This window comes from Streptomyces siamensis (assembly GCF_039543605.1).
Classification (GTDB): domain Bacteria; phylum Actinomycetota; class Actinomycetes; order Streptomycetales; family Streptomycetaceae; genus Streptomyces; species Streptomyces siamensis.
Window position 1 is genome coordinate 1 of sequence record NZ_BAABKB010000012.1, and the last position, 89,351, is coordinate 89,351.

The window sequence follows — 89,351 nt, forward strand, 5'->3', positions numbered from 1 at the left end:
TCGACGCCCTCAAGGACCAGCAACAGGCCCAGGAAGCCGTCATCCGCCTCGAACACGGCCGGCCCATCCGCTTCGGCACCGACCACACCCGCGGCGTCACCCGCGACCCCCACACCGGCGACCTGAACATCGTCACCGTCACCCCCGACAACGAAGCGGACATCCTCGTCCACGACGCCCACTCCCCCTCCCCCACCACCGCCTTCGCCCTCTCCCGCCTCGCCGACCCGCACACCCTGCACCACACCCCCATCGGCGTCCTGCGCGCCGTCGACCGCCCCGTCTACGACACCCAGATGGNCGGCAACGACACCTGGACCGTGGAGAGCACTCATGACGTACGTCATCGCACAGCCCTGCGTTGATCTGAAGGACAAGGCCTGCGTCGACGAGTGCCCCGTCGACTGCATCTACGAGGGCCCTCGCAAGATGTACATCAACCCGGACGAATGCGTGGACTGCGGTGCGTGCGAGCCCGTGTGTCCCGTCGAGGCCATCTTCTTCGAGGACGACACCCCTCAGGAGTGGGCGGACTTCCGCAGGGCCGACACCGAGTTCTTCGCCGAACTCGGCTCGCCGGGCGGCGCCTCGGCGCTCGGCCCGGTCGAGCACGACCATCCCGTGGTCGCCGGTGCGCCGCTGCCGACGGCGTGACGCGCCTGCCCCGCGCGCCCGCCGCGCGGGCTACACCTCCAGGTCGACCACGACCGGGGCGTGGTCCGACGCGCCCTTGCCCTTGCGCTCCTCGCGGTCCACGTAGGAGTCGGTGACGGCCTTCGCGAACGGCTCGTTCCCATAGACGAGGTCGATGCGCATACCGCGGTTCTTCGGGAAGCCGAGCTGACGGTAGTCCCAGTACGTGAAGGGGTGCGCGTACTTGAGGGGGCGCGGGACGACGTCCGACAGGCCCGTCTCGCGCAGGGAGGCCAGCGCGGCCCGCTCGGCCGGGGTGACATGGGTGAGGCCCTCGAAGGCGGCCACGTCGAAGACGTCGTCGTCCGTCGGCGCCACGTTGTAGTCGCCCAGCACCGCGAACGGGCGGCTGCCCGCCGCGTCGCCCGCGACCGCGGCCTTCAGGGCCTCGAACCACTGGAGCTTGTACGCGTAGTGGGGGTGGCCCACCTCACGGCCGTTCGGCACGTAGACCGACCAGACGCGGACCGGTCCGCAGGTCGCGGAGACGGCACGGGGCTCCTCGACGCCCTCGTACCCGGGGTCGCCGGGCAGGCCCTTGACCACGTCCTCCAGGCCGACCCGGGAGAGCACCGCCACGCCGTTCCACCGGCCCGTGGCGTGCACGGCCGTCTCGTACCCCAGCTCCCGCAGCTGGTCCACGGGGAACTGCTCGGCGGCGACCTTGGCCTCCTGGAGGCACAGCACGTCCGTGCCGGTGCTCTCCAGCCAGGCCAGCAGCCTCGGGAGGCGGGCGGTGATCGAGTTCACGTTCCAGGTGGCGATGCGCATGCCTGACAACCTACCCGGCGGGTACGACAACGGGCCGACGGCCGTGCGGGAGCAGCCGGCCGTCGGCCCGTGCGGGGCGGCGAAGTGCGCGATGGCGGTGGCGGTGGCGGTGGCGGTGGCGGGCGAGGCTCACACCTCGGCCGAGCCGCCCGGTGCGAGCCGCAGGTGCTCGGAGCCGCCCAGGGCGCCGATCTGCCGGTCGTAGATCGGCCGGGCGAGGTCCGTGAGCAGGGCGTCGTGGACGTCGTACGCGCGCTGCGGTTTGACCTCGCGGACGTACTCGATGACCTCGGAGATCTTGTTCCACGGGGCCATCACCGGGAGCATCAGCGTCTCGACCGGCTGGTCGGGCACGGTGAGCGCGTCTCCCGGGTGGAACACCCGGCCGCCGTCGACGAGGTAGCCGACATTGGTGATGCGCGGGATGTCCGGATGGATGACGGCGTGCAGCTCCCCGTGCACCTGGACGTCGAAGCCGGCCGCGCTGAACGTGTCGCCGTGCCCCACGGTGTGCACGCGGCCCGGGAAGGCGGCGGAGATCTTCTCGGCGACCGACTTCAGGGTCCAGATCTCGGCCGCCGGGTTGGATTCCAGCCCCGCCCGCAGCCGGCCCTCGTCGAAGTGGTCGGCGTGCTCATGCGTGACGAGGACGACGTCCGCGCCCACGGCGGCGTCCTCCTCGCTGAAACCGCCGGGATCGATGACGAGCGTGCGGCCGTCCTTCTCCAGACGGACGCACGCGTGCGACTTCTTCGTGAGCTTCATGCGTCCATCCTGCCCCTGCCCCGGCCCGGGAGCTCACTCCTGGGGCGTGGTCTCCTCCTGGATGACCTGCTGCGCCACCTTGAAGGCGCTGTTGGCGGCCGGCACACCGCAGTAGACGGCGGCCTGGAGCAGCACCTCCTTGATCTCCGCCGGGGTGAGTCCGTTGCGCAGGGCGGCGCGGGTGTGGAAGGCGAGCTCGTCGAGGTGGCCGCCCGCGACCAGCGCGGTGAGCGTGACGCAGCTGCGTGAGCGCCGGTCCAGGCCGGGCCGGTCCCAGATCTCGCCCCACGCGTAGCGCGTCACGAAGTCCTGGAAGTCGCCGGAGAACTCGTCGGCCGTGGCCAGGGCACGATCGACGTGGGCGTCCCCGAGCACCTCGCGGCGGACCTTGATCCCGGCGTCGTACGGGTCGGGGCGGCCCAGCGCCGGGGGCTGCACGACGGCCGGGGCGATCTCGGCGACGGGTGCGACGGGCTGCGGCGCGGCCAGGACGGGCTTGACCGGCGCGGCCGGGATCGCCATCTGCCCGGTGGTCGAGTCGAAGGCGGGCTGCCAGGCGGTGGAGAAGTGCCGAACGAGCAGGTCGGTGACCGCGGCGGGCTGCTCCACCGGCACGAGGTGGGAGGCACCGGGCACGACCGCGAGCCGGGCGTCGGGGATCCCGGCGACCAGCGTGCGCGCCTCCGCGGGCCCGGTGACCTGGTCGTCGGAGCCGACGAGCACGAGGGTCGGCACACCGATCCGGCCCAGCTCGGGGCGCACGTCGAACGCGGCGAGCGCCTCGCAGGACGAGATGTAGCAGCCGGGGTCCGTGGTGCGCACCATCTGCACGGCCCACTCCGTGATCGCGGGCTGGGCCGCGGCGAAGCCGCCGGTGAACCAGCGCTCGGGCGAGGTCCGCGCCATCGGGTCGAGGCCGTTCGTGCGGACTATCACGCCGCGCTGCCGGAACTCGTCCGCCGTGCCGAACCGCGGCGAGGACGCGATCAGCGCCAGCGAGGCGAGGCGCTCCGGGTGACGCAGCGCGAGCTCGGTCCCGATCGCGCCCCCGAGCGCGCAGCCCGCGTACCCGAAGCGCTGCACGCCGAGCCCGTCGAGCGTGGCGAGCAGCCGCCAGGCGAGTTCACCGACCGAACCCGCCGGGTGGGCGGGCGCCCCGCCGTGCCCGGGCAGATCGAACCGGAAGATCCTCCAGTGCTTCGCGAGCTCGGGGACCTGCCGGTCCCACATGTGCCAGGTGGTGCCGAGCGAGGGGCCGAGGATGAGGACGGGGGCGTCTTCCGGGCCGTCGAAGCGGTATTGCAGGGCAGGGGTCTTCGTCTCACTCACCGCTCCACGCTAACTTCCGCGCCAGTCGTCACGGACATGGCCCCCGCTTGTGCACGCCGCCCACACGGGTCCGTCACATGTGCGCGTGACATGGCCGGGGGTCGTCGCCGCACGTCGTGGGGGGTGGCGCGGGCTGCACGACGGAGGCCGTGCGGCCGGGGCGGCGAATGGGGCGCGGGCCGGACGGTGGGGGGCGCGCGGGCGGGCCGACTGCGCCGGTCGTGGGTCGTGGGACACCGCGGCGGTCACAGCTCGCCGGGTGCCCCGAGGCCGGTCAGGGCGCCCACCGGATCGAGGTCGGGGGTGCCTCGGGGCCACCAGTCGTCGTGGCCCGGTTCCGACTCGTAGGCGTACCAGAGGCCGTTCTGGCCCAGGCGCAGCTGGGCGTGGCCCCGCGGGTGGGTGAGGTGGTTGCGCCAGGGACGGAAGGCCGGCAGGTCGGCGGCGAGCAGGAGCGGCCGGGCCCGGTCGAAGCGGCCCGCCGGAGGGTCCCAGGGCTCTTCGAGCACCTTGAGCGCCTCGAATCCGCCCTGGCGCCACGCGGCGACGGCCCGCGCCAGGTCGGTCGCGGTGCGCCCGGACGCGGAAGCCAGAGACGCGTACAGGGAGCGGGTCGCGGCCGTGAGTCCGGAACCGGGCCGGGCCGCGGCGATACGGACCGCGTCCTGCCACAGCGTCAGCTCGGCGACGGGGTCACGGCCGGTGGTGAGCAGCGTGTGCGCGCGGGCGGCGGCGTCGGTCGCCAACTGGTCGAGCGCGAACGTGTCCGGGCCTCCGGGCACGCCCGGGTAGGTCGGCGGCTGCTCGGGGTGCGCGGGCGGCGGCAGCGGTGCGGGGAGCGGCGGCAGGGCGCGCGTCGCGAGCATGTCGCGAGCGCGCACGCCGGGGACGGGTGCCGGTTCCTGTTCCTGGGCGGCGCGGGCCGCGCGGGCCGCGCTGCGCCGGGACAGCGCGTCGAGCAGCTCGCGCTCGCCACGACCGCGCAGCAGGAGCAGGACGAACGGGTCCTCGTCCAGCAGACGTGCCGCCTGGTAGCAGAGGGCGGCGGCGTGCTTGCAGGGATGGCCGGAGTCGGGGCAGCTGCACCGCGGTTCCAGCTCGCCGGGGCCGGGGAGCAGCGCGACCCCGCACTCCGCGAGCGACCTGGGCATCTGCTTGTCGAGAAGCGCGGCGATGTGTCCGGGCCGCTCGGCCGCGGCGTCCAGGAACCGGTCCCAGTCCTCGTCCGACAGCGTCCGGACCCTGACCTGCACGCGATACGGCCGCGGGCGCGTGCCGTGCACGTACGCGAGCACCAGGCCCGGGGTGACGGTGATGGCGTCCACGTGTCCGTGTCCCGCGTACGTCCGTCCGCGTGCCAGCCGTGCCGCGTCCAGTGCCCCTTCCTCCAGGGCGCTGACCCACGCGTTCCCCCACCAGGTCTCGGCGAAGGCGTCGGTCTCCGGCTCCCGCGCCGGGAAGGCCGCAAACGTACGGCGCAGCTCGCCGTCGCGCCCCGGGGACGCCATGGAACGGGGCAGCCGGTCGCCCGTGAGCGCGGTCCTGTCCGCGGTTGCAGGGCGCGCCTCGCGTACGTCGGCCGGTCCGCCGTGCCCGGAGCCGGGACGCGCGGTACGGCCGCCGCGCGACGGCCCGCCCCGCTCGCCCGGTTCTCCGGACGGGGGGTCCGCGGCCGCCCGGTACCGAGCGCCGCTTCCGGTCGCGTCCGCGGCTCGCGGCGGCTCGTCGTCGCCGCCCGGCCGCCCGGGCGTGGGGGTCGGGGCCGCCGGGAGCGGCCCCCCGGGCAGCGCGGAGCCGCCACGGCGACCTCTGCCGTCCACGTCACCCGCTTCTCCGGGGAGGGCGTCCGGGGCCGTCGGCGGCAGGTCCGAGTGGCGCGCGGGGTGCCCGGCCGCGGGCTCTCGGCCCGCGGCCCGGGGCCGTGCGTGCGGCGGCTCGGAGGGCGCGTACGTGTCCTCGGTGCCGTCGGCGTCGTCGGTGGGCATCCGGAACGCCCCGGCGAGCAGCTCCCGCAGTTCGCGGGCCCGCGGCTCCGGGTCCCGGCGGCGCCGCCCAGGCGGGGCCGCCCGGCGACCGGTCCTCGATTCGGCGGACCGGCTCCCGCCCTCAACCCCCTTGGAAACAGGGGTGATCGGCCTTTGTCTCTCGGGTCCTGCCTCATCTGCCGCGGCATCCGCGCGGGCTCGTCGCGCCTCGTCCCGCGCCGCACGCAGCGCTTCACGCGCCACGTCGCCGGGGCGCGCGCCGCGGCCAGCGGCGCCCGAGGCGGGGCTGTCCGCCGGACGAAGTCCGTGCCCGCCCGCCGCACGCACCGAACCCGGTCCGTCGGCCCCGCCCGGCTCGGAGAGTGGCGCGCCGCCCGGGGAGGGCGGGGTGTGCGAGGGGGTCTGGGAACCCGAGGAGGTCTCGGAGCCCGGCGAAGCCGCGGCGTCCGAGGAGCTCTCGGCAGCCGAGGGGTTCTCAGGGCCTGAGGGGTTCTCGGCGCCTGAGGGGTTCTCGACATGCGCGCCCGCAGCCCGCGCGCGACTCTCGGCCGTCGCACGCCGGAGGGCTTCGCGGGCGGCCTGGGCCGGCCCGGACGCAGGACGCGGCTCGGAAGCAGGGGCCGGCTCGGACGCGGAGTCCGACGTGGACGCGTGGCCGCGCGAGGGAGCGCCGCCCCGCCCGGACGCGGCACCCGACGCAGCCGCGGGCCCCGGCCCGGAACCCAAGTCCCTTGCGGAACGAGAATCCGGTACGGAATCGGAGTCCGGTACGGAAGCAAGGCCCGGCGTGGACGCGGGACGCGGCGCGGGAGCGAGCCCTCGCGCAGACACGGGACCCGGCGCGGACTCATGATCCGACGCGGACCCGCTGCCCGACGCAGACACGCGACCCGGTCCGGAACCGGGACCCGAGGCAGACGCCCGACCGAGCCCGGAGGCGGGCCCCCACGCAGACACGGGACCCACACCGGAACCGGGACCCGACGCGGACGCCGGACCGAACCCGGAGGCGGGCCCCACCCCGGAGACGGGCCCCACCCCGGAGGCGGAACCCCCCGCCGACGCGAGACCCGGCACGGGAGCGGAAGCAGGGGCCGGCGTGGCAACGGGAGCCGGTGTCGCTCCGTCGCCCGGCGTCGGAGCCGAGGCAGGCCCCCCTCCACCATGGGCCCCGGAGGCGTCCCCCGGCGGGGAGGCGGCGCCCGGCCCGGAGGACGGCTCGCTCCGGCCGGTCCTCGACGCCGAGGGCAGCTCGTCCCGGCCGGTGTCAGCGCCCGAGGACAGCTCGTCCCCGTCGGTGCCGGACATCGCGGACGGTGCGGGCGCACGGGGCTTCTCCCCGGTCCCCCGCGCCCCCCGCTCCCGCGCGGCCCGCAGGGCACGGCGGGCCTCGTCGGCGGGGCGCGCGCCGGTCACCGGGCGGGGGTCCCGCGCCGCGTCGGTCGTCGGCCGCTCCTCGGCTGCGTCACCGGTCATGCGGACCTCCGCAGCGACACCAGGTCCGACAGCTCACGGTCGGTCAGCTCGGTCAGGGACGCCTCGCCGGAGCCGAGGATCGCGTCGGCCAGCGCCCGCTTCGCTTCGAGCATCTCGGCGATGCGGTCCTCCACCGTGCCCTCGGTGATGAGGCGGTGGACCTGCACGGGCTGGGTCTGGCCGATGCGGTAGGCGCGGTCGGTGGCCTGTTCCTCGACGGCCGGGTTCCACCAGCGGTCGAAGTGCACCACGTGGCCGGCCCGGGTGAGGTTCAGGCCGGTGCCCGCGGCCTTGAGGGAGAGCACCAGGACCGGCGTCGCCCCGCTCTGGAAGCGGTCCACCATGCGCTCGCGGTCGGCGACCGGGGTGCCGCCGTGCAGCAGCTCCACCGGGACGGCGCGAGCCGCGAGATGCGCCGTGATCAGCCGGGCCATGCCGACGTACTGCGTGAAGACCAGGGCCGAACCGTCCTCGGCGAGCAGCGTGTCCAGCAGCTCGTCGAGCAGGGCCAGCTTGCCGGAGCGGGCGGAGGGGCCGTGGGCGGCGGAGCGTGCCTCCTCCTTGAGGTACAGCGCCGGATGGTTGCAGATCTGCTTGAGCGAGGTGAGCAGTTTCAGGACGAGGCCCCGGCGGGCCATGCCCTCGGACGTCTCGATCGCCAGCATCGATTCCCGGACCACCGCTTCGTAGAGGGACGCCTGTTCGCGGGTCAGCGGTACGGGGTGGTCCGTCTCCGTCTTCGGCGGGAGCTCGGGGACGATGCCGGGGTCCGACTTCTTGCGGCGGAGCAGGAAGGGGCGGATCAGCCGGGCCAGACGGGCCACCGCCTGCTCGTCCTCGCCGTTCTCCACCGCGCGGGCGTGCCGGGCACGGAAGGACTTGAGGGGGCCGAGCAGGCCGGGGGTCGTCCAGTCGAGCAGGGCCCACAGTTCGGAGAGGTTGTTCTCCACGGGGGTGCCGGTGAGCGCCACGCGCGCGGGGGCCGGGACGGTGCGCAGGGCCTTCGCCGTCGCCGAGTACGGGTTCTTGACGTGCTGTGCCTCGTCCGCGACGACCATGCCCCACTTCTGCTGGGCGAGCAGGGGCGCGGTGGACCGCATGGTCCCGTACGTCGTCAGGACGAAGCCGCCTTCGAGGCCGTCCAGGGTGCGGTCGGGGCCGTGGAAGCGGTGCACGGGGACTCCGGGCGCGAAACGGGTGATCTCCCGCTGCCAGTTGCCCAGCAGCGACGCGGGGCAGACGACCAGAGTGGGCTCACTGCGGGCGCGCCGCAGGTGCAGCGCGATGACGGTGACCGTCTTGCCGAGCCCCATGTCGTCGGCGAGGCAGCCGCCGAGCCCCAGGGAGGTCATGAGGTCGAGCCAGGCGAGGCCACGCAGTTGGTAGTCCCGCAGGCGGGCCCGGAGGCCGGCTGGCGGCTCGACCGGTCCCACGCCCGCGGTCAGGCGGTCGCGCAGCGCGGCCAGCGCGCCGACCGGCACCGCGTCGACGGTCTCGCCGTCGACCTCGGCACTGCCGGTGAGGGCGACGGACAGCGCGTCGACCGGGTCGAGGAGGCCCAGTTCGCGCTTGCGTGCCTTGCGGACGAGGGCCGGGTCGACGAGCACCCACTGGTCACGCAGCCGTACGACGGGGCGGTGGGCCTCGGCGAGGGTGTCCATCTCGGCCTCGGTGAGCGGATCTCCGCCGAGCGCCAGCTGCCAGCGGAACTGGAGGAGGTCCTCGCTCTCGAAGAATCCCGTGCCGTCCGTCGCCGACCCGGGCGCCGGGCGCACCACGGCGGCGGCGCTGAGGTCCTGGGCGAGGTCGCGGGGCCAGTGCACGGCGACCCCGGCGGCGCCGAGCCGGGTCGCTGCGATGCCGAGCAGATCGGACAGCTCCTCCTCGGAGAGGGCGAGCACGTCGGGCACGTCCTGTTCGCAGAGCCGGTCCAAGGGCGGCCAGACGCGGGCGGCGCGGCGCACGGCCAGGGCCGCGTCGACGCGCGCGCGGGGCCCGAACGTCGTGTCGGCGTCTCCCGCCCACAGGGCCGTGGCGTCCACGACGAGCGTGGGGTCGGCGAGGCTGTGCACCTGGACGACGGCCGCGCCGGCCCGGCGGGCGCCCTCGTCGTCGTCGAAGAGCTGGTACGCGGACAGGTCGAGGCGGAGCGAGATGCGCACGCCGGCGTCCATGCCCGCGGCGACCTCGGCGGCCCAGTCGTGGGCGCCGGGCAGCCGCTGGGGCTCCCGGGCGGCGAAGGGCCTGCCCGAGGTGTGGGGGGCCGCCGGGGTGCGGGGCAGAGTGTCGGCGACCGCGTCCAGGAAGGCCCGCACCAGGGCTTCCGGTTCCGGCAGACGCAGCGGGCCCTTGCCCGGGAGGGGGACGGCGTGCCCCTCGTACGGCAGTGCGGCGGCCACGGCCCGCAGGTGGGCGATGTCGTCCTGGTCCAGGGGGCCGGCCCGCCAGGCGTCGGACCCGTCGGGGGTCAGACCCGGCAGCAGCCGGCCGCGTGCGACGAGCCGCAGCGCGTGCAGCGCCGCAGCGCCCCAGCAGGCGGTGGCGGGATGGGCGGCGGGGTCGCGGCGCGCCCCGGCCAGCAGGGGCAGGGCCTCGGCGACCGACAAGGTCACCGCGGGGACGGTGCCTCTGCGGACACCGGTGCCGTGCGGCCGTACGACCGTGAGGCCGGTCCGGTGGTCCGGGGGCGTGCCGTCGGCGGGCACGGTGCCGGGGGCCGGTGTGCCGTCCGGATCCCAGAAGGCGAACCGCCCCTCGCGCGGCAGCGGCGCGGGGAGGAAGACGGCCGCGAGCCGCACGGACGGCACCTGCCCGGTCGCCGTGACCACCCCGTCCCCCATACGTCCTGCCACCTCCCGCCCATCGGTCGAATCAGTTGTCTTCGACTCTACGGGCGGGCTCTGACAATCGGCCTCGCCGGCCGCGTCGCGCCGGACGGGGCCGGGGCTCGATCGCGGTCGCGGTCGGGGTCACGGTCAAGGTCGGTCAAGGTCACGGAATGGTGCGCGAGACCACGTACACCATGGGGTGCTCGGGCGTGCTCCAGTTCACGACGATGTCCTGGGTGGGTGCGGGGTCCTTCTGCTTGTGGACCGATCCGGCCCAGGGGCCGGGGCCGGTGAACTCCCAGCCGACGACCTGCTGGTTGCGGGTGCTGATCGTGATGTCGTCCTCCTTCAGGGCGTCACGGCTGGTGCCGACGTCCTTGAGGAAGGTGTCCAAACCCGTCGGGGTGGTCCCGAACTGCACGTAGAGACGGCTGGTCTTCCAGTTGTTCGTCTCGTAGTAGGCCACGTCGGTGGAGTTCGTCGGGATCGGCACCTGGTAGAGGCGGCGCTGGACGCGCGACGGCCAGCCGGCGGTGAGGCCGGTCGCCGAGTACTTCGCCTCCTTGTCCTTGCCGCTGTTGCGGCTCTGGTTGGCGGAGATCACCAGGTAGCCGGCGGGCACGCCGATGAGCAGCACGATGATGAGCAGCGTCAGGGCACGGCGGCGGAACTTGTGGCGCGGGTCCTCGGGAGGCCGCCGCGGCTCGTCCGGCGGGGACGCCTGGCGCGGCAGCGAGGCCGTCACAGGGACCCCTGGGTGGTGCGGCGGGACTCGGCGTAGCGCTCGTACCGCTCGTACCGCTCCACGCGGCGGCGCTTGGCGCGGCGGAAGCGGCGCGCGACGAGGCGGGCGAGGTCGGCAGCGCCGACCATGCCGGCCTCGGGGCCGAGCTGGGCGCGGGCGATACGGGCCTCGGGGCGGTAGCCGCGGCCTGTGAGGTGCCGGCGGAAGGCGTCCCGCGCGGGGCCGATGAGCAGGTCGTCGGCCGCGCTGACGCCGCCGCCGATGACGAAGCAGGAGGGGTCCAGGGCGGCGGCCAGGTTGGCGATGCCCACGCCGAGCCACTGCCCGATGTCCTGGAGCAGCTCGATGCACATGGCGTCGCCCTCGCGGGCCAGCTCGGTGATCATCGGGCCGGTGATGTCGCCGACGCTGCCCTTGACGTGCTCGATGATGCCGTACGCCACCGGGGAGTCGGCGGCGGCGAGTTCGCGGGCCTCGCGGACCAGGGCGTTGCCCGAGCTGTACTGCTCCCAGCAGCCGCGGTTGCCGCACGGGCAGCGGTGGCCGCCGGGCACGACCTGCATGTGCCCGAACTCGCCCGCGACGCCGAACTTGCCGCGCTTGACCTGGCCGTCCTCCAGGATCGCGCCGCCGATGCCGGTACCGAGCGTGATCATCACCAGGTGGTCCTCGCCACGGCCGGCGCCGAAGCGCCACTCGGCCCAGGCGGCGGTGTTGGCGTCGTTGTCGACGAGCACCGGGACGGAGAGCCGGCCGGAGAGCCGGTCGCGCAGCGGTTCGTTGCGCCACGACAGGTGGGGGGCGAACAGGACGCGGTTGCGTTCCGCGTCGACCCAGCCCGCGGCGCCGATGCCGACGGCGTGCACGTCGTGCCGGTCGGAGAGGTCCAGGACCAGTTCGACGATGGTGTCCTCGACGACCTTGGGGCTCTTGGACTTGTCCGGCGTCTCGGCGCGGACCTTCTCCAGGATGTTGCCGTCGGCGTCCACGACGCCCGCCATCACCTTGGTGCCGCCGATGTCGATGCCGACGGTGGGGACGCGGGGCGCCGTCAGGTGCGATCGGCGCTCACGCGTCCCCACGGTCCGCAGGACGGTGGCCCGCGCGGAGCCGCGGTGTGCGAGGTCGCGGTAGGTGCTCATCGCGCCGATTCTGCCCTAAGCCCCGGCGGGGCTGCACCGCGGGAGCGCGGGGCGGCCGGTGCGCCGGGGCCCGTGTGCGGCCGGTCGCACCGTGCCGCGTACCCGGGAAGGGGGTGCTTCCTAGGCGCCGCGTTCCAGCTCGTGACGGAGATCGTCCAGCTCGCTGCCCCCGGCCATCTGGCGGGTGAGCTCGTCGAGGGTGATCCCGTCACGGGTGTGGCTGCCGGACATCGTCCCGCGCTTCAGCAGGACGAAACGATCACCCACCAGGTACGCGTGATGCGGATTGTGGGTGATCAACACAACACCCAGTCCCGCGTCCCGGGCGGCGGCCACATATTTGAGGACCACACCGGACTGCTTGACGCCGAGTGCGGCGGTGGGTTCGTCCAGGACGAGGACCTTGGCGCCGAAGTGCACGGCGCGGGCGATCGCCACGCACTGGCGTTCGCCGCCGGAGAGGGTGCCGATGGGCTGGTCGACGTCGCGCAGGTCGATGCCCATGCGCAGCAGCTCCGCGTGGGTGGTCCTGCGCATGTGCTCGACGTCCAGGCGGCGGAAGGGGGCGACGCCCTTGCGCGGCTCGGAGCCGAGGAAGAAGTTCCGCCACACCGGCATCAGCGGGACGACGGCCAGGTCCTGGTAGACCGTGGCGATCCCGCGGTCCAGCGCCTCGCGCGGGGAGGCGAGCCGGGTCTCCTCGCCCTCGATGCGGAGGGTGCCCGCGTCGTGCTGGTGCCGGCCCGCGATGATCTTGATGAGGGTGGACTTGCCCGCGCCGTTGTCGCCGAGGACGCAGGTGATCTCACCGGCGTGGACCTCCAGCGAGACCCCTTCGAGGGCGCGGATGTTCCCGTAGTACTTGCTGACGTCGTCGAGCTCGACGAGTGCCGTACGTTCCGGGGCGGCCGGACCGGCCGTCGTGTTCGCGTCGGTCGTCACTTCGTCGCCTCCGCCCGCTTGCGGACCCAGTGGTTGAGCAGGGTGGCCAGGAGCAGCATCACCCCGAGGAAGAACTTGAACCAGTCCGGGTTCCACTCGGCGAAGACGATGCCCTTGCTGACCATGCCGAAGATCAGCGCGCCGACCGCCGCGCCGACGGCGGAGCCGTAGCCGCCGGTGATCAGACAGCCGCCGATGACGGCCGCGATGATGTAGATCAGCTCGTTGCCGACGCCTTCACCGGACTGCACGACGTCGAACGAGAACAGCAGGTGCTGGCCGGAGATCCAGGCGCCGAAGGCGACACCCATGTAGAGGCCGATCTTGGTCTTGTCGACCGGGACGCCGACCGCGCGGGCGGCCTCCTCGCCGCCGCCGACGGCGTAGATCCAGTTGCCGACGCGGGTGCGCAGCAGGATCCAGGTGGCGACGGCGACGAGGGCCAGCCACCACAGAATGGTGATCTTGAAGCCGACCCCGCCGATGGTGATCGTGGAGGCGAAGACGTCCTTGGCGGAGGAGAAGCCCTCCATGTCGGAGATCGACTTCGTGGAGACCGTGCCGCTGATCAGCTTGGTGAAGCCGAGGTTCATGCCGGTGAGCATCAGGAACGTGCCGAGCGTGATGATGAAGCTCGGCGGGTCGGTACGGGTCAGCATGACGCCGTTGAAGACGCCGATCGCCAGGGTCACGATCAGCGAGACGAGGACGCCGACCCAGACGTTCGCGGTCATCTGGTAGCTGAACATCGAGGAGACCAGCGCGGAGCTGGTCACCATGACGCCCGCGGACAGGTCGAACTCGCCGCCGATCATCAGCAGCGCGACCGGGACGGCCATGATGCCGATGGTCGAGGCGGCGTAGAGGACGGTGCTGAGGCTCGACGCCCGGACGAAGCTGTCGGCGAAGACGGCGAAGAAGACGAAGACCGCGATCGCGCCGACCACGGACCCGAGCTCGGGCCGGTTCAGCAGCCTGCGCAGGGTCGAGGTCTTCAGGAGGCGCTCATCGGTCCTCCCGCCGGGCGACGGCGTGGGGGCCGGTGCCGTCGTGCTCATCGGGTGCCCCGCTTCGCATAGTCCTCCAGCTCGGCGGCCTGGTCCTTGGTGATGATCTGCGGGCCGGTGAGGACCGGCTTGCCGCCGCCGAGCACGTCGGCGTTGTACTTGTACAGCCAGAGCAGGTCGACGGCCTCGTACCCCTGGAGGTAGGGCTGCTGGTCGACGGCGAAGCCGAGTGTGCCGTTCTTCAGCTCGGCGGCCACCTTCTCGTTCAGGTCGAAGGTGTCGATCTCGGCCTTGCTGCCCGCGTCGTCCTTCGCCTTGACCGCGGTGTCGGCGAAGGGCGCGCCCAGGGTGACGACCGAGTCGATGGACTTGTCGGCCTGGAGCTTGGCGCCGATGGAGGCCTGGACGTCGGGCATGCTCGTGCCCTGGACGTACAGGTTCTGCACGTCGCCGTCGAAGGTCTTCCTGATGCCGGCGCAGCGCTGCTCGTGGCCGACGTTGCCCTGCTCGTGCAGCACGCACAGGGCCTTCTTGCGGCCCCGCTTGTTCAGCTCCTCGCCGACCGCCTCGCCGGCGATGGTCTCGTCCTGGCCGATGTGCGTGAGCGCGCCGAACGCCTTCGACTCCTCGGAGCCGGAGTTCACCGTGATCACGGGGATGCCGGCCTTCTCGGCGCGCGCGACGGCCGCCTTCATGGCGTCGGGCTTCGCGAGCGTGACGATGATGCCGTCGACCTTCTTGTCGACGGCGGCGTCCACGAGCTGCGCCTGCTGCTGCGCCTCGGCGTTGTGCGAGTACAGGAAGTTGATGTTGTCCTTGACGGCGGCCTGCTTGGCGCCGTTCTGGACGATGTCCCAGAAGGTGTCGCCATCACCCGAGTGGGTGATCATCGCGAACGTCCACTTGGGCGTGTTCACCGCGGCCCTGCCCTGGGCCGCCGCCGCCTTGCGGGCGTCCTCGGCCCGCTTCCCGCCGGTGCTGCTGCATCCCGCGAGGGACACCCCCAGCGCCCCTGCGAGCGCGATGCTTACCCAGGTCCGAGTCCGTGCCACGAGGCCGTGCCCTTCTTGCTGTGCTCCTTGTGCGCCGGGCCTTGCGGACCGGGCCGGGGGCCGTCCGTCAGGCCCTCGCGAGCCGGCGTCGCACCGGCCCAAAAGCCCAAGTATCAATCACGGGGATCATCCACCCCACCAGCGGGTCCCGCGCGTGGTGGGCCCGGCGGGTGGCCGTAGGGCCTTTCCGGCGCGGTCGGCCGGGCGGCGGGAGCCCTCCTCGCGTGGCGGGTCCGGGGCGCCGTGGACGGCTTCGGGAGCGGGCGAGCAGCGGGCGGCGAGGGCCGGGGTGCGGTGCCGTGGTGCCGGGCGCGACGGGGGCGCGGGCGAGGGGGCACGAGCGACGGGCGCGGCGGTACGCGGAGCCGGAAGCGGCTGCGGGCCGACGCCGGGTCTCAGGGACGTACGAGGAGCTGGAACTCGAAGGAGTAGCGCGAGGCGCGGTAGATGTGGGTGCCGAACTCGACGGCGCGGCCGGTGTCGTCGAACGTCGTCCGCTGCATGGTGAGCAGGGGTGCCCCGGCCGGCTCGCCGAGCCGCTCGCCTTCCTCGGCGGTGGCCGCGCGGGCGCCGACGGACTGGCGGGCGCTGTGCAGCGTGATGCCGGCCGTGCGCATCAGCCGGTACAGCCCCGTGGCCTCCATGCGGTCGCTGTCCAGCTCCAGGAGGTCGGGGGGCAGGAAGTTGCAGAGGTACGCCATCGGCTCGCCGTGGGCGAGCCGCAGCCGCTCGACCCGGTGCACCTCGCTGCCCTCGGTGACGCCGAGCGCGGCGGCGACCTCGGTCGAGGCCTCCTCGACGGTGTTGACGAGCACCCGGGTGGCGGGACGCTGCCCGGCCGACTCCAGGTCGTCGTAGAGACTGCTCAGCTCCAGGGGGCGCTTCACCTGGCTGTGCACGACCTGGGTGCCGACGCCGCGGCGGCGAACGAGCAGGCCCTTGTCGACGAGGGACTGGATGGCCTGGCGGACCGTGGGCCGGGACAGGCCGAGCCGTCCGGCGAGCTCGATCTCGTTGCCCAGCAGGCTGCCCGGGGTCAGCGCTCCGTGCTCGATGGCGGCCTCCAGCTGCTGGGAGAGCTGGAAGTAGAGCGGGACCGGGCTGCTGCGGTCGACGCTGAGCTGGAGCGAGACGGTCGGATCCACATCTGGTTTCGGCACGGCCCGAGCGTAGCTCCGGGAGATGTTGACGGGAAGTTGTGAAGTTCGATTGTCCGGACAAAGCATTGACAGGGTGCCGGGTACGCCCTCAGTTTGTTCCCATGCGCATCGGACTCATCGGAGCGGGTCGTATCGGCACATTTCACGCGGCCACCCTCAGTCGTCATCGCGAGGTCGGCGGCTCGCTGATCATCACCGACGCGGACACCGCGCGGGCCCGCCGGCTGGCGGACCGGCTGGGGGCGACGGCGGCGCCCAGCGTGGACGAGATCTTCACCTGGGGCGTGGACGCGGTGGTCGTCACGGCGGCGACGTCGGCCCACTCCGAACTGATCGGTCGGGCAGCGCGCTCCGGGCTCCCCGTCTTCTGCGAGAAGCCCATCGCCCTCGATCTGGCGGGCACGCTGGACGCGCTGGCCGAGGTCGACGCCGCCGGAACGGTTCTGCAGCTGGGCTTCCAGCGCCGCTTCGACGTGGGCTACACGACGGCCCGGGAAGCCGTCCGGTCGGGACGGCTGGGCCGGTTGCACACCGTCCGTGCGATGACGTCCGACCAGGCACCGCCCCCGGCCGACTACCTGCCGCACTCCGGCGGGATCTACCGCGACTGCCTGATCCACGACTTCGACGCGCTCCGCTGGGTCACCGGCCACGAGGTCGTCGAGGTCTACGCGACCGGGTCCGACGCCGGACCCTCGATGTTCCGTGCGGCGGGCGACGTCGACACCGCCGCGGCCGTGCTCACCTTCGACGACGGCACGCTCGCCAGCGCGACGGCCGCCCGGATCAACGGCGCGGGCTACGACGTCCGCATGGAACTCGCCGGCGAGCTCGACCAGATCGCCGTCGGGCTCGACGACCGCACGCCGATCGCCTCCACGGAACCGGCCGGACCGCCGCCGGCCGACAAGCCGTGGACGGGCTTCCTGGAGCGCTTCGGCCCCGCCTACGAGGCCGAACTCGTCGCCTTCGTCGAGGTCGTCCGCGGCGAACGCGCCAACCCCTGCGACGGACGTGAGGCCCTGGAGGCGCTGCGCATCGCCGAGGCCTGCGAACTGTCCCGGCACGAGCGCCGCCCGGTGCGCCTCGCGGAGATCCCGGACGGGCGCACCTGACCGCGGCGCCCGTCGGCACTCCCTCACGTCGGCGGGCCGGCGCCGCGACGGACGCGGCGCCCGGCGCGGTGGTGTCTCACACCAGCAGGCGCACCGACGGGCTCCGCGTGTCGGCCGCGAGTTCGCGGTCGCAGTGCTTGCACGTCAGTCGGTGCGGCCGCACCAGGTTGGTCTGGACGCTCGCGGTGCCCGACTCCTTGGCACGCGGGCAGTGGTAACCGAGATGCAGCCGGACCCAGGGATGACTGGTGGGCGCGGCGGACCTGTGGCCGTCGCGGGTGTCCGTGAAGGGCGCCCACCAGAAGTCGACCACGGCCCGCACCCCCATGCGGTCCCGGCCGCTCGTGGTGTCGAAGGCGGCGAGCCGCGCGGCCGTGTAGTGGCGCGCGAAGCCGCTGCGGCTGCCCGAGCACAACGCCCGCTCGGTGCCGCGCTCGAAGACGGTCGTACGGCCGACCCGCTCGCAGACGAAGCAGTCCAGCGAACACTCCAGCGTGCCGCGCCAGTACAGCTGATGGGAGTCCTCACCGCGTTGCTCCTCGCGGCTCAGCTCCGCGGTGATCTCGGCCGTACGCAGCACGGGCGACGCTCCTCTCGCGGCCGGGGTCCGCTCGCGCACCCCACGTCGGACGGCACCGGGCCGCTCACCAGCGCACCGGCAGGCTGCGCACGCCCCGCATCAGCATGCCGGGCAGCCAGCCGCCGGGCGGTCCGTCGAGCGCCAGGTCCGGGCAGCGCTCCAGGAGCGAGCGCAGCGCCACACGCGCCTCCAGCCGGGCCAGCGGCGCGCCCAGACAGTAGTGGATGCCGTGTCCGAAGGCGACATGGCCGCGGGCGTCGCGCCGGATGTCGAAGCGGTCGGGCGCCGGGAAGCGCGTGCCGTCGCGGTCGGCCGCGGTGAGGCCGATCATCACCGGGTCACCGGCCCCGATCGGTGTGCCACCGATGTCGAGCGGCTCGACGGCGTACCGGAACGTCGCGTTCTCCACCGGTCCCTCGTAGCGCAGCATCTCCTCCACGGCACCGTCGAGGAGTGTCATGTCGGCACGCAGCGCGGCGAGTTCGCCGGGGTGGGTGAGCAGTGCGCGCACCCCGCTCGACAGGAGGTTGACCGTCGTCTCGTGACCGGCGATGAGCAGGACGAAGGCCATGCCGCGCAGTTCCTCCGGGGACAGCCGGTCGCCGTCCTCCGCGGTGGTGCGGATCAGGCCGCTGAGCAGGTCGTCGCCCGGCGCCGCGCACCGCTTGTCCTCGATCAGCCCGGTGAGGTAGTCGGCGAGGCGGACGAACGCGTCGTACTCGCTCTCCGCGCTGGTGGGCGCGACCGCCTCGGTGGACATCTCGCGGAAGGCGGCCCGGTCCATCTCCGGCACCCCGAGCAGTTCGCAGATCACGGTCAGCGGCAGCGGGTGGGCGAACGACGTCACGAGGTCGGCCCGCCCGCGCGACAGCATCGCGTCGAGCAGCTCGTCGGTGATCTCCTTCACGCGCGGCCGGAGCGTCTCCACCCGGCGCGTCGTGAACTCGCGTGCGACGAGGGCGCGCAGCCGTGTGTGCTGCGGCGGGTCCGCGACGAGCAGGTACTTGCCGATCAGCTCCTCGTCGAGGAACGTGAGCCCGATCTTCTGCCCGTCCTTGGCCAGTCGCGGGTCGGCGAGTGCCGCGCGTGCCTCCTCGTAACCGACGACGAGCCAGGTCTCGTGATGCGCGTCGGCGCCCGGCAGCCGTACCTGGTGCACCGGTCCGCGCTCGCGCAGCTCGGCGTACACGGGATGCGGGTCCTCGGTGAACCGCTTCCCGAACTCCCCGAGATCGATCATCTCCGCTCCTTCCCCCGCCCCCCGTCCCTCTGCTCAACGACAGCGGCCGCCGATCGGTGCCCGCCCGGTGCGAGGCCCGGGCCGGTGCCGCGTCGTGCCGCCGACCGGAGGCCGGGGGCCGCGGGCCGTCATGCCGTCGGGCCGCCGGGCCGCGAAGCCGTCACTTCCCGTCGTCCTCGAGCAGCCCGGCGTCGTACGTCAGCAGGGCGATCTGCACACGGTTGTTGAGGCCGAGCTTGGCGAGGATGCGGGAGACGTGGGTCTTGACCGTGGCGACGCTCATGAACAGGGACCCGGCGATCTCCGCGTTGGAGCCGCCCTGTCCCACGGCGACGGCCACCTCGCGCTCGCGGTCGTTCAGGACCGCGATCCGGGTACGGGCCGCGGACCGGCGGGCGTCGAGGGTCGAGCCCGCCGCGTGCTCGATCAACTGGCGGGTCACCGTGGGGGACAGTACCGGGTCGCCGGCCGCCACGCGCCGCACCGCCTGAAGGATCTCGGCGGGCGGGGTGTCCTTGAGGACGAATCCGGCCGCCCCCGCACCCAGCGCCCGCAGCACCTGGTCGTCGGCGTGGAAGGTGGTCAGCACGATCACCTGGGGCGCTTCCTCGCGGCCACGGAGCCTCTCCGTGGCGGTGAGTCCGTCGACCGTCGGCATCCGGATGTCCATCAGGACGACGTCGGGCCGGGTGCGGTCGACGAGGGCCTCCACCTCGCCGCCATCGGCCGCCTCACCGACGATCTCGATGTCGTCGGCACCGCCCAGCATCAGGGAAAGGCCGGCTCTCACCAGAGGGTCGTCGTCCACGAGCAGCAGTCGGATCGCAGTCATGGCGTCCACCTAACCAGGTCGGGCGCCTCCGGCCGGGCCGCCGTCCTCCCCACCGGGCTGCCGTCCTCCCCACCGGGCTGCCGTCCTCCCCCACCGGGTCGCAACCGCCCCCGCGCGAGGGCGACCTGACTGACTTCCCGGGCACCTGACGGACTGCGCCGGCCGTCCTCCCGCCCGTCGCCGGGCCCGCACAGACTCGCCAGTGCGTCGTCGGCCGACAACGCGTCCAGGGCTCCCCGGCGGAGCTCACAGATGCCTTCCCGTGTTTCGAAGAGAGGTTTGCCCGATGGCTAGCAGCGTCCTTCCCACGCCGCCCGGTTCCGACCCGGAGTGGCAGACGGAACTGCTCGATCTCGACGCCTACTTGGCCCGTATCGGATACGACGGGCCGCGCACCCCCACCCTGGAGACCCTGCGCCGGCTGCACCGCGCGCACGCCGACGCCATCAGCTGGGAGATCGTGGACTCGGCCGTGGGCCGGCGCATCGCGCTCGACATCGAGAGCGTGCAGGAGAAGATCGTGGGCCGCGGCCAGGGTGGCTGCTGCCTGGAGAGCAACCTGCTGTTCGCGGCGGCCCTCGACCGGCTGGGCTTCCCGCTGGTGCGCCACCTCGCCCGGGTGCGCCGCGGCACCCGTACCGTCCGTACCCGCTCCCACGCCGTCCTGCTGGTGGAGGTCGAGGGCCAACTCTGGTTCGCCGACCCCGGCTTCGGCGACGAGAGCCCGCTGGAGCCGCTGCCGTTCACGCAGGACGGCACCGTGACCGTCGGCGACTGGACCTGGCGTCTGCAGCGCGACGGTGACGACTGGGTGCTGCAGAGCCTGCACGCCGACGGCTGGTTCGACGTGTACGCCTGGCAGCTGGAGCCGCACTACTTCCTCGACTTCGACATGGTCAACCACTTCTCGTACGCGGACCCGCGGTCGGTGTTCATGCCGCCGGGCGGGCTCAGCCACCTGATCGCGCAGCGCGGCGACGAAAAGACCCGGCTCGTGCTGAGGAACCAGGTCCTGACCACGCAGTACCCCGACGGCCGTCTCGAGCACGCGGAGCTGACCGCGGACGAGGTCGTCGAGACCCTGCGGGACGCGTTCAAGCTGACCATCCAGCCCGAGGACGCGCAGTTCCTGCGGGAGCGCTTCGCGTCCGCTCCGGCCGCCCAGCAGGCCGCGTCCGCCCAGAAGTCCGCCCAGTAGTCGCGGGCAGTCCCGACCGGCAATCGAGGCAATCGAGGAGAGACACGCAATGCCCCGGATCCCTGTACGGCGCAGTGGGCTGTATCTCGGCGTGGTCGCCGAGCATGCGGCGGCCAAGAACGCCGGCACACCGCTGACACTCGACCACGACCTGGACGTCCTGCCCGGTACGGGCCGGGAGTTCACGGTGGCCGCCCTGGCCGAGCACGTGGACGACATGGCGGCCCGGCTGTGGGCGGCCGGTGTCCGGCCCGGCGCCCACGTCGCCCTCCACAAGACGTCCAACTTCGACATCTACATCCTGGCCAGCGGTGCGTCCCGCATCGGTGCCGTACCGGTGATGCTGTCCCCCGCGCTGCCCGGCGAGAGCGTCGCCGCGCTGCTCGGGCGGCTGAAGCGGCCGTATCTGGTGACGGACACGGCGAAGCTGGACGGCTCGCTCGCTGACGTCCCGCTGGACGGGCTCACCGAACGGATCGTGCTGGCCGCGGGGCACCGCGCGGGGACGGTCTCGCTGACCGACCTCGCGGGTGCCCCCCGGCAGAAGCCGGTGTTCAACGACCCCGACCGGCCCGCGCTGATGACCCACACCTCCGGCACCACGGGGCTGCCGAAGCTCGTCGTGCACTCGGCCCGCACGCTGCGTGGCCGGTTCCGTCCGCAGAACCGCCTCGCCGGGCTGATCCGCAAGCGGGAGACGGTCGCCGTGCACGTCTCCTTCGTGCACTCGCGGATGTTCCTGGCGATGGCCGTGCTGCTGCCGCGCGCCTTCCCCGTCGTGCTCATGGAGCACGGGGACCCGGAGCGCACCGCCGAACTGTTCGCGCGGACCAGGCCGGGCTTCCTGGAGACCCACCCCAACTCCTTCCTGGAGTGGGAGGAGATCGCCGACGACCCGCGTCGGCCGTTCGCGAACGTCAAGTACTTCAGCAGCACGTTCGACGCGATCCACCCGGGCACGATGGACCGGCTGCTCAAGGCCTCCGAGCGGCGCTCGCCCCTGTTCTTCCAGATCTACGGACAGAGCGAGTGCGGCCCGCTGGTCGGCCGCGGCTACACACGCAGGAACGCCCACAAGGCCAACGGCCGTTGCCTCGGCTACGCCATGCCCGGCATCACCAAGTTCCGGCTGACCGGCCGCGGGGGCAAGCGTCCCTCGAAGGCCAACCCCGGCTACATCGACGTGTACACCCCCGGCCGCGCGGTGACGTACTACGGGGAGAAGGAGCGCTTCGAGAAGCAGGCGATCGGCGACTGGTGGCGCGGGATGGACATCGGCTACCGCAGCAGGTGGGGCTGTCTGCACCTGCTGGACCGCGAGGTCGACCACATTCCGGGCGTGCACAGCACCCTGGAGGTGGAGGACGCGGTCCTCGCCAAGCTCCCCGAGCTGACCGAGCTGGTCCTGGTACCCGGCCCCCGCCAGGAGCCGGTGCCGGTGGTCAGCACCCGCAAGGACCTGCCGCTGGACCCGGAGCGCTGGCGCGCGGCCGCCGCGGACTATCCGCAGCTCGCCGCCCCCGTGCAGCTGCCGCTGAGCGAGCTGCCGCGCACGGCCACGATGAAGGTGCAGCGGATCGAGCTCGCGCGCCGGCTCCAGGAGCAGACGTGAGCGCGCGGTCCGTGGTGCGGGCCGACGTCGACGTCCTCGTCGTCGGTGGCGGCCCCACCGGCCTGCTGGCCGCCTGCGAACTGCTCAGGCGGGGCGTGCGGGTGCGGATCGTCGACCGGGCCGAGGAGCCCATGACCGTGCCGAAGGCGCTGTCGCTGTGGCCGCGTGCCATGGACATCCTCGAGGACCTGGGTGTGGGCGAGGAGTTGAGGCGGTCGTCCAACCGCATCGACGCCTTCTCCTACTTCTCCGACGGCCGCCCGCTGGCCACCTTCGGCTTCGCCGAGGACCTGGCCTCGCGCACCCTCCCGCAGCCTGTGACGGAGAGCCTGCTCACCGCCCGGCTGCACGAGCTGGGCGGCAAGGTGGAGCGCGGGGTACGCCTGCTGTGTCTGGAGGGTGTGGACTTCTCCGGGCGGATCGACGCGAACGACGGTGTGACCGCACTGCTGGAGCACCCGGACGGCGCGCTGGAGCGCACCCATGTGCCGTGGGTGATCGGTGCGGACGGGGCGGGCAGTTCGGTCCGCGGCCAGCTCGGCATCGGCTTCCAGGGCAGTACGTACGAGATGGCGTTCGCGCTGATCGACACGCGGATCGAGGGCGAGCTGCCGACGGACCGGGTGCTGTACTACCAGGCACCGTCGGGCACGCTGGTGATCGTGCCGATGCCGGACGGCGTCTTCCGGTTCCTGTCGGTGATGCCGGCGGGCGGCGGCGAGGTCACCGTCCCGATGATGCAGCGGATCCTCGACGAGCGGGGCCCGCGCGGGGTGCGGATCACGGAGCCCGTGTGGCAGACCGTGTTCCGGGTGCACGCGCGGCACGCCACGGACTTCCAGCGCGGGCGGGTCTTCCTGATGGGCGACGCGGCGCACGTGCACAGTCCGGCCGGCGGCCAGGGCATGAACAACGGTCTCCAGGACGCGCACAACCTCGCCTGGAAGCTGGCCGCGGTCGTGCACGGCACCTCCCCGGCCGGCCTCCTGCTGAGCTACGGCCCGGAGCGCGCGGAGGCGACCCGTCGCATCGTGCGGGACACGGATCTGCAGACCCGGGCGTGGATGGCGGGGAGCCGGCCGAAAGTGGTCGCCCGCGACGCCGCGTTCAGGCTGCTCGACCGGACCGGGTTGGTGTCCCGGCTGTACGCGCCGGTGATGGCGGGGCGCAGGCTGGCCTACCGGCCCGAGCGGGACAGCCAGGTGCCGTCGGGCAGGCGCGGCTGCGGTCGGCGCGCTCTCAGGCCCGGTTCCGTCTTCCCGCGGCCGCTCGCCGTGGAGCACGGGATGTCCGGCCCCGGCGCGGACCCGAACGCCTGGACGCTGGCGGTCACCGGACCTGACGTACTCGCCGCGGCGGAGCAATTCGCGGACGGGCTCCCGCGGTTGAGGGTGGTGCGGCTGCGCAAGGAGCGGGCCGCACCGCTCACCGGTTGCCGGCGGGCGGGCTACCACCTGATCCGACCGGACGGACACGTCGCGGCGCACGGGCACGCAGCGGACCTGGACCGGCTGCGTACCGAACTCGCCGTCGCGTTCACCCCCGTCGCCGCGGACTGACCTCGATTTGGAGTACGCACATGGGTACCACGGTCGCCATCGCCTACCACTCCGGGTTCGGGCACACCACGGTCCTCGCGGAGGCGGTGCGCGACGGCGTGGCCGACGCGGGTGCCGACGCCGTGCTGATCGCGGTGGACGGCATCACCGATGAGGAGTGGGCCGCCCTCGACGCCGCGGACGCGATCGTCTTCGGCGCACCCACCTACATGGGCACCGCGTCCGCCGCCTTCCACGTCTTCGCCGAGTCGACGTCGAAGCGGTGGGCGGCACGGGCCTGGAAGGACAAGCTCGCCTCGGGGTTCACCGTGGCGGGCGCGATGAACGGCGACAAGCTGCACACCTTGCAGTACTTCTCGATCCTCGCCTCGCAGCACGGCATGCACTGGATCAACCTGGACCTGACGCCTGGCTGGTGCTCGTCGACGGGCTCCGAGCACGACCTCAACCGTCTCGGGATCACGCTCGGCGCGGGCGCCCAGGCCAACACCGACGAGGGCCCGGAGGCCGTCACCAAGGCCGACACGGAGACGGCCCGGCATCTGGGCCGGCGGGTCGCCACGGTCGCCAAGGGCTTCGCGGGGGTGGCACGTTGAGCTCCCCCGGGGCCACCGCGCTGGTCGTGATCGACAACGAACTGCTCAGCCACGGTGTCCGCTCCATGCTCAAGAGCATCCCCGCCATGGGGTCGGTGTGGGCCTGCGGCAAGGCGTCCGAGGCGATGGCGCTGCTGCCCGCGCAACGGCCGGACATCGTGCTGTGTCTTGGCTCGGGCCCGGACACCGCCGGCCTGGTGCGCGGGGCGGTGCGGCAGGGAGCACGGGCGCTGATCCTGCTGGAGGGCCCGGACCTCGACGTCCTCGACGAGGAGACGGTGCTCGCCGCGCACGGCTTCCTGATGCAGGCGGAGGTGACCGTCGACAAGCTCCGTGAGGCGGTGGACCAGGTGAACGCGGGTGATATTCCGCTGCCGCCCGCACTCGCCCGCAGTCTCATGTCGCGTTCCCGGCGAAGGCCGGAGCACAGGCCCTCGCGACGCATTTCCATCACACCCCGCGAGGAGGAGGTCCTGCATTTTCTGGCCGAGGGTCTGAGTAATAAGCAGATAGCACGTCGGCTCGGTATTTCCGAGCACGGCATAAAACGTCACGTCACCAATCTCCTGGCGAAGTTGAACGCCCCCAACCGGACGCTGGCGGTCGCGCTGGCGCTCCAGGAAGGCCTGATCAGAGCCGCGCAACCGGCGTAGACCGTACGTCGGAGAACAGGGCGTGCCGCCTCGGCGGCACGCCCTTTCCCGTATTCTCGGCGGCTTGACGACTGTGACCGGACCCTACCCGATCGGGTACCCCGACCGAGCACCCCGGAAGTGCATTACCGAATCCCGCGGGATGCGCGAATCTATTGGTGCGGCAAGGAAATCCGGAACGTCTCCCAAAAGGATGAGCCGGAAGGCCGAGGGTCCAGAAGGCCAAGGCCGTTCCGCAGGCGGGGGCGCGGCTCCACGCGAGCCGCGCCCAGCCCGGCACCGCTTCCCCTTCTCCGCCGCACACGCCTTCATCCGTACTCAGCCTCACAGGAGTCACGTCCGATGGAACTCACCAAGAAGACCTCGCACGGCGTCGGCATCAAGGCCGTCGGGGGCCGCATCCCGGACCGGGTGGTCACCAACGCCGAGCTGGAGCAGCTGCTCGACACGACCGACGAGTGGATCAGCAAGTTCATCGGCATCAAGGAACGGCGCTGGTCCGCCCCGGACGAGTGGACGTCCGACCTCGGCGCCGCCGCCCTCCTCGACGCCTGCGAGCGTGCGGGGGTCAGCCCGGACTCGCTCGACCTGGTCATCTGCGGGACCTACACCCCGGACCACATGATCCCGGCCGCGGCCGTGGGCATCATGCGCAAGGCCGGCATCCAGGGGGTGCCCGGCTTCGACGTGAACAGCGGCGGGTGCCCGGGCGGCGTCTTCGCCCTCGACGTGGGTGCCAAGTTCGTGAAGTCCGGTGACTACCGCCGCGTCGCGGTCGTGCTCGCCGACGTCAACACCAAGCTCTTCGACCCGGAGGACCGCACGGTCGGCGTCATCTTCGGCGACGGTGCCGCCTGCTACCTGTTGGAGCCGACCGCTCCCGGCACGGGCGTCGGTTCGGCGCTGCTGGCCAGCGACCCGAGCTCGTACCACACCGCGTACGTCAAGCGGGAGGACCGCACCTGGCCGGACGGCACCCCCAAGCTGTCGGCGTTCGGCAACAACTACTCCTACATGCACGGCCGTTCGGTGCGCGACTTCGCCCTGGAGCACATCCCGGGCTTCGTCGAGCAGCTGGTGAAGGCCGAGGGCATGACGGTCGAGGACATCGACCTGATCATCTTCCACCAGGCCAACTACCACATGATCCACGCCCTGATGGAGAAGATCGGCCTTCCCGCGGACCGTACGTTCACCACGGTCGAGCGGTACGGCAACACCTCGGGCGCGGGCGTTCCGCTGGCCCTGCGCGACGCGATCGACGCCGGGCGGGTCAAGCCGGGCGACAACGTGGTGCTCGTCTCCTTCGGGGCCGGCATGAGCCACGGCGGCACCGTGGTGCGCTGGGCCGCGGAAGACGACTTCCTGCTGGGTGCCTGAGATGACGGTCACCGCTGTCGGCGAACTCCCGGTCGGGAGCCGGGAGTTCAGCACCATCCAGGTCACCTGGGGCGGCGGGGTGGCCCACGTCCTGCTGAACCGTCCGGAGCGGCGCAACGCCATCGACCTCACGCTCGCCCGCGACCTGCTGGACGCGGTGCACCTGGAGCCGGTGGCCCGCGCCCGGTGCGTGCTGCTCACCGGGGCGGGCCCGCACTTCTGCGTCGGCGGCGACCTGAAGAGCTTCCGCGTCCAGCCGGACATCCCCGGTCACCTCCTGGAGGTGACCAGTCACCTGCACGCCGCGCTCGCCCGGCTGGTCGCGAACGACGCCCCGCTCGTGGTGGCGGCCGGCGGCCATGTGGCGGGCGCCGGCCTCGGGGTCGCCAGCCTCGCGGACGTACTGCTCACCGAGGAGGGCTCGACCTTCCGCTCCGCGTACGCGGCGCTCGGGCTCACGCCCGACGCCGCCACCAGCCACCAGCTCCCGCAGCTCGTGGGGCTGCGCCGGGCGCAGCGGATGACGATGCTCGGCCATGTGCTGGAGGCCGAGGAGGCCGTCGAGTGGGGGCTGTGCACCGAGGTCGTGCCGTCCGGGCAACTCGCCGGGCGGGCACGGCAGGTCGCCGAGCAGCTCGCTGCGGGTCCCACCCGCGCCTTCGGGGAGAGCGGGCGGCTGCTGCGCGCCGCCTCGCGCCGGGCGCTGGCCGAACATCTGGAGGACGAGTCGACGACGCTGCGGTCCACCGCGGGCACGTTCGACGCGGCCGAGGGCATCACCGCGTTCGTCGAACGCAGGCCCGCCGCCTTCCGGGGGCACTGACCACCGCACGCACGGACCGGGCACGCCGGACGAGGCGCGCGAGACGTACTGGACGAGACGAGGAGTCATGAACATCGAAGGGAACGTCGCCCTCATCACGGGCGGCACCTCGGGCCTGGGACTCGCCCTGGCCCGGCGGCTGCTCGCCGCGGGCGCCCAGGTCGTGCTGACCGGCCGCTCCGCCGAGCGGGGCGCGAAGGCGGCGGCCGAACTCGGTCACGACATCGGGTTCGTGCAGGGCGACGTCTCCCGCGAGGAGGACGTCGAGGCGGCGGTCGCCGAGGCCACCCGGCGGGGCCGGCTCGGCATCGCCGTCAACTGCGCGGGCTCGGCCCGCACCGGCCGGGTCCTCGGCCGCGGCGGCCCGCTGCCGGCCACCGAGTTCGAGGAGGTCGTGCGCGTCAACCTGCTCGGCACCTTCAACGTCGTACGACTGGCGGCCGCCGCGATGGCGGGCAACGAGCCGCAGGACGGCGACCGGGGTGTGATCGTGTGCACGGCGTCCATCGCGGCCTTCGACGGGATGGCCGGGCAGGCCGCCTACGCCGCGTCCAAGGCCGGTGTCACCGGGATGACGCTGCCGCTCGCCCGGGACCTGGCCAAGCACGCCGTCCGGGTGGTCACCGTGGCACCCGGCCTGTTCGAGACCCCGATGGTCGCAGGGCTGCGGGACGACATGCGGGCCTCGCTGGTGGGACAGACGCCGCACCCCCGGCGCATGGGCCGGCCCGACGAGTTCGCCTCGCTGGTCACCCACGTGGTGGAGAACCCGATGCTCAACGGAGAGGTGATCCGGCTGGACGGCGCGGTGCGTCTCGGTGTCGCGTGAGACGCACCGCCGCCGCCGTCACCCGCGGGGCCCGGCCTTCCCGACCGCCGTCGGACCGGCCGGGCCCCGCCTTCCCGGTTCCGGTCAGGCCGCCGCGGGCGACGCGGTGCTGCTCAGCTCCGCGGTGAAGCCGGTACGCCAGGTCGGGTACCGCGGAGTCCAGTCGAGCTGGAGCTTGGCGCGGGAGTTGTCCGCGCCGCGCAGCTGGGTCATGAAGGCAACGCCCCAGCCGCCGACCGCCATCCGGGCGAGCGCTGCGGGCGCGCCCTTGGGCTTGCGGGCGCCGAGGATGTCGGCGAGTTCGGGCAGCCACACGTTCATCGGTGCCGGCTCGTCGTCGACGACGTTCAGCACACCGCTGTAGTCGGAGTTGAGCGCCGCGACCACCGCGGCGGCCGCGTCCCGGGTGTGGGTGAAGGAGAAGGTGGCGGTGCCGCCGCCGACGAGCGGGACCTTGCCCGCCCGCACCTGCTGGACGAAGGAGCCGTCCTGGGCGTAGATCGTGCCCGGCCCGTAGAGGTGCCCGAGGCGCAGCACGGCACCCTCGGCGAGCAGCGTCTGCCGCTCCAGGTCACGCAGGGCGCCGAGCACCGGCACGAACTGCTTGGGCGGGTTCTTCCACAGCGGCGCCTCCTCGTCGGCGGGGCCGCTGCCGCCCGGCTCGTAGGCGTAGGCGAGCCCCTGGGCGACGACGCGTCGTACGCCGATGTCGCGGGCGACCTCGAGGAGGTTGCGGGTGCCCTCCGTGCGCAGCCGGTTGGTCAGTTCGAAGTCCTTGGCCAGGCGGCGCGGATTGATCTCGGCCGGGATGGCCGTGAGCATGTTGACGATGGCCTCGGGGGCGGCGGAGCGCAGCGCCTTGGCGACCGCGGCGCGGTCCAGGGCGTCCGCCTCGACGACCTTCGCGCCGAGCCGGTCGGCGGCCGTCGCGCTGCGTCCGGGGCGGGACAGCACGACCACGTCGTGGCCCGCCGAACGCAGCAGCGGCACCAGCTGCCGACCGATGACGCCGGTCCCTCCGGCAACGAGAACTTGCATGACTACTCCAGGAATCAGGCCCCGGCTGCCCGGGAACGATGGGTGACTTCAGGACGGGCGACGGCACGTCGCTGCGACAGTTCGTCGATGTGATGCTGGTCACTGTCACCGGTGAACCGGTCTATCTCGTGGGCGAGTTCGGCCAGCAGCCGGGGCGGCGGGTCGAGGAAGGCGTGGTGTCCGCCGGGCAGCGTCACGCTCCGGAAGGCGCCCCGCGCGGAGCAGGCCGCCCAGCCCGCCATCCGCTCCGGCGGCACCTGGTCGTCGTCGCGCCAGCCGATGGCGTGCACGCCGACGGGCAGCGGCACCGGGAGCTGGACGCTGTAGCGCTGGGCGGCGGTGACGTCGGCCCGCAGCACGGGGAGTCCGGCGCGGATGGTGCCGAGGGACTCGACGCCGCCCATGGCGCGGGTGAGCCTGCCGATCTCGGTGACGAGCTGGGCGTCGCTCATGCGCAGCAGTGGACCCCAGGGGCCCTGGTGCGGCGCCACCTGACCCGAGACGAACAGCCGCTCTGGAAGCGGGAGTCGGCGTCTGACCAGGTGCACGGTGAGCGCGAAGGCCTGCAGCGCCCCGGTGCTGTGTCCGAGCAGGGCGAAGGGTCGGTCGAGCAGCGGCAGCAGTGCTTCGGCGGCCCGCGCGGCGAACGCCTCGTACGTGCCGTAGTGCTCCTCGCCCCGGCGCGCCTCCCGGCCCGGCGGCTGGACACGGCAGAGTTCGGCGCCGGCGATCCGGTCCGGCCAGTGCCGGTAGGCGGAGGCGCCGAGCCCGGGGAACGGGAAGCAGAAGACACGGGCGGCGGCCTCCGGCGCGGGCGTGCGGGACAGCCAGGGTTCGGTCGGCACGGGGACACCTCCAGACGCGGTGGGGGGCGATGCCGGGTCAGCTCCTGTCCGTGCGGGCGGGCCCGGCCGGCGGCCGGGTCCCGGGGTGCGGCCCTCGGTCGCGAAGTCGCCTCAGCGGTGCCGTCGACAATTGGGGGCCCCGGGCATGGTTGGAGCCTTCCACAGCGGGAATTTGACTTCCGTAGTCAAGTCCATGCACCTCGGACAGTCAATCAAATCTGACACAGTGTGGCGATCCGCTACGGCGCAGCACGTCGGAGTGGGTGTGGCGGGAAATGGAGAGGAACAGACTTCGGCCATTGCCCGGGTACCCGCATTGACACGCTGACAATTGGCGGTAAACAAGAAGTCGCACCGTGCCCGCAACCACCCCCCATGCTGTGCAAGGGCATGTCAGTAAGCCCCTGGAGAAACATGAAACCGCCATTGAGCGCGTCCAGCGGCATCGGCCGGCGTCTGCGCGAGCAACGCCGACGGCGCGGCCTGAACCAACAGGACCTGGCCTCGGAGGACATCTCCGTCAGTTATGTGTCCCTGATCGAGACGGGCAAGAGGATGCCGTCTCCCGCGATCCTCGAAGCACTCGCCGACCGGGTGGGCTGCTCCGTGGAGTACCTGCGCACCGGGCGTGACGACAACCGGCTCAAGGAGCTCCGGCTCAAACTCGCCTTCGCCGACATCGCGTTGCGGGGCGGCTCCCACGGAGAGGCCCTCCAGTCCTACAGCGAGGTCCTCGACTCGGCCCGCCTCCTCGACGGACCCGCCCTGAGCAGGGCGAAACTCGGCCAGGCCCTGACCATGGAGAGACTGGGCCACACCGAATCCGCCCTCCAACTCCTGCACTCGCTCTACGAATCGCCCGACACCACACCCGGCTCGGCGGAGTGGGCCCAGCTGGCGACCGCGCTCTGCCGCTGTTATCGCGCCGCCGGCGACCTGGACATGAGCATCGAGATCGGCGAGAAGGCCACGCGCGTGCTCGACGAGCTCGGCCTGGAGTCCACCGACGACCATGTGCAGCTGGGCACCGCCCTGATGGGCTGTTACCAGCTGCGCGGCAATCTTCCGCGGGCCCACATGCTCGCGGCCCGGCTGGTCGAGACCGCGGAGCACACGGGTTCGCGGGTGACACGTGGCTCGGCGTACTGGAACGCGGGCCTGGTGGCCCACTCGCACGGCCGGACCAGTGAGGCCCTCGCCCTGATCGAGCGGGCCCTGGTGCTCATGGCGGAGACGGACAACGTCCGGCACCAGGCGATGCTCAAGAGCTCGTACGGCATCCTGCTGCTCGAGTCCCACACCCCCGAGCCCGAACGGGCGTTGCGGCTGCTGGAGGAGGCACGGCGGGAACTGGCCGAAGTCGGCTCGGCGACGGAGCGCGCGCTGGCCGGAATGGGTGTCGCCTGGGCCACGCTGCGCTGCGGCCGCGCCGCGGAGGCGGTGGAGCTCTCCGAGCGGGCGCTCGGCCTGTTCGGGGCGCAGGACTCCCCCGAGGCCGTCGAGGCACGGTTCATCCTCGGCGAGGCCCTGTTCGCCGCCGGGGACGCCGACCGCGGCGAGAGAGCGTTCCAGGACGCGGTGCTCCTGCTCGACGGGATCCCGCCGAGCAGGAAGACCTCGAAGCTCTGGCGCCGCATCGGCGACCTGAGACAGCAGCAGGGCCGCTCGGCGGAGGCCCTGGGCGCCTACCAACAGGCGCTCGCGGGTGTCGGGCTGCATCCGCTGCCCGCGTCCGAACCGCTGTCCCTGGAACAGTTGCCGATGCGCGAGGTGGTGCTCACCGAACCGCACCTGTGAGCCGGGGGCGGCCCTCCCGGCCTCCGGGACCACGGGCCGGGGGGCTCGTCCCGGTGCGCCCGGGACGAGCCCCGCGCGGCCCACGGAGCGGGGCGGTTCACCCCTTGAGGATGTCGGCGGCGGCCTGCTCGCCGGAACGGACGGCACCTTCCATGTGACCGTTCCAGAAGGTGGCGGTCTCGGCGCCCGCCCAGTGGATGACGCCTGTGGTCTTCCGGATGGCGGTGCCGAACCGGGTGAGGACACCGGGTGGCGTGAAGCCCGGCGCGCCGCCGCGGGTGTACTCCTCGGCGTCCCAGCGTCCCAGCACGAACTCGGTGGGCGTGGCCGCCTTGGAGCCGAAGTACCGGGTCAGGTCGTCGAGGATGAGCTGCTTGACGGTGGCGTCGCTCTTGTCCTCGACCGCACGCATCTGGTCGCCGTCGAGGAAGGCGAGCAGGGCACCGTACGAGCCGTCGGGCGGCGAGTTGTCGAAGGTGCTGCGCGTCGTCCCGGTCAGGGCCGCCACCTGGCCGTTGAGGCCGGCGTCCCGCCAGAAGGGCTTGTCGTAGACCGCGATGGCCTTGCCGATGGAGGAGAGGGGGAAACGCTGGGTGAGCTGGTCGCGGGTCGCGGGCAGCGCGGGGCTGTAGACGATGCGGCCGGCGAGTGTGGGCGGCAGCGCGACGACGACCGAACTCGCCGACACCGCGAGGTTGTCGGCGACGACGAGGGCGGAACCGCCGGACTGGACGATGCGGCGGACCGGCGTCTTCAGGACGACCTTGCTGCCGAGGGCGGCGGCCATCTTCGTGGCGATCTGGTACGGGCCGCCGACGAAGCGTGAGTCGCGGGCGCCGCCGAGGGTGCTGATGAGGCGGGTGAGGTTGCCCGGGTTGGTCTCGTTCCCGGAGACGGCTATGTAGGAGAGGATCCAGAGCAGCGAGATGTCGCGGGACTCGGCGGAGAGCGCGCCGTTGGACATCAGGTGCAGGATCGTCTTCGCGTCGGCGTTGGTGACGTTGCCCTCGATCCAGCTCGCGAAGGTCTGGCCGTCCAGTTCCTCGGCCTTCGGCGCGGCCCAGGGTGTGTCGACGGGGACGGTCGAGGCGAGCGTGTCGAGCTGGTAGATGGCCTGGCCGAGCGCCTGGTAGGAGTCGTTGTCCATGGGCGGCAGCGCTCCGGTGTAGCGGATCGCCGTGCCGTCGGCGGTGTAGTAGATGCTCTCGCCGGTGTTGTAGCCGGTGAACGTCTTCACGCCGAGTTCGTCGGCGAGCGCCTGGAGCCGGGTCTGGGTGGGGCCGGTGAACTGACCGCCGCGCTCGATGGTTCCGCCGTTGGCGAGACGGATGTCGTGGACGCGCCCGCCGACCCGGTCACGGGCCTCCAGGACCAGCACCTTCTTGCCGGCGGCGACCAGTTTGCGGGCCGCGGCCAGGCCGGCGAGTCCCGCTCCGACGACCACCGTGTCGACGACGGCGTCGGCGCCGTCGACGGTCTGCGCCCTGGCGGGGGTCGCCACGGCGGTGGTGGCGGCGCCGGCCCCCAGGGCGACACCGGCCCCGAGGAGGCTTCTGCGGTTCATTTGCGGTCTCATGATTCCCCTTCGAATGCGTGGCATGGCTTGCTCTGCGTGCTCGGGACGTGGGCGTGCCCGTGCGGTGCTGCGCGGTGCGTCGTGAGGAAAGGGCTACGCGTCCGTCCTATCAGGACCGGACCAAGTGTTTCGAAATCCCGTGCGGATACGGGAAATTGTCCGGGGGCCGCCTTCGCACTGCGTCAAGTTCCGTGGACAGGAATATGCGTTGTGGATACAACGGCAGTCACCGGATTTCTCGGGAGGGTAAAAGGATGTCCGCATTCCGCCACGAACCCGTGCTCGTACGGGGCGCCGAGGCCGAGACCATCGGCCATGCCACCGGCGCCGCCTTCCTGCTCACCGACTCGGCGAGCACGGCGGGCGCGCTCAGCTGCCACCGGGTGCTGCTCGCCGCGGGAGCCGACGGTTCCGCACCGCACTACCACGCCCGCTCCTCGGAGCTGTTCTACGTCGTCTCGGGCGCCGTGCAGCTGCTCAACGACGACAAGGTCGTCGAGGCGGGCCGCGGCGACCTCGTCGTCGTACCGCCGTTCATGCCGCACGCCTTCGCCGCGGTGCCCGGATCGGAGGCGGAGCTGCTGATCACCATCACGCCGGGCGTCGACCGCTTCGACTACTTCCGGCTGCTGGGCCGCATCGTCAACGGGGAGGCCCCGTACTCGGACCTGCTGGCCGTCGAGGACAGCTTCGACAGTCACTCGGTGCAGAGCGAGATCTGGGCGGCGGCGCGTTCCCCGCAGGCCGCCTGAGGGTGCGTCGACGCGCCCTACGCACGCGTTCCACGAGGGCCCGCGGCATCCGGACCGGCAGGACGTCTGCACTGCCGGTCCGGGAGTTCGCGGGTCCTGCCGTGCGGGCGCGGGACTAGTCCCACGGGCCGAAGCCCGTCACCCGGTCGACGGTGGTGCGGACGACGAATCCGGTGGCTCCGGCGAAGCGTTCGGCGGGCCAGGTCCTGCCGTCCTCCAGGTACGGTGCGGCGATCCGGCCCAGCAGGGCGACGGCGCCGCCCTCCAGGACCTCGGCGGTGCCGTGCGCCACGAAGTGGTACTCCATGCCCTCCGGGCTCCTGACGCCGGCCGCCATGGACAGGGCGACCCGCGGGTCGCGCCGCAGATTGCGGATCTTCTGCTGCGCGTAGAGGTGCCCGGAGACGATCCGGTCCTCCTCGTCGAGCCCCACCCAGACACAGGCCACCTGCGGACTGCCGTCGGGGTTGAGCGTGACCATGTGCGCGAGACGACCGGAGGTGAGGGCCCGGCGCACCGGTTCGGTCAGTCGGTAGGCCTTCGTGGTGGTCAAGGTGGTCCCTCTCTCACTGATCAACCAGCCGGTAAAAGGGAAACAGCTCCCGCCGCCCGACCCCTGGCGGCGGGAGCTGTGCGGGGACGCCGCTTCGGAAAAGCGTCCCCGGCCTGTGGGGGGAAATTGCGGGAGACCGCCGGCGTGAATCCGCCGGACTCCCGTGTTCCGGTCCTCCGCTTTTCGGATCTGTTCGTTCCGAGTTTCCCGGGTATTCGGATCGACAGGTCCTCGGAGAATCGCGGAAGTTCCCTGGCCCCGGTCGCGACGCGGGGCCGGTGATTCCTTCCCGTACGGTGCGCCGTGCGGCACCGTGTCGGGTGGCGCGGGTCTTTCAGGGGGACATGGCGGCCACGGCGGGCATGGCCGGGATTCCCCCGTGACGGCGCAGGACACCGGCCGCCCGCCGGGCCGCGAGCCGCTCCAGGGCCTGGAAGCCGTGGGCCGCGGAGGCCAGCGTCACATGGTGGTGCCAGCCCCGGAAGGAGCGCCCCTCGAAGTCCACGAGCCCGCACTCCTCGCGCAGCCGGCCCAGGTCGTAGCGGGAACGCCAGCGCAGCTTCGCCGTGGAGACGAGGTCCGGCAGCCGGCGCGAGCCGAGGTTGGTGACCCAGTAGGTGCGCGGTTGCGGGCGTCCGGCCGGCCATTCGACCAGAAGCTGGCGGGGCCGGCGGAAGCGGCGCTCGCCGTGCCGGGCGGTGGGCCCGCCGGGTCCGGCCGGGATCTGCGCGGCGAGGAACTGCGACTGCCGAACCCGGCTCTCGACGCCCTCCCGCCAGGCGAGCGTGACGCGGGCGCTGCGCCGGCCGGCGGTGTGCATCATGTCGGCGGCGGTGCCCAGCACGACCGGCGATCCGTTCGCCGAGGGTGCCGCGAGCAGCGGCGCACCACCGGAGACCTCGACGAGATAGCCGAGCCCTCGGGCCTCCAGGCCGTCGAGCAGAGGCAGTACGTCGGGCTCGTGCCGCCAGTCGGCGAGGATCGGGGCGGGCTTGAGGTCCCACTCCTGCACCATCTCGTCGAGGCTGTCCAGGACGTGCCGCCAGCGCGGCTGATGGCGCTCGACGTCCGGCACCCGGGCGGCGCCGCGCCGCCGGTCGTCGTCGTCCCAGTGCGGTGGCATCAACAGCCGCCAGTTCACCGGGATGCTGGCCTCCTCGGTGGCGAGGGAGACGGCCAGACCCAGCTGGCAGTTGGCGGTGCGTCCCTCGGCCGGCACGTACTGGCGGGCGACGCCCGCCGAGTGGTTGCCGTTCTTCGGGAAGACGACCTCGTCCACGACCCAGGCGTCGGGCTCGGCGGCCAGGAACACCTGCTCGGCGAGCCGCTTGCGGACGTCGGTGCATTCCCAGGGACTTTGGCTCACGAACTGTTGCAGCGACTGCGAGGCGCGGCGGCCGAGGACGTGCTCGGAGATACGGGCCGGCGTCTTGCGGCCACTGGCATCGAGCAGTCCACGCACATAGACCTCACCCCAGCGACGCTGGTCGGAGCGGGCGAATGGCGAGAAGAGATACGCGCAGTATTCGGAGAGACCGTCTCCCCAGCCCCGCTCCCGCGTGGCGTTCAGGTCAGCGTTCAAAGACATGGAGACCCCCTGCGTGAAGCATCAATGACAGTTAACTCCGCCTGTGAAAATCTGTCAAGTCACCAGTCAAGCAGGGAGTTGACGGGGTGTCACACAACAACGGGCGGAGCCTCCGACCTGCGGAGACTCCGCCCGTTGCGGAGGGAGAACGCGTTTTACAGGGACGCCGAGCCCTCCATGGGGTCCAGGTCGTCCACGATGTACGTCTTCACCAGCGGGCGGCCGTCCTCACCTGCCACGACGATCCAGGTCTGGTAGGCGTCGAATCCGAGCCACTGACTGCGTGCCGCCGGCGGATTCCAGATGTGGGCCTGCCAGTTGACAACCACCTTGACAAGCGTCTCACCGCCGACGGCGGGCTCCACCTCGACGCTCTTGAGCTCGTGCACCTCGTCGAAGAAGCGATTGGTCACCGCCTCGTACCAGCCCTTGAACTCGTCCAGGGTGGTGAGCGTCGCCTCGGGGAAGCGCATCTCCAGGCCGTCCTGGACGAGATAGGGCAGCACCTGCTCCAGCGGGACGTGCTGGTCCAGTGCGACGTACCAGTCGCGGACCGCGTCCTTGATGGACTGTTCGGTCAGCGAGGCGCCGAGCAGCGTGGATTCGGTCATGGGAAGCCTTCTTCCTCGTACGCGTGTGATCGGTCTCTTTCAGTCAAGGCAGGCCCCCGGTCGCTTCCAACGACTTGGCGGTTCGTCGCGCGAACTGTGCCAACTCCCGTGCACAGAACCCGACGACGGCCTGCCTGCCTTCTCTCCGCCTCGCCGCCGTGCGCGGCCGGCGCACAGTCGGGAGGCACCGCACGGGACGCGGGCACGCACGGAGCGCGGGCACCGCACGGTCCAAGGGCACCGCACCGGACACGGGCACCGCACGGCGAAGGGCGGGCCGGCCGTCGCTGCGGCCCGCCCGCCCCCGCCGGTGGTCAGGAGGCGTCCCGGTACCCCTCGCTGACCTCGACGATCACCCCGTCCGGGTCGGTCAGCCAGACGGTCTGCCACCCGGGGATGAAGTCGTCGAAATGCAGCGGTCCCAAAGTCACCGGAACCTCGTCGCCCACCTTGGCCAGGAAGGCCTCCAGGTCGTCGGTCTGGAAGGCCAGATGGCGGGCCACGCCCGGCTGCGCGGGGCCGTCGCCGGCCGGCTTCACCAGCGGCTCGGTGTCGGTGTGGAACAGCTCCAGGTACACGTCGCCCTGCCGCAGGAACACGATCCGGTCGTCGTCCAGTTCCACGGTGCGCGCCCGGCTGAAGCCGAACCACTTCTCGTAGAAGGCCTCCGTCGCGCCCAGATCACGGCAGTTGAGCCCCACATGGGACCACCGAAGGCTCATACGTCCCCCTTGATCAGGTCGGCGGCGCGCTCGGCGATCGCCGCGATGGCCGTGTTGCAGTTGCCCGACGGCACCGCGGGCATCACGCTCGCGTCGACGACCCGCAGCCCGCGCACCCCGTGCACCTTCAGGTCCGGGTCGACGACCGAGAGGTCGTCGATGCCCATGCGGCACGAGCCGGCCTGGTGGTGGTAGCTGTCCGCGCGCTCGCGCACGAACCGCTCGATGTCGGCGTCCGTGCGCACGTCCCGGCCGGGCAGCAGCTCCCCCTTGAGGTGCTCCTTGAAGGCCGAGGTCGCGAAGATGTCGCGGGACAGCTTCACCGCCTGCACCAGACGCTCCACGTCGGAGCGGTCCCCCAGGTAGTTGGGGTCGACCAGCGGCTTGGCGAACGGGTCGGCGCTCGCCAGCCGCACCGTGCCCCGCGAGTTGGGGCGCACCACACCGGGCAGGATGCTGACCGCGTTCGGGTGCTGCTGGCCGACGATGATGTCGAACGGCACGTGCACGAAGGCGATCTGCAGGTCGGGGGCGATCATCCCGGGCCGCGAGGTGGCGAAGAGCGCCGACTCGGAGAGGTTCTGATGCCCCTGCTCCACGGGCTCCGCGGTCTCCGCGATCAGACCGGTGAGCACGTGGTTGTGGAAGTTCTCGCCCACACCCGGCAGCGCGTCCGTCACGTCGATGCCCAGCGGCCGCAGCTGGTCGGGGGATCCGATCCCGGACAGCAGCAGGATCTTGGGCGATTCGATCGCGCCCGCGCACAGCAGGACCTCGGCACCGGCCCGTACGGTGTGCTCGCCCGGCTCGCCGGGGCCCGCGTTGGGCACGGTGCGCCCCTCACCGGCGGGGGCCACGTCCTGCTGGACGTAGGTGACGCCGGTGCACCGGCCGTCCTCCACCACCAGTCGGGAGACCTGCGCTCCCGTACGCAGCGTCAGGTTCGGCCGGTTCAGGGCCGGTTCGAGGTAGGACACCAGGGCACCGCGCCGCCGGCCGTCGCGGGCGTCGAGGTGGTGCCAGCCCGCGCCGATCATGCGTGAGCCGTTGAAGTCGTCCAGCTCGGTGTGCCCCAGCTCCACGCACGCGTCGATGAAGGTGCGGGAGAGCGGGTTGGGCCGGTGCGCTCCCGCGTTGGTGACGACCTGGGGTCCGCCGACGCCCGTCTCGGGGCCGCGCGGGTCCTCCTGGTCCTCCATCCTGCGGAAGTAGGGCAGCAGGTCCTCGTACGACCATCCCGCGGCGCCCTGGTAGGCCCAGGCGTCGAAGTCCGAGGGGTGCCCCCGGACGTGCATCATGATGTACAGGTTGCTGCTGCCGCCCGGGATCTTGCCCCGCGGCTCGTACGTCGAACGTCCGCCGAGGGCGGGCTGCGGAACACTCGTGTAGCCCCAGTCGACCTCGGAGCCCAGCAGCGTGAACCAGAGCGGTGCCTGGTCGACGTTGGCCGGGATGTGGTTCCCGCCGGCCTCCAGGAGCAGGACCCGTACCGCGGGGTCCTCGGTGAGACGTGCGGCGAGCACGGAGCCCGCGGTGCCCGCGCCCACGATGATGTAGTCGTAGTCCTTGTGGTCCTCGTGTTCCGCCATGGCGGCTCCCGCCTCTAGTCGGTCCCGAGCACGGGCCGGAACGGGACGGTGTCGTGGTGGTTGGACATGTACGAGATGAGACCGCCCTCCACCCGGAAGTAGTTGACGACGTCGGCCTCGATCGGCTCGCCGGCGTGCGTGGCCGCCGAGATGTGCGAGACGACGGCGGCCTGCTCGCCCTCGACCACGATGTGCCGGGGGGTGTTCGTGAACGAGGCGTACATCGCCGGGAAGCCCTGCATCATGGTGCGCAGGGTCTCCCGCCCCTCCACGTGCCCGGCGAGCTGCTCGTCCATGGTCTGGCGCTCGGCGAACAGGTCCGTCCAGGCGTCCCAGTCACCCTTGTTGGCCAGCTCGTAGTAGCTGTTCACCACTTGCCTGGTGTCCACGTGAGTCTCCCTCGGGCAGGGCTCAGACGGCGATGCGCTCGTCGATCGACTTGAGCTGGAAGACCGTCCACATGAAGCGGTCCACGCTGTGCTGGTCAGCGGTGTGCACCTGGACGTCGGCGATCTTCCCGTCGCGGATGCCGTACGTCGTGGACGTCGGGAACAGGTACTCCTCGGTGTCCGCCTTCGCGTGACCGAGGTGCTTCTCGACGACGGTGCCGTCGTCCAGCTCGCCGAAGTGGACGTTGTCCACGGTGACGCCGGCCTTGAACAGCTCGCCGAAGAAGGCCATGACCTGGCCGGCACCCCGGTGGTCGCCGGAGAGCGGGTGGTGGCCGGGCATCTTCCAGGAGATCTCCGGGTGGAACAGCTCCTCCTGGATGCGGTCCAGCTGGCCGGAGTTGAAGTACTCGTACATCTTCAGAACCAGGTCGGTGTTCGACACAGCGCTCTCCTCGGATCGTGGTGGTTGTCTCGCAGCGGCGGCCGGGCCCGGCGGGGGGGGCGCGTTACCGGGCCCGGCGGCCGCTCGGCGGGACCCCTGCGCCGTGAAGGGGGGATCGGCGCACGCGGTCCGGCCGGCTCGGACGAAGAACTGGTCGTTCCTGAATTTCGGGAGACCCTCGAAAGCGGCATCCTGCGAATCCAGCGGAAAGGCGTTCCCCTTCCCCTGCCTTTCTGCGGGATCGCCGCCGAGTAAGAGTGAAACGGCGCTCCCTCTTCCCTTGCGACAACATGGGACTACGTCGACGACACTTCGGCAGGTCCGCGACGTACTCGCCCTCCGCGCACGAGACTTCCTGCATGTTGAGCGCACAGCGCGGCAGCGGGCGCCGCTGGGTGAGCCTCGCAGTGATCCTGGCCGGCGCATTCATGGCCATTCTCGATGTGGCTGTCGTCAACGTCGCCATGCCGTCGATCCACAGTGATCTCCATACGAGCCTCGGCGCCGTCGAATTGGTGGTTTCCTCATACACCCTTCTCTATGCGAGTTTCCTGGTGACCGGTGGGCGGCTGGGTGACGTCATCGGCCGGAAACGCATGTTCATCACCGGTCTCGCGGTGTTCACGGCGGCGTCCGCGCTCTGCGGTCTGGCCCCCGACATCCGCGTCCTCGTCGCGGCACGCGCGCTGCAGGGCGTGGGCGGCGCGCTGTTGTACCCACAGGTCCTCGCGATCATCCAGGTGACCTTCGAGGGCCCCGAACGCGCCCGTGCCCTGGGCGTGTTCGGCTGTGTGGTGGGCGTCGGCGCCATCGCCGGGCAGATCGTCGGCGGGCTGCTGCTCGCCTGGAACGTGTTCGGCCTCGACTGGCGGCCGGCCTTCCTGATCAATGTGCCGATCGGTGTGGCGACCATCGTGGCGAGCCGGGCGCTCCTGCCGCCGGACGAGCCGCCCCGGTCGCGTCCGCACCTCGACGGGCGCGGCTCCGCGCTGTCGGTGCTGACCCTGGTGCTGCTCATCGTGCCGCTGCTGATGGGCCGCGACGCGGGCTGGCCGCTGTGGATGCTGCTGTCGCTCGCCGCCGCTCCCCTGACCGCCGTGCTGTTCCTGCGGCACGAGCGCGCGGTCGCCGAGCGGGGGCTCGATCCGCTGATCAGGCTCTCTCTGTTCCGCAACCGCGGCTTCGCGGGCGGAGTGCCGATCGCCGCCATGTTCAGCTTCTCCTACGTCGGCTTCATGCTGGTCCTCGCGCTGTACCTGCAGATCGGTCTGGGCTTCTCACCGCTGCACGCCGCCCTGGTGTACACGCCGAACGCCGTCGGCTTCCTGATCACCTCACTGCTGGCCGCGCGGATCACCCGCCTGCTGGGGCGCCATGTGCTGACCCTGGGCTATCTCGTCGCGGCCGTCGGACTGTGCTCGGTGGCCGCCACCAGCGCCGCCCAGGGAGCCGGGCTCAGCGGCTGGGAGCTCGGGCTGCCGATGTTCATCGCGGGCCTCGGCCAGGGTCTCGGCATGACCCCGCTCATCGGCACCATCATCGGCACCCTCGCGCCACGCGACGCGGGAGCCGGAGCGGGCGTGGTGACCACCACCCTCCAGGTGGGCAACGCGCTGGGAGTCGCCCTGATGAGCCTGCTGTTCTTCGCGGTGCTCGGCGACGGCACCTCCCACGCCGCCTACGCGACGGCCTTCTCGCAGGTGCTGCCGGTGGCCGCGCTCGTGACGCTGGTCGCCGCGTTCATGGTCACCCGGCTGCCCCGCGGCACCGGCGCCGGCAACGCCCTGCTGGAACGGCTGCCCGGCCACACGGTCGGCTTCGCCTACTCCATGTACCTGATGACCGGCGGCCGTATCGGTGACCGGCTCTTCCACGAGATCCTCGGACACGTCACCGAGCGCCGCGAACGCGAGATCCGCGAGGCTCCGAGTGCCGCCGGGGACTTCTTCGTCTACCACTTCGAGTCCGCGCACCACGACGCCGCCTGGCTGACCTACCTCACGCGCGAGGCGCTCGCCTACGGCAGCGCTCCCGTACCGCACGAGGAGGAGCGGCGCGCCGTCATCAAGTCGCAGGTGGACGAGATCCGCAGGCGGCAGTCCGGCGGAGAGCTGCGCCCGGAGCTCGATCCCGAGCTGCTGCGGCTGCTCACCTTCGCCCTCACCAACTATCCGCGCCTGCTGCCGCAGATCACCCGGATGGCGACGGGCCTCGGCCCGGACGACCCCGGGTTCACCGCGCGCTGGGAGCTGTTCCTCCAGCAGCTGGGAGATCTGCTGCACGCGGGCCCGCCCACCACGTCCCTACCGCGCGTGAGCGCATCCTCCGGAGGACAGGAATGACCACCATCGATCCCTTCGACCCGCTCGAACCCTTCGATCCGTTCGACTCGTTCGACGTGATCAGCCCGTTCGACGAGAACCTCGTCATCGATCTGCCGGTGTACGAGACGGTGCTCGGCGAGGCCGCGGCCCGCGGCACGAGCCCGGCGCTGATCGACGGCGTGACCGGCCGCGCGATCGGCTACCGGGAACTGGAGCGGGCCACCCGCCGGCTCGCGGCGGGACTCGCCGACGCCGGCGTCGAGCAGGGCGACGCCGTGGCGCTGTTCGCCACCAACACCCTGTGGTACCCGGCCGTGCCGCACGCCTGCGCACGCACCGGCGCCGTGGTGTGCGTGCTGGACAGCCAGGCCGACGAGGCGGAACTGGCCGCCCAGCTGACGGAGAGCGGCGCGCGGTGGCTGTTCACCACGCCCGCGCTGCTGCCCATCGTGCGTGAGGCGCAGCGCCTGCGCGGCGCGGGACAGCGGCCGGTCGAGGAGGTCTTCACGCTGGAGCCGGTGGACGGCCACCGCTCGGTCCAGGACCTGATCGCCTCGGAGTCCCCGGAGCCGATCGTGGACATCGAGCCCGTCACGGACATCACCGTGGTGCACCACGCGGTGGGTTCCCGGCGGCGCGCCCAGCTCACCCACTCCGACATCGCTGCGGACCTCGCCGTGCTGGCCTCGGACAATCCGCTGGAGAAGGGCGAACGGGTCCTGGCGGGCGTGCCGTTCGCACAGCAGGACGGCCTCGCCTTCCTGACGCAGCACGCGCTGCGCTGCGGTGCGGCCGTGGTGGTGGTGCCCGAGCTGATGCACGCGCCCGAGCTGCTCGACGCGATCCGTGACCAGCGGGTGCGTACGGCCTTCGTCACCCAGTCCGTGCTCTACGGCCTGGTCGCCTCGGCACCCGAGGACGTCGACGAGCTGGGGTCGCTGGAGCGGGTCGTCTGCGTGGGTCCCGAGCTGACGCCGGACACCGCGGAGACCTGTGCGGCCCTGCTCGGTGTGGAGCACATCGAGTACCTGGGCCGGCAGGCGTTCGCCGGGATCGCTCCCCCGCTCCCGGGGGCCTGAACCGCATGAGGGTGCCCCCGCCGGAGATCCGGCGGGGGCACCCTCATGTGCGCGCTCACAGGTGCAGATCGCGGCTGAGTGCCGCCTCCTCGAAGTCGAGCTGGTGGACGACCTGGCGGGCCACCTCGTCGTCGAGACGTCCCTGGTTGCGCATCATGATGAACGCCTCGCGCTCGGCCGTCAGCATCTCCCTGCGCAGCAGCCGGTAGGCGGCGGACGGCGACTGGCTGCCGAGCCGGCCGTCGTCGCGCAGCCGCTCCCAGGCGGCGACGCGGCGGTACTCGGCGACCTCCCGCAGCCGCAACACCACATGCTGCGGACAGTGCTTGTGTTCGTGCGCGACCAGTTCCTCCAGGCGGTGCTGCGCGAGCCGGGCCGCCTCCTCCTGCGCCTTGGCCTCGGCGAGGTGGTCGTCGTGCTCGCCGTTCGTGCCCGCGATCCCCAGCAGGCGTACGAACGCCGGGAATCCGAGCCCCTGCACGAAGAGGGTGCTCAGGGTGACGGAGAAGGTGAGGAAGAGGACGAGTTCGCGGTGCGGCATGTCGTCGGGCAGCGCGAACGCCGCGGCCAGTGACACGACGCCGCGGATGCCGGCCCAGGACAGCGTCGCGGGCAGCTGCCACGGTGGCGAGGGGTCCCGGGCGCGCAGCCGGGGCGACAGCCACCGCGGCAGATAGGTCGCCGGGAACACCCACAGGAAGCGGCCGAGCATGACGGTGGCGGAGACGGCGGCGGCGTACCAGATGAGGGACACGGGCGAAATGCCGTCCAACGATCCTAGGACCGGGCGGAGTTGGAGTCCGATCAGGGCGAACACCAGGGATTCCAGCAGGAAGACGATCAGCTTCCAGGAGGCCTGCTCCTGGATACGGGCCGCGTGCGAGGCCCGGTTGGAGTGGTGTCCGAGGTACAGCCCGGCGGCGAGGACCGCGAGCACTCCGGAGGCGTGCAGGTACTCGGCGAGCGCGTAGGTGACGAAGGGCACCAGCAGGGAGACCGCGGTGTGCGCGACGGCGTCGCCGAGCCAGCACTGGAGCCTGCGCACCGGCCAGGCGATGAACAGGCCGAGGAAGAGTCCGCCCGAGCAGGCGAGCACGAAGTCGCGGACGCCGTCGAGGAGGGAGAATCCGCCGCCCGCGACGATCGCCACGGTGATGCGGTACGCGGTCAGGCCGGTCGAGTCGTTGAACAGCGACTCCGCGGTCATGATCCGTACGAGTCTGCGGGGCAGCCCGAGTCTGCGGGCGACGGACACGGCGGCGACCACGTCGGTCGGTCCGAGGACGGCGCCCAGCACGAAGGCGACGGGCCAGGACATGCCGGGGACGACGGTGTGCGCGACCAGCGCCACCAGCGCCATGGTGAACAGGACGAGACCCACGGACAGCAGGGCGATGGGGCGCGCGTTGACCCGGAAGCTGAGGACGGAGCTCTCGCAGGCCTCCGAGTACACCATCGGCGGGATGAACAGGAACAGCACGACGTGCGGGTCGAGATGGTAGTCGGGCACGCCCGGCACGAAGGAGGCGAGCAGACCCGCGAGGACCAGGCTGACCGGTGCGGAGATCTCCGCCCGCCGCACCACCACCGCGAGCAGGGTCACAGGGACCACGAGGAGCAGGACGTCGGTCACAGGGCATCGCCCGGCGCGGAGTACGACGGGGCGCTGCCGCCCGGCGCCGGATGCAGATGCCGGCCGAGGCCGGCCAGCCGGTGCTGCTTCGGCCGGCAGCCGCAGTGACAGCTCGGCGCCATGCCCACCAGAGCGGTCTCGACGACGGCCGCGGCCGTCACCGGCACCGTCAGCAGGCCGAGCGCGAGCAGGCCGGAGCGGCCGTCCGCCACGAACGGGACGAGCACGGCGACGGCGGCGACCGTGAGGCGCACGGTGACGACCGAGCGCGGCAGTCGCCAGCGGGGCCAGGCGAACACGGTGTGGAAGCCGACGGCTCCGGCGCACATCAGCCACAGGACGGGGGTCTCCGGCGCGGCCCGTGGGTGCGCCACGGCCGACCACACGCCGACGGCGATCGCGGAGACCGAGCCGAGGAGGCAGTAGTGCCCGTAGGCGAGGAGCTCACGCACCACGCGGCTCTGGTTGTCCTCGGTGCGCAGCTGGTGGGCGATGCGGCTGTTGCTGAGGTGGAAGTAGATCCACCACAGGGAGGCGACGAGCAGGAACGCGGTGCCCAGCGCCACGGCCTGGCCCGCGGAGAAGTCGTGCGGGATCTTCCCTCCGGCGTCCACGAAGGGCACGCCCAGCGCCAGGATGACGACCAGGCCGAAGCGTTCGGGCAGGTGCAGCACGTCGACGCGTATGTGGTTGAGGCGTCTGCGCAGCAGGAAGGTGCTGGACAGTTCGACGGCCATCAGGACGGCCCAGGCCACCCGCTGCTGCTCGTGGCCGAGCCCGGCGGTGAGCAGCAGCAGCGGCGCGGTGAAGAACGCCGACACGGAGAACGGGTTCAGCCGCAGCCCGCCGAAGACGTCGATCGCCCACCACAGCAGCAGGGCGCGCAGCAGCAGGTAGGCGCCCGCGAAGAAGAGGCCGTGCCCGTGCAGGGCGGTGGGTGCGGCGATCGTCATCATCGAGGTGATCAGCGTGATGGCGAAGAGCCGCAGACGGTTCTTCACGTCGTGCAGGTCGGTCAGGTTCGACAGGATCCCGGTGCCCACCCACGACCACCAGAACGGTGTGAACACGGCCCAGGCGTTGACCAGGCCGGTCCAGGAGACGTCGTCGGCGAGGGTGTGGGTGACCTTGTTGACCGCGAAGACGAGCACCAGGTCGTAGAAGTGCTCCGCCACGTTGATGCGTTTGGACTGGATGAGCGGTGCGACGCGGCTCGTCGCCATGTCAGCCTCCGGCGGTGGGCCTCACCCGGTCGAAGCTGTGGCGGAAGTGCGCGTCGACCGCCTCGACCGCGGAGCCCACCTGGGGCTCCTGGTCGTAGAAGTCGAACTGCGTGCCCTCCAGCCACAGCACGCGGGCCGCCGTGGGCAGCAGGGTCGCGAAGCGCCGTACGCCGTCGGGCAGGGCGGCCTGCTCGCTGTGCACCACGATGGTGGGGACGTCTATCCGGGGCGCCGAGGGGATCGGGCTGAAGGTCAGCCAGTCCCACCAGCCCATCACCGCGAACCGGTTGGGCCACTCGGGCACGCCCCCTCGCTCCGGCGAGAGGTAGTAGTCGTAGGGCCCGTACATGGCGGCCTCGGGGTCGGTCTCGCTGACCGCCTTCACATAGCGGACGGTGCCGGTGCGGGCGTACTCCTCGCGGGCGAGTGCCGCCTCGTCGAGCTTGCGGCGCACGGCGTCCTGGCCGCCGTAGACCTGGTGCACCAGGGAGGCGTCGTGCAGCCACGGGGCGACGAGGGCGAGCGAGCGCACCCGGGGGTCGTTGGCGGCGGCGACCGCCGCGTAGCCGCCGCCCGCGCAGACGCCGAGCAGGCCGACCGACTCGGGGTCGACCATCGGGTTCTCCAGGAGGTGGCTGACCGCGCTGCTCATGTCGCCGACCTTGCGGCCGACCAGCTCGGTGTCCCGGGGGTGCCCCGTGGACTCCCCGTGGCCGGTGAAGTCGAAGGCCAGGGCGAGGTATCCGAGCCGCGCGAGGCGTTCGGCGTACAGGCCGGCCATCTGCTCCTTGACGGTGGTCCAGGAGCCGGCGACCACCACGGCGGGGCGCGGTTCGCCGTCCTCGGTCTGCGCCAACTGGTAGAGGGTGCCGACCAGTTGCTCACCCTCGCTCTCGAAGGTCACGCGTGCCCTGCGCACCATGGGCGTCTCCTCGATGCGGCGGTCCGCTTCCATGACTGTCATCCTCACGAGCAGTTAAACGGGGAGTCAAATCCGTGCCCGGCCAAGGGGCGTACTCTGTCGAGTCGCGCTCCGTGGCCGGATCAGGCGGACTTCAATTCGGCCGGGTACAGGAAGTAGTTGGCCGCCGAGGCGGCCTGGGAGCCCTCGTGGACGGCGGCGCTGACCTGGTGCGAGTGGAGCGAGGAGACGTCACCGGCCGCGTACACCCCCTCGGCCGACGTCTTCTGCTCGGGGTCGACGGCGATGTGGCCGCTCGGCGCGAGCGCGAGACCGAGGGTGCCGGCCAGGGCGATCTCCGGGGTGGCGCCCTGGATGCTGAACAGGGCGTCCGCCTTCAGGTGGTGTCCGCCGCGGGTCACGACGGTGCGCAGCATGCCGTCCTCCCCCTCCACCGAGTGGATCCGGTCGTGCAGGACGGGGATGCCGGCCGCGTCCAGACGCCGCCGGTACAGCGGGCTGATCTCGTCGCTGCGGCTGTTGGTGAGCAGCTGGATGTCGTCGGTGAGGCTGTGCATCTGGAGCGCCTCGGCGGCGGTCGCGTCGGTGTGGCCGGCCATGAGGACGCGTTTGCCGCGGTTCTCGTAGCCGTCGCAGGCGATGCACCAGAACAGGGAGCGGCCCACGTAGGACTCCCAGCCGTGGAAGTGCGGGAAGTGGTCGAGCACACCGGTGGCGATGACCAGCGTGCGGCCGGTCCAGGAGCCGGTCTGCGCGCGCACCGTGAACCCTCGCCCGGCGTCGCCCTCGGCGCGCACGACGGCGTGGTGGACGATGCGGGCCTGCGGGTACGCGGCCAGTTGGGCGCGGCCCAGCTCGCGCAGTTCGACGGTGGGGATGCCGCCCGGGAAGCCGAGGTAGTTCCGGTTGACCTGGTGATGGGTGGAGCGTCCGTGTCCGGTGTCGAAGACCAGCACACGGCGGTTGTAGCGGGCCAGGCACAGGGCGGCGGACAGACCGGCGGGGCCGCCGCCGACGACCAGGGTGTCGGCGTCGGGAACCGATGGGGCCGTGGTGGCCATGGGGTGAACCTCTCCGTCCGTCCGGGACTTCGGATGCCGGGCGCCGCCCCCGCCGGGGCGGGCGGGGGCGGCGCCCGCAACTCATGGCGGCGGGACTCCCGCCGCCCGTTCCGTCACTCGTCGTCGCAGCGTGCGTGCGGGTCGGTGAGGAAGGCGTCCGTGGCGGCCAGGGCCCGGGTCACCTCGGGCGGGACCTCGCCGACGATGACGAAGTCGACGTCCAGACCTGCCTTCGTGCGTTGGAACAGCAGCTCGTTGATGGGCTCGCGGGAGATCTCGGTGACCCGGCACATGTGGAACTCGACCCGCTCGGGCCGGGCCTCCAGCGCTTCGTTCAGCGTGCGCCGCAGCTTCTCCAGCGAGTCCCGGCCGAGGACGCCCTCACAGGAGACCCGCGCGGTCCTGCCGTCGAAGCTGCTGGAGATCCGCATGGGCATCTCGGTGGGCTCGATCTCGACGCGCACCTTCAACCGCTCGGTGGACTCGGGGAGTTGCACGGTGAGGTTCTTCGGGTCGAAGTCCTCGTAGCGCTCCCCGTCGATCCACACCCGGGCGAGCCGGACGGCTTCCCTGGGCAGCAGGTCGGGCGCGACCCGCAGCGTGCGACCCGGGAAGGACGCGGGCAGCGGCCGGAAGTGCAGGGTGAGCACGTTGTCGCCGACCAGCAGGTTGCCGTAGGTCGCGGCGAGGTAGCACAGCTCGAGGGAGTGGTAGCCGGCCATGGCGTGGCTGCCCTTGAGCCGCTCGGTGCCGAGCAGATAGGGGATGCCGTTGGCGAGGACGTTGAAGTACACGCCGCCGTCCTCGTAGTCGAGGAAGAAGGCGTTGTAGAACGACGCGGCCTCGCGGGCGAGCCGCCGGTGGTCGGGGTCGCCGGTCGTGCCCGCCAGGATGAGGTAGGCGAGGATCGACTGCTCCTGCTGCCACCAGGCCTTGCGGTCGTGCCAGACCAGCCGGTGGTCGCCGAAGCGGGGATCGGCACGCCGCTCGACGACGTCGTACCAGCCGCCGCGCTGCTGGTCGCTGCCGACCGCCGGCATGATCTCGGCGATCCGCTCGGCCAGTGCCACGTACTCCGGCTTGGCCACCAGGCTGTTGATGCGCATGAGGTTCCACGCGATCTTCAGGTTGTGGCCGACGACCGCGCGGTCCTGCTGCCAGCCCCAGGTGCGGTCGGGGCTCCAGTCCTCGTGGAAGCGTTCCTGCACGAAGGGGCTGTTGGGCTCGTCCGGGAAGTGCCGGACGATGGTGTCGGCGGTCTCCTCCAGCATGTCGGCCAGGTCGGAACGGCCGGTCGCCAGGTAGGCGTTGATGAGGTAGGCGGGGGCGTGGTCGCCCACCGAGTTCCAGTTCTTGCGGGCCCGGTTGCGTCCCAGGGAGTCCGCGCGCGGGTCCATGGTGATCGGGTCCAGGTGCGAGAAGTAGCCGCCGCGGACGTAGTCCTTGAAGTAGCGGTGGAACAGCTCGACGGTCCGGTCGATGTCGGCGGCGATCCGCGGATCGCCGGTGATCCGGTACGTCTGGGTCGGCCCCGCCAGCGCGTAGATCTGCTCGTACATGGGGATCGCGTCGAAGTCGTCCCCGAACTCCGAGGCGAACACCTTGCGCTGCCCGGCCCGGGTGATGTCGATGCCGTGGTACCAGTAGACGATGCCCTCGCGGTCGTCGGCCACCTGCATGTGCTCGCGCAGGTACTCGGTGCCCGACTCGGCCGCCTCCAGGAAGCGGTCCTCACCGGTCAGCAGGAAGGCGGTGGCGAGCCCGTACACGAGGCGGGAGATCGTGTCGGTCTCCTGCCGCACGTCCTGTCCGGCGCCCTCGGGAAGGTGGGTTCCGCTCAGCGTGAGGTGCGTGCGGAACTTGCGCCAGTCGTAGACCTCGTCGGGGAACTGGCCGCGCAGATAGAAGTCCGCGATCTCGCGGGCCTGGTGGACCCACCATTTGGGGTCCTCGAAGACGTAGGAGCCGCGGTGTTCCTCGGGGAAGGTGATGTTGCGGGCCTCGATGCGCGCCCCGCCGTCCCATTCGTAGAAGATTCCGTAGACAAAGACGTAGCGGCCCTCGGCGAGCATGTCGAGGGTGGCCTCGCTGGTGTCGCGGTGCCCCTCGGCGAGATTGCGCACGATCTGGGAGCCCAGGAGGCCGTCCAGGTGGATCGTGAACTCGCGCCCGTCGGTGGTCCGCAGGCCGAAGCGCTGGTGAGCGGGCTCGTAGGCGCTGACATATCCGGCGATGCTGTCGCTGTACGTACGGCGTATCTCGGGTGCACTCATCGAAGGGTGCCTCCATCATCGGGGGGTGCCATGAGCAGCACGGCGCTGTCTCCATGGGGGGTGGAAAGGTGTGGCCGTGGACAGGGGTCTCCCGTCCCCGGCTCAGCCCACGGGAATCCGGTCCCAGTCCAGTGCGGCGAAGGAGGACTCCCAGTCGGTGACCGCGGGTCCGGTCTCGTTGAAGAGTTCGAAGGTCACGCCGATCGCGGAAGGGCAGTACATGGCCTGGATGCAGGCTTCCGCGGCGTCCTGCCGCGAGACCTGGCCCGTGGCACGGTCGCCCTGCACCAGGCGTACCCGGGAGCCGGCCCGCTGGTCGTCGACGAGCCAGCCGGGGCGCACCACGGTGTGCGAGAGGCCCGACTCGCGGACCTCGTCCTCTCCCGCGCGGCGCCAGTCCAGCACTTTGCCGTAGGCGTTGAGCGGGTGGCCGTAGTGCGTGGCGTGGATCTGGCTGACGAGGACGACGTGCGGACGGCGGCCCGCGCGGACGGCCGACCGGAGCGCGTGACGCACGCCCAGGTACATCGTCGTCTCGGGCCGGTCCGGCCCGGTGTCGTCGGTGCCGGGAGAGACGCAGTAGACCAGCGCGGAACAGTCCGCGAGCGGTGCGTCGAGCGAGCCCGGTTCCCGTACGTCGGCCGCGGTGTAGGTCACCCCCGCGGGCAACGCCTCCCGGGGTGCGCCACGGCCGACCACGCGGACGCGCTCACCCAGGTCCAGCAGCCTGCTCACGACCAGACGCCCGAGCCGGCCCGAGCCTCCGATCACCACCACCGGGCTGTCCATCGATTCCTCCTCGTATTGGGGCGGTTCATCCAGGGACGATTCATCTGGGTACGGTTCGTCGCGGAACGTTTCGTCGGGGGCGGCGCCACGATCGTGGTGCCGCGGGTCGTCGGGGGCGGTCGGCGCCGGTCGGCGCCGGGCGGTGTCAGGCGCGCCGGGCCGTCGGCAGGGCGTCCGGCCGTGCCGGTTCCGTCCGGCCGCCACCGGCCGGCATGGCGGCCTCGGTCAGGCTCGTCGCCCCAGGCATGCAGGCCTCCCCGCTAGTCGCAGCCTCTCCGTTCGAGATGGAACCCCGCGGTGTCGAATGCTGTCAAATGCCTTGTAAATTAAGGTTGGACCTCGTCAACTCGGCTGCGACGAGTCTCATGTGCGGCCGCGGAAGCGGGAAATCCCGTCCGGCGTGCGACCGGTCGACCACGGCGTCCGGCGGGTGCCGGCGGACGGAGCCCGGCGACGCCCGTCGAGGCCCGGGCGGACGCCCCGCGGCGCACGCAAGCGGGGCACCGGTGACCCGCAGCCGCCCGAGCCGAACTCCGCGGACCAGGACAGCCCGCGCGAGCGGCACACGCACCGGGTGCGATCCGGGGCCGGCACCCCGCCGGAGCCGACCCCCGGGGCCGACCCCCAGGACCGACCCCCGGGGGCCGACTCCCAGGACCGACCCCCGGGGGCCGACTCCCAGGACCGACCCCCGGGGGCCGACTCCCAGGGCCGACCCCCGGGGGGCCGGACGCGGGACGGGTTCCGAAGGCGACGGCCCGTCAGAATCCCTCGCCACGGGTCCGGATGCGGTGGTCCGGACACCGTCCGGAGGGCCCTCGTGGTGGGCTCCCCACCATCGTGGCCCGGGACGGTTGCGCGGCCACCGCGACCACCCCCAACCGTGTGTCCGGACCACCTGGGCGTGGCACTGAGTGCCGCGCACTGTGGAGCCAGCTCAACAGAGCGACTCCGAACCGAGGTGGGATTCCGATGAGCGGCACCGAACTCTCTTCCACGTTGTTCGCCACCTTCCCGCGCAGCGATCAGCGCAGGAAGGGCGAGGAATACATCCAGGGCCTCCTTGCCACCGAAGGGCGCAAGTCCATACGGAACATGGCGGCTCCGGCCGGCGGCTCGGCCCGCGAACAGAGCCTCCACCACTTCGTTTCCAGTTCAACATGGCACTGGATGCCGGTCCGCAAGGCACTCGCCCAGTACGTCGCACGGACCGTCGCCCCTGAGGCGTACGTGATCCGCCGCATGGTGATCCCGAAGGCGGGCGACAACTCGGTCGGCGTGTACCGGCGTTACGTCCCCGAGCTCGGCCAGATCCGTGGCGTGCAGCAGGCCGTGGGCGTGTGGGCGGCGGCGCAGGAGTCCAGTGTTCCGGTCAATTGGCGGCTGGACATCCCGCAGGACTGGCTGGACAACGGCCTCCGCCGCCGCCAGGCCGCCATCCCGGACAGCGTGCGCGAGGAGTCGCCGGAGGAGGCCGCGGTCGAGGCCATGCTCGCCGTGCGGGACTGGGGGCTGCCGGCCCGGCCGGTGGTCATGGACGCCCGCGACATGGACGCCATGTCCGTCGTGCGCCGCTTCCGCTCCTCCGGTGTCCCGCACCTGCTCCGCGTCAGCGGCTCGCTGCGGCTGACGCCCGCGGACCCGGCGCAGATCGGCCGCCCGGCACCGGAGTCGCTGCCCGCGCAGCAGATCATGTCCGCCGCCAAGCTGCTGCGCCGTCCCGCGGTGTGGCGCGACCACAGCCCCGAACACGCCATGCGCACCAGCCTGGTGGCCGCCGTCCGCATCCGCGGCGCCTCCCGTGCCCCCGGCATGCGGGGCGGCGGGGACATGCTGCTCATCGGCATCGGCGACAGCGGCAAGGCATGGCCGGCCGAGCTGTGGCTGACCGACCTGGTCGACATGAACCCCGTCGCCCTGCTGCGGCTCACCAAGCTTCTCGGCCGGGTCGACCGGGACTTCACGGAGATCTCCGAGCAGGTGGGCATCCGCGACTACGCGGGCCGTTCCTTCAACGGCTGGCACCGGCACGCCACGCTGGCCTCGGCCGCCCACGCCGTCGCGGCGCTCGACGGGACGTACGGAACGTACGACGAGGAGCTGCGCAGCGGCGGGGGCGTGCGCCAGGCCTCCTGAGGGGGCCGCGGCCCGCCGCGCCGCAGGGCCTCGCCCGCGGGGGACGAGGTCCCGTCACGGCCCGGGCCCACGGAACACACACGCCGTTCGCCGCCCCCGGACCACACCCCACGCCATGTACGGCTCACGGCTCACGGCTCACCAGATGGTTGCGGATCCTCAACAGCCGCAGTGCCAACTGCACTTCGAGCGCCCGTCCCGGCTGCTGCCAGTCCGGGCCGACCAGTTCACTGATCCTTTCGAGCCGCCGGGCGACCGTGTTGGGATGGACGTGCAGCCGCCGTGCCGCGTACGTGGGGCTGGCACCCGCCTCGAAGAAGGCCTCCAGCGTGTGGGTCAGCTCGGAGAGCCGCTGCTCGTCGTAGGCGAGAAGCGGTCCGAGGACCGACTGGATGTACTTCTCCGCATCGTGGGTGTCGGACAACAGCAGCCCGAGGAAGCCCAGTTCGCCGGCCGAGCCGGCCCGTCCCACCGCCCCCAGCGCCGTCATCGCCTCCAGGCAGCGCACCGCCTCCTGGTAGCTGTGCCGCACCCCGGCCGGGTCCGCGACGGGCCCCGAGGCGGCCACCGTCACCGGATGGCCGAGCAGCGGCGTCAGCTCGCCGGACAGCGCGCGGGCCGCGGCGCCGGGATCGGTGCCCGGCAGCAGGAACACCGCTGTGCCGTGCCGGATGCTCTTCAGGCCGCTCTTGCGGTACGCGTACGAGGCCGCCCACACCGAGGCCCTGGCCGGCGTCTCCTCCTCCGGCCGGGCGACGACGACCACGTGCGGGCCGTCCAGTTCGACGCCGAGCCTGCGCGCCCGGGTCCGTATCTTCTTCGGTGACAGGTCGGGATGGGTGAGCAGTTCGTCGAGGAGGTCGTCGCGTACCTGCCCCTCGGCGATCGCCGCCCGGCTGTTCTCCAGCAGCATCAGCACCGCCATCGCCTGGGTCGCGAACCCGAGCAGTTGCACGGCATGGTCGGTGAGCGGCCGGTTGGGGTGCACCAGGACGGTCCCGAGGTCGACGGTGCCGGTGCAGACCGGCGCGGCCCACATACCGTCCTCGTCCAGCGGTACGGGATGGCAGGCGCCGTGCGCGTCCAGGGCACCGGCCGCCGCGTGCTCCCACTCGACCTCCGGCACCTCGCCCGCGGTGGCGAGGACCACGCCGTCGGAGCCGCAGATGCGCACAGCGCCGTCGAGGAGCTTGCTGGTCTCCTCCGCCACCTCGTTCAAGTCGCCGCCACCGAGCACCAGCTGGAGCATCTTGGCGTGCGCGTCGCCGGACTCCCGCAGGGCCGCCGCCCGGTCCAGGAGCCGGGCCCGTTCCAGGGTGGCGCCTGCGAGTTCGCCGTACGCACTCATCAACGCCACCTCGTCGGCCGTGAAGTGCCGTACGGTCCGCGCGGCGATGTGCAGCACGCCGAAGGGCCGGGTCTGCCGGTTCAGCGGCACGGCCATCACGGTGCGCAGTCCCTCCGCCCCGATCACCTCGTCGACCGCGGCACTGCGCTCGATCCGCTCGTCGGCAAGGTAGTCCGGGGTCCAGAAGGGCACCGGGTCCGTCATCGCCATGCTGCCCGGCCCCTCGCACGCCGGCAGGGTCAGCCCGACGTCCAGGCCGGCGATCCGTCCGTCCGAGGCGTGGACGCGCACCCGTGCCGTGGCCGGCTCGCCGGCCCGCGCGTCCTCGTCCCGCGCCCCCGTGGAAGGCGCCTGGTCCGTGAGCGCTCCGATCCGCGAGCCCGCCGGGGCCCGTGACACCCGCTTCGACGGATCCCCGCCCCCGTGCGCCGAAGGGTCGCGCCGGCCCGCGTCGTCCTCTTCGGGGAAGCAGACGTACGCCATGTCGAGGCCCAGCAGCAGGCGCGCGCGCCGGGCGATCGCCTGGACCAGCGTGCTCTCCGGTTGATGCACGGCACCCAGGTCGCGTGCGGCCTCCAGCAGCGTGGACAGACCGCTCTCGCGTTGCCGGTGACGCTCCCAGCGCGAGGAGATGCTCAGTCCGAGCCGGGCGGCGCGCTCCAGCTCCGCGAGCTCCGCGGCATCCACGCCACGCACCCTGGCCTCGTCCACGAGGGAGGTGAGACGGTCGCCGGAGGCTCCCGCCGCCAGCAGTTCCAGTACGGCGGAACTGGCGTCCCGCGTCGGCTCCTGGGACACACTGCCTCCCACTCCCCCGCGCGTGTGCTCTGGTGTGTCGCTATCGGGCGCCGTGCAGCCGCAGTTGGGTGCCCACCGTCCCGCGGAGTGCTTCCCACGAACGGACCAGCCGTTTCTCGCCATGCGCGGCGAGCCTCCCGGCGACCGCCTCGAAGCGTAGGCCGGTCCGTTCGAATTCGTCCAACACGCGGAGGGCCTCCCCGCGGCGGCCGTCGAGCGTGTCCCCGCACGGCGTTCCCCACCGGTCGGCGGCGACCAGGGAGCGCAGCGGAAGAGCCAGCGCGGTGTGCCATCCGACCAGCCGGGCCGCGTATCCGGCCTGGTCAGGAGTGTGCGGTCCATCCACCGTCCAGAGCAGCCGCAGGGGCCTGGCGCCCGCCGCGGCGAGTCTGCGCCAGCGGTCACTGCCCAGCCGCTCGTCGTAGTCGTGGTACATCAGCCGGGCGAGGGCCAGGGCGGTCCCGCCGCGCAGCGCGTCCGCGGCGGGGGTACCCAACTCGGCCAGTCGCGCGTCGCATTCGGTGTCGATGCGGTACACCGGCGCCGAGGCCAGCGAGACGATGCCGTGCAGTGCCCGGCCGGCGTCCCGGGCGATCTCCAGTCCCGCGCAGTAGGCGTCCGCGACCTCCTGGTGGCGCCGGGGTGTGTAGATCTCGACCGCGTGCACTCCGATGCCCCGGCCCACGCAGTCCCTGATGGCCGTGAGCCCCTCGGCGGTGGCCGGGATCTTCACCAGCGCGTTCGGGCGGGCGACGGCGGACAACAGCGCGGTGGCCGCGGCGACGGTGGCCGCGGCGTCGTGGGCGAGCCCCGGGTCGAGGTCCAGGGAGACATGCCCGTCGCGGCGGCCCGAGGCCTCGTGGACGGCGCCGAGGTCGTCGCAGGCCAGGCGCGCGTCCTGGGTCTGCAACGCCCTGACCGCGGCGCCGACGTCGGTCCCGTCGCGGGCCAGCCGGGCCAGCTGCGGACGGTAGGCGTGCTCCGCGGACAGGGCGGCCGCGAGCAGGGCGGGCTGCGCGGTCGCGCCGCGCACGCCTTCCTCGGCCGCCAGCGCGGACAACCGCCGTGCCTGGAGAAACCCCCGGTGAAATCCGTTCAGCCATGGGGAAACGCCCTCGGAAATGAGACGACGCAGAATTCCGCCCCGCATAACCCCTCCCGGCGCCGTGATTGAGGACGACGGGTCAGCATGCGCGGTCCTTCCGCACTGCGCGACTTCGCTGCGCGGACAATGTCAACTCGCGCTGTGCGGACGCCCGTCGGGAAGTGCGGGCGACCTGATGGACATGCGCTTCATCTGACGTATTCGCCGATGCGTCGTTGGCCGATACCCGCCGCCCTCGCACCCTTTGTCACCAAGGAGCACCCGTAGGAACAGCCTTGGAGACAACCGTGGACATTGATCTGCCCAGTGTCCGATCGCGGACTGCGCTGCAGCAGCCGGATTGGGACAGGACAGAGTTGATCCGTTCGGTCAGAGGGGAGTTGTCGAACAGTCAGGCACTCGTCGGCCACGACGACGTCACCGCGTTGCGCGACCTGCTCGCGCGGGTGGCCGTCGGTGAAGCCCATGTGGTCCAGGCCGGGGACTGTGCGGAGGACCCCACCGAATGCACCGCGGGCTATGTCGCCCGCAAGGCCGGCTTGCTGGACGTGCTCGCCGGCACCCTAAAGATGATCACCCATACGCCCGTGGTCCGGGTCGGCCGGATGGCAGGCCAGTTCGCCAAGCCGCGTTCCCGGCCCACCGAAGTGATCGGAGGCACCGAACTCCCCGTCTATCGCGGGCACATGGTCAACAGCCCGGAGCCCGACCCGGAGCTGCGCCGGCCCGACCCGCGCCGGCTCCTCGACGGCTACGCGGCCGCCCAGGAGGCCGTACGCCACCTCGGCTGGCTCGACGACGGGCGCCCGTCCGTGATCTGCCCGCCGGTGTTCACCAGCCACGAGGCCCTGCTGCTCGACTACGAACTCCCCATGGTCCGCCGGGACGAGGAGGGGCGGCTGCTGCTGGCCTCCACCCACTGGCCGTGGATCGGTGAGCGCACCCGGCAGCCGGACGGCGCCCATGTCGCCCTGCTGTCCCAGGTCGTCAACCCGGTGGCCTGCAAGGTCGGTCCGAACATGTCGGTGCGCGATCTGCTGACTCTGTGCGAACGGCTCGACCCGCAGCGGCAGCCCGGCCGGCTGACCCTCATCGCACGGATGGGAGCCGACCTGGTCTCCGAGCGACTGCCCTCGCTGGTGTGGGCGGTGCGCGCCGCCGGCCATCCGGTCATCTGGCTCACCGACCCCATGCACGGCAACACGGTGACGGCCCCCGACGGGCTGAAGACCCGCTTCGTCGAGACGATCGTCCGGGAGGTCGAAGGCTTCCAGTGCGCGGTGCGCACCTCCGGCGGCATCGCCGGCGGACTGCACCTGGAGACCACTCCGGACCACGTCACGGAGTGCGTCACGGGCGTGGCCGACATCGATCACGTCGGCGACAAGTACACGAGCTTCTGCGACCCGCGGCTCAACCCGGTCCAGGCCGCATCCGTGGTCTCGGCCTGGCGCGGATGACCGGACCAGGGAGGTCCCGCACATGGAGAACCAGCAAGGAAACGAGGAATGGGAGAACCGGGTCGCCCTCGTCACGGGCGCCGCGGGCGGCATAGGCGCCGCGGTGAGCCGCGCGCTCGCCGAGCGGGGCGCGACGGTCGCTGCCGTCGACCGTGACGCCGACGCGCTCGGCGAGACGGTGGAGAAGCTGCGGGCGGACGGGCTGCGGGCCGAGGCGTTCGCCACCGACGTCAGCAGCAGCGCACAGGTCGAGGCGACGGTCGACGCCGTCGAACGGCGGCTCGGCCCGGTGCAGTACCTGGTGAACGCGGCCGGCGTGCTGCGCCTCGGCGAGGTGCGCGGCTTCAGCGACGAGGACTGGCAGACCACGTTCGCGGTCAACGTGAACGGCGTCTTCCACGTCAGCCGCGCGGTCGTGGACCGCATGGCGGGGCGCGGCAGGGGGGCGATCGTCACGGTCTCCTCGAACGCCGCGGCCACCCCGCGCACCGAGATGGCCGCGTACGCCGCGTCCAAGGCCGCCGCCACCATGTTCACCCGGAGTCTGGGGCTGGAGGTGGCCCGGCACGGCATCCGCTGCAACGTCGTCGCACCCGGCTCCACCGACACCCCGATGCTCAGCTCGATGTGGCACGACGAGTCGGGCCCGCGGGGCACCGTCGAGGGCCGCGCGGACGCCTTTCGCGTCGGCATCCCGCTCGGCCGCATCGCACAGCCCTCGCACATCGCCGACGCCGTGGTCTTCCTGCTCTCGGACCGCGCCGCACACATCACCCTGCACATGCTCACCGTCGACGGCGGCGCGTCGCTGGGCGCCTGACCCTCCACAAGGCGCCCCACCCACGCAGATCCGAAGGGACTTCCACTGCCATGGCAGGCATTCCGACCATCGAGCCGTACGCGATGCCCGCGCCGGGCGACCTGCCGCCGAACACGGCGGCCTGGTCCGCGGACCCGGACCGCGCGGTCCTCCTCGTCCACGACATGCAGCGCTACTTCCTCAAACCCATACCCGACCAGGGGCCGGCCGACGAACTCGTGAGCAACGCCTCGTCGTTACGGGACCGCTGCGCCGAACTCGGCGTCCCGGTCGCGTACACCGCGCAGCCGGGCGGCATGGACGCCGGGCAGCGCGGACTGCTCGCCGACTTCTGGGGGCCGGGCATGCGGGTGGACCCCGCGGACCGCGAGGTCGTCGAACCACTGGCGCCCCGGGAGGGCGACTGGATGCTCACCAAGTGGCGCTACAGCGCCTTCTTCAACACGGACCTGCTGGAGCGGATGCGCGCGGCCGGCCGCGACCAGCTGATCATCTGCGGTGTGTACGCGCACGTCGGTGTGCTGATCACCGCGACCGAGGCGTTCTCGCACGACATCCAGCCGTTCGTCGTCGCCGACGCCGTCGCCGACTTCTCGGCCAAGGACCACCGCACCGCACTCCACTACGCGGCCCAGCGCTGTGCCGTCGTCATCCCCGCAAAGGAGGTCTTCGCATGACCGGCGCTCAGCACGACCTGCTCGACCAGGTGCTGTCCGGGCAGGCGTCCGCGTACGCCCTGGTCCACCGGCCCGCGGCCACCGGCCGCGCCGCACTGGAGGTGCTCGTCGGCGAGGTGAGCGAGCCGGAGACCCTCGACGGCATCCCGCTCCCCGCCGCGTCCGCGCCCGGCCACGAGGTACTGGCCCTCGTCCCCTACCGGCAGATCGGCGAGCGCGGGTTCGACGTCGCCGACGACGGGGCGCCGCTCGTCGCCATGGCGGTCACGGGACAGCAGACCCTGCCGGTTGCCGACGTGCTGGCACGCGTCCCCGACGTACCGATCCGGCTGGCCGGCGGGCACTTCGACATCGACGACGCGACGTACGCGGACACGGTCCGCCGGATCATCAAGGAGGAGATCGGCGAGGGCGAGGGCGCCAACTTCGTCATCAAGCGTTCCTTCACGGCCGACATCACCGGATACTCACCGGCGAGCGCGCTCACGCTGTTCCGCAGGCTGATGGAGCAGGAGTCCGGCGCGTACTGGACCTTCCTCGTGCACACCGGGACCCGCACGCTGGTGGGAGCGAGCCCCGAGCGGCACATCAGCGTGCACGGCGGTACGGCGGTGATGAACCCCATCAGCGGCACGTACCGCTATCCCGCCGCGGGTCCGACCCTGCCCGACGTCATGGACTTCCTCGCCGACCGCAAGGAGGCCGACGAGCTGTACATGGTCGTCGACGAGGAACTCAAGATGATGGCCCGGATCTGCGCGACGGGCGGCCGGGTGGTCGGACCGTATCTGCGGGAGATGGCCCGGCTCGCGCACACCGAGTACTTCATCGAGGGCGAGACGGACCGCGACCCGCGCGAGATCCTGCGCGAGACGCTGTTCGCGCCGACGGTCACGGGTTCCCCGCTGGAGAGCGCGGCCCGCGTCATCCGGCGGCACGAGCCGCACGGCCGCGGCTACTACAGCGGTGTGCTGGCCCTCATCGGCCGTGACACGCAGGGCGGACGGACGCTGGACTCCTCGATCCTGATCCGTACGGCGGACATCTCCGCCGAGGGCCGGCTCGCCATCGGCGTGGGCGCCACCCTCGTGCGCCACTCCGATCCGGACTCCGAGGTCGCGGAGACGCGTGCCAAGGCGGCCGGGCTGCTGGCGGCGCTGGGCGCGGAGGAGCCGGCGCGGTTCGCCGAGCACCCGAGCGTGCGGGGTGCGCTGGCCGCGCGGAACACCACGATCGCCGGGTTCTGGCTGGCCGAGGGCGCACGGCAGACTCCGGTGGCGGACGGCCGCAAGGTCCTCGTCGTGGATGCCGAGGACACCTTCACGGCCATGATCGCGCACCAACTGCGGTCCATGGGACTGCTGGTGACGGTCCGCCGGTTCGACGAGCCGTACTCCTTCGACGACTACGACCTGGTGGTCATGGGCCCGGGGCCGGGTGACCCGCGGGATCTGACCCACCCCAAGATCGCGCATCTGCGCGGGGCCGTCCGTACGCTCCTGGACACCCGCAAGCCGTTCCTGGCGGTCTGCCTCAGCCATCAGGTCCTCAGCCTGGAGCTGGGGCTCGACCTCAACCGGCGTGCCGTGCCGAACCAGGGGGTCCAGCGGGAGATCGACCTCTTCGGGCGCCTCGAACGGGTCGGCTTCTACAACACGTTCGCCGCGCGCAGTGCCGGGGACCGGCTCGACGTCCCCGGTGTCGGGGAGGTCGAGGTCTGCCGTGATCCCGGCAATCGCGAGGTCCACGCGTTGCGGGGGCCCGGGTTCGCGTCCATGCAGTTCCACCCGGAGTCGGTGCTCACCCAGAACGGGCCGGCCGTGATCGCCTCCCTGATCGCGGACGTCCACGCACCCCTCCGGGCCGAGAACGTCCACGCCCCCCTCCAGGCCGAGGACGTCCGCTCTCCCCTCCGGACCGAGAACGTCCACGCACCCCTCCAGACCATCTGACCCCGTCCCCACAGGCCCCAGCCCCTTCCCCCAGGGGGTCGGGGCCTTCCCCTGTCCGGGGCCCGCACCTGACGTCTCTCGCCCCCTCCGCCCCTACCCGTCCCTTGTCCCGGGGGCTGCCGCCCCCGCACCCCCGCATCGGCCTGAACGGCCTCGTCCTCAATCGCCGGACGGGCTGAGACCCTCCGCCCCGTCCGGCGATTGAGAAGAACGGACAGATCCAGCCCCTCCGGCGTTTGAGGAGCGGGGTCCGGGGCGGAGCCCCGGGGACGGGACGGGTAGGGGCGGAGGGGGCGAAAAACTGGAGAGGCCCTCCTCCGGGTGTCCGGGGGAGGGCCTCTCGTGGTGGGGCGGGCTGCTACGCCCTGGGCCCTGGGGCGGGGCGGCGGCGCCTTGGGCCCCGGGGCGGGCGGCTATGCGGCGTCGCGTTCGACGGTCGGGGCCGGCGGCAGGCCCAGGGCCCGGTCGACCAACGCCCCCGCGCCCCCGGTGTATCCACCGGGATCGCACAGGGCAGCCAGCTCGCCGACACCGAGGAGACGGGTCACGGCGGGCTCGTCGCCCAGGACGTCCGGCAGCGGACGACCCGTCTCCCGGGCCACCGTCACCGCGTCGCTCAGCAACTGCTTCGCCCGCACCTTGCCCAACCGGGGCGCAAGGACGGCGGCGATCCGCTCGGAGACCAGCTGGGCCCCGCTGTGCGCGAGGTTCTCACGCATGCGGCGCGGGCTGACCTCCAACCCCTCGGCGAGTTCCACGGCCGTGTGCGCCGCGCCGCCCACCAGCCGCAGGCACTCCCGCAGCAGCTGCCACTCGGCGTGCCAGGCCCCCGCCGACCGCTCGTCCTCGGAAAGCAGACACTGCGTCAGTCCGGCTGCCATGACGGGTACTTGGAGGGCGGCGGCGCGCAGCAGCGTGGCGAGGACGGGGTTGCGTTTGTGGGGCATCGCCGAGGAGCTGCCGCGCCCGGCGGCCGTGGGTTCGGTGACCTCGCCGACCTCGGTGCGGGTCAGCGACTGCACGTCCACGGCGATCTTCCCCAGCGCGCCCGCCGTGAAGGCCAGCACCGCGGCGACGTCGGCGACGGGCGTGCGCAGCGCGTGCCAGGGCAGTACGGCCGGAGCGAGACCCGTCTCGGCGGCGAACGCCTCGACGAGACGGTCGAGGTAGTCGCCCGCCTCCCCCACCTCGCCGTCGAGCGCCGCGTACTCCAGATAGCCGGCGAGGGTTCCGGCGGCGCCGCCCAGCGACACCGGCAGGCCCCCGTCGAGGACCCGCTCGACCCGCCGCGCGGCGTCGAGGACCAGCTCGCGCCAACCCGCGGCCTTGAGGCCGAAGGTCGTCGGCACCGCCTGGAGGGCGAGCGTGCGGCCCGCCATCAGGGTGTCGCGGTGCTCCAGGGCCAGTGCGCCGAGCGCGTCGCCGACGCGATGGAGGTCGGTGTGCAGCAGCCGCAGTGCCCGCGCGGTGACGAGCATCGCCCCGGTGTCCAGGACGTCCTGGCTGGTGGAGCCCCGGTGCACGTATTCCGCCGCGCCCTCGTCCCGGTCCGCGACGGCCCGGGTGAGCGCCTGGACCAGGCCGACCACGGGGTTGGCGGTCTCGCGGGAGGCGAGTGCGAGGGCCCGCAGGTCGAAGCGGTCCGCGCGCGCGGTGCGGGTGATGACGTCGGCCGCGGGTTTCGGCACCGTCCCGAGCCGTGCCTGGGCACGGGCCAAGGCGGCCTCCGCGTCGAGCATGGCCTGGAGCCATGCCCGGTCGCAGACGGCCGCCTCGACGGGGGTACCGGCACGCACGGGGGACAGCAGACCTGAGTCGGTCGGCACGTCCGCGTCCAGATGTGCGTCCAGTGGGTGGGTCACACGATCACTCCTGTCAGGTCGGTGTCGGTCTCGTCGGTCACCGGCCGTACGCCCGCGGGGACCTGGGACGCCGGCGGCAGTCCGAGGACGGCACGGGCGATCGCGTCGGAGTCGCCGAGGGTCACCGAGTCGACGCCGGGCCGGATGCCGGCCGCGGTCACCCAGTGCACGGACTCGGTGGGCACGCCGTAGGCGAAGCGGCGCGGGTGCGCGCGCCCGCGGGCGTCGAGGAGCCGGTTGGGCCGCTCGGTGACGGCGAGTCCGCCGGTCTCGTACGTGGTGCCGCAGCTGCCGTCGATCCGGAACGGGCCCGCCTGCTCGGTGTTGATCAGGTGGCTGAGCAGCGGGTCGTCGGTGCGCCGGATGTCGGGCTCGGGCAGCCGGGCCTCGATGAGCGCGGTGGCGCGCACCGGGGTGCCGGGCACGGCGCTGGAGTCGGCGACGAAGACCTGGTTGCGGGTGTCGAGCCGGACCTGGGTGCCGGGCCCGGTGATCTCCAGGACGCCGGCCTCGATGAGCGCGACCATCTGCTCGATGCGGGCGGCGGGCGGGCCGATGGACAGGAAGGCGTTGAGCGGTGTGTACCAGCCCTCCAGGTCGTCACGGTGCGAGTTGCCCTCCAGGCCGCCGTGGTCGACGGCGAGCCGGATCTCGTTGCGCAGGTCGCGCAGGACGTCGAGGGCGGCCTTGAGCGGTCCGCTGACGTTGCCGGAGCGGGCCGCGGTCACGTCGGCGCGCAGGTAGTCGAGGAGCCACTCCTGGAAGTCGTCGCGGTCGGTGAACTTCCGGCTGCCGTAGGGCCGGGAGAGCTTCTCCCAGTCCCAGCGCTCGGTGCTGTCGATGCCGTACGAGTCGAGCAGCGCGTCGGGGCTCTCGCCCTCCGGCAGGGCGAGGTAGGCGCTCACCAGCGCCTCGCGGTCCTCCGCACGGCCCTTGGCGGACAGCAGCGTTCCGTAGAAGACGCTCTCCACCTCGCGGGAGATGTACGGCCACAGGTCGGCGGTGAAGTTGATGCGCTCGCCGTCCTCGGAGCGCTTGCGGAGGTCCTCGATGTACTGGCCGGTGAGCAGCTTCGGGTAGTAACGCCCGTACGCGCCCTTCTCGTTCTCGCCGCGCGCGTGGTACGGGACACCGCGCCGGGAGAAGGCGTACAGCTTGGGCTCGCGGCCGGAGGGGTGGTAGACGAGCTTGCCGTCCTCCTCGACGAAGCTGCCGCCGCGGCCGAGGGTGAACAGGGCCATGTGGTCGAAGAAGTTGAGGCCGAGGCCGCGGATGAGGACGTTCTGGCCGGGCGCGACGGAGCTGAGGTCGGCGTCGGCGGGGTTGCAGGGCGTGATGTAGGTCAGGTAGTGGATCCGGGCCAGGCTCGCGGTGCGGGCCTCGCGCGGGGTGAGTCGCGCCGGGAGGTGGCCCTGCGCCAGGATGATCGCGTCGAGCTGGTTCAGACGGGTGCCGTCCTCCAGGCGCAGGCCCTGCGGGCCGCCGGGGACGCCGTGCGTGTCGGCCATGGCCACCGCTCGGGAGGCGTGCACCGTGATGGTGACGTGCTGGGGTGCGCGGGCGACGACGCGCTTGAAGGCGTCGTGCAGGTAGCGGCCGTAGAAGGCGCGGCTGGGGTACGAGTCGGGGCCGAGGCGCTCGGCCTCGTCGAGGGTGTCGTTGTCGTAGCCGCCGAACTGGCCGAGCAGGGAGAGGCCCTGGGCCCATTCGTACAGGCTCGGACCCGGCTCGATGGGGCCCTCGATCTGCGCGCTGTCGTCCGTGTAGACGGTGATCTGCGAGGCCACCGTGTTGGTGAGCAGATGCCGGGACTGTTCCGCGCGCCAGACCGCGCCGGCGCCCGCCGGGGACGGGTCCACGACGTGCACGACGACTTCCGTGTGCGTGGGCCGCTTGCGCTCACCGGCGCACAGGCGCTCCAGCACGGACAGTCCGCGCGGTCCGGCACCGACTATGGCGACCTGGAGACGGCTGCTGCTCATTCCTGAACTCCGTTCTGATTCGGGTGGGTGGGAAGGTAGGCCGGTGCGGGGGTGGTGGCGCCGAAGTCCCGGGCGCCGTGCATCCAGGCGACCTGGTCGTGCAGTTGTCCGGGGGTGAGCTTGGAGAGGAGTGCGTTCCTGGCGAGGGCGGCGCCCCCCGCGGGGTGCCACAGCCGGGTGCTCTCGCGTGCGGCGAGCTGGATGGCGGCGGTGCGTTCGCGGCGGTCCGCGGTGTACTTCTCGAAGCGCTGGGACACGTCGTCCCCGCTGCCGTCCTCCAGCAGGTCACCGAGGTGGACGGCGTCCTCCAGGGCCTGGCAGGCGCCTTGTGCCGCGTAGTGCAGCATGGGGTGGGCGGCGTCGCCGAGCAGGGCGACGCGCCCGTCGGTCCAGGTGTCGACCGGGTCGCGGTCGACGAGCATCCAGGACCGCCAGCCGTCGCCGAGCTCGACGAGACGCTGCGCGTCCTGGCCGAGGGTGGCGAACTGCCTGCGCACGTGGGCCTTTTCGACGGGTACACCGGCGAAGGCTCGGATGCCTCCGTCGTCCTTGCTGCCGGCGAGGTTGAGGTACTTGCCGCCGGCGATCGGGTAGTGCACGAAGTGGCAGCCGGGGCCGGTCCACCACACCACGGAGGTGTCGCGGCGCAGTTCCGGCGGCACCCGGTCCATGGGGATGACCGCGCGGTACACGGTGATCCCGGAGACGCGGGGTTCGCCGTCGCCGACGAGCTGTGCGCGGACGGCGGAGTTGATGCCGTCGGCGCCGATCAGGGCGTCCGCGTGGACCCGTTCGCCGTTCTCCAGTACGGCACTCGCGCCGATGGGGGTCTGCTCGTATCCGGTGACGGCACTGCCGCCGCGCAGTTCGATCGTGTCCCAGGCCCGGCAGGCGTCGAGGAGCACGGCGTGCAGCTCGGCGCGGTGCACGACGACGTACGGGTTGCGGAACCTGCGGCGGTACTCCTCGGTGAGCGGCATGCTGGTGACGTGTTCGCCCGTCACCCCGTCCATGAACCGCAGTTCGTCCATGCGGACGGCGAGGGAGCGTGCCTCGGCGCCGACGCCGAGCCGGTCGAGCGCGTGCATTCCGTTGGGGGCCAGCTGGATGCCGGCGCCGATCTCGGCGAACTCGGGGGCCCGTTCCAGGACGACGGCCCGGTGGCCGCTGCGGGCGAGGCCGAGCGCGGTGGCGAGCCCGCCTATGCCACCGCCGGTGATGACTGCCTCGATCATGGTGTCAGCCGCCCTGGTTCGTGAGGACGCGCGCCAGTTCCAGGCGCTTGATCTTCGTGGTGGCCGTCTGCGGCAGATCGGCGAGCCGCCACTGGACGGGGTCCGCCATGGGCGGCAGGCCCTCCGCCGCGGACCGCCATGCGTCGAGGTCCAGCGGTACGTCGTCCTTGGTGCACACCACGGGGACGGCCGTGCCGTCCGCGCCGGGGATGATGATGACCTCGGCGAGGTCGTCGAGCCGGGCGAACAGGCGGTCCTCGGCGGCCAGCGTGGAGCCGAAGCCCTCGATGACGTCGACCTCCCGGTCCAGCAGGTGCAGACAGCCCCACTTGGTGCGGTAGCCCACGTCGCCCATGCGCCACCAGCCGCCGTCCGACAGCTGCTTGTCGTAGCGCTCCTGCTCGCCGAGGTAGGTGACGATGCGGCCGTCGCTCTTGACCTCGATGAATCCGGGGTTGTCCTTGGAAGGCGGCCGGCCGTTGCGGCTGACGACGCGGACGTCGGTCATGCCGGGGAACGGCATGCCCACGCAGCGCCCGTCGGCCTCCTCGGGCCGACGCCTGCTGAAGGAGCGCACCACGGCGGGGCCGATCTCGCTCTGTCCGTAGAGCTGGCCGAAGACGGGGGCCCGGCGGTCGGTGGCGGCCAGCAGCCGCCGTACGGTCCGCGGGTGGATGGCGTCGAAGGTGCTGCTGTACAGCTTGACGTTGGACAGCGGACGGCGCGGGTCGTCGGCCAACTCCTCCCACTTCATGAAGGAGTTGGGGTGTGCCTCCAGGATTCCCGGCCGCAGCTGTGCGAACAGGTCCCCCACGTGCGCCGGGTCGGAGTCGGCGAGCACGACGACGGGGAATCCGCGGTGCAGCGAGATCGCGAGTGCCGTGAAGAGCCGTGAGTGCACGAACGACACGTGCATGGCGATCGTCTCGCGGCCGCGGACGAGCGGGCCGACGACGGAGGCCTGCGGCCGGTAACGCGCCTGCAGGGTCCGCCCGGTGTGGACGGCGAGCTTAGGTGTGCCGGTGGTGCCGGAGGTGTGCGTGATGAGCGTCGGGTGCTCGGGCGGCATGGTCACCGGCGCGACCCGCTCGACGCCCTCGAAGTCGGCGAGCGGGGTGGCCGCCGGGTGCGTTCCGGAGGTCAGCAGCACGGCGGAGGCCAGTCCGACGACCGAGTCGGGCAGTTCCTCCTCCAGTTTCGCCTGGTCGGTGACGAGGTACGGGCGGTCGGTGCGCCGCACCAGCTCGGTCACCGTCCCGCCGTCGAGCTTCGGCGACAGCAGCACCGGTACGGCACCGACCCGGGCCGTGGCGCAGGCGAGCAGGGTGATGTCGAATCCGTCGGACTTGTAGATGACCACCCGGTCCCCGGGCCTGACCCGTGCCGCCCACAGCCGGGACGCGAAGTCGTCGACCAGGTCGGCGACTTCGGCGACCGTGGCGCGGCGTCCGAGTGCGGGCGCGATGTCGAGATCGTGGTCGAGTATCAGTACGTTCGCGGGGTGCCGGGCGGCCGCTCGCTCGAAGAGCGTCCCGAGCCGGATTCCCCGGTTTCCTATCCGTTGCAGCAACACGTGCTCGCCCTCTCCTACCCAGGCTCAACAGGCTCGGAATTCAGCTCTTGAATTCGCCTTCGATGACGTCCTTGATGCGCTTGACGGTCGCCGCCAGGTCCTTTTCCAGCTTGGCGCCCCAGTCGGCGAAGAACTTCTGCTTCTGCTCCGCGTCCATCTCTGCGGTGATCCCGCGGATTCCCTCCGTGGCGGCGCCCATCCGGAAGTGGTGGACCAGCCGGCTGCCGGTGCCGTCGGGCTCGATGTCGAAGGTCCAGACGCTCTCCTGGGCACGTCCCGCCGAGTCCTGGATCGCCCAGGAGAACGTGGCGCCGGGCTCCGCGGCGATCACCTCGGACCGGGTGCTCCAGGAGCCGCGTACGACGGGTGCCCAGGCCACCACGTCCTTCTCGCGGTGGTTCTCACCGCGGAAGACCGCGCCCACGGTGGCGGGCTCGCCCTCCACCCACTCGCCTCCGACGCACTCCTCGCTCCAGTCGCCGCTGCGGCCGAGGTCGCTGACGACGGAGTAGACCTGGAGGGGCGTGGCGTCGACGTGCACGTCGGCCGCGGCGCGGAACAGGGGGCTCTCCCCCGGGACTTTCTCACTCACGGTGTTGTCACCCACGGTCTTGTCTCTCCCGGTGTTGTCGGCTGATGCCCGGAATGCTGCGCCGCTCGGGGAGCGCGGGCAAAAGTGCCCGTGCGGGTCCGTCAAGTCCGCGGCGCTTCCGGGTTCCTCATCTTCGGAGTGCGGCGGGAGGGAATTGCGGACGACTTGACGAAGAACGCGCGCGTTTCGCCCGGGTGCGCCCACCCGGTGGAAGAATCCATGGCCATGCGTGCCGCTTATGCCGAACAGCTCGGCCCACCCGACGTCATTCGCTACGGAGAGCTCGCCGCACCTGTGCCGGGCCCGGACGAGGTACTCGTCGACGTGCGGGCCACCACGGTCAACCCCGTCGACACCTTCGTGCGTTCAGGGGTGTTCCGTACGCCGCTGGAGTTTCCCTTCGTCGTCGGGCGTGATCTGGTGGGCACGGTCGCGACGCCGGGCGGGGGCTTCTCGGTCGGTGACGCCGTGTGGTGCAACAGCCTCGGGCACGGCGGGCGTCAGGGGGCGGCGGCCGAGCAGGCCGTGGTGTCCCTGGACCGGCTGTACCCGCTGCCGCCGGGTGTGGATCCCGAGGTCGCCGTGGCCGTGGTCCACCCGACGGCGACCGCGTATCTCGCCCTGTTCACGCACGGCGGCCTGGAGTCCGGCGAGACCGTGCTGGTCGGCGGAGCGGCCGGGAACGTGGGGGCCGCGCTGGTCGTCCTCGCGGTCCGCGCGGGTGCCCGTGTCATCGCGACGGCGTCGCCGCGGGACCACGACTACTGCCGGGACCTGGGCGCCGCGGAGGTCGTGGACTACCGCGACCCGGATCTCACGGGTCATCTGTCGCGGCTGGCCCCCGACGGGGTCGGCCTGCACGTCGACACCTCCGGTCACAACGACCTCGCCTCGGCCGTCGCGCTGCTCGCGCACCGCGGCCGCGTCGTCCTGCTCGCGGGGGCGAAGGACGAGCCGGTGCTGCCGGTGGGGCCGCTCTACATGAAGGACGCGTCCGTGCGGGGGTTCGCGATCTCCCACGCCACGCCGGCCGAGCTGGCGTCGGCGGCGGGCGCCATCAACGACCTGCTGTCCGCCGGTCTGTTGCGTCCGCGCAGCACGGAGGTGCTGCCGCTGAGTGCGGCGGCGGAGGTGCATCGGCGCATGGAGCAGGGCGAGCTCCACGGACGCAGGGTGATCCTGCGTCCGGGCGCCTGACACCCCGGGGCTCCGCCCCCGGACCCCCGTATCGGCCTGAACGGCCTCGTCCTCGAACGCCGGACGGGCTGAAGCATCGCCGGTGAGGGGGCCGGTGTCAGACGGGCCAGGGGAGCCAGGCGCGGACGTGGAAACCGCCGTCGCCCTCGGCTCCGTGCCGGAGTCGGCCGCCCGCGAGCGTGGCGCGTTCGGTGAGGCCGATCAGTCCCTGACCGGAGCCGGGGACGACCGGGACGTCGCCCGGCGGGGCGGGGTTGCGGACGGACAGCGTCAGGCCGTCGCCGGCCGCGCCCGACACCGTCACCGTCACCTCCGCGCCGGGCGCGTGCTTGCGCGCGTTGGTCAGTCCCTCCTGGGCGATCCGGTAGGCGGTGCGTCCGACGGACGCGGGCACGATGGCCGGGTCGACGACGCGGTTGTCGAGGGCGACCTTCATCCCGGCCGAGCGGGACTCGGTGACCAGCGCGTCGAGCGCGGCCAGCGTCGGCTGCGGTCGCCCGGCCTCGTCGGAGTCCCCCGCGCGCAGCACCCCGATGATCTCGCGCAGGTCCTGAAGCGCCTCGTGGGCGCTCTCCCGGATCACGCCTGCCGCCCGCGCGACCTCCTCGTGGGGCGCGTCGGGCCGGATCTCCAGGGCGCCCGCGTGCACGCTGAGCAGGGTGAGCCGGTGCGCGAGCACGTCGTGCATCTCGCGCGCGATCGCCTCGCGGGCGAGCCGCTGGGCCTGCTCGGCCCGCAGTTCCGCCTCCGTCTCGGCGCGCCGGGCCCGGTCCCGCAGGCTCAGCATGAGCTGACGCTTGGAGCGGACGAACATGCCCCAGCCGACCACCGTGGCGGTCAGCAGGAAGGTGACGGCGATCGCGGCGAAGTACGACAGATCGGGGTCGGGCCGCAGCCAGAAGTACAGCGGGAGCAGCGCGAGCTGGAGTCCGGCGAGCGTGCCGACGTACTTGAAGGGCCGGTGGACGGCGAGCGTGAAGAGGGCGACCAGGCCCGCGCCGCCCGCGGTGGTGGAGACCAGCCCGACGGCGATCAGGGCGATGGCGAGCCCCAGCGGCCACCGGCGCCGCAGCCATACCGCCCCGCAGGCCAGCGCGCCGAGCACCTGGTCGACGACGGCGAGGGCGTGGGGGGTGTTCGGGTCCTTGGTCAGCGTGTTCGCGGCGGCGAGACCGATGGCCAGGGCGAGCAGGAAGCAGCCGAAGTCGACGATCCAGTCGCGTACGGTGCGCCGCGGCCGTCCGGAGCGGGCCGGGCGGCCGGCGTCGAGGTCGAGCTCCGCGATCATGGTCGACGGGAGCAGCCAGCGCCGGGCGGACAGGGTGCGCAGCGAGGGCACCGGCTGCGGGGCCAGGCCCTCCGGGGAGGTCGTCGCCCCGTGCGGCAGGGGCGTCGGGTCCGTCTTCGCGGCCTGGGCGCGAGGTAGGGCCGTCCGCCCCGGTACGTCGTGCGCCGGCCGCGCCGGATGGTCACCATTCACAGTCGACAAATCTACGCAGGCTCGCCCGGTGCCACCGCATCGCGACGGTGATCGTCGACCAAAGTCGCGACCCTTCAGACTTTCGGTGCTCCGGTGCGGCGGGGTCCGCAGACCCGGGACGGGCAGGGCTCGCCCCACGGCCGATGGTCGTGGGGGAGGCCGTGGGGCGAGGGTCGTCCCATGAAGCGGATTCTCGAAGTGCTCGGTTTCGTGGCCCTGGTCCAGGGCGTCCTGGGCCTGCTACCGGCGATCACCGGCCGGCTGCACGTGTCGGGGGTGTGGGGGTTGGTGCGCCGGCTCGGCTTTCTCGACGGCTACGAGGTGTACGCGAGCGTCGCCCTCGTCGTGCTCTCGGTCGCGTTGTTCGCGGCGGCCGAGAGCCGGAAGTCCGACTGATCGCGGACCGGACTTCCGGCGGGCCGGGTCACCCCGTGGTCACGGGCGGTTCAGCAGCCGAAGTCGACCAGCTTGAACGTCACGTAGTGGTCCGAGGTGTAGTAGTCCTCCTGGGTCTCCTGGCCGGTGACGATGCGACGGGCGCCGCGGGTGGGGGAACCGGGCGTGATGACCGTGTACTCGTGGTAGTAGCCGGAGGACCGAGAGGGCAGCACACCCTCGCGGTTCTGGAAGACGATCCCGTCCTGGGGGTACGGGAAGGGGCCGCCCGCGTCGATCAGGTCCAGGGTGTCGTGCGCCTGTGAGGGCAGTGCGCCGTAACAGATGCCGCCGACGGCCGCGGTCGCGGCGTCGGCGGGGGCCACCGCGGTCCCGCCGACGAGCAGGGCGGACACGAGGGAGACGAGCGTGCCGATGCGGGTGATTCGTGGGGGGAATCTCATGACTTCAGGATGACGCGCGTAGAGCATGGCATGTCAATGTCAAGGAGGCGGTTTTCTCCCGCCGAGTCCGATGATTTTTCCGGGAGTTAACCTGCCGACCGACGTCCCCACGCGGTCCCCACGAGCACCAGGAGGCCGCCCGCCAGGCCCGCCGCGCCGAGCCGCTCGCCGCCGAGGGCGATACCGGCCGTGGCGGCCCACAGAGGTTCCGTCCCGAGCAGCAGGCTCACCCGGGACGGCGAGGTCCGGCGCACCGCCCACATCTGCACGAAGAAGGCGAACAGGGTGCAGAAGGCCGAGAGGAACAGCAGCCCGGCCCATTCCCGTGCGCCGAAGCCCGCGGCGGTGCTCCAGGGGGTGGCGTCGGCGCCGGTCGACAGCAGCGCGAACACCGCGACGGCCGCGCCCAGTTGGACGGTGGTCAGCGGCAGCGCGTCGGCACCCTGCACGGCCTTGATGCGGGACATGGCGAGCACGTGCACGGTCCGGGCGAGAGCGGCGAGCAGCATCAGCAGGTCGCCGAGGGAGGGCCGGGTGAAGCCGCCCCCCTGGGTGAGCAGCAGCACGCCGAGCACGGAGACACCGGCCGCGGCGAGGAAGACACGCGGGGGACGCACCCGGGTGACGGCCGCTTCGGCGAGCGGCGTGAAGATCATGGTCAGGCTGATGATGAGGCCCGCGTTGGTGGCCGAGGTGTGGACGACGCCGTACGTCTCCAGGAGGAAGATCCCGCTCAGGATCAGCCCGAGCATCGCCGCCCCGCGCCACTGCGCCGCGGTCAGGGCCCTCAACGCGCGCCGTCCGGCGATCACCAGCACCGGCAGCACGACCGCGAACCGCAGCACGAGGACGGCGATCACCGTCCGCGCGGTGGTGATGTCCTTCGCCGCGAGATAGCTGGCGCCCCACACCACGGCCACCAGCAGGACGGGCAGGTCGGTGAGCCAGGCGCGGCGGGGCGCGAGCGCGCCGGGTACGGCGATCGACGACATGGGAGCGGTCTCCAGCGGTCACGGGCGGGCGTGGAGACGTCGACGGCTCCCACGGGGACGATCACCGTACCGGCGAGGGTCCGTGGGGGCTACACCGTTTCGCCACGCGGATGCCGGGTGCCACCGGGGGTGTCCCTCCCTGGTGGCTCCCGTACGTGGGACGGCCGTCCCGCTCGTACGTGTGGACGGCGACGCCGGAGCCCGTGACGCGGCCGCCGGCCCGCCGGCGCGTTCGTCAGCCCGCGTGCGTCGAGAACAGGCCGCCCGTCGGCCCCTGCTTGTCCCCGCCCTGGGCCTTCTTCAGGGCGTTGGCGAGGCCCTCGATGGTCATCGACTGGAGGATCACCCGGCCGCTACCCTCCAAGGTGGCCAGGGACAGGCCCTCGCCGCCGAACACCGCGTTCATCAGCCCCTGCCGGTTCAGGCCCCCGACGCGCTGTACGCCGTACCGGATGCCCTCCTCGAAGGCGACGACACAGCCCGTGTCGACCTCGATGCGACCGCCGAAGTCGGCCGGGTCGAGGTCGATGAAGTTGCCCGCGCCCGCGATGATCACCGTGCCCTGCCCGGTGAACTTCTCCAGCACGAATCCCTCGCCGCCGCTGCGGCCGGTCCGGCCGCCCTGGAACGCGATGCCGAACTCCACGCTCGACTCCGCGGCCACGAAGGCGTCCTTCTCCGCGAACCACGCGCGCGTGCCGTCGAGCTCCAGGGCGCGCATCTCGCCGGGGAGCACGCCCGCGAAACCGACGGTGCCCTCGCCGCCCGTGGAGGTGAAGTACTGGAAGGCCAGCGATTCGCCCGCGAGTGCGCGCTGGCCGACCTGCATGGCCGTGCCCATGGCCTGACGGAGCATGCCGCCCATGCCCGAGCCGCCGTTGCCGGCCGGCGGGGCGCCCCCGCCTCCGGAGGGCCCGGACAGGCGGGTCTCCATGGTCACGTTCGCCGTCTTGAACAGGAACTTGCCGGCTTCGCAGTACACGGTCTGGCCGGGGCGCAGGTTGACGACCGCCATCTGCATGGCGTTGCCGACGATCTTTTGCTGAAGAGTCACGAGGGGAGAACGCAAGAAACGGAAGAAAGAGTTCCGCATGGAACACGGTGTCCGTTCGCCGCCAGCACCAGGGGGCCGCGCCCGCTGGGATGGACGCATGACCTCACAGGAAACGACTGATCTCGCCATGAACGGCAAGGTGGCCCTGGTGACCGGCGGCAGCCGTGGCATCGGTGCCGCGACGGCGGTACGGCTCGCCCGGGAGGGCGCCGACGTGGCCCTCACGTACGTCCGGGGCAAGGAGGAGGCGGCCGACGTCGTCCGGGCCGTCGAGGCGCTGGGGCGGCGCGGGATCGCCCTGCGGGCGGACTCGGCGGACCCCGCGGAGGCGGCCGGTGCGGTGGGCCGCGCCGCGGAGGCGCTCGGCGGGCTCGACGTCCTGGTGAACAACGTGGGCGTGGGGGTCCTCGGCCCGCTCGACTCGCTGTCCCTCGCGGACGTGGACCGGGTGCTCGCCGTCAACGTCCGCGGTGTCTTCCTGGCCTCCCGGGCCGCGGCGGCACGGATGGGCCGGGGCGGCCGGATCGTGACCGTCGGCACCTGCATGACCCAGCGGGTGCCGGGACCCGGCGGGACGCTCTACGCGACCGGAAAGTCGGCCCTGATCGGGCTCACCAAGGCCCTGGCCCGGGAGCTGGGTGACCGTGGGATCACCGCGAACATCGTCCATCCCGGGCCGATCGACACGGACATGAACCCCGCCGACGGCCCGTACGCGGCGGGCCAGGCGGCGATGACCGCCCTGGGCCGCTTCGGCACGGCCGACGAGGTGGCCTCGGCCATCGCCTATCTGGCCGGGCCCGAGGCGGCCTACGTCACGGGGGCGGAGTTCTCGGTGGACGGGGGCCACGCGGCGTAGCGGCCGCCGCCTCCCCCTCACGCGCGTGCCGGACAGGGCCATCGAGCCCCGTCCGGCACGCGCGGTGCTGGGGTCCGGGCCGGCGCCCGCCGGCTCAGGGGCACCCCGCCCGCAGCAGGGCGCCGGCCCCGCCACGAGCACGGGGACCTCAAGAGCGCGCCCGCCCCGCCACGAGCACAGTGACCGCAAGGGCGCGCCCGCCCCGCCACGAGCACGGGAACCGCAACAGACGAAGGAGGGACCGAAGTCAGCCGCCCAGCTCCTGGTGACGGGCGGCCAGCCGCGCCGTGCCCTCCGGCGTCAGCGACCCGAACAGCCGCAGCCGCGAGATCCCGCCGTCGGGGAAGATGTCCACGCGCGCGTGGGTGCCGATGGCGGGGGCGTCCAGGAGGAAGCGGTGGTTCGTGTCGGGCTGCAGGCGGGTCCGCGGCAGCACCTGAACCCACTCCCCCTCGGCCCCGTCCCGTACGGACACCGACGCCCAGCCTGCGCTGTTGCCCTTCAGGTACGCCGTGTCGATCTCGATCGCACGGATCTCGGACTGTCCGGCGAGCCGGTAGCTGATCCAGTCGTTCCCGTCGTCCCGGCGGCGCCGCGTCTCCCAGCCGTCGTCCATCTTGCGGGAGCGCCCCGGCTGGATGGTGTTGGTGGCGGGCGAGTAGAAGAGGTTCGAGGCGTCCTCGACCTGGCCGCCGTACTCCAGCGCCACCACGTCGAAGGTGCCGAGGACCGACAGCCAGCGCGGATCGGGCACGACCTCGCCGTACACCCGCAGCCGGGCGATGCCGCCGTCGGGGTGCTGGTTGACCCGCAGGTGCGTGAAGCGCTGCTCGGCCGAGACCGCGAAGCCGTTCGCCGCGTGACCGCCGACGGCGGTGCGTGTGACGAGGGTCGTCCACTTCACGTCGTCGGCGAGGAGTTCCTCGGGCGACGGGGACCCGGGCACGCACGCGCCCTCGACCGACACCGCCTGCGGGTAGTTGCCGCGGAAGTGGGCGGTGTCCACGACGATGCCGCGGACGACGCCGGGCGCGCCGAGTCGGACGAGCGCCCAGTCGTGGTCCTCCGCCGTCGGCCACGGGTGCTCGGCCGAGACGCCGCGGCGACGTCGTGTCTCCCAGCCGTCCATGATCTTGCCCTTGTGGCCGAAGTGCTCGGGGTCGAACTCGGCGGCTGTGGGCACCAGAAGGTTCTCGCGCTGGGCGAAGAACTCGTCGTTGGCGGCGATGACACCCGCGCCGAGCTGCCGGTCGGCGAGGTTGGCGTACTGGGTGAAGGGGAAGTCGGCGGTGCGGTAGTCCGCGTACGGGTCGCCGCCTCCGTAGGGGTTCGCGTCGCCGGTGAAGTGAGGAATCGCCGTCACGATGATCAGGTCTGCCTTTCGGGATCGGCCGCTGCGGGTGCGGGGCTGGTGCGGGTCACGGGTGGCGGGAGAGCAGCCGGCCGGCCGGTTCGGTGAACTCGCCCCGGTCCACGATCCGCCGGCCGCGCAGCCAGGTGGACTTGACGACGCCGCTCAGGGTCCTGCCCGCGTAGGCGGTGACGCGGTTGCGGTGCTGGAGCGCGGCGGGGTCCACGGTGAAGGTCTCGTCGGGCGCGAGGACCGCGAAGTCGGCGTCGAGGCCGGGGGCGATGGCGCCCTTGCGGTCGTCGAGGCCGACGAGCCGGGCGGTGCTCGTGGACATCCAGCGGACCACGTCCTCCAGGGTGTGGCCGCGCCTGCGGGCTTCGGTCCACACCGCGGACAGGCTGAGCTGGAGGCCGGAGATGCCGCCCCAGGCGGTCGCGAAGTCGTCGGTCTTCAGGTCGGCCGTGGAGGGCGAGTGGTCGGTGACGACGCAGTCGACGGTGCCGTCGGCGAGGGCCTGCCACAGCAGGTCCTGGTTGGCCGCCTCGCGGATGGGCGGACAGCACTTGAACTCGCTGGCGCCGTCTGGGACCTCCTCGGCGGTGAGCGTGAGGTAGTGCGGGCAGGTCTCGACCGTGAGCCGTACGCCGTCCGCCTTCGCGGCGGCGATCAGCGGCAGCGCGTCGCTGGACGACAGGTGGAGCACGTGCACGCGCGCGTCGAGCCGCCTGGCCTGGGCGATGAGGTGCTCGATCGCGGTGTCCTCGGCGTCACGGGGGCGCGAGGCGAGGAAGTCGGTGTACTTGCGGCCGCCCTTCTGCGGGGCCGCGGCGAGGTGGTGCGGGTCCTCCGCGTGCACGATCAAGAGGCCGCCGAAGCCGGCGATCTCGGCGAGCGACCGCGCGAGTTGCTCCTGGTCGAGCTCGGGGAACTCGTCGACGCCGGAGGGCGACAGGAACGCCTTGAAGCCGAAGACGCCCGCGTCGTGCAGGGGCCGCAGATCCTTCACGTTGTCGGGCAGCGCCCCGCCCCAGAAACCGATGTCGATGTGCGCCTTGGGGCGGGCGACGTCCTTCTTGGTGCGCAGGTTGTCCACCGTCGTGGTGGGTGGCAGGGAGTTGAGCGGCATGTCGACGAGGGTGGTGATGCCGCCGGCGGCCGCGGCGCGGGTCGCGGTCCAGAAGCCCTCCCACTCGGTGCGGCCGGGGTCGTTCACATGGACGTGGGTGTCGACGAGGCCGGGCAGCAGGACGTCGTCGCCGAAGTCCTCCAGCCGGGCGCCGTCCGGTACTTCCGCGTCGTGCGCGAGCACCGCCGTGATCGTGCCTCCGGCGACCGCGACCGTGGCGGCGCGCGTCCCTTCGGGAGTGATGACGCGCGTCGAGCGCAGCATCAGTTCGACCCCTCCGACACCGGACACCCGGACCCCTCTCTCTGCCGCTGCTGATCACTGCCGCCGCCGTGGTGGCACGGGTTTACTTCCGCGTAACGGAATTCAACGATCTGTTGAAGGAGTCTTCCCCGCGGCCCATGCGCCGTCAAGAGCGCACACCTCCACTGTGCTCCCGGGACACCCACTCTGGATGTTTCCACAAAGCGGAAGTAGAATTCCAAAGAGCAGAACGTAGCTATGCACAACGCGGGAGTCAACCAACCGCCGGGTAGGCTGCATCACTACCCTCCCGGCGCGCGCCGCCGCCCTGTGAGAGGCCCTCCGCCGGGCCGACCCTGACGTTCCTGAGCCGTGAAAGGACCGCCGCCGTGCCGCCGTCCAGCGCCAGCACCACCGACGCCGCCAAATCGCCCGCTCCCAGTGGTGGCGTCCAGTCCCTCGAGCGCGCCTTCGACCTGCTGGAGCGCATGGCGGACGCCGGGGGCGAGGTCGGCCTGAGCGAGCTCTCCGCGAGCAGCGGACTGCCGCTGCCCACCATCCACCGGCTCATGCGCACGCTGGTGGCCTGCGGCTACGTGCGTCAGCAGCCGAACCGCCGGTACGCTCTCGGACCGCGTCTGATCCGCCTCGGCGAGTCCGCGTCCCGGCTCCTCGGCACCTGGGCCCGCCCCTATCTGGCGCGACTGGTCGAGGAGACCGGCGAGACCGCCAACATGGCCCTGCTCGACGGGGACGAGATCGTCTACGTCGCCCAGGTGCCGTCCAAGCACTCGATGCGGATGTTCACCGAGGTGGGGCGCCGCGTGCTGCCGCACTCCACGGGCGTGGGCAAGGCGCTGCTCGCGCACACCCCGGCCGACGAGGTACGCGCCCTGCTGGCCCGGACCGGCATGCCCGCAGCGACGGAGAAGACGATCACGACTGCGGACGGCTTCCTCGCCGCCCTGGAGGAGGTCAGGAGTCTCGGCTACGCGGTCGACGACAACGAGCAGGAGATCGGCGTCCGCTGCCTGGCGGTCTCCGTGCCCGACTCCCCGACCGCCGCCGCCATCTCCATCTCCGGACCCGCCGGCCGTGTCACCGAGTCGGCCACCGAGAAGATCGTGCCCGTGCTCCAGCAGGTGGCGCAGGAGCTGTCGCAGGCCCTGGCCAGCTCGGGCCCGGCCGCCTGAGCCGCGGATCCCGCTGCGGGGCACCCGCCCCGCAGCTCAGCGGCGCGGCGGTTCCCCGAACAGCTCCACCGCGCTGCGCACGTCGGCCAGGCGCGTCGACAGGGCGCTGACCGAACCGATCGCGCCCGCGACCAGAAGCAGGGAGCGGCGCAGCCGAGGGGTCTCGGGGATGCCGCCGGCGGCCATCGCGGCGAGGGCCGCGAGCTCGTCCTCGGCGATGCCGCGGTCGGGGAAGTCGGCTGGATGCGCGGCCAGTTCACGGCGCAGCCGGGAGACGGCGATGCGCAGTTCCGCCACCCTCGGGTCCTCGTCGCTGCCGGTCACTGCCCTCTGCCCCAAGCTCCGCAACACAGCTCTCCCCCCTCGCACGCCGTTGTGCGTCGATCGTCCTCACCAGGCCCCAACTCCCCGTGGCGGTGGTCGGGCGCCGGGGGGGGGACGCGGGTCAGTAAACGCCACCGCGTGCGCCGGGCGCCACCGCGCGGACCGAAATTCAGCCCTTGGACATCGGGCGGCCCGGCCGGGTTCCGGCGCGCGCTCCCACCCCGCTCGGGTATGCAGGGAGCATGACGGACAACAAGGACCAGGTCGTCGGACTGCTGCTCGCGGCCGGCGGCGGGCGCCGCCTCGGGGGGCGCCCCAAGGCGCTCCTGCAACACCGGGGGCGGCCACTCGTCGAACACGCGGTCGAGGTCCTGCGGGCCGGCGGCTGCGCACGCGTCCATGTGGTCCTGGGCGCACGGGCCGACGCCGTGCGGGCGCGGGCCGCGCTGCCCGGATGCGTCCTCGTGGACAACCCGGAGTGGGAGGAGGGCATGGGCTCCTCGTTGCGCGCGGGTCTCGGTTCACTGGCGGACACGGGTGCGGGCGGTGCGCTGGTGCTCCTGGTCGACCAGCCGGGGATCGGCCCGGAGGCGGTGGCCCGGGTCCTCGGCGCGTACACCTCCCCCCTCTCGCTCGCCGCCGCGTCCTACGGCGGCGAACGCGGCCACCCCGTCCTCTTCGGGGCCGGGCACTGGGACGCCATCGCACGCAGCGCCACCGGCGACCGGGGCGCCCGCGCCTATCTCAAGGCCCATGAAGAGGCGATCACGCTCGTTGAGTGCGGGGACGTGGCGCAGGCGTACGACATCGACACCGCGGCCGACCTGGTCCACCTTGAGTGAACGGCGTGGCACCGAGCGCCACCTTGTGTCGACCCGGAGAATCTCGACATCAACAAACCATTGAACTTCCACCATGAGGAAACTAGTATCCACTGTTCAGAAGCGCCTGACCGCTCCGCGGGCGCTCTTTGCCCCATTCGCGCCGGTCGGCACCCAGTGCCACGGCACGGTGGCGATGCACGTGGTTCGCTGAAACAGCTCCCCCGAAGGAAGTGACAGCTCATGTCCGCACCAGCGCCGTCCCCGCTGGCCATCGTCGACGCCGAGCCCCTGCCCCGGCAGGAGGAGGTCCTCACCGACGCGGCCCTCGCCTTCGTGGCCGAGCTGCACCGGCAGTTCACGCCCCGGCGTGACGAGCTCCTCGCCCGCCGCGCGGAGCGCCGCGCCGAGATCGCCCGCACCTCCACCCTCGACTTCCTCCCGGAGACCGCCGCGATCCGCGCGGACGACTCCTGGAAGGTGGCCCCGGCCCCGGCGGCCCTGAACGACCGCCGCGTCGAGATCACCGGCCCCACCGACCGCAAGATGACCATCAACGCGCTCAACTCCGGTGCGCGCGTCTGGCTCGCGGACTTCGAGGACGCCTCGGCGCCGACCTGGGAGAACGTGGTCGTCGGCCAGCTCAATCTGATCGCCGCCTACACCCGCGCCATCGACTTCACCGACCCGACGTCGGGCAAGTCGTACGCCCTCAAGGCGAACGAGGACCTCGCCACCGTCGTCATGCGCCCGCGCGGCTGGCACCTGAGCGAACGCCACCTCGTGGACGCCGACGGCACACCCGTCCCGGGCGCCCTCGTCGACTTCGGCCTGTACTTCTTCCACAACGCCCAGCGCCTGCTGGACCTCGACAAGGGCCCGTACTTCTACCTCCCGAAGACGGAGTCGCACCTGGAGGCCCGCCTCTGGAACGACGTCTTCGTCTTCGCCCAGGACTACCTCGGCATCCCGCAGGGGACCGTGCGCGCGACCGTCCTGATCGAGACGATCACCGCCGCGTACGAGATGGAGGAGATCCTCTACGAACTCCGCGACCACGCCTCGGGACTGAACGCGGGCCGCTGGGACTACCTCTTCTCCATCGTCAAGAACTTCCGTGACGGCGGCGCCAAGTTCGTCCTGCCGGACCGCAACGCGGTGACGATGACCGCCCCGTTCATGCGCGCGTACACCGAACTCCTCGTCCGTACCTGCCACAAGCGCGGCGCGCACGCGATCGGCGGGATGGCCGCGTTCATCCCCTCGCGCCGCGACGAGGAGGTCAACAAGGTCGCCTTCGAGAAGGTCAAGGCCGACAAGGACCGCGAGGCGGGCGACGGCTTCGACGGCTCCTGGGTCGCGCACCCCGACCTGGTCCCGATCGCGATGGCGTCGTTCGACGCGGTCCTCGGGGAGCGGCCCAACCAGAAGGACCGGCTGCGCGAGGACGTGTCCGTCGCCGCCGGTGACCTGATCGCCATCGACTCCCTCGACGCCAGGCCGACGTACGAGGGCCTGGTCAACGCGGTGCAGGTCGGCATCCGCTACATCGAGGCCTGGCTGCGCGGCCTCGGCGCGGTCGCCATCTTCAACCTCATGGAGGACGCGGCCACCGCCGAGATCTCCCGCTCCCAGATCTGGCAGTGGATCAACGCGGGCGTCGTCTTCGAGCACGACGGGAAGACCGTGGCGGCCACCCCGGAGCTGGCGCGCCGCGTCGCCGCCGAGGAGCTCGCCCGCATCCGCGCCGAGATCGGCGAGGAGGCGTTCGCGGCGGGCAACTGGCAGCAGGCCCACGACCTGCTGCTCCAGGTGTCGCTGGACGAGGACTACGCGGACTTCCTGACGCTGCCGGCGTACGAGCAGCTCAAGGGCTGACGCTCACGCGGATCTGTCCGAGTGGCCCAGGGACCTTCCCGGGGCCACTCGGTCGCGTACGGCCTGCTTCACCGCGGTCGGCTCCGGGAAGCCCTGTTCGCGGCGGTCCCAGACCACCTCGCCGTTCACCCGGACCACGAAGACCCCGCCGGTGCCGGGCTTGAGGGCCAGTTCCGTCAGCTCGGTCTCGAAGGTCGTGAGGAGTTCCTGCGCCAGCCAGGCCGCCCGCGGCAGCCAGCGGCACTGGGTGCAGTACTCGATCTCCACGCGCTGGACGCCGCTCATCCCAGGTGCACCGACCAATCCTGTTCCGCCGCCGGTTTGCCGTGCAGGTCGGGGACCCGCTTGAGCCAGTTCGGGCGGCCCTGCTGTGTCCTCGCCGCGCGCTGCGCCTCCTCGGCGGCGAGTTCCTCCCGGGTGGGGAAGTCGGTGGGCAGCCAGGCCGCGGACGCCGCCACGCGCGCGTGGAGGTAGTCCACGTACGCCGTCCTGACCTCGTCGGGCGTCCCGAACCCCTCCTCGACGGTCAGCCAGGCGTCCGGCACGGCCGCCGTGACCTCGCGGAGCAGCTCGCGCGTCACCCGCGGCGCCAGCTCGGCGTCGGCGGCCCGGGTGTCCGGCGTGGAGTGGCCGAGGGCGTGGTGCCGGAAGTCGTAGGCCTTGGCGGGGTCGGAGGCGTCCCAGCGGTGGTGGAAGACGAGGGCCGCCCCGTGGTCGATCAGCCACAGCCGTGCGGGCGCGGTGCCGAACGTGGGCCACACCATCAGGTTGGAGCTGTGGACCGTACGGTCCACGTTCACGGTCAGCGCGTCGAGCCAGACGATCCTGCCCGCCTCCAGGGCGTCGACCGGGAACCTCTTCGCGACCTCCGGCGTGAAGTCCTTCGCACCCGGCAGGAAGTCCATGCCGAGGTTGAGGCCCGCGCTGGCGCCGTGCAGGTCCCGCACCTCCTGGTGCGGTTCAAAGTCGGCGATCGCGGGGTCGAAGTGGACGAGGACCAGCTCGGGGAAGCGCAGCCCGAGCGCACGCGCCAGCTCGCCGACGATCACCTCGGCGACCAGCGCCTTGCGGCCCTGCGCGGAGCCGGTGAACTTCACGACGTACGTCCCCAGGTCGTCGGCCTCGACGACTCCGGGCACGGAGCCGCCCGCCCTCAGCGGGGTCACGTATCGAACAGCAGTCACGTCGCGCAGCACACCCGCCAGGGTAAGTCAGCGCTCACCCGGCCAGCGGGTTGGGCAGCGGCACGTACCGGGCGTCCGCGCCGTCCGCGCCGGTCCACCGCAGGAGCAGGTTCGTCTTGCCGGGCACGGCGGGCGCCGCGAGCAGGCCGGCGATCTCGGGCAGGTCGTGCTCCCTGTCGTAGCGGATCAGCTCCTCCCGGACGGCGGGCCACGGGTCCAGGCCGGGGTGACGCTCGGCGAGCAGCGCGGCCAGCTCGGCGAGGTGGTTGACGAGCAGGCAGTACACGAGCCGTTCCCAGCCCGCCTCGCGCGTCACGGCGGGCAGCAGCTTCACGCCCTCCGCGTCCCGGAACAGCGCCTGCACGGGAGTCCCGGCCGCGTCCACGGCCACCAGCACGTTCTGCAGGTGGGCCTCGACGACGACGCCGTGGCGCGCGAACGCGTGCAGCACGGGCGGTACGACATGGCGCAGATACGCGGCCCACCAGGCGGACGGGTCGGCGACTCCGTCCAGGGGACTGCCGTCGAAGCCCTCCACCAGGGCGGCGGCGAGCAGCGGGGTCGCGCCGGGCACGAGGTGGGCGCGCAGTCCGTCCCGGACGAGGACGGCGAGTTCCTCGAAGGCGAAGTCGGCGGTGCGGTAGCCGCGGTCGCTCAGCCAGGCGGCGGGGCCGGGGCCCGCGAACGCCGCGGCGGTGGCCGCGTCGGTGCCGCGCATCTTCAGCAGGTCGTGCCGCCACAGCCGGCGGATGTCGTTGGTGATACGCACGTCGAGGCTGAACTTCACGAACAGGTCGTCCTCGGGCGCGTACAGCGTGCGGATCGCCGCCGTCGGCCGGAGCGGGCGCGGGGTCCGTCCGAGGCGCAGCAGCCGGCCGTCGCGGAACGCGGCCCGGATCTCCGGGCGGGCGCCGACCAGGCCGAGCTGCCAGGGGTGGGCGGGCAGCAGCCGGTAGCCGGGCGGGGCCTGGCCGAAGGCGTCGAGCGCCGTGGTGTCGCCGTCCTCGACGACGGCGTCCTCGCGCACGGCGAGGAGTTCGAGCGGGAAGCGGGCGTACGCCTCGGGCGCGTACGGCAGCCAGTCGGTGGCCGGACCGCCGCCGCGCGCCTTCGGTGCCGGATGGTGGGGATGCCCGGTGATCAGGGACTGCTCGGAGCGCAGGTACGGATCGCCGGGCGGTGTCGCACGCCGCCGCGCGGTGAGCAGCGCGGCGACGGTGTCACGGCTGTCGGTCATCTCCGTGGGCAGTTCGGAGTTGGACAGGCCGGTGGCGCGGCGCAGTTCCTCGGCGGTCAGTTTGACCAGTTCGGCGTGGGTGAGGCGGTGCCAGGCACCGGCGGCGTGCATCTCCGGCCGCGCGGGCCGCCGCGCGCCGCGCACCCGGAGCAGCCTGCCGCTCGCCTTCAGGCGGTACGCACCGGGGTCCTCCGCGGGCTCCGCCGCCTCCCGCAGGAGACAATTCAGCAGGGGCGCCGCGGCGTACGCGTCGGCGGCCTCCGCGACATCGCTGCCGCCGGGGTCCTGCCCGGCGAGTGACGGGAGCAGGGGCGGCAGGGAGTCCACTCGGTCCATTCGCTTCATTCATTCCATACGGTGCACTGGTGATCAGTATGTCTGCTGCCGTGGACGACCGCGACGCAGTCCCCGTACCCAAGGAGCCAGCCCGTGCACCGTCCCCCCACGCCCGAGGCCGCGTCCGCCGGCGGGCCGAGCGCCGTGCGCCCCGAGCTGTCGGCGCCGTACGCGCGGGCGCTCCCCGGCGCCGGGGCGGCGGTGCTGACCCGTCTGTGGCGTGCGCTGGCGTACGAGCCGCTGCCGTGGATCGCGGGCCGCGAGACGGGGCGTGACGGTCTCACGGTCCGGCTGGCCGACGGTCGGCGGCTGCACGGCCCGCACCCGGACCCGTACGCCGTCACCGGGTACGTCGGCGAAGTGCTGCTCGACGGGCGGCCGTACGACCGGCCGGACCGGCTCGTCGAGGCGCTCGGCGTGCCGCACGGCCCCGCCTTCGCCGCCGAACTCGCCGACAGCGTGGCGTCCTTGGCGCTGTCCCGGGCAGGGCAGACGGCGTTCGGCACGGCCGACGGTCCGGCGCCCGGTGACACCGTCGGCCCTGCCCCCGCGGACGGCGTCGCGTGCGGACCCGCCGAGCACCCCGCGGCGGGCTGGAGGTGGGAGCAGCGGGTCGTCGACGGGCACCCGTACCACCCCAACTGCCGTTCCCGGCCGGGCTTCTCCGTGGCCGAGCAGCTCGCGTACGCGCCGGAGCACCGGCCGGTCGTGGACCTGGGCCTGATGGCCGCCGAGGACTGTCTGGTCACCGGCGAGTGGCCGAAGTGGCTGCGGGACGGCGAGCGCGTCCTGATCCCCGTCCACCCCTGGCAGGTGGCGCACGTGCTGCACGGACCGGTCCAGGAGGGCTTCCCCGCACATCCGTTGATGTCCCTGCGGACGCTCGCCCTGCCGGACGGCCCGCACGTCAAGACCGCGCTGAGCGCCCGGCTGACGTCCTCGGTGCGCGACATCTCGGTGTACGCGGTGGAGACCGCCGCGACGGTCTCGGCGTTCATGGAGTCGGTGGCCGGCCGTCTGGACGCTCCGCTGCACATCACCCGGACGCTCGGCGCGGCCACCGCGCACAGCCCCGACCTGGCGGCGGTGCTGCGGGAGTCGCCGGACCAGTACGCGGCCCCGGGCGAGCAGATCGTCCCGGTGGCCGCCCTCCCGCTGACGGGCCTGCCCGAACGGCCCTCCTGGCTGGCCGACTTCACCCGCCTCGTGCTCACGACCGGGCTGCGGCTGCTCGATCTGGGCGTGGCCCTGGAGGCGCACGGCCAGAACCTGCTCGTCGTCCTCGACGGTGCGGGCGCCCCGGTCCGGCTCGTCTACCGCGACCTCGCCGACATCCGGATCAGCCCGGCCCGCCTGGCCCGGCACGGCATCCCGGCCCCCGCGCTCTTCGGCCGCGTCGTCACGGACGACGAGACCGCCTTGCGGCGCAAGCTGTTCGGCTCCCTCGTGGGTGGCGCGCTGGGTGCCACGGCGGGCTCGACGGCCGCGCTGCGCGGAGCGCTGGAGGCGGTCGCCGGTGATCTGCCGCGTACCGCGGACCGCGCCGCCCTGCTGGGCGAGCCGCTGCCCACCAAGGCGCTGACCCTGATGCGGCTCTCCCCGCGCACCTCCGGCGACCTGTGGACACAACTGCCCAATCCGCTCACCGGATCCGGCCCCGGCACCCCCTCGTTTTGAAGCGCGACACCTTTGATCAATAGGATCCGCCGATGATCACAAGACAACGGCTGGCGGCGGGTCTGTGCGCCCTGCTCGCCACCCTGACGGCGGGGGTCGCCTTCCCGGCCGGAGCGGTCGCCGACGAAACGGCCCAGGCCGCCCCCAAGGTCGAACTGGTGCTGGACGTCAGCGGTTCGATGCGGGCCCGGGACATCGACGGCGGCTCGCGGATGGCCGCGGCGAAGCAGGCGTTCAACGAGGTGCTCGACGCGACGCCGGAGGAGGTGCAGCTCGGCATCCGTACGCTCGGCGCCAACTACCGCGGCGACGACCGGAAGACGGGCTGCAAGGACACGGCGCAGCTGTACCCGGTGGGCACGCTGGACCGCACCGAGGCGAAGACGGCTGTCGCGACCCTCACGCCCACCGGCTGGACGCCGATCGGCCCCGCCCTGCTGAAGGCGGCCGACGACCTCGACGGCGGTGACGGCACCCGCCGTATCGTGCTGATCAGCGACGGCGAGGACACCTGCCAGCCGCTCGACCCGTGCGAGGTGGCGCGCGAGATCTCGTCCAAGGGCATAGGCCTGACCATCGACACCCTGGGACTGGTGCCCGACGCGAAGACGCGCGACCAGCTCAGCTGCATCGCGGACGCCACCGGCGGCACCTACACCTCCGTCCAGCACAAGGAGGAACTGGCCGACCGCGTCGGGCAGTTGGTGGACCGGGCCGCCGATCCGGTGGTGACGCCGGTCGCCGTGGAGGGTGCCGCCGAGTGCGCCCAGGCCCCCGCTCTCAAGTCGGGCCTCTACACCGACCGCGAGGAGTTCACCAAGCACCGCTGGTACCGCGTCGAGGTCGAGCCGGGCCAGGAGCTGCGGGCCTCGGTCAGCGTCGCCGCGGACCGCGCGGTCGCCCCTGACTACGGGGTGCTGCTGCGGGCCGTCACGGTGCACGGGCGGGAGATCGTCCGCGGCGAGTCCGCGGGCAACGGCCGTACCGACGTCATCTCGACCGGGCTGCGCTACCCGAAGGCCGAGAGCGACGACGAGGACGCCACCGCCGAGGTCGTGTGCCTGCAGGTGTCGAACTCCTTCGCGGCCGCCGCGGGTGTGAAGACCTCGCCCGGGCTGCCGCTGGAACTGACCGTCGACGTCGTCGACGGGCCCGACCAGGCGGGCGACGTCGCCTCGTTCGGTCTCGGGCGCGGCTGGTGGCTGCTCGGCGCCCTGGTGCTCACCGGCTTCCTCGCGGGTGTGCTGTGGGGCTGGATCTCGCGCTGGCGTGTCGCGGTCTGGAGGACCAACTGATGCGTATCCGACGTGTGCTGACCACGGCACTCTTCCTGCTCGGGGTCGCCGCTCCCGCCGCGCTCGCGGTGGCGGCGGCACCCGCCGTCGCCGACTCCTCGCCCTCGCCGAGCCCGTCGGGCGACGACGGCGCGCCCACCGAGGCGGGTACGTCCTTCCGTACGGCGACGGAGATCGAGCAGGGGCAGCGGGCCACCGCGGGCGCCTCCACCGGCGACTACCTGTACTGGTCCTTCCCCGCGGACGCCGGGCAACGGCCCACCGTGAAGGCGACGGTGAAGCTGCCCGGGTCCGCCGCGCGCAGCGCCGCCGAGACGTGGCAGATCGACGTGTACGACGGGCTGCGGCGCCGGCAGGCCTGCCAGTACGGGGCGCAGACGCGGACGGCGGCGGCCGGCGCGGCCTCCGTGGAGCTGTCCTGCACGCTGCGCACGGTGCGTGCCTGGTCGGAGACCTGGGCCAACGACCCGCTGCCGGGCACCTACTACATCCGGCTCACCGCCACGGGTCTGCCGGCGTCCGGTCTCGGCCTGCCGGTGAACGCCGAGGTCGAGGTGGGCTCCAAGGACATCGGCGGCGCGGCGGCGGTCGACGGTTCGCTCGCCGAGCCGCTGGTGCCGGGCATCGCGACGACGGGCGGGAAGTCCGACGAGGACTCCGACTCGTCGGCGGCCGTGCTGTCCTCGATCGAGCCCGACGACGGCTGGGCCTCGGGCTGGTGGTCGGACCGCTGGGTGTGGACCGCGATCGGCGGTGTTCTCGCGGCGCTCGCCGGCATCGGCGGTTACGCGCTGACCCGGGGCGCGGGGCGGCCGTCGCGGGTGCCGCCGGGCGCCTGACGCACCATCGCAACCGCCTGAGGGGCCCGTCGTACCGCACCGGTACGGCGGGCCCCGTTCGGTCCTGGCGCCGGCCCGGCCTCCCGGCTGTGGCCCGGGGCCGGACCTCACGACCGACACCGAAACCGATGCCGCGGCCCGCGACCGGTGCCGAGGCCTGGCCGCCCCGACCGGTGCCGGGACCCGACCGCCCCCACCCGCGCCAGGGCCCGCCCTCCCCGATCCGCCCCAACGCCAGGCTGCCTCGCCGAACCGTCGGCAGACCGTCCGTCGGCCTGCCCGGCACACTCCCCGAGCCGTCGGCAGAGCCGGCCTCCCCTCATCTCCCGGCCCGCCCGGGTACCGGCCCGCGGTGCGGGCCGGTA

At 72.4% G+C, this 89,351-nt stretch carries 75 protein-coding genes and 1 pseudogene; 29 read left to right on the forward strand and 47 right to left on the reverse strand.

Annotation, left to right across the window (positions count from 1 at the left end; all coding sequences use genetic code 11):
• A pseudogene (locus ABEB03_RS18315) lies at positions 1 to 365 on the forward strand (2-oxoacid:ferredoxin oxidoreductase subunit beta); the annotation flags it as partial.
• Positions 334 to 654, forward strand: coding sequence for a ferredoxin (gene fdxA, locus ABEB03_RS18320; RefSeq protein WP_095937499.1), 321 nt, complete (start codon positions 334 to 336; stop codon positions 652 to 654). The pseudogene ABEB03_RS18315 and the gene fdxA, both read left to right, overlap by 32 nt.
• Before the next feature lie 30 nt (positions 655 to 684).
• Here fdxA and ABEB03_RS18325 read toward each other — a convergent pair whose 3' ends face one another.
• The 11 genes from ABEB03_RS18325 to ABEB03_RS18375 all read right to left on the reverse strand — a co-directional run bounded on the left by ABEB03_RS18325 (position 685) and on the right by ABEB03_RS18375 (position 15,880).
• A complete protein-coding gene (locus ABEB03_RS18325; RefSeq protein WP_345649789.1) occupies positions 685 to 1,464 on the reverse strand; it encodes an exodeoxyribonuclease III in 780 nt (259 codons plus the stop codon).
• A gap of 129 nt (positions 1,465 to 1,593) precedes the next feature.
• Positions 1,594 to 2,229 (reverse strand): MBL fold metallo-hydrolase, encoded by a 636-nt coding sequence (locus ABEB03_RS18330; protein WP_345649792.1) that lies wholly within the window; start codon positions 2,227 to 2,229, stop codon positions 1,594 to 1,596.
• Positions 2,230 to 2,262: 33 nt separating this feature from the next.
• Positions 2,263 to 3,558 (reverse strand): bifunctional 3-oxoadipate enol-lactonase/4-carboxymuconolactone decarboxylase PcaDC, encoded by a 1,296-nt coding sequence (gene pcaDC / locus ABEB03_RS18335; protein WP_345649795.1) that lies wholly within the window; start codon positions 3,556 to 3,558, stop codon positions 2,263 to 2,265.
• Positions 3,559 to 3,803: 245 nt separating this feature from the next.
• Positions 3,804 to 5,543, reverse strand: a complete 1,740-nt coding sequence (locus tag ABEB03_RS18340) for an SWIM zinc finger family protein (protein WP_345649798.1) — start codon at positions 5,541 to 5,543, stop codon at positions 3,804 to 3,806.
• A gap of 1,472 nt (positions 5,544 to 7,015) precedes the next feature.
• Positions 7,016 to 9,859, reverse strand: a complete 2,844-nt coding sequence (locus ABEB03_RS18345; RefSeq protein ID WP_345649801.1) for a DEAD/DEAH box helicase — start codon at positions 9,857 to 9,859, stop codon at positions 7,016 to 7,018.
• 151 nt (positions 9,860 to 10,010) lie between these two features.
• Positions 10,011 to 10,592, reverse strand: coding sequence for a sugar kinase (locus ABEB03_RS18350; RefSeq protein WP_345649804.1), 582 nt, complete (start codon positions 10,590 to 10,592; stop codon positions 10,011 to 10,013).
• Positions 10,589 to 11,734, reverse strand: a complete 1,146-nt coding sequence (locus ABEB03_RS18355) for an ROK family glucokinase (protein WP_095937492.1) — start codon at positions 11,732 to 11,734, stop codon at positions 10,589 to 10,591. The genes ABEB03_RS18350 and ABEB03_RS18355 overlap by 4 nt, the downstream gene beginning before the upstream one ends.
• 120 nt (positions 11,735 to 11,854) lie before the next feature.
• A complete protein-coding gene (locus ABEB03_RS18360; protein ID WP_345649807.1) occupies positions 11,855 to 12,676 on the reverse strand; it encodes an ATP-binding cassette domain-containing protein in 822 nt (273 codons plus the stop codon).
• Positions 12,673 to 13,734: an ABC transporter permease gene (locus tag ABEB03_RS18365; protein ID WP_345649810.1), complete on the reverse strand. Its 1,062-nt coding sequence runs from the start codon at positions 13,732 to 13,734 to the stop codon at positions 12,673 to 12,675. The genes ABEB03_RS18360 and ABEB03_RS18365 overlap by 4 nt, the downstream gene beginning before the upstream one ends.
• Positions 13,731 to 14,735 carry a sugar ABC transporter substrate-binding protein gene (locus tag ABEB03_RS18370; protein ID WP_095937489.1) on the reverse strand — a complete coding sequence of 335 codons (1,005 nt, stop codon included), beginning with the start codon at positions 14,733 to 14,735 and terminating at the stop codon, positions 13,731 to 13,733. The genes ABEB03_RS18365 and ABEB03_RS18370 overlap by 4 nt, the downstream gene beginning before the upstream one ends.
• A gap of 395 nt (positions 14,736 to 15,130) precedes the next feature.
• Positions 15,131 to 15,880 carry a GntR family transcriptional regulator gene (locus tag ABEB03_RS18375; RefSeq protein WP_345649997.1) on the reverse strand — a complete coding sequence of 250 codons (750 nt, stop codon included), beginning with the start codon at positions 15,878 to 15,880 and terminating at the stop codon, positions 15,131 to 15,133.
• Positions 15,881 to 15,996: 116 nt separating this feature from the next.
• Here ABEB03_RS18375 and ABEB03_RS18380 point away from each other — a divergent pair, with 116 nt between their 5' ends.
• The gene (locus ABEB03_RS18380) at positions 15,997 to 17,010 is read left to right on the forward strand and encodes a Gfo/Idh/MocA family protein (RefSeq protein ID WP_345649816.1); all 1,014 of its coding nucleotides are present in this window, start codon (positions 15,997 to 15,999) and stop codon (positions 17,008 to 17,010) included.
• Between the two features lie 76 nt (positions 17,011 to 17,086).
• On the opposite strand, the gene ABEB03_RS18385 is transcribed toward ABEB03_RS18380, so the two are convergent.
• From ABEB03_RS18385 to ABEB03_RS18395, 3 genes are all read right to left on the reverse strand, one after another.
• Positions 17,087 to 17,590, reverse strand: coding sequence for a hypothetical protein (locus ABEB03_RS18385; protein ID WP_345649819.1), 504 nt, complete (start codon positions 17,588 to 17,590; stop codon positions 17,087 to 17,089).
• 64 nt (positions 17,591 to 17,654) lie between these two features.
• The gene (locus tag ABEB03_RS18390) at positions 17,655 to 18,830 is read right to left on the reverse strand and encodes a cytochrome P450 family protein (RefSeq protein ID WP_345649822.1); all 1,176 of its coding nucleotides are present in this window, start codon (positions 18,828 to 18,830) and stop codon (positions 17,655 to 17,657) included.
• 160 nt (positions 18,831 to 18,990) lie between these two features.
• The gene (locus tag ABEB03_RS18395; protein ID WP_345649824.1) at positions 18,991 to 19,662 is read right to left on the reverse strand and encodes a response regulator transcription factor; all 672 of its coding nucleotides are present in this window, start codon (positions 19,660 to 19,662) and stop codon (positions 18,991 to 18,993) included.
• Between the two features lie 286 nt (positions 19,663 to 19,948).
• Here ABEB03_RS18395 and ABEB03_RS18400 point away from each other — a divergent pair, with 286 nt between their 5' ends.
• The 8 genes from ABEB03_RS18400 (at position 19,949) to ABEB03_RS18435 (ending at position 28,312) form a co-directional block, all read left to right on the forward strand.
• The gene (locus ABEB03_RS18400) at positions 19,949 to 20,860 is read left to right on the forward strand and encodes an arylamine N-acetyltransferase family protein (protein ID WP_345649827.1); all 912 of its coding nucleotides are present in this window, start codon (positions 19,949 to 19,951) and stop codon (positions 20,858 to 20,860) included.
• A 49-nt stretch (positions 20,861 to 20,909) separates the two neighbouring features.
• Positions 20,910 to 22,472 (forward strand): class I adenylate-forming enzyme family protein, encoded by a 1,563-nt coding sequence (locus ABEB03_RS18405; RefSeq protein ID WP_345649830.1) that lies wholly within the window; start codon positions 20,910 to 20,912, stop codon positions 22,470 to 22,472.
• A complete protein-coding gene (locus tag ABEB03_RS18410; protein ID WP_345649833.1) occupies positions 22,469 to 24,031 on the forward strand; it encodes an FAD-dependent monooxygenase in 1,563 nt (520 codons plus the stop codon). The genes ABEB03_RS18405 and ABEB03_RS18410 overlap by 4 nt, the downstream gene beginning before the upstream one ends.
• Before the next feature lie 20 nt (positions 24,032 to 24,051).
• On the forward strand, positions 24,052 to 24,627 hold the full coding sequence (locus tag ABEB03_RS18415; protein WP_345649836.1) for a flavodoxin family protein: 576 nt from the start codon (positions 24,052 to 24,054) through the stop codon (positions 24,625 to 24,627).
• On the forward strand, positions 24,624 to 25,280 hold the full coding sequence (locus tag ABEB03_RS18420) for a response regulator transcription factor (RefSeq protein ID WP_345649839.1): 657 nt from the start codon (positions 24,624 to 24,626) through the stop codon (positions 25,278 to 25,280). The genes ABEB03_RS18415 and ABEB03_RS18420 overlap by 4 nt, the downstream gene beginning before the upstream one ends.
• A 342-nt stretch (positions 25,281 to 25,622) precedes the next feature.
• Complete coding sequence (locus ABEB03_RS18425) at positions 25,623 to 26,660, forward strand: 3-oxoacyl-ACP synthase III family protein (RefSeq protein ID WP_345649842.1); 1,038 nt, start codon at positions 25,623 to 25,625, stop codon at positions 26,658 to 26,660.
• A gap of 1 nt (position 26,661) precedes the next feature.
• Positions 26,662 to 27,483: an enoyl-CoA hydratase/isomerase family protein gene (locus tag ABEB03_RS18430; RefSeq protein WP_345649845.1), complete on the forward strand. Its 822-nt coding sequence runs from the start codon at positions 26,662 to 26,664 to the stop codon at positions 27,481 to 27,483.
• A gap of 67 nt (positions 27,484 to 27,550) precedes the next feature.
• Entirely contained in the window at positions 27,551 to 28,312 is a 762-nt protein-coding gene (locus ABEB03_RS18435) for an SDR family NAD(P)-dependent oxidoreductase (RefSeq protein ID WP_345649848.1), read from the forward strand.
• Positions 28,313 to 28,396: 84 nt separating this feature from the next.
• Here ABEB03_RS18435 and ABEB03_RS18440 read toward each other — a convergent pair whose 3' ends face one another.
• Both ABEB03_RS18440 and ABEB03_RS18445 read right to left on the reverse strand, forming a co-directional pair.
• Positions 28,397 to 29,350, reverse strand: coding sequence for an NAD-dependent epimerase/dehydratase family protein (locus ABEB03_RS18440; protein WP_345649851.1), 954 nt, complete (start codon positions 29,348 to 29,350; stop codon positions 28,397 to 28,399).
• Between the two features lie 14 nt (positions 29,351 to 29,364).
• Positions 29,365 to 30,195: a thioesterase II family protein gene (locus ABEB03_RS18445; protein ID WP_345649854.1), complete on the reverse strand. Its 831-nt coding sequence runs from the start codon at positions 30,193 to 30,195 to the stop codon at positions 29,365 to 29,367.
• Positions 30,196 to 30,609: 414 nt separating this feature from the next.
• Between ABEB03_RS18445 and ABEB03_RS18450 the strand changes: the two genes are divergently transcribed.
• Positions 30,610 to 31,992 carry a helix-turn-helix domain-containing protein gene (locus tag ABEB03_RS18450; protein WP_345649857.1) on the forward strand — a complete coding sequence of 461 codons (1,383 nt, stop codon included), beginning with the start codon at positions 30,610 to 30,612 and terminating at the stop codon, positions 31,990 to 31,992.
• A gap of 97 nt (positions 31,993 to 32,089) precedes the next feature.
• On the opposite strand, the gene ABEB03_RS18455 is transcribed toward ABEB03_RS18450, so the two are convergent.
• Complete coding sequence (locus ABEB03_RS18455) at positions 32,090 to 33,556, reverse strand: flavin monoamine oxidase family protein (protein WP_345649860.1); 1,467 nt, start codon at positions 33,554 to 33,556, stop codon at positions 32,090 to 32,092.
• A gap of 266 nt (positions 33,557 to 33,822) precedes the next feature.
• Here ABEB03_RS18455 and ABEB03_RS18460 point away from each other — a divergent pair, with 266 nt between their 5' ends.
• Positions 33,823 to 34,320: a cupin domain-containing protein gene (locus ABEB03_RS18460; RefSeq protein ID WP_345649863.1), complete on the forward strand. Its 498-nt coding sequence runs from the start codon at positions 33,823 to 33,825 to the stop codon at positions 34,318 to 34,320.
• Positions 34,321 to 34,435: 115 nt separating this feature from the next.
• Here the strand turns inward: ABEB03_RS18460 and ABEB03_RS18465 are convergent, their stop codons facing one another.
• The 7 genes from ABEB03_RS18465 to ABEB03_RS18495 form a co-directional block, all read right to left on the reverse strand.
• Positions 34,436 to 34,873: a TIGR03618 family F420-dependent PPOX class oxidoreductase gene (locus ABEB03_RS18465; RefSeq protein ID WP_345649866.1), complete on the reverse strand. Its 438-nt coding sequence runs from the start codon at positions 34,871 to 34,873 to the stop codon at positions 34,436 to 34,438.
• Positions 34,874 to 35,207: 334 nt separating this feature from the next.
• The gene (locus tag ABEB03_RS18470) at positions 35,208 to 36,461 is read right to left on the reverse strand and encodes an IS701 family transposase (protein ID WP_345649869.1); all 1,254 of its coding nucleotides are present in this window, start codon (positions 36,459 to 36,461) and stop codon (positions 35,208 to 35,210) included.
• A 155-nt stretch (positions 36,462 to 36,616) separates the two neighbouring features.
• Positions 36,617 to 37,072, reverse strand: a complete 456-nt coding sequence (locus tag ABEB03_RS18475; RefSeq protein WP_095937471.1) for a hypothetical protein — start codon at positions 37,070 to 37,072, stop codon at positions 36,617 to 36,619.
• Between the two features lie 314 nt (positions 37,073 to 37,386).
• Positions 37,387 to 37,794 (reverse strand): VOC family protein, encoded by a 408-nt coding sequence (locus tag ABEB03_RS18480; protein WP_345649872.1) that lies wholly within the window; start codon positions 37,792 to 37,794, stop codon positions 37,387 to 37,389.
• Positions 37,791 to 39,383 (reverse strand): GMC family oxidoreductase, encoded by a 1,593-nt coding sequence (locus ABEB03_RS18485; RefSeq protein WP_345649875.1) that lies wholly within the window; start codon positions 39,381 to 39,383, stop codon positions 37,791 to 37,793. Before ABEB03_RS18485 ends, ABEB03_RS18480 begins: the two co-directional genes overlap by 4 nt.
• A gap of 14 nt (positions 39,384 to 39,397) precedes the next feature.
• Positions 39,398 to 39,772: a nuclear transport factor 2 family protein gene (locus ABEB03_RS18490; protein ID WP_345649879.1), complete on the reverse strand. Its 375-nt coding sequence runs from the start codon at positions 39,770 to 39,772 to the stop codon at positions 39,398 to 39,400.
• Between the two features lie 22 nt (positions 39,773 to 39,794).
• A complete protein-coding gene (locus ABEB03_RS18495) occupies positions 39,795 to 40,217 on the reverse strand; it encodes a nuclear transport factor 2 family protein (protein WP_179332629.1) in 423 nt (140 codons plus the stop codon).
• A gap of 359 nt (positions 40,218 to 40,576) precedes the next feature.
• Between ABEB03_RS18495 and ABEB03_RS18500 the strand changes: the two genes are divergently transcribed.
• On the forward strand, positions 40,577 to 42,559 hold the full coding sequence (locus ABEB03_RS18500; RefSeq protein ID WP_345649883.1) for an MFS transporter: 1,983 nt from the start codon (positions 40,577 to 40,579) through the stop codon (positions 42,557 to 42,559).
• Entirely contained in the window at positions 42,556 to 43,620 is a 1,065-nt protein-coding gene (locus ABEB03_RS18505; RefSeq protein ID WP_345649885.1) for an AMP-binding protein, read from the forward strand. The genes ABEB03_RS18500 and ABEB03_RS18505 overlap by 4 nt, the downstream gene beginning before the upstream one ends.
• A gap of 55 nt (positions 43,621 to 43,675) precedes the next feature.
• Here ABEB03_RS18505 and ABEB03_RS18510 read toward each other — a convergent pair whose 3' ends face one another.
• The 6 genes from ABEB03_RS18510 to ABEB03_RS18535 all read right to left on the reverse strand — a co-directional run bounded on the left by ABEB03_RS18510 (position 43,676) and on the right by ABEB03_RS18535 (position 51,521).
• Positions 43,676 to 45,253 carry a Na+/H+ antiporter gene (locus tag ABEB03_RS18510; protein WP_345649888.1) on the reverse strand — a complete coding sequence of 526 codons (1,578 nt, stop codon included), beginning with the start codon at positions 45,251 to 45,253 and terminating at the stop codon, positions 43,676 to 43,678.
• Positions 45,250 to 46,476 (reverse strand): low temperature requirement protein A, encoded by a 1,227-nt coding sequence (locus ABEB03_RS18515; RefSeq protein ID WP_345649891.1) that lies wholly within the window; start codon positions 46,474 to 46,476, stop codon positions 45,250 to 45,252. The genes ABEB03_RS18510 and ABEB03_RS18515 overlap by 4 nt, the downstream gene beginning before the upstream one ends.
• A 1-nt stretch (position 46,477) precedes the next feature.
• Complete coding sequence (locus ABEB03_RS18520) at positions 46,478 to 47,431, reverse strand: alpha/beta hydrolase (protein WP_345649894.1); 954 nt, start codon at positions 47,429 to 47,431, stop codon at positions 46,478 to 46,480.
• 89 nt (positions 47,432 to 47,520) lie between these two features.
• The gene (locus ABEB03_RS18525; RefSeq protein WP_345649897.1) at positions 47,521 to 48,459 is read right to left on the reverse strand and encodes an NAD(P)/FAD-dependent oxidoreductase; all 939 of its coding nucleotides are present in this window, start codon (positions 48,457 to 48,459) and stop codon (positions 47,521 to 47,523) included.
• Between the two features lie 113 nt (positions 48,460 to 48,572).
• Positions 48,573 to 50,732, reverse strand: coding sequence for an AGE family epimerase/isomerase (locus ABEB03_RS18530; RefSeq protein ID WP_345649900.1), 2,160 nt, complete (start codon positions 50,730 to 50,732; stop codon positions 48,573 to 48,575).
• Between the two features lie 102 nt (positions 50,733 to 50,834).
• A complete protein-coding gene (locus tag ABEB03_RS18535; RefSeq protein WP_345649903.1) occupies positions 50,835 to 51,521 on the reverse strand; it encodes an NAD(P)H-binding protein in 687 nt (228 codons plus the stop codon).
• Positions 51,522 to 52,493: 972 nt separating this feature from the next.
• Here ABEB03_RS18535 and ABEB03_RS18540 point away from each other — a divergent pair.
• Entirely contained in the window at positions 52,494 to 53,657 is a 1,164-nt protein-coding gene (locus tag ABEB03_RS18540; RefSeq protein ID WP_345649906.1) for an IS701 family transposase, read from the forward strand.
• 124 nt (positions 53,658 to 53,781) lie between these two features.
• On the opposite strand, the gene ABEB03_RS18545 is transcribed toward ABEB03_RS18540, so the two are convergent.
• Positions 53,782 to 55,803, reverse strand: a complete 2,022-nt coding sequence (locus tag ABEB03_RS18545) for a helix-turn-helix domain-containing protein (protein ID WP_345649910.1) — start codon at positions 55,801 to 55,803, stop codon at positions 53,782 to 53,784.
• 40 nt (positions 55,804 to 55,843) lie between these two features.
• The gene (locus ABEB03_RS18550; RefSeq protein WP_345649913.1) at positions 55,844 to 56,863 is read right to left on the reverse strand and encodes a transaldolase family protein; all 1,020 of its coding nucleotides are present in this window, start codon (positions 56,861 to 56,863) and stop codon (positions 55,844 to 55,846) included.
• Positions 56,864 to 57,195: 332 nt separating this feature from the next.
• Between ABEB03_RS18550 and ABEB03_RS18555 the strand changes: the two genes are divergently transcribed.
• From ABEB03_RS18555 to ABEB03_RS18570, 4 genes are read left to right on the forward strand one after another with little or no spacing between them, the layout of a single operon-like run.
• Positions 57,196 to 58,368 (forward strand): 3-deoxy-7-phosphoheptulonate synthase, encoded by a 1,173-nt coding sequence (locus ABEB03_RS18555; RefSeq protein WP_345649916.1) that lies wholly within the window; start codon positions 57,196 to 57,198, stop codon positions 58,366 to 58,368.
• A gap of 22 nt (positions 58,369 to 58,390) precedes the next feature.
• On the forward strand, positions 58,391 to 59,188 hold the full coding sequence (locus ABEB03_RS18560) for a 2,3-dihydro-2,3-dihydroxybenzoate dehydrogenase (RefSeq protein WP_345649919.1): 798 nt from the start codon (positions 58,391 to 58,393) through the stop codon (positions 59,186 to 59,188).
• A gap of 50 nt (positions 59,189 to 59,238) precedes the next feature.
• A complete protein-coding gene (locus tag ABEB03_RS18565; RefSeq protein WP_345649925.1) occupies positions 59,239 to 59,865 on the forward strand; it encodes an isochorismatase family protein in 627 nt (208 codons plus the stop codon).
• Positions 59,862 to 61,817 carry an anthranilate synthase family protein gene (locus ABEB03_RS18570; protein WP_345649928.1) on the forward strand — a complete coding sequence of 652 codons (1,956 nt, stop codon included), beginning with the start codon at positions 59,862 to 59,864 and terminating at the stop codon, positions 61,815 to 61,817. Before ABEB03_RS18565 ends, ABEB03_RS18570 begins: the two co-directional genes overlap by 4 nt.
• Positions 61,818 to 62,230: 413 nt before the next feature.
• Here the strand turns inward: ABEB03_RS18570 and ABEB03_RS18575 are convergent, their stop codons facing one another.
• The 5 genes from ABEB03_RS18575 to ABEB03_RS18595 are packed head-to-tail and all read right to left on the reverse strand — an operon-like array spanning position 62,231 to position 69,061.
• Positions 62,231 to 63,679 (reverse strand): nitrosuccinate lyase, encoded by a 1,449-nt coding sequence (locus ABEB03_RS18575; protein ID WP_345649931.1) that lies wholly within the window; start codon positions 63,677 to 63,679, stop codon positions 62,231 to 62,233.
• Positions 63,676 to 65,661, reverse strand: a complete 1,986-nt coding sequence (locus tag ABEB03_RS18580; RefSeq protein ID WP_345649934.1) for an FAD/NAD(P)-binding protein — start codon at positions 65,659 to 65,661, stop codon at positions 63,676 to 63,678. The genes ABEB03_RS18575 and ABEB03_RS18580 overlap by 4 nt, the downstream gene beginning before the upstream one ends.
• A complete protein-coding gene (locus ABEB03_RS18585) occupies positions 65,658 to 66,896 on the reverse strand; it encodes an FAD-dependent monooxygenase (RefSeq protein WP_345649936.1) in 1,239 nt (412 codons plus the stop codon). The genes ABEB03_RS18580 and ABEB03_RS18585 overlap by 4 nt, the downstream gene beginning before the upstream one ends.
• 4 nt (positions 66,897 to 66,900) lie before the next feature.
• The gene (locus ABEB03_RS18590) at positions 66,901 to 68,469 is read right to left on the reverse strand and encodes a class I adenylate-forming enzyme family protein (protein ID WP_345649939.1); all 1,569 of its coding nucleotides are present in this window, start codon (positions 68,467 to 68,469) and stop codon (positions 66,901 to 66,903) included.
• 40 nt (positions 68,470 to 68,509) lie between these two features.
• Positions 68,510 to 69,061, reverse strand: a complete 552-nt coding sequence (locus ABEB03_RS18595) for an SRPBCC family protein (RefSeq protein WP_345649942.1) — start codon at positions 69,059 to 69,061, stop codon at positions 68,510 to 68,512.
• 225 nt (positions 69,062 to 69,286) lie between these two features.
• Between ABEB03_RS18595 and ABEB03_RS18600 the strand changes: the two genes are divergently transcribed.
• Positions 69,287 to 70,258, forward strand: a complete 972-nt coding sequence (locus ABEB03_RS18600; protein WP_345649945.1) for an NADPH:quinone reductase — start codon at positions 69,287 to 69,289, stop codon at positions 70,256 to 70,258.
• 97 nt (positions 70,259 to 70,355) lie between these two features.
• Here ABEB03_RS18600 and ABEB03_RS18605 read toward each other — a convergent pair whose 3' ends face one another.
• Positions 70,356 to 71,546: a sensor histidine kinase gene (locus ABEB03_RS18605; protein ID WP_345650000.1), complete on the reverse strand. Its 1,191-nt coding sequence runs from the start codon at positions 71,544 to 71,546 to the stop codon at positions 70,356 to 70,358.
• 372 nt (positions 71,547 to 71,918) lie between these two features.
• On the opposite strand from ABEB03_RS18605, the gene ABEB03_RS18610 reads away from it, so the two are divergent.
• Positions 71,919 to 72,134 carry a hypothetical protein gene (locus tag ABEB03_RS18610; RefSeq protein WP_345649948.1) on the forward strand — a complete coding sequence of 72 codons (216 nt, stop codon included), beginning with the start codon at positions 71,919 to 71,921 and terminating at the stop codon, positions 72,132 to 72,134.
• Positions 72,135 to 72,184: 50 nt separating this feature from the next.
• Here ABEB03_RS18610 and ABEB03_RS18615 read toward each other — a convergent pair whose 3' ends face one another.
• The 3 genes from ABEB03_RS18615 to ABEB03_RS18625 form a co-directional block, all read right to left on the reverse strand.
• The gene (locus tag ABEB03_RS18615) at positions 72,185 to 72,577 is read right to left on the reverse strand and encodes a guanyl-specific ribonuclease (protein ID WP_345649951.1); all 393 of its coding nucleotides are present in this window, start codon (positions 72,575 to 72,577) and stop codon (positions 72,185 to 72,187) included.
• Between the two features lie 86 nt (positions 72,578 to 72,663).
• Positions 72,664 to 73,569, reverse strand: a complete 906-nt coding sequence (locus tag ABEB03_RS18620) for a DMT family transporter (RefSeq protein ID WP_345649954.1) — start codon at positions 73,567 to 73,569, stop codon at positions 72,664 to 72,666.
• A gap of 235 nt (positions 73,570 to 73,804) precedes the next feature.
• A complete protein-coding gene (locus ABEB03_RS18625) occupies positions 73,805 to 74,623 on the reverse strand; it encodes an AIM24 family protein (protein WP_095937414.1) in 819 nt (272 codons plus the stop codon).
• 97 nt (positions 74,624 to 74,720) lie between these two features.
• Between ABEB03_RS18625 and ABEB03_RS18630 the strand changes: the two genes are divergently transcribed.
• On the forward strand, positions 74,721 to 75,482 hold the full coding sequence (locus ABEB03_RS18630) for an SDR family oxidoreductase (protein WP_345649960.1): 762 nt from the start codon (positions 74,721 to 74,723) through the stop codon (positions 75,480 to 75,482).
• A 247-nt stretch (positions 75,483 to 75,729) separates the two neighbouring features.
• On the opposite strand, the gene alc is transcribed toward ABEB03_RS18630, so the two are convergent.
• Both alc and allB read right to left on the reverse strand, forming a co-directional pair.
• On the reverse strand, positions 75,730 to 76,845 hold the full coding sequence (gene alc, locus ABEB03_RS18635) for an allantoicase (RefSeq protein WP_345649963.1): 1,116 nt from the start codon (positions 76,843 to 76,845) through the stop codon (positions 75,730 to 75,732).
• 55 nt (positions 76,846 to 76,900) lie between these two features.
• Complete coding sequence (gene allB, locus ABEB03_RS18640) at positions 76,901 to 78,223, reverse strand: allantoinase AllB (RefSeq protein ID WP_345650003.1); 1,323 nt, start codon at positions 78,221 to 78,223, stop codon at positions 76,901 to 76,903.
• 368 nt (positions 78,224 to 78,591) lie between these two features.
• On the opposite strand from allB, the gene ABEB03_RS18645 reads away from it, so the two are divergent.
• Positions 78,592 to 79,395: an IclR family transcriptional regulator gene (locus ABEB03_RS18645; protein ID WP_345649966.1), complete on the forward strand. Its 804-nt coding sequence runs from the start codon at positions 78,592 to 78,594 to the stop codon at positions 79,393 to 79,395.
• Between the two features lie 36 nt (positions 79,396 to 79,431).
• On the opposite strand, the gene ABEB03_RS18650 is transcribed toward ABEB03_RS18645, so the two are convergent.
• Positions 79,432 to 79,746: a DUF5955 family protein gene (locus tag ABEB03_RS18650; RefSeq protein ID WP_345649969.1), complete on the reverse strand. Its 315-nt coding sequence runs from the start codon at positions 79,744 to 79,746 to the stop codon at positions 79,432 to 79,434.
• Between the two features lie 215 nt (positions 79,747 to 79,961).
• Between ABEB03_RS18650 and ABEB03_RS18655 the strand changes: the two genes are divergently transcribed.
• Both ABEB03_RS18655 and aceB read left to right on the forward strand, forming a co-directional pair.
• Entirely contained in the window at positions 79,962 to 80,561 is a 600-nt protein-coding gene (locus ABEB03_RS18655; protein ID WP_345649972.1) for a nucleotidyltransferase family protein, read from the forward strand.
• Between the two features lie 222 nt (positions 80,562 to 80,783).
• A complete protein-coding gene (gene aceB, locus ABEB03_RS18660; RefSeq protein WP_345649975.1) occupies positions 80,784 to 82,418 on the forward strand; it encodes a malate synthase A in 1,635 nt (544 codons plus the stop codon).
• 3 nt (positions 82,419 to 82,421) lie between these two features.
• On the opposite strand, the gene ABEB03_RS18665 is transcribed toward aceB, so the two are convergent.
• Genes ABEB03_RS18665 through ABEB03_RS18675 form a run of 3 tightly spaced genes read right to left on the reverse strand, consistent with a single transcriptional unit; the run spans position 82,422 to position 85,175 of the window.
• Positions 82,422 to 82,703 carry an Rdx family protein gene (locus ABEB03_RS18665; protein WP_345649977.1) on the reverse strand — a complete coding sequence of 94 codons (282 nt, stop codon included), beginning with the start codon at positions 82,701 to 82,703 and terminating at the stop codon, positions 82,422 to 82,424.
• Entirely contained in the window at positions 82,700 to 83,614 is a 915-nt protein-coding gene (locus tag ABEB03_RS18670) for a HipA family kinase (protein WP_345649980.1), read from the reverse strand. Before ABEB03_RS18670 ends, ABEB03_RS18665 begins: the two co-directional genes overlap by 4 nt.
• A 22-nt stretch (positions 83,615 to 83,636) precedes the next feature.
• Entirely contained in the window at positions 83,637 to 85,175 is a 1,539-nt protein-coding gene (locus tag ABEB03_RS18675; RefSeq protein ID WP_345649985.1) for an IucA/IucC family protein, read from the reverse strand.
• Between the two features lie 93 nt (positions 85,176 to 85,268).
• Here ABEB03_RS18675 and ABEB03_RS18680 point away from each other — a divergent pair, with 93 nt between their 5' ends.
• Genes ABEB03_RS18680 through ABEB03_RS18690 form a run of 3 tightly spaced genes read left to right on the forward strand, consistent with a single transcriptional unit; the run spans position 85,269 to position 88,986 of the window.
• Positions 85,269 to 86,852, forward strand: a complete 1,584-nt coding sequence (locus ABEB03_RS18680) for an IucA/IucC family siderophore biosynthesis protein (RefSeq protein WP_345649988.1) — start codon at positions 85,269 to 85,271, stop codon at positions 86,850 to 86,852.
• A 32-nt stretch (positions 86,853 to 86,884) separates the two neighbouring features.
• Positions 86,885 to 88,147, forward strand: coding sequence for a VWA domain-containing protein (locus ABEB03_RS18685; RefSeq protein WP_345649991.1), 1,263 nt, complete (start codon positions 86,885 to 86,887; stop codon positions 88,145 to 88,147).
• Complete coding sequence (locus tag ABEB03_RS18690; RefSeq protein WP_345649994.1) at positions 88,147 to 88,986, forward strand: hypothetical protein; 840 nt, start codon at positions 88,147 to 88,149, stop codon at positions 88,984 to 88,986. The genes ABEB03_RS18685 and ABEB03_RS18690 overlap by 1 nt, the downstream gene beginning before the upstream one ends.
• The last annotated feature ends 365 nt before the right edge of the window (positions 88,987 to 89,351 follow it).

Bases quoted from the DNA above. Each gene is read 5' to 3' on its own strand.
- fdxA (WP_095937499.1), top strand. From the start codon at position 334: ATGACGTACGTCATCGCACAGCCCTGCGTTGATCTGAAGGACAAGGCC.
- ABEB03_RS18325 (WP_345649789.1), bottom strand. From the start codon at position 1,464: ATGCGCATCGCCACCTGGAACGTGAACTCGATCACCGCCCGCCTCCCG.
- ABEB03_RS18330 (WP_345649792.1), bottom strand. From the start codon at position 2,229: ATGAAGCTCACGAAGAAGTCGCACGCGTGCGTCCGTCTGGAGAAGGAC.
- ABEB03_RS18340 (WP_345649798.1), bottom strand. From the start codon at position 5,543: ATGCCCACCGACGACGCCGACGGCACCGAGGACACGTACGCGCCCTCC.
- ABEB03_RS18345 (WP_345649801.1), bottom strand. From the start codon at position 9,859: ATGGGGGACGGGGTGGTCACGGCGACCGGGCAGGTGCCGTCCGTGCGG.
- ABEB03_RS18355 (WP_095937492.1), bottom strand. From the start codon at position 11,734: ATGAGCACCTACCGCGACCTCGCACACCGCGGCTCCGCGCGGGCCACC.
- ABEB03_RS18365 (WP_345649810.1), bottom strand. From the start codon at position 13,734: ATGAGCACGACGGCACCGGCCCCCACGCCGTCGCCCGGCGGGAGGACC.
- ABEB03_RS18380 (WP_345649816.1), top strand. From the start codon at position 15,997: ATGCGCATCGGACTCATCGGAGCGGGTCGTATCGGCACATTTCACGCG.
- ABEB03_RS18390 (WP_345649822.1), bottom strand. From the start codon at position 18,830: ATGATCGATCTCGGGGAGTTCGGGAAGCGGTTCACCGAGGACCCGCAT.
- ABEB03_RS18395 (WP_345649824.1), bottom strand. From the start codon at position 19,662: ATGACTGCGATCCGACTGCTGCTCGTGGACGACGACCCTCTGGTGAGA.
- ABEB03_RS18400 (WP_345649827.1), top strand. From the start codon at position 19,949: ATGGCTAGCAGCGTCCTTCCCACGCCGCCCGGTTCCGACCCGGAGTGG.
- ABEB03_RS18405 (WP_345649830.1), top strand. From the start codon at position 20,910: ATGCCCCGGATCCCTGTACGGCGCAGTGGGCTGTATCTCGGCGTGGTC.
- ABEB03_RS18415 (WP_345649836.1), top strand. From the start codon at position 24,052: ATGGGTACCACGGTCGCCATCGCCTACCACTCCGGGTTCGGGCACACC.
- ABEB03_RS18425 (WP_345649842.1), top strand. From the start codon at position 25,623: ATGGAACTCACCAAGAAGACCTCGCACGGCGTCGGCATCAAGGCCGTC.
- ABEB03_RS18430 (WP_345649845.1), top strand. From the start codon at position 26,662: ATGACGGTCACCGCTGTCGGCGAACTCCCGGTCGGGAGCCGGGAGTTC.
- ABEB03_RS18435 (WP_345649848.1), top strand. From the start codon at position 27,551: ATGAACATCGAAGGGAACGTCGCCCTCATCACGGGCGGCACCTCGGGC.
- ABEB03_RS18440 (WP_345649851.1), bottom strand. From the start codon at position 29,350: ATGCAAGTTCTCGTTGCCGGAGGGACCGGCGTCATCGGTCGGCAGCTG.
- ABEB03_RS18450 (WP_345649857.1), top strand. From the start codon at position 30,610: ATGAAACCGCCATTGAGCGCGTCCAGCGGCATCGGCCGGCGTCTGCGC.
- ABEB03_RS18455 (WP_345649860.1), bottom strand. From the start codon at position 33,556: ATGAACCGCAGAAGCCTCCTCGGGGCCGGTGTCGCCCTGGGGGCCGGC.
- ABEB03_RS18460 (WP_345649863.1), top strand. From the start codon at position 33,823: ATGTCCGCATTCCGCCACGAACCCGTGCTCGTACGGGGCGCCGAGGCC.
- ABEB03_RS18470 (WP_345649869.1), bottom strand. From the start codon at position 36,461: ATGTCTTTGAACGCTGACCTGAACGCCACGCGGGAGCGGGGCTGGGGA.
- ABEB03_RS18475 (WP_095937471.1), bottom strand. From the start codon at position 37,072: ATGACCGAATCCACGCTGCTCGGCGCCTCGCTGACCGAACAGTCCATC.
- ABEB03_RS18480 (WP_345649872.1), bottom strand. From the start codon at position 37,794: ATGAGCCTTCGGTGGTCCCATGTGGGGCTCAACTGCCGTGATCTGGGC.
- ABEB03_RS18485 (WP_345649875.1), bottom strand. From the start codon at position 39,383: ATGGCGGAACACGAGGACCACAAGGACTACGACTACATCATCGTGGGC.
- ABEB03_RS18500 (WP_345649883.1), top strand. From the start codon at position 40,577: ATGTTGAGCGCACAGCGCGGCAGCGGGCGCCGCTGGGTGAGCCTCGCA.
- ABEB03_RS18505 (WP_345649885.1), top strand. From the start codon at position 42,556: ATGACCACCATCGATCCCTTCGACCCGCTCGAACCCTTCGATCCGTTC.
- ABEB03_RS18515 (WP_345649891.1), bottom strand. From the start codon at position 46,476: ATGGCGACGAGCCGCGTCGCACCGCTCATCCAGTCCAAACGCATCAAC.
- ABEB03_RS18520 (WP_345649894.1), bottom strand. From the start codon at position 47,431: ATGGAAGCGGACCGCCGCATCGAGGAGACGCCCATGGTGCGCAGGGCA.
- ABEB03_RS18525 (WP_345649897.1), bottom strand. From the start codon at position 48,459: ATGGCCACCACGGCCCCATCGGTTCCCGACGCCGACACCCTGGTCGTC.
- ABEB03_RS18530 (WP_345649900.1), bottom strand. From the start codon at position 50,732: ATGAGTGCACCCGAGATACGCCGTACGTACAGCGACAGCATCGCCGGA.
- ABEB03_RS18535 (WP_345649903.1), bottom strand. From the start codon at position 51,521: ATGGACAGCCCGGTGGTGGTGATCGGAGGCTCGGGCCGGCTCGGGCGT.
- ABEB03_RS18540 (WP_345649906.1), top strand. From the start codon at position 52,494: ATGAGCGGCACCGAACTCTCTTCCACGTTGTTCGCCACCTTCCCGCGC.
- ABEB03_RS18560 (WP_345649919.1), top strand. From the start codon at position 58,391: ATGGAGAACCAGCAAGGAAACGAGGAATGGGAGAACCGGGTCGCCCTC.
- ABEB03_RS18565 (WP_345649925.1), top strand. From the start codon at position 59,239: ATGGCAGGCATTCCGACCATCGAGCCGTACGCGATGCCCGCGCCGGGC.
- ABEB03_RS18570 (WP_345649928.1), top strand. From the start codon at position 59,862: ATGACCGGCGCTCAGCACGACCTGCTCGACCAGGTGCTGTCCGGGCAG.
- ABEB03_RS18580 (WP_345649934.1), bottom strand. From the start codon at position 65,661: ATGAGCAGCAGCCGTCTCCAGGTCGCCATAGTCGGTGCCGGACCGCGC.
- ABEB03_RS18585 (WP_345649936.1), bottom strand. From the start codon at position 66,896: ATGATCGAGGCAGTCATCACCGGCGGTGGCATAGGCGGGCTCGCCACC.
- ABEB03_RS18600 (WP_345649945.1), top strand. From the start codon at position 69,287: ATGCGTGCCGCTTATGCCGAACAGCTCGGCCCACCCGACGTCATTCGC.
- ABEB03_RS18605 (WP_345650000.1), bottom strand. From the start codon at position 71,546: ATGATCGCGGAGCTCGACCTCGACGCCGGCCGCCCGGCCCGCTCCGGA.
- ABEB03_RS18610 (WP_345649948.1), top strand. From the start codon at position 71,919: ATGAAGCGGATTCTCGAAGTGCTCGGTTTCGTGGCCCTGGTCCAGGGC.
- ABEB03_RS18615 (WP_345649951.1), bottom strand. From the start codon at position 72,577: ATGAGATTCCCCCCACGAATCACCCGCATCGGCACGCTCGTCTCCCTC.
- ABEB03_RS18620 (WP_345649954.1), bottom strand. From the start codon at position 73,569: ATGTCGTCGATCGCCGTACCCGGCGCGCTCGCGCCCCGCCGCGCCTGG.
- ABEB03_RS18630 (WP_345649960.1), top strand. From the start codon at position 74,721: ATGACCTCACAGGAAACGACTGATCTCGCCATGAACGGCAAGGTGGCC.
- allB (WP_345650003.1), bottom strand. From the start codon at position 78,223: ATGCTGCGCTCGACGCGCGTCATCACTCCCGAAGGGACGCGCGCCGCC.
- ABEB03_RS18655 (WP_345649972.1), top strand. From the start codon at position 79,962: ATGACGGACAACAAGGACCAGGTCGTCGGACTGCTGCTCGCGGCCGGC.
- aceB (WP_345649975.1), top strand. From the start codon at position 80,784: ATGTCCGCACCAGCGCCGTCCCCGCTGGCCATCGTCGACGCCGAGCCC.
- ABEB03_RS18665 (WP_345649977.1), bottom strand. From the start codon at position 82,703: ATGAGCGGCGTCCAGCGCGTGGAGATCGAGTACTGCACCCAGTGCCGC.
- ABEB03_RS18675 (WP_345649985.1), bottom strand. From the start codon at position 85,175: ATGGACCGAGTGGACTCCCTGCCGCCCCTGCTCCCGTCACTCGCCGGG.
- ABEB03_RS18685 (WP_345649991.1), top strand. From the start codon at position 86,885: ATGATCACAAGACAACGGCTGGCGGCGGGTCTGTGCGCCCTGCTCGCC.
- ABEB03_RS18690 (WP_345649994.1), top strand. From the start codon at position 88,147: ATGCGTATCCGACGTGTGCTGACCACGGCACTCTTCCTGCTCGGGGTC.